Genomic DNA, 114,038 nt, shown 5'->3' on the forward strand with positions numbered 1-114,038 from the left:
CGTCTCCGACGGCAACGCCACCACATCGAACACCACCTGCGCGCGCTCGACCTCCGCCTCCGAGAACGCCAGTGTCTCCGCATCCGGCCCTTCCATGCCCAGCGGCGTGACATTGACCAGCAGGCCGGCCTCGATGCCGCGCATGTCCGGCGCCCAGGTGTACCCCGTGGTGTCTGCCAGACCGCGGCCCGTGGCTTCGTTGCGCGCCACGATGTGCCCGTGACGGAAGCCCGCATCGCGCAATGCGCACGCCACGGCTTTCGCCATGCCGCCGCTGCCGCGCAGCGCCAGTGGCGTCTGCGGGGGAACGCCATGCTGTTCGATCAGCTTCGCCACGGCGATGTAATCGGTGTTGTATGCGCGCAGACGGCCGTCGTCGTTGACGATGGTATTGATCGATGCGATCGCCTTCGCCGACGCATCGATCTCGTCGACCAGCGGAATGCATGCCTCCTTGAATGGCATCGAAATCGCGCAGCCGCGGATGCCCAGCGCGCGGATGCCGCCGATCGCCGCGGGCAGGTCCTGCGTGGTGAAGGCCTTGTACACGTAGTTCAGGCCGAGCGCCTCGTAGAGATAGTTCTGGAAGCGCGTGCCGAAATTGCCGGGCCGGCCCGACAGCGACATGCACAGCTTGGTGTCGCGATTGATGCGCAGGGTCATGAGGACTCGCTCGTTTTACGGATCGTGCCCGGACCTTAGTCAGCGGCGGCACTGCGGATCAACCCCGTCCGCCGCGCGGCGGCGTTCCATCCCATGCATCGAGCTGCGATGCCTGCCGGAGCCTTCCCATGAAAACCCTGCTTTTCGCGCTGGCCGTGGCCGCGGGCCTGGCGCACGCCGATGACGCGCACGCCGTGGGGCGCATGCTGGACCTCAGCGTCTACGACCGCACCAGCCAGCACCCCCTGCCCGTCTACGTTCACCAGGGCCGCTACTACGTCGCCGGCGAGCCCGGGCACCGCTATCGCGTGGCGCTGCGCAGCCAGAGCGGCGAGGACCTGCTGGCCGTGCTGTCGGTGGATGGCATCAACGCCATCTCCGGCCAGACGACAACGTGGTCGCAGGCCGGCTATGTGCTCGATCCGCTCGACGCCACCGACGTCCTCGGCTGGCGCAAGAGCCTCACTCACGTGGCGGACTTCGTGTTCGCCGACATTGGCCAGAGTTATGCCGCGCGCACCGGACGCCCGGGCAACGTCGGCGTGATCGGCGTTGCGCTGTTCCGCCGGCGCCCCGAACCGAGCTACGCGCCCAATGCCGCGATCGCGCAGGAAGCCGTGCCGGCCCCGGCGGCCCGGGCGGCGGACGCCCAGCGCCTGGTGGCCAAGGCCGGAGCTCCGCTCGGCACTGGCCACGGCGAGCGCGAGTATTCGGCGGTGAGCGAGGTGACCTTCGAGCGCGCCTCGGATACGCCGGACGAAGTGGTCACGCTCTACTACGACACGCGGGAGAACCTGGTGGCGCAGGGCATCCTGCCCGCCGAACGGCAGCGTCCGCGTCGTCCCGATCCGTTCCCGGGCGGCTTCGTGCCGGATCCCTGAGGGCTTGTCCAAGGGCCCGGGGCTTGACGCGGGCGCTACACTTGACCGCCTGCGACACGTAAGGAATGCCCATGAGCGACCAGCACCCGACCGACGTCACCCGCGAGCAAGCCGAGGAGGCGGTACGCGTGCTGCTGCGCTGGGCGGGCGAGGACCCCGCGCGCGAAGGCCTGCTCGACACGCCCAAACGCGTGGTGAAGGCCTACCGCGACTGGTTCGCCGGCTACCTCACCGACCCGGGCGAGTACCTGCGCCGCACCTTCGAGGAAGTGGCCGGCTACGACGAGATGGTCGTGTTGCGCGACATCGAGTTCGAGAGCCATTGCGAGCACCACATGGCGCCGATCATCGGCCGCGCCCACGTCGGCTATCTGCCGACCAACCGCGTGGTGGGCATCAGCAAGCTGGCGCGCGTGGTGGACGCCTACGCGCGCCGCTTCCAGGTGCAGGAGAAGCTCACCGCGCAGATCGCGCAGTGCATCCAGGAAAACCTGCACCCGGCTGGCGTGGCCGTGGTGATCGACGCCAGCCACGAGTGCATGACCACGCGTGGCGTGCATAAGCGCGGCGTGTCGATGGTCACCAGCCAGATGCTCGGCTCGTTCCGCGACGACGCGCGCACACGCGCGGAATTCCTGCAGTTCATCGGCATCCGCGGCGGCGTGCGCTGATGCACCGCGCGTTCGCGGCGGCGCTGGCCGCGCTGCCGCTGCTGGCTGGCGCACAGGGCTTTCCGCGCACGCCATCGGAGTATCTGAGGCTGATGGATGCCGATGGCGATGGCCGGGTCAGCGAACAGGAATACGTCGACTACCTGAGTGCGGGCTTCCGCCGCATGGACGCGAACGGCGACGGCGTCCTGGAGCCCGAGGAACTGCCCGGCGGGCGCGGCAAGGCGATCAGCCTGCACACGCACCAGGACAACCTGCGCCGGCAGTTCCACAAGCTGGACCGCAACCGCGATGGCTACCTCGACGCGAAGGAACTGGCGGCGCCGCCAGCCTGACGTCTTCTGCCCGCAGGAGATGCCGGCAGTCAGATGAAGGGGGCGCTGAAGCGGCGCGACGGCGCGCGGCGGGGTCTGAGGTTCCTTCTTCGCCGCTCCGTAGGTCCCCCTCACCCCAACCTCCTCCCCGCAGGGGAGAGGGAGTGCGTTCTGAGGTTTCTTCCGGGTCGAAGTCATGATGCGGCGCTACAACGCGCGTCATCTGCCTTGCGCTATCGTTCGCGCTTCCTTACCTCGCCGCCGGATCATGGACCAGCCCGTCACGCACGTCCCCGAACCGCGTCGCCGCGCGGCGGTCGCCTTCGTCTTCGTCACGGTGCTGCTGGACATGCTGGCCTTCGGCATCGTGATCCCCACGCTGCCGCACCTGATCGAAAAACTCGCCGGCGGCGGCATCGCCGAGGCGGCGTCGTGGGTGGGCATCTTCAGTACCGTGTTCGCGGTGGTGCAGTTCATCTTCTCGCCGGTGCAGGGCGCGCTGTCGGACCGCTTCGGCCGGCGGCCCGTCATCTTGATTTCGAACCTGGGCCTGGCCCTGGATTTCGTGGTGCTGGCTCTGGCGCCCACGCTGTGGCTGCTGTTCGCGGGACGCATCGTGCTCGGCATGACCGCCGCCAGCTTCACCACCGCCAACGCATATATCGCCGACATCACACCCAAAGAGAAGCGCGCCGCCGCATTCGGCATGCTCGGCGGCGCCTTCGGCCTGGGCTTCATCATGGGGCCGGGCCTGGGCGGCGTGCTGGGCGATATCTCGCTGCGCCTGCCGTTCTGGGTGGCCGCGGGGCTGGCCGCGTGCAACTTCCTCTACGGTTACTTCGTGCTGCCCGAATCGCTGCCCAAGGAACGCCGCACGCCACGCTTCGAGCTGCACAGCGCGCATCCGCTGGGCGCGCTCAAGCTGCTGCGCCGCGACCCGGTGCTGCTGGGGCTGGGCGTGGTGATGTTCCTGGTCTATCTCGCGCACTACGTATTGCAGACCACCTTCGTGCTGTATGCCGATTACCGCTACGGCTGGGGCACGCGCGCGGTCGGCCTGGTGCTGATGCTGGTGGGCGCCTGCGACGGCTCGGTACAGGCCTTCCTCACCGGCCGGCTCACGCCGCGCTTTGGCGAACGGCGCGTGCTGGTGGCCGGCATGCTGTGCGGCATCGGCGCCTTCCTGCTGATGGGCCTGGCCGACGTGGGCTGGGTGTTCCTGCTAGGCATTCCGCTCATGGCGCTGTGGGGCCTGTCCGGCCCGCCGATCCAGGCGATCATGACGCACCAGGTGGACCCCACCGAGCAAGGCCGCCTACAGGGCGCGATCACCAGCCTGGGAAGCTTCGCCGGCATCTTCGGGCCCACGCTGTTCGCGCAGATCTTTTCCTTTTCGATTTCGCCGTCGTCGCCGCTGCACCTGCCCGGCCTGGCCTTCGTGGTGGCGGCTGCCTTGCTGGTGATCGGCACGGTGATCGCCGCGCGCACCATGCGCCACGCCAGCGACCTGGCCACCCGGCGCGGCGAACCGCCCGCATGCGCGGCGCCGGTGCCGCACGATCTCTCGCCCGTCGCCGCCACCCATCCTGTCGATCCCGACGTCGATCCCGTCGACGCCGGGCGCGATCCCATCCGTCCTTCGGAGCCATCCCCATGACGCTTTCCATGTACCAGGCCTCGGTGCCCGTATTCCTGCGCGCACTCGGCAACCTCCACCACGTGCTGAAGAAAGGCGAGGCCCACGCGCACGCCAAGAACATCTCGCCCGACGTGCTGCTGCAGACGCGCCTGATCCCGGACATGCTGCCGCTGACGCGCCAGGTGCAGATCGCCACCGACATGGCCAAGAACGGCACCGCCCGCCTGGCCGGCGTGGAGCCGCTGAAGTTCGAGGACACCGAGACCAGCTTCGACCAGCTCTACGCGCGCATCGAGCGCGCAGTCGAATACATCAAGGGCTTCAAGCCCGAGCAGGTCGACGGCAGCGAAGCGCGGCAGGTCACCATCAAGACCCGCAACGGCGAACAGCATTTCGAGGGCCAGGCCTACCTGCTGCACTACCTGCTGCCCAACCTGTTCTTCCACTGCACCACGGCCTACGCGATCCTGCGCAGCTCCGGCGTGGAAATCGGCAAGTCGGATTACATGGGCAAGTTCTGATCCGCTTACCGGCGGGCGCCGCGGCGGCGGTGCCTGCCCATTCCCGGTTGCCTTTCGGCCTGGCGCCCCCATCTGCGTGGCATTCCCCTCCCGGAGCACGCCGATGGCCGCCAAACCCGTGAAGATCGATTTCGTCTCGGACGTCGTCTGCCCGTGGTGCGCGGTCGGCCTCAGTTCGCTCGAACAGGCGCTGCGCAACCTGGAGGGCGAAGTGGATGCTTCGATCGAGTTCCATCCCTTCGAGCTGAATCCCCAGATGGCGCCGGAAGGCGAAGACGTGGGCGAACACCTCGCGCGCAAGTACGGCAGCACGCCGGAGCAGATGGCACAGAACCGCGAGGCGATCCGCGAACGCGGCGCGTCGGTGGGCTTCACGTTCAACATGGACAAGCGCAGCCGCATCTACAACACCTTCGACGCGCACCGGCTGCTGCACTGGGCCGAAACGCAGGGCAAGCAGCGCGAACTCAAGCATGCGCTGCTGGGCGCCTACTTCACGGACGGCCGCGACGTCAGCGACCGCGACGTGCTCGTCGCCGCGGCCGGCCAAGTCGGCCTGGAGGCGGCCGAGGCGCGCAAGGTGCTCGACGAGAACCGCTACGCCGACGAAGTCCGCGAGCAGGAACGTTTCTACCAGTCGCAGGGCGTGCGCGCGGTGCCCTCGGTCATCGTCAACGGGCGCTACCTGATCCAGGGCGGCCAGCCGCCCGAAGTGTTCGAGCAGAGCCTGCGCCGCATCGCGGCGGAAGGCTGACCTCGCGGCTTCTGCCCCAGGGCTTCCGCCCCCCGGGCTTCTGACCCACGGCGTCCGGGCACGCGCCGGCCCGGACCCGTACAATGGCCGGACCGCGTCCGCCCCGACGGCCGGCGCCCTTCGTTCTTCTCTCCGCCGGCCGCATGCTCACCGACGACACCAAGGCATCCATCCGCGCCGCCTATGCGCGCCTGAAAGAGGGCTTGCCCGGTTTCCGTGCGCGCGCCTCGCAGGGAAAGATGATCGCGGAAGTCGCCAAGGCGCTCGCCGAGGAAGGCGGCGCCGCGGTGATCGAGGCGCCGACGGGCACCGGCAAGTCCATGGCCTATCTCATTGCCGGCGTCGAAGTGGCGCGTGCGCAGAAGAAGAAGCTGCTGATCGCCACCGCGACCGTCGCGCTGCAGGAACAGCTCGTGCAGCGCGACATCCCGCTCTATCTCAAGCTCAACGGCCGCGAGGCCAAGGTCGCGCTGGCCAAGGGCCGCGGCCGCTATCTGTGCCCGCGCAACCTCGCGATGGCACGCAACAGCGTGCAGGAGCCGGCACAGATGGGCCTGGGCCAGATGAGCGCGGGTTTCGACGCGGATCTGGCGCTGTGGTCCAAGCCCCCCGCCGAGCGCGACAAGCAAGTGCTGTCCAAGCTCGCCGGCGCCTTCGACCGCGGCGAGTGGGACGGCGACATGGACAATGCGCCGGATGCGCCCGGCGACCTGGTGCGCGGCATGATCACCACCAGCGCTGGCGGCTGCACCGGCCGCAAGTGCGGCCAGTTCATGGCCTGCCCGTTCTTCGCCGCGCGCCGCGCGGTGGGCGACGCGGAGATCATCGTCGCCAATCAGGACCTGGTCCTGGCCGACCTCACCATGCCGCGCGAGGAAGATGGCTTCGGTGGCGTCATCCTGCCCAAGCCGGACGAAGTGCTGTACATCTTCGACGAGGGCCATCACGTGCCTTCCAAGGCGATCGACCGCGGCGCCGCCGAGGTGCACATGAGCGCGGCCGTGCGCCAGCTCAGCCGCCTCGGCCGGCAGATCCACGCGGCGTATTCGCTCACCGACAAGGAAGTGATTGGCAAGCTCGCGCTCGATGCCGGCGACGAGAAGCTGCAGGAGCTCAGCGACGCGCTGGAGGAACTGGAGAAGGACATCCGCCTGAACTGGCTGCCCTCGCCTGACGACGACGAACCCATGTACCGCGGCTCGCTCGGCCAGCTGCCGGATTCGTGGGTGGAACACGCGCGCGTGCTGTACGTGTTCACCGGAGAGATCGAACGCTGGGTCGGCGCCGTGCGCCGCGCCGTGCTGGAGATGACCGAGAGCGGACCCACGCACGAGGCGCTGTCGCGCGAGCTGGGCATGGCGCTCGAACGCATCGACCGCCAGCTCCGCACCTGGCGCGCGTGGTCCAGCGAGGACCGCGAAGGCGGCCCGCCGCTGGCGCGCTGGGTCACGATGTCCGGCGACCAGCAGCTGGTCTGCCATGCCTCTTCCGTTTCCGCCGGCGGCCTGCTGCGCAGTGTGCTGTGGGAAAACGCCAGCGCGGTGGTGATGACGTCTGCCACGCTCAGCGCGGGCGGCAATTTCCGCACGTTCGCCGATGCCGTGGGGCTTCCCGACGGTGCCGTGACGCTCAGCCTGCCCTCGCCGTTCAACCTCGCCGAACAGGCGCGGCTGGAAGTGCCCGCGCTGCGCGCGCTGCCCGATGCGCGCGAGGAGCACGCGCAGGAAATCAGCGACTGGCTCGCGGCGAAGCTCGATTGGAGCGCGGGCAACCTGGTGTTGTTCACCTCGCGCGCCAAGCTCGACCGCGTGCTGCAGAAGCTGCCGATCGAATGTGTGCGCAAGGTGCGTGCGCAAGGCTCGCTCGGCAAGTCGCAGCTGGTCGCCGAGCACATCGCGGACGTGGAAGCGGGCAAGGGCAGCACGCTGTTCGGCCTGGCCTCGTTCGGCGAAGGCCTGGATCTTCCCGGCAAGCTCTGCGAAACGGTGGTCATCACCCAGCTGCCGTTCGCGGTGCCCACCGACCCGGTCGGCGCGACGTACGCCGAATGGCTGGAATCGCGCGGCCGCAATCCCTTCATCGAAGTCACCGTGCCGGAGGCGACGCGCCTGCTCACGCAGTACTGCGGCCGCCTGATCCGCACCGAGACCGACCGCGGCCGCATCGTGCTGCTGGATCGCCGCGTGGTGATCAAGCGCTACGGCGAACGCATGCTCAACGCATTGCCGCCGTTCGCGCGCGTGATCGAGCGCGCGGCGTGAGCATCCTTCGCGGCGAGGACGTACCGGCCACGCCGTGGAAGAACGGCATGGGCCGCACGCGCGAGCTGGCGATCCACCCGGCGGGCGCGGACCTGAGGAATTTCACGTGGCGGGTGAGCGTGGCGGAAGTCGACCGCGCCGCGCCGTTTTCCGCCTTTCCAGGCGTGGACCGCCAGATCGCCCTGCTCGACGGCGAGGGCTTCCTGATGCGCTTCGACGATGGCCGCGAGCATGCCTTGCTGGCTCCCTTCGTGCCGTTCGCCTTTCCCGGCGAAGCGGCGGTGGATGCCACGCTCGCCGGCGGACCGACGCGGGATTTCAACCTGATGCTCCGCCGCGGCAGCGCCACGGGAAGCATCGAAGCCTGGCGGGCCGGTGCGCATGCGTTGGAAGGCATCGTCCTGGTGCATGCCGCGCGCGGGGAAGCGATGACGCCGGAGGGGCTCTTGCGCCCGGGCGATACCTGGCAGGTACCCGCCGCCTTCGCCCGTGACCGACTGACGCTGCACGGCGACGCGATTTTGCTGGCCGTACACATCACGACGGACGTCTAGCCGGCCCTATACTCGCCCCATCCAACCGGAGGGGTCGCCGATGACGCTGCTGATCGTGGGTCTGGTGCTGTTCCTGGGCGTGCACTCCGTACGCATCTTTGCCGATGGCTGGCGCTCCCGAATGATGGCGCGCCTGGGCGAGAAAGGCTGGAAGGGCCTTTACTCGCTGGTCTCGATCGCCGGTTTCGTGCTGCTGATCTACGGCTTCGGGCTCGCGCGCCAGCAGGCGGTGCTGCTGTACGTGCCGCCGTTGTGGCTGCGTCACCTCAATGCGCTGTTCACTCTGATCGCGTTCGTGCTGGTCGCGGCGGCCTATGTTCCGCGCAACCATTTCAAGGCGAAGCTCGGGCATCCGATGCTGGCCGGCGTGAAGACGTGGTCCTTCGGTCATCTGCTGGCTACGGGCATGCTGCACGACGTGGTGTTGTTTGGGGCGTTCCTGCTGTGGGCGGTGGTGGATTTCGTGGTGTCGCGGCGGCGCGATCGCGTGAATGGCACGGTTTATCCGGCGGGGACGTTGCGGGGGGATGTGGTCGCGGTTGTGGTGGGTGTTGTTGGGTGGGCGGTGTTTGCGTTTGTGCTGCATGGGCGGTGGATTGGAGTGAGTCCGATGTCGTAGGTGGATGGTGGATTGGGGCTAGCCCCGGCGACGTGTGTTTCGCTGCTGGCGAGGTGTTGCGGGTCTGGCCTCGCGCTTCCACGCTCGTCATTCCGGCGCAGGCCGGAAGCCGGTGACGATGCGGCTCGGTTGTCGCCTCGTGGCCAGCCTTGTCTCGCCCCTGGCGGGGCGAGGGTTTCGCTCTCCTGCCGGAGAGCGAGTTACTTCTTCTTTGCTTGCCCAAAGAAGAAGTAACCAAGAAGAAAGGGCCCCCTGCGCGGCGCCCTCCGCAGCCTTCGCTGCTGCGGGTGCGTTGAGGGCTGGCCGGGCTTTTCGATCGGGCATCCCTGCCCGAATCGAAAAGGCGGGGACGTCCTGTCCCCGCCCCGCTTCGCGGGCCTGATCGTCCAGCCCTCACCGCCGCGAAGGGAACCCGGCAGATCAAGAGCGCTACGGAGCGTCGCTTCGCTCGCTCTTGTTTGGTCGTTGCTGTTTGCCTCGGTATTCACTTCTCCTTCTCCCCTCCGGGGAGAAGGCGGGATGAGGGGCGGGGCTCGCGGGAGCCTTTCCTATCCTGTTGAACAACCACCCGATCCAACACAGGTTCTTGCGACAAGCACACACCGGGGTGAAAGGAGTCATCTACACCCCCGCTGCCGCGCCGCGCTAGAGTGGCCTCCGTCGCTCCGTTCCATCGAGGAACCCGCCATGGCCGCTTTTCTGATCTGGCTGTTGCTGTTGGTGTTCTGCTGGCCCATCGCCCTGCTGGCGCTGGTGCTGTATCCCATCGTCTGGTTGCTGATGCTGCCGTTCCGGCTGGTGGGTATCACTGTGAATGCGGTGTTTGCCTTCCTGGGTGCGCTGCTGATGCTGCCGGCGCGCGTGCTGCGCGGCAGGCCCGCCTGAGCGGTTGGAAAAGCCGAACGCACCCTCCTGCGAACGCAACCGCGAGCCGATCCTCGCGGTTTTGCGCGAGCACTTCGCCGATCGCCGCAGCGTGCTGGAGATCGGCAGCGGCACGGGGCAGCATGCCGTGCATTTCGCCGCGGCGATGCCCTGGCTGAGCTGGCAATGCTCGGACCGCGCGGACAACCTTCCCGGCATCCGTCTCTGGCTCGACGACGCGGCGCTGCCCAACACGCCTGCGCCGCTGGAGCTGGATGTCGCCGGTGCCTGGCCGGTGCACCGCTACGACGCCGTCTTCAGCGCGAACACGCTGCACATCATGAGCTGGCCCGAAGTGGAAATGCTGTTCGCGCGGCTGCCCGATGTCACGACCGCGGATGCCGTGCTCGTCGTCTACGGCCCCTTCAACGACCAGGGCCGTTACACCAGCGACAGCAATGCCGCCTTTGACCAGTGGCTGAAGGCGCGCGGCCCACACATGGGCATCCGTGACGCCGGCGCGGTGAAAGCGCTGGCGGCGGGTGCGGGCTTCCGCTCCGTGGCCGACGTGGCGATGCCGTCGAACAATCGCTGCCTGGCCTGGCGTCGGGGCTGAGCAGCCTGCGGCCCTAGTGCTTTCGGCCGGCAGGCCGTGTAAAGCCTCATCCCGGGTGGCATGATGCCCCCTTGCCGTTCACCGCCGCGACGCATGCCCTCCGTGCAAGCCATCGATACGCTCGTACCATGCCCCTGCGGTAACCCCGCGGGCTACCGGCATTGCTGCGGACCCCTGCACGAAGGCGAGCCGGCGCCTACCGCCGAAGCCCTGATGCGCTCGCGCTACAGCGCCTACGTGCTCAAGCGCGAGGACTATCTGCTCGCCACCTGGCATCCGAGCACGCGCCCTACCACGCTGAAGCTCGGCGCGCAGCAGCCCGCACCCACCTGGCTCGGCCTGACGGTGAAGCGCCACGAGGCCGACGGCGACCGCGCCATCGTGGAATTCGTCGCCCGCCTGCGCTACGGCGGCGGCAAGGCGCAGCGGATGCATGAGATCAGCCGCTTCGTGCGCGAGGACGGCCGCTGGTATTACGTCGACGGTACGTTTCCGGAAGAAGCCTGAGCGACGCAGACGGCGGCGCGGGCGGCGTATCCCAACGTGGCAGCCCTCGACCTTTCATGAACAAGTTCGCCTGCGGCTTGCCGGAGCCGCGCTAGGCGCCGAAGCCCATCGCCGTCTCCCCTTCCTCGCGCCCGTTCGGCCCGAAGCGCCGCTCCACGATCACCCCGCGCCCGTCATGCCGCAGCGCGACGATCGTGCTCGCGCGCGTCCCGTAGAGCTCTCCGCGGATGAAAGCCGAGGAAAGCCAGCGCTCACGCTCCAGGCCCACGCCGGTATCGGGCAACAGCTCGTCCGGCGCGCGATGGTCGTCGGCGAGTGCGGCGAACAGCGGAGCGAAGTCGCCTTCGTCCGCGTCGGCCTCCAGCCATTCGCTCAAGCGGCGCATCAAGGCGCGCGTCTTCGGCCACGGCGTGTTGAAGTCGGCGTTCGACAAACCGTGCACGCCGGCGGTGACCGCCTGCGCCTTCGGCACCGGCCGGTTGCCGAGGTAGAACGCATCGCCGGCGTCGAAGGTGAGCAGGTTGAAAGGGCGGTAGCCGGCCGCGGCGGCCTGCAGGGCGCTGGCGTGCGCGGCGGCCGTGGCGTCGCCCTTCAGGTAATCGGTCGCCAGCAAGCCGCGCGAGACGCCGAGCTGCGGATCGCGCGGATCACGCACATTGGTCACCACGCAGCACCGGCCCGCATCGGTGACGCCGAGCCAGGTGCCGCCCGCCTCCAGATCGCGGCCGCCTATCGTCACGCCGTCGTCCCACCGCGCCAGCGGCGCGCTCGGCCGCGCGTGGAACTCGTCGCGGTTGCCGGCCAGCACCAGCCGCCAGCGCGGGTGCGCCTGCCAGGCGAAGGCGATCAGGCACATGGCGCCGCGCTCCTCAGCATGGCCGCAGCGCGGCGCGCCGGCGCACGGCCTCGGCCCAGCGCCGCGCCACCACGGGAGAGGTCATGCAGACCGCGTCATCGGTCACTGTGGTCACCGCACGCTCGAGCAGCTGGATGTCCGCCTCGTGTTGACGCGCTACGTGCGGGTCCTCGAAGAACAGCACGCGCTGGCAATGGCGTTCCAGCACCAGGTCCGCGATCTGTGCATCGCCGCCCATCGGACCGCTCTGGTAGCGCTGCACCCACGGTTCGCCCTGCGGCCAGCCGCGGCTCCAGGCCAGCTCGTTGAGGCGCTGGCCGGTGGTGCCGGTGGCCACGCGCCGGGCGAAGCGCGACAGCACATCGAAATGCTCGTCGGCATAGGCCAGCATCTGCGGCTTCATCGCGTCGTGGGCGATCAGCGCCATGGTCTGGCCTTCCAGGGCGTGGAAGCCGTCCGCGCCGGGATCGGGCGCCAGACCCGCGCCGATGCGCTCCAGCTCCACCCAGTCGCGCGCCGAGGCCACGGTGGAGATAAAGGGCTTCTGGTGGATCACGCACTGGCGCTTCAACGCGATCGCTTCGGGGAAGATGGACGATGGATCGACCGGATCGATGAGATAGACCGCGCCGTCCAGCATCCGTCCGGTGCCCGGCAAACCCACCACTTCCGCCACCAGTTTCATCAGTCCGCCTTCGCGGCCATTGGGATAGCGCACCAGCCCGCCGTAGCCGGCCAGCACGCCGTCGCGGTCGATCGCGTCATACGTACGGCCCACGGCATGCAAGCCGATGCCCAGTTCGCGAATGCCCTGCCCGCTCGCACGCAGCCAGCGGAACAGTGCCGCGTCCGCGCGACCGTGGTGGAGTTGGTTGGCGGCCAGGCCCATGCGCATGCGGTGTTTCCCCTCGCTGAGAACAGGGCAAGCCTACCGCAGGCACCGCGCCCGGCGGCGATGCGCGCGAACAAAAAAGCGGCGCACCACCAGGGTGCGCCGCCCGTGCAGTTATCGGGATCAGAGCTTGAGCTTCACGCCCAGGTTGTAGAAGCGGCCCACCAGGCCGGCCTGCGCATAGGTCGGGTTGTAGTTGGCGCCGCCGCCGGCGTAGTTCGCCGGATCGAACGGCGGTTTGCGATCGAACAGGTTCATCACCGAGCCGGTGATCGCGATGTGGTCGTTGATCTGGTAGCTGCCGGTCAGGTCCATGTAGGTGAACGAGCCGATATGGCAACTGACCGGGATCGCGGTCAGGCAGTTGCTCGGATCGGTACCGGCGTCCAGCGCGTAATTGTCCATGCCGCTGACGTGATACAGCGTGCCGGTGACGGTGGCCGGCCCCCAGATGAAGGTGTTGGACCAGGACATGCGCCGACGCGGTGTGCCTGCGCCGGAGGACAGCTGGTACGGGCCATGCGTGCCGACGAACTGCTGCTTGGTGCCGTCCGGCAGGGTCAGCGTCCAGTTGAAGATCTGCGTACCGCTGAACTGGCTGACGTAGTGCATGTCGTGGTTGAAATCGAAGCGGGCCTGCAGGTCCACGTCGATACCGGTGGTCTTCAGCGACGTGGCGTTGATGTACAGGCTGTCGATCTCGGCCGGGCGCGGCAACGCGGTCGGGTGCAACGGATCGGGCGTGTCCGGGATCACCACGACGCCCGGCGCCTGCGGCAGGCCGGCGTAGTAGTTGGCCAGCGCAGAAGAGGCATCGGCCGGCCCGATCACGTTCTCCTTCTTGATGTTGAAGTAGTCGACCGACACGTTCAGCCAGCTGAGCGGCTGCACCAGGACACCCAGGGTGTAGTTGCGCGCCTTCTCCGGCTTGATGTCCTTGTTGGCCAGCGTGGCGAGCGACAGCGCGTACTGGTTGACGTAGCCGTTGCCGCTGCCGCCGTGCGCGGCAATGAAGTCCGCCGGCGGCGTATGGTTGATGAAGCCCTGCGACGAACTGGAGCCGTTCTCGGCGAAGCTCGGGGCCCGGAAGCCCTTGGAGTAGGTACCGCGCAGCGCGACCCAGTCGAACGGCTTCCACTTGATGCCCACCTTGGGCGTGAAGTGCGTGCCCACGTCGGAGTAGTGGTCAAGACGTCCGGACACATCGACTTCGAGGGACTCGAGCAGCGGCGCATTGAACTCGACGTAGCCCGCGGACACGTTGCGGCTGCCCTTGGTCTGCGCATTGCCCAGGCCCTGGAACTCGAAGTTCGGGTTGAGCGTGGGATCGTCCTGCGACTCGTGGCGGAACTGCGCGCCGGCCGCGAAGCCGAGCGGGCCGCCGCTCATGTCCCATAGCGAGCGGTTGACCGCGATGTCCAGCGAATCCAGGTCGGTGGTGGAGGTCTTGTCGTAGCCCGGCGCCAGCGCCGCACGCACGCGGCTGCTGTTGGCCGCGGGGTTGGCGAAGTTGTAGCTGCCGCTGTTGATGGCGTCGAGCAGCGCGGCGTAGCTGATGAACCCATACTGCTTGGTGTCCAGCCAGTCGTGGTTGATTACGGCGGTGACGTCGTAGTTCCACTCGCCGAACGCGCCCGAGATGCCGCCGACCACCCGCGCGTTATGGTTGTTGTAGTTGAAGCCGTTGCCCATGTCGCCGAACGCGTAGTTGAGCAATGCGTAGTCGTTCGGAAACGGGTTGCTCGGGTTGCCCGGCGGCAACGCGATATTGTTGGTGTTGTGCGGCGTGCTGCTCTGGACCTGACGCGGCGGTCCCGGCGCCCAGGTCTTGGCCTCGAAGTAGCTTGCCGACAGGTAGGCCCGGGTGGTGTCGTTGAGCTTGATGGTGAAACGGCCATAGATGCCGCCCTGTTCCATTTCAGGCTGCACCTGGCCATAGAGCGACTGGAAGTTCTGCTCGCAATAGCTGCCGGTGTCGTCGGTCACACCCGTGGAGTTGGGGCCGCAGGGGCGCAGCGGCTGCGCCAGCGCGCCATCGTTGGGCACGCCGCTGGTGAGATCGCCGGGCCTGCTCAGCGAGCCCGGCGTCACCGAGCCGTACACCGAGCCGGTACGCTGCCCTGGCTGGCCGATGTTGAGGTTGGGACCGCCGATCGAGGTCAGGTTCTGTGTGTTGAACGGGAAACCGCGGTCGCGCAACCAGATCGCATTGTCTTTCTGGTACTGCACGGCGATATAGCCGTTGTGGCCATCCTTCTCCAGGTCGCCCCCGCCCGCCAGGAACGTGGCCTTGCGGCTGAAGCCGCCGCCGTGCTGCGAAGTGCCGACCTCCACCGTGCCTTCGACGCCTTTGTAGTTGGGCTTGAGGATGATGTTGACCACGCCGGCGATGGCGTCGGCGCCGTACAGCGACGACGCGCCGTCTTTCAGCACTTCGATGCGGTCCACCGCGGCCAGCGGAATGGTGTTGAGGTCCACGAAGGAGCGCTGGCCATCGTCCGCCACCGGATAGTTGGTGGCGCGGTGGCCGTCGATCAGGACCAGCGTGGAGTTCACGGTCAGGCCGCGCAGTGCGACGCCGGACGAACCGGCGGCAAAGCCGTTGGCGAAGGCGTTGGGGATCGAACCGCTGTTGTCCGCCGAGATCGAACGCACCACGTCGGAGACGGTAGTGAGTCCGCTGCGCTGGATCTGCTGCGCGGAAATGACCGTGACGGGGGACGGTGTTTCCACGTCGATACGCGGCACGGCCGAGCCGGTCACCGTGATCGTCTGCAGTTGCTTGGCCTGGTCCTGCGGAGGTGGGGACGCGGGGGTGGACGCATCTTGGGCAAAAGCAGCCCCGACCGGAGCAAACAATAAACCGGCCAGGGTCAGTGCAAGCTGGTTGCGCTTCATGGGGATGGCCTCTCTTTGTTTGTGATGGCATTGCGCCAAAAAGACCCGCCAGCTGGGGTGGGGGAATGCGCCAACTCCCGGCGCACGCTTAACGGGTCTGAAAGAGAGTCTTTCACTTTAAGGTTGGCTTCACAAGGTCCATGAAGCGCTACCTAAGTTATTGACCAAGCAATATTTTGCGCCCTTGGATTTCCTCCATATTATTTTGCATAAGACGTGCCGCCGTGAGCACGAGTAAATAGGCCGCATTAGGGCCATGAATTAGCCGTTATTTAGAACGTTCCAAAATACTGCCATTATTTTTTGCTTCGCGGGCCGAATACCCGAAAACGAAAGCGCCGCCTCATGGGCGGCGCTTTCGTCGATAGGGTTCTTACAAGAAGGATCAGGCCAGCACGACCTGCGCGATCGAACCGGCCGCTTCGCGGCCATCGTAGACCGCGCGCACCACCAGGTCCGCGCCGCGCACGTTGTCGCCGCCGGCGAAGATGCGCGCGTGGCTGGTCTGGTGCGGCAGCGCGCCGCCGGCACCGGTCACGATGCGGCCGGAGCGATCCAGGGCGACGCCGTGCGAGCGCAGCCAATCCGGCGGACTGGGCAGGAAGCCGAAGGACTGGATCACCACGTCGGCGGGAATCTCCGTCTCCGTACCCGGCACGTTCTGCGGGCGGGCGCGGCCGTGGCCGTCCTTCACCAGCGCGGTTTCGATCACGCGCACGCCGCGCACCTTGCCCTGCGCATCGCCGAGAATTTCCAGCGGCTGGCGCTGGAACAGGAACTCGACGCCTTCCTCGCGGCTGTACTTCACCTCGCGCGCGGAGCCCGGCATGTTCGCCTCGTCGCGGCGGTACACGCAGGTGACGGAGGCCGCGCCCAGGCGGATCGCCGTGCGGTTGCAGTCCATGCCGGTATCGCCGCCGCCCAGCACCACTACGTGCTTGCCGCGGAAGTCGAAGGCGTGCGGCACCGGCTCGTCGCGCAGCAGGCGTTCGGTGTTGGCGATCAGGAACGGCAGCGCATCGTGCACGCCATGCAGCTCGCGGCCGGTCAGTTCGGCATCGACGTAGGTGTAGGCACCGGTGCCGACGAAGACGGCATCGTAGTCGTCTACCAGTTGGCCGAACTCCACGTCGCGGCCCACTTCATGGCCGAGCAGGAAGCGCACGCCCATGCCTTCCAGCACGTCGCGCCGCGTGCGCACCACGCCCTTGTCCAGCTTGAACGGCGGGATGCCGAAAGTGAGCAGGCCGCCGATCTCTTCCTGCCGGTCGTACACGTCGGCGGCGATGCCGGCGCGGCGCAGGCGATCGGCGCAGGCCAGGCCGGCCGGGCCGGCACCGATGATGGCGACCCGCTTGCCGGTTTCGCGCACGCGCGAGAGGTCCGGCCGCCAGCCCTGGCGCAACGCTTCGTCGGTCACCCAGCGCTCGATGCTGCCGATGGTCACCGAGCCGAACTCGGTCTGTTCCAGCGTGCAGGAACCCTCGCAGAGCCGGTCCTGCGGGCAGACGCGGCCGCAGATCTCCGGCAGCGGGTTGGTCTCGTGCATCAGTGTGGCCGCTTCGAGAATGCGGCCGTCCTGCACCAGCTTCAGCCAGTTCGGAATGTAGTTGTGTACCGGGCACGCATGCTCGCAGTACGGATTGCCGCAATCGATGCAGCGCTCTGCCTGCGTCGCCGCCTGGGGCTGGGCGAAGTCGCCGGCGATCTCGCCGTAGCCGAGCACGCGGATGGCCACCGGAACGGTGCGCGGCGTCTGGCGTTCGACGTGGAGGAATTGAAAGGACTTGTCGGGCATACAGGACTCGGGGAAGCGTGGGAGGAGGTCAGGCAGAACGGGACGCGCGCACGGCGCGTTTTCGATCCCTTCCCGCGATGCGCTCCCGTGATCCGCTTCCAGGCGGCAGCGTCGTCTTGGTCATCACGCCGCGCTCCTCAGTTCATCGGCCAGCGCATCCAGGCTCGCCGCCTTCGGCTTCACCAGCCAGAACTTGTACTGCAGGCCGCGGAAGTCGCGCAGGATCTGCCGGCCCCAGTCGCTGCCGGTCAGTTCCACGTGCCTCGTGACCAGCCCGCGCAGGTGCTGCATGTAGTGCTCCATGCCTTCGGGCGAGATGCGCAGGATGTCCACCAATTCGTGGTTGTAGCAGTCCACGAAGTCGCGCTCGAGGTCGAGCACGTAGGCGAAGCCGCCGGTCATGCCCGCGCCGAAGTTCAGGCCGACCTTGCCCAGCACCGCCACCACGCCGCCGGTCATGTATTCGCAGCAGTGGTCGCCGGCGCCTTCCACCACCGCCAGTGCGCCGGAGTTGCGCACGGCGAAGCGCTCGCCCGCACGGCCGGCGGCGAACAGCTCGCCGTCGGTGGCGCCGTACAGGCAGGTGTTGCCGATGATCGCCGCGTCCTGCGTGGCGAAGGGCGAATCCGCGGGCGGACGCACTACGATGCGGCCGCCGGCCATACCCTTGCCTACGCCGTCGTTGGCTTCGCCGACGAGATCGATATGCACGCCGCCGGCATTCCAGGCGCCCAGGCTCTGGCCGGCCGCGCCTTCCAGGCGCAGCACGATCGGATGCGCGTCCATGCCGTGATCGCCCCAGCGGCGTGCCGCGTCGCCGGACAGGCGCGCGCCGATGGCGCGGTCCGTGTTGGCGATGGCGTAGCGGAACTCGCCGCCCGTGCGGTTGGCCACCGCCTCGCGCGTGTCGCTCGCGATGCGCGAAGCCAGCGCGGCTTCGTCGCGCATGGGGTTACGCGACAGGGTACAGGCGAAATCGACCTCGCTGCCAAGCGCATCACCGTGGATCAGCGGGCGCAGGTCCAGCTTGTGCTGCACCGGCGTGGCGCCTTCGAGCTGCTCCAGCAGATCGCTGCGGCCGATGATGTCCGCCAGGCTGCGCGCGCCCAGTCGCGCGAGATGCGTGCGCACGTCTTCCGCGACGAAGCGGAAATAGTTCATCACCATCTCGGGCAGGCCGATGAAGTGTTCCTTGCGCAATACCGCGTGCTGGGTGGCGACGCCGGTGGCGCAGTTGTTCAGATGGCAGATACGCAGGTACTTGCAGCCGAGCGCCACCATGGGACCGGTGCCGAAGCCGAAGCTCTCCGCGCCGAGCAGGGCGGCCTTGATCACGTCCAGGCCGGTCTTCAGGCCGCCGTCGGTCTGCAGGCGCACACGGCCGCGCAGGTCGTTGCGGCGCAGGGTCTGCTGCGTCTCGGCCAGGCCCAGTTCCCACGGCGTGCCGGCGTACTTGATCGAGGTGAGCGGGCTGGCGCCGGTGCCGCCGTCGTGGCCGCTGACCGTGATCAGGTCCGCACCGGCCTTCACCACGCCCGCCGCGACAGTGCCGACGCCCGCGTGGCTGACCAGCTTCACGGAGACCAACGCCTGCGGATTGACCTCCTTGAGGTCGTGGATCAGCTCGGCGAGGTCCTCGATCGAATAAATGTCGTGGTGCGGCGGCGGCGAGATCAGGCCGATGCCCGGCTTGGCGTAGCGCAGGCGCGCAATGGTGGCGTCGACCTTGTGGCCGGGCAGCTGGCCGCCCTCGCCAGGCTTGGCGCCCTGGGCGATCTTGATCTGCAGCACCTCGGCATTGACCAGGTAGGACGGCGTGACGCCAAAGCGCCCCGAAGCCACCTGCTTGATCTTGGACATCTTCTCCGTGCCATAACGGGCCGGATCTTCGCCGCCCTCGCCGGAGTTGCTGCGTGCACCGAGCCGGTTCATGCCGATCGCCAGCGCTTCGTGCGCCTCGGGCGACAGCGCGCCCAGCGACATGCCCGCCGAGTCGAAGCGCGACAGGATGCTCTGCACCGATTCCACTTCGTCCAGCGGCACCGGCTCGCTCAGCGCGCGCGGGTGCAGCAGGTCGCGCAGCGCCGATGGCGGCCGGAGGTCGACCACGTCGGCATACGCGCGGTAGTCCGCGGCATCGCCCGTACGCACCGCCTTCTGCAAGGTGGCGATCACGTCCGGGTTGTACATGTGGTACTCGCCGCCATGCACGTACTTGTAGAGGCCGCCGGCGCGCAGCGGCAAGGCCTCGTTCCAGGCTTCGGCGGCGAGCAGGCGCTGGTCGTGCTCCAGCTCCGCGAAGCCGGCGCCGCCGATGCGTGACGGCGTGCCCGGGAAGCACAGCTCCACCACTTCGGGGGCCAGGCCGACGATCTCGAACAATTGCGCACCGCGGTAGCCGGCCACGGTGGAGATGCCCATCTTGGAAAGGATCTTCAGCAGACCCTTGCGGATACCGCGGCGGTAGCTGCGGCCCACTTCCATGCGGTCGTTGGCGATATGCCCCTCGCGGCCCAGCTCGAACAGGCTCTGGTAGGCCAGCCACGGATAGATCGCGGTGGCGCCGTAGCCGATCAGGCAGGCGAACTGATGCGGATCGCGCGGCGTGGCGGTCTCCACCAGGATGTTGCACTGGCAGCGCAGGCCTTCGTCGATCAGGTAGGCATGCACCGCGCCGGTGGCCAACAGCGAATGGATCGGCAGCAGCCCGCGTTCCGGATAGCGGTCGCTGAGGAACACCAGCGCGCAGCCTTCGCGCACCGCCTGCGCGACGTCGCGGCAGAGCCGGCGCAGCGCGTTCTCCAGCCCTTCCTCCGGCGCGTACATCAGGTCGAAGCGCGGCGTGCCGGCGAATTGCGGCAGCGCCAGCAGCTGACGCAGCTTGCGCTGCGAGAGGATCGGCGAATTGATCAGGATCTGCTTCGCGTTGTCCGGGTGCAGCTCGAACGGATTGCCCTCCGGCCCGATCTGCGTCACCAGCGACATCACCAGCTTCTCGCGCAGCGGATCGATGGGCGGATTGGTGACCTGGGCGAAGGCCTGGCGAAAGCGATCGAACAGCGGGCGCACCTGGCGCGACATCGCCGCGATCGGCGTGTCGTCGCCCATCGAGCCGGTGGCTTCCATCTCCAGGTCCGCCAGTGCCTTGAGCACCGACTCGCGCTCCTCGCGCGAAAGACCGTAGAGCTTCTGGTAGCCGCGCAGCTGTTCGGCCGGGAGCGGCTCGGCGGCAAGTGAGGGGTCGATCAGGTCGGACTCGAGATAGCTCACGCCCGCGCGCAGCCAGTCGCGGTACGGCGCACGCTGGCGGTTGATGTCGTCGATGTCGGCATCGCGCAGCAGGCGCTTGTTGGCAAAATCGACCGCGATCATCTCGCCTGGGGCGAGACGTCCCTTGGCCACCACGCGCGCCGACGGCACGTCCCACAGGCCCGCCTCGGAGGCGACGATCAGGTGGTTATCTTCCGACAGTGCCCAGCGCGCGGGCCGCAGGCCATTGCGGTCCAGCGTGCAGGCGGCGTAATGGCCGTCACACATCACCAGGCCGGCGGGGCCGTCCCAGGGTTCGCTGTGCAGGGCGTAGTACTCGTAGAACGCCGCGAGGTCCTCGTCGATGCCTTCGCGCGCGGCGAACGCCGGCGGCACCAGCACGCGCATTGCGGCGATCAGCTCAAGGCCGCCGGTGGTGAGCACTTCCAGCGCGTTGTCCAGGCTTTCCGAATCGGAGCCGGTCTGGCGCACCAGCGGGCCCAGGTCCGACAGATCGACCAGGGGCGAGCGCAGGATCGACGCGCGCGCCTGCATCCAGCGCCGGTTGGCGCGGATGGTGTTGATCTCGCCGTTGTGTGCCAGCAGCCGGAAGGGCTGGGCCAACCTCCACTGCGGCGTGGTGTTGGTGGAGAAGCGCTGGTGAAACACCACCGCGTCCGAGACCAGGGCCGGATGGCCGAGGTCCGGGTAGACCTCGCGCAGGCGGCCTGGCGCGGCCATGGCCTTGTAGCCGATCACCTGGGCGGAAAGCGTGACCACATAGAAGTGAGGATCGTCCGCCAGCGCAGTCTCCGCGCGGCGGCGGGCGCGGAACAGCGCGCGTTCGAAGGCGCCGTCGTCCGGCGCATCCGTCTCCACGAAAATCTGCCGCACGCGCGGGCGTGCAGCCGCAGCCAGCGGACCGCAGGCCTCCGGATCCACCGCCACCTCGCGCCAGCCCGCCACGCGCAAGCCTTCCTCGCGCACGAACGCTTCCAGGGTGGCGCAGGCCGTCTCGTCGCCGGCGGGGTCGAGGAACACCAGGCCCGCCGCGAAACGCCCGCCCACCGACAAGCCCGCTTCCGCCGCCAGCGCCGACAACCAGATCTGCGGTTTGTGCACCAGCACGCCGCAACCGTCGCCACTGACCCCGTCGGCATTCACGCCGCCGCGGTGCGAGAGTTTCGCCAGTGCCGCGAAGGCGGTATCGACCACCCAGGCGCTGGCACGACCGTCGATCTGAGCCACCAGACCGAAGCCGCAGCTGTCGTGTTCAAACGCGGCGTCATACAGCGCCGGTGTACCTGCCTTCCCCATCTTCCCTCCCCGGGCCGAATTTGCGGGACGCGCATGCCGGCGGCGCCGGGAGCACCGCTGCACGCATTAAGGTGTCCTTCGACTAGACCATAGTTGATGCGCCGCGTCAAAGAGAAAAATTAGCCTTAAAAACAAGGACCAAGCAGGCCCACAGGCGGCCAGACCATACCAGTGTGAAACCGGCACACTGTGGATAGCCCAGCAAGCTCGAGCGAGCCGGCGCGGCAAGGCCCCGATCTTCGGGGAAAATCCGCACCTCTACGCCGCTGGCCGTGTTTGGCCGGATAGACGTCCATATGCGCTTTCGACGCGCATACCAGTGAGCTGGAGATACCTTTCCGGCGGACCAGCGGCGCCGACTTGGCTTAACGCTTCTCTTAAGTTGTGGCTTTTTCGTCAGCAGGGTGATGGTGATGCGTCGCCTGAGCCAGGCGCTAGGCGCACTGAATGAGCGCCCCGGCCAGCCCCGCCCCTCATCCCGCCTTCTCCCCGGAGGGGAGAAGGAGAAGTGAGGTACCGAGGCAAGCAAAAGCAAAAACAAGAGCGAGCGAAGCGACGCTCCGTAGCGCTCTTGATCTCCCGGGTTCCCTTCGCGGCGGTGAGGGCTGGACGATCAGGCCGCCGAAGGCGGGCGGGGACAGGACGTCCCCGCCTTTTCGATCAGGGCAGGGATGCCCTGTCGAAAAGCCCGGCCAGCCCTCAACGCACCCGCAGCAGCGAAGGCTGCGGAGGGCGCCGCGCAGGGGGCCCTTTCTTCTTGGTTACTTCTTCTTGGGCAAGCAAGAAGAAGTAACTCGCTCTCCGGCAGGAGAGCGAAACCCTCGCCCCGCGAGGGGCGAGGCCAGACTGGCGATGAGGCGACGACTGGGCCGCAACGCCACTGGATGACTCGCTACGCCCGCCCCTTCGGGACCGCCCTGCGGGCGCTCTCCGCGCGACGCGCTCCGTCCGGCCTGCGCCGGAATGGCGAGGATGAAAGGGCGAGGCGATTCTCAGCGCCTCGCGTAGGGCTTCGCGAGCGATCCCCAACCTACGACCCGGGGGCGCGCGCCAAACAGACGGAACCACACGGGGCTGCCAAGCCCCCACCCTCCCATTTGATAAGATCCCCACCCGCCTCCCGCGTGCCCGCTCCACATGCTCAACCCGCAACAACTAGCCGCAGTCGAGCACTGCGACACCCCCCTGCTCGTGCTCGCCGGCGCCGGCTCCGGCAAGACCAGCGTGATCACGCAGAAAATCGCGTACCTGATCCAGCGGCGCAAACTCGCCCCGTCCAAGATCGCCGCCATCACCTTCACCAACAAGGCGGCGAAGGAAATGCGCGAACGCGTGGCGAAGCTGATCAGCAGCGAGGACGCCAACGCGCTCACCGTCTGCACCTTCCATGCACTGGGCCTGAAGTTCCTGCAGATCGAGCATGCGCGCGCGGGACTGCGCAAGGGCTTCTCGGTGTTGGACGCCGACGACAGCGAAGTGATCATCAAGGAGCTGGCGCCCAAAGGTGCCAAGCCGGACGTGCTGTTCGGCATCCGCAACCTGGTCAGCCGCGCCAAGAACGCCGGCCTGTCGCCGGAAGAAGCGCTGGCTGCCGCACGCAGTCCGCGCGAGATGGACGCGGCGATGATCTATCAGCTCTATCAACAGCGTCTCACCGCTTTTAACGCAGTCGACTTCGACGACCTCATCCGCCTGCCGCTGCGCATCCTCGAAAGCGACGATGAGTGCCGCGCGGCTTGGCGCGAGCGCCTGCGCTACCTGCTGGTGGACGAGTACCAGGACACCAACGACGCGCAGTACCGCCTGCTCAAGGCGCTGGCGGGCGACCGCGGCGGTTTCACCTGCGTGGGCGACGACGACCAGTCCATCTATGCCTGGCGCGGCGCCAACCCGGAGAATATCGACCAGCTCAGCAAGGACTGGCCGAACCTGCGGGTGATCAAGCTGGAACAGAACTACCGCTGCGGCCGCCGCATCCTGCGCGCCGCGAACAAGCTGATCGCCAACAACCCGCATTTGCACGAAAAGAAACTGTGGAGCGAGCACCCCGAAGGCGCCCCGATCCGCGTGCTGGAGTGCAAGGACAACGAACACGAAGCCGAGCGCGTCGCCGCCATCGCCACCACGCTGGCCGAGAAACACAAGGCGCGCTGGAACGAGATGGCAATCCTCTACCGCGGCAACTTCCAGGCCCGGCCGCTGGAGAAGGCGCTGCGACTGGCGCGCATTCCTTACCACCTCACGGGCGCACTGAGCTTCCTCGACCGCGCCGAGGTGAAAGACCTGCTCTGCTACCTTCGCTTGCTCACCAACCCCAGCGACGACGCCGCCTTCCTGCGCGTGGTGAACGTGCCCAAGCGCGAGATCGGCGCGACCACGCTGGAGAAACTCGGCCAGATCGCGCAGACGCGCAACGCCTCGCTGCTGGACGCCGCGCGCAGCGACGCCGTGCTGCGCCAGCTCTCGCCGCGCCCGGCCGCGGCGCTGGCGGGCTTCACCACGCTGATGGACGAGCTGCGCAGCGCTTCGCTGCATGAGAGCGCCGCGGACCTGGTCGAGACCGTGCTCAAGCGCACCGGCTACGCCAGCGAGATCGTCGCCAACACCACCGACGTCGCGCTGCGCGAACGCCGCCTGGGCAACCTGCGCGAACTGGGCGACTGGTTCCGCGCGATGCAGCGCAACGACAACACCACCGGCGACCTCGCCGCGCAGCTGGCCCTGCTCAGCCACGCCGACCGCGACGAGCCGGGCAACGCACTGCGCATGATGACGCTGCACGCGGCCAAGGGCCTGGAGTTCCGCTTCGTCTTCATCGTCGGCTGCGAAGAAGGCACGCTGCCGCATGACGGCGCCATGGACGAAGGCCGCGTCGACGAAGAGCGCCGCCTGATGTACGTGGGCATCACCCGCGCCAAGGAGATGCTGACGCTGTCCTGGTCATCCAAGACCAAGCGCTACGGCGAGGTGCACAGCAACCAGCCCAGCCGCTTCCTGCACGAGCTGCCACAGGACGACCTGCACTGGCAGGGCAAGGATCCGGAAGCGGACAAGGAAGTGGTGCGCGAGACGGCCGAATCGCACATGGCGAAGATCGCGGCGATGCTGGCGGGCAACTGATCGCCGTTGAACCCGGCGCGGGCACGGCATGCCGGCCGTGGCAAGCTAGCCGCCGCCATGGCGAATAACTGATCGGCGCATACTTACGTTCTGCGAGACGCGTTAGTGACTGGCGTCGCGCTGCCCGGTTCGGGCACCACTCATCAGACAAGGACGTCCATCATGGCCAACCCCGCCCGCCCTTCGCCGCTTCCCTGGCTTGCCGCCGCGGTCGCCCTGTCGCTGGGGCTCGCGATTTTCCTTGCCACCGTTCTGCTGCGGCACGGACTCGCCGCGCTGGACGAGCGCGCCAGGGCGATGGCTTATGCGGCGGCCCTGGGCAGCCTGACCTTCCGCGCGGGCATGGCTTTCCTCGTCGCCCAATGGCACGGCGAGCGGCATGGCCGACTCGCTTTCCGCCGGCCGGCCCTGGTCCTGGCGCTGTTCGCCTTGTTCCTGCTCGGTTGGCAAGTGCTGCAGATCGAACTCATCGATGAGGTGCTGCGACTGGTGGCCGCCGCGTCGCTGACCCGCCTTGCGCTCGTTGCACTCCCATTCGCCTATCCGCTGTTGCATGCCGTCAGCACGTGGCTGGCCTGGGTCCTGGCTACGTGGATCATGCGCGGGGACGCACTGCCCCGTCCTCCGGCCAATGTCCGTTGGCGTGCTGCGGGCCTGATGACGTGGCTGCTGGCTAGCGCGCTCTTGATCTGCATGCCGATGGGCATGTCCATGGCGCAGGCGTATGCATCCATGGACGGCACCACCGCCGCGGCAGGTTACCTCGGCGCGATCGCCGTTCCGCTCGCCCTTGCTTTCGTCGGGGCATGGCTCGGCGCGCCGCGATTCCTCGCGCGCATCCACGGTTGGCGGTTGCTCGGCGCGGGCATCGCCGCGCCCGTCTCCTGTGCCGCGCTGCTTTTCTATGGCTTCGGCACCGCCGCCGATGCGGTGCCGTTGCTGCGCATGGAGCCATCGCTGGCCGCCACGCTCCTGGCCGCGGCCGGCGCGGCGTTGTGCCTGCTCGCCTACTGGCTGTGGACGCTCTTGTGCTACGCCGGCCTGCGTCGCACCGCGGACCGTTGACGGTCGCGCGAACGCCGCGCACTGGCATTGCTCGACCGCTGCCGCTAGCGTTGGCGCCTGATCTGGCGCGTTGCGATATCGTTCGGCGCCGCGCCGTACAAGGATGTCCCATGAACCTCCCCGCCGACCGTTCCAACCTTCCCTGGCTCGCCGCCGGAACCGCCATGCTGGTGGTGCTGCTTTGGCATTGCCTCACTTTCAGCGCCCTGGTGTTGCGCGCGCCCTCGGACAACGAGCAGATCCTCGGCGCGCTTTCCATGACGTTGCGGATGGTCGGCGAAGGCCTGTTGGTCCAGGGCGGACTGGCGTTCCTCGTCGCCCAGTGGCGTGGCGAGCGGCGGCAGGAATGGGCGTTCAGGCGCCCCATGCTGCTGATGGCGCTGTTCGCCCTCGGCCTGCTGGCGTGGAGCGTGCTGACGATGCTTCTGTATCAGGGACTGTTCCTGTGGCTGGGAACGGCGCTGACCGTACGCGGCCTGCAGGTCTGGTTGAGTGTTCTGGGCTGGGGGCTGGCCCCGCTCAGCGTCTGGGCATCATGGCGCGTGGCTCTGCTGGCCTGCCGCAAGGATCGCCTGGCGACACCTCCGCCATCGGGACTGCGCCCGCGCGCCGCCGGCCTCGCCGCATGGATGCAGGCGACGGCGACGATCGCCGGCGTGTCGCTGGCCATGCCGCTCGTCAACACATTCGACGCTTATTCCACGGCGGGCTGGCTCGGCACCTGGGCCGGTGCGCTGGCAGCCGCGGCGTTCGCCTTCGGCGGCGCCTGGCTCGCGCTTCCGCGCCACCTCTCGCAGGTGCGCGCCGGCCGCCTGCTCGGCGCCAGCCTGCTCGCGTTCGTATGCGCGTGGATCGTGCTGGCGGGCGCCTGCGTGGCAGGCCTGATCCTGCTGTTCGGCGGCAGCGCCAGGGACGACGCGCTGCTGGTGGCGCTCTTCGTCGTCATCGCGGTGCTACCGCCGCTGGGCATGCTCGGCTTCCAGTGGCTGTGGACGCGCCTGCTCTACGCGAGCCTTCGACGCGCGGCCACAGCGTAAGCCCGCGCCGTCACTTCAATGCCGGCGGCGTCGCCGGCGATGCTCCATCATCGTGCCGATGATGCTGCCGGGGTTGGCGGCATTGACGGTGATGGTCGGGTAGTCCGGATTGAGCGGCACCAGTTCGAAGACCTCGTGCCCTTCCGCATCGCGGCCGCGGCTACGGTACTTCTTGAACGTGGCGCTGCCATCGCTCTCGATGCGCGCCACCACATAGTCGCCCGGCAGCGGTTTCACCGCAGGGTCGATGATCACGATGTCGCCTGGGTGGAATTCCTCCAGCATCGATTCGCCGATGATCTCCAGCGCGAACGCCAGCCGTCCCAGATCCCGCGCCAGTTCCGCATCCACGCTCACGCTCTGCTCTGCGTAGCCGCGCGGATAAGGGTCGGCCGCCTCGCGGCCCAGGCCCGCTTGCACCATCGAGATCACGGGGAGCTGACGCACGTCCGGCTGCGCGGCACGCAGGCCGGCGGGCACCTCGCCGCGGCTGTCGTCTTCCTTGCCTGTGCGCAGGTAGCGCACTGAGACGCCCATGATGCCGGCGGCCATCTCAAGCGCCGCGACGCGAATGTTGTCTGCTTCGATCACGCCCGCTTCCCACTGGCTGATGGCCGACCCGGAATATCCGATGCGGCGACCCAGCGCCCGCTGGGAAATGCCCGCACGCTCGCGGGCGGCTTTGAAGCGTTCGGCGAAAGTTGTCATGTGAAAAGTCTACTTGGCGACACGCCAAGTGTAATTGACAAACAGTGATAACTCAACTTATCATTCTTCACCCGGGAAGTGTCCGAATAAGGCCTCTTCCCAGTGCTTCATCCATCGCAAAACAGGGAGGCATTTCGATGAACGTACGCAAGCTGCTGGCCCGCCTGAACCCCTCGATCGCGCGCTTCGAGGTCCACCACGGCGGCCAACCCGAACTGACTCCCCAGGACATCGCCGGCGCGCTGGGCATGATCGAGGATCGCCTCGCCCGCGAAGTACTCTGCACCGTGTGGTGGCCCGATGGCGCCCAGCTGCAGCGCGCGGAACTGGACCGCATCGTGCGCGAAGCCCAGCTGCGCGAATGGATGCGCCTGCGCCGCGAACTGGAAGCGGCGAGGCTGGCCGTGCACGTGGCCGAGGACGATATCGACGGCACCTACGGTACCCGCTCCGGCCAGCGCGCCGCCTTGCAACGGGCCACCGAAACACTGGACGAAGTGAAGGCGCGGCAGTGGCCGGCCGTGGGCCCCGTCTATCGGGCCGTGCGGCAGGCGGTGCTCGCCGAACTGGCCACGCCGAGCCTGTGCCCCCATTGCGAAGGCCGAGGCGAAGTGCGGGTGCACGACCGTCTGCTCGTCTGCCAGCACTGCGAGGGGCATGGCCGCACGCCGGTAAGTGACCGCAAGCGGGCCTCGATGATCGAGCGGGATGAGGCCGGCTATCGCCGCGTGTGGCGCCCGGTCTACGAATGGACGCTGGCACTGTGCGCCAATGCGGAAACGCGTGGCGCACGCGCGCTGGAAAGGGCGCTCGCGCCGGCATGAAGAAAGCGCGTCGCGTGCGGCAGTGACGCTTCCGCGATATCCAGGGAAAATGTGCAGCATGGACGAATGAGCGCACGAGCACTTTGGACGTCCAAATGCATTGCTCTAAAGGCCGCCACGTGCGGCCTTTCTTGTTTCCATCGTTCCGTGGCCTCAATGCGGTCCAAGCGATTGCAAAGGAAAACAAGCACGCGATGCGGCATCGACGCTTCCGCACTTTCCGACGAAAATACGCATCATGGGCTCATGAGCGAACGGCGCGAACGCCACGCTTACCTACGCGCAACGGCGCGACGCCCCTCTCTTCCAGGCCGCTCCGCGCGGCCTTTCGCTTTTCTGGAGACCACTATGACCGAACCCGCCATGGCGATGGCGGCGGCCGCCAGCCTGGGCGTCGCCGCATCGCTTCCCGGCGTGGACGGCAACGCGCTGATCGGCGCGTTCGCCGGCGCCACGCTGTTCGTCGTTTCGTCCAAGGAGTTGCCGCTGTGGCGGCGCGTCGCCTATCTCGGCGTTTCGATCGCGCTGGGCTACCTTGCCGCGCCCGAAGTCATGCGCTGGCTGCCCTTGCAGGCATCGGGACTGGCCGCGTTCCTCGGTTCGGCGCTGGGCGTCACGCTCACCCTGGGCCTGCTCGAACGCGGCCGCACGTTCGACCTCGAGGCCTGGCTGCGTAGCCGGGGAGGTCCGCATGCGTGACCCGATCGAGCTGCTGACCATGCTCGCCTGCGCGTCGATCTGCCTGCGCCTGATCACCTACCGGCGCTCGCCCGGCGCGCGCTATCGCCCATGGGTATCGGCCTGCGCCTGGCTGCTGATTGTGTGCAGCGGTGGTCAGGCCATCCACATCGCGCTGGGCCATGCCGCGCGCGGCGAGACCACGCTGTGGCAGCTGGGCATCTTCCTCGTCCTTGCCGCGCTGCTCCTGGCGGCGCGCGGCAACCTCGCCCGCGTGCTGAGGATCGACGCATGAATGCGCAGCTCAAGGATGGTCCACGCATGAAGACCAGCCCGCTGGGCGTCGCCCTGATCAAACAGTTCGAAGGCCTGCGCACGTGCGCCTATCTGGACGCGGCGGGTATCTGGACCATCGGCTACGGTCACACCGGAGAAGGCGTGCGCTCAGGGGTGCGCATCGATGCAGCGCAAGCCGAAGCGCTGCTGCACGAAGACCTGGCCGCGGCCGAAGAGGCCGTACGTGCCCTGGTGATGCAGCCGCTCGCGCAGCCATCCTTCGATGCACTAGCGAGCTTCGTCTTCAATCTCGGCGCAGCAGCGTTCGGCGGTTCGACATTGCTGCGCAAGCTCAACGCCGGTGACCTGGAAGGCGCGGCGGCCGAGTTCGAGCGCTGGCGCTACGCCGGCGGCCGTGTCCTGCCGGGCCTGCTGCGCCGGCGCATCGCCGAACGCACGCTGTTTCTATCGCCGTACCCGACGCAAGCCGCCATGCGGAAGTGACGCTTCCGCAGTTTCGCGGCTAATTTGGCTACAACGGCAGCACCGCAACGCATCCGACCCGCCCATCGAGGCGGGTTTTTCTTTTTCCGCCACGGGAACCCGCCATGAGTTTCACCAACATCAACGCCGCGCTCATCGCCGGCTACCAGGCCGCCGCGCTCGACCTGCCCACCGCTTACGAAGGCCGCGATTTCGCGCCGACCTCGGGGCAACCCTGGGCCGCGGTCTCGCTCGTCCCGCAGCCGGTGGTCGGAGGCAGCCTCGGTGCCTCCGGCAACGACCGACACAGCGGCGTCTTCCAGATCGACCTCAACGACACGCCCGGCGGCGGCATCGATCGCCTGCTTTCGCTGGCCGATGCGCTGCGCGCCTATTTCAAGTCCGGCCGCCAGCTCGATGGCAACGGTCTGCCGGTGCTAGTGAACGGTACCAGCCGCGCCGCAGTGATCAGCAAAGACGGCTGGCTGCGCATGACCGTCAGCGTCGCGTGGACCGCATGGACCGACCACGGTTGATCGGCACGGCCGCGTTCCCTCGTTCGACCGGTCCTTCGGACCACCTGCGCGGCCATCGGCCGCGTTTTCTTTCCATCAAGGAGCAAACCGCATGACCATCGCCACCGGCAGCCGCCACAGCCTCGCCTATATCGCGGAAGCCAACTACGGCGCGACGCCCGCCACGCCGGCCTTCCGCCAGCTGCGCCACAAGAGCACCACGCTCTCCCTCACCAAGAACACGCTGCAGTCGGAAGAACTGCGCAGCGACCGCCAGATCGCCGACCTGCGCCACGGCACCGTCCAGGTGGGCGGCGACATCCAGGGCGAGCTGAGCTATGGCGCCTACGACGACCTGTTCGCCGCCGCACTGGGCGGCAGCTGGAATGCCAACGTGCTGAACGCCGGCACCGCGCGCACCAGCTTCACCCTGGAGCGCAACTTCGCCGACATCGGCCAGTACCTGCGCTACACGGGCTGCGAGATCAACGGCCTGCACTTCGACGTACAGCCCGGCGCGATCGCCAACGTCACCTTCGACGTGGTCGGCCAGGCCGAGGCGATCGACGCCGCGCCCGTCACCGGTGCCACCTATGCCAACGCGCCCACCAACCGCCCGATGGATGCGCTGAGCGGTGCGATCAAGGAAGGCGGCCAGGTGATCGGCGTGGTGACCGAGCTGAAGCTGGACCTCGCCAACGGTATCGAACCCCGCTTCGTGATCGGCAGCGCCAAGACCCTGCAGCCGAGCATCGGCCGCAGCAACCTCACCGGCACGCTCACCGCTTACTTCCTCGATGGCTCGCTGCTGTCCAAGTTCATCGGCGAGGCCGAGAGTTCGCTCGAACTGACGCTGTCCGACGGCGCCAACAGCTACGTGCTGTTCCTGCCGCGCATCAAGTACACCGGCGGCCAGGCAGACGTGACCAATGACGGCCCGATCACGCTGTCGCTGCCGATCCAGGCGCTGTACGACAGCACCACCGGCACTCACCTGCGCATCACCCGGAGCGGCGCATGAGCACGATGGAAGCGTTCGCGATCCGGCAGCGCGCCAACGATGGCCGCCGGGTGGCGCTGACCCTGCCCGACGGCTCGCCCACCGACCACTGGCTGCAGATCCGCAGCCAGTGGTCGGACGCGTTCCGCCAGGCGCGCGAAGAAGCCATGCAGCAAGTCGCGCGTATGGCGCAGGCGGGCAAGGCGGAACTCGACGCCGCACTGGAGCAGAGCCTGCTCGCCGTGCGTGCGGCGCTGGTGTCGGACTGGAGCTTCGACGAGCCCTGCGTGCCGGACAACGTGTGCGCCTTTCTGCGCGAGGCGCCGCAGATCGCCGAGCTGGTCGACCGCGCCGGCGCCGACGACCAGGCTTTTTTCGGGAACGCCTTCGCCAGCTCGCCGACTGGCTGAAGGCCGAGCAGCAGCTGGCCCGCCCCGTCGGCGCGGGCGGCCAGCCGCTGCACCGGCACCTCGAAGCGGTGCAACGCCAGCTCGGCCGTGTGCCGTCCGAGCTGGACAGCCGCCCGGCGTGCCCGGCGGAACTGGCCTACCTGGCCGAGTGGCTGGCGCAACTGCCCATGCCGCTCACCCATACCGAACTCCATCATTGGACGCAGCTCACCGGCCGGCGGCTCGACCGCTGGGAGGTGGAGGCGCTGATGATGCTCGACAGGATACGCAACGATGGCTGATATCGACAGCAACAGCCTCAACAATTTCGTGACCGCCTTGAACAAGGCAAGCAAGTCGCTCGGCGATATGCAGAAAGCCGTGGATGCCGCGACGAAGTCGGCGAAGGATGCCGGCAAGGCGGCGGATGGGGCGGCGAAGACGACGCAGGATGCCGCAAAGAACACCGCCAAGGCGATGGCACCCACGGCCAAGGTCATCGAAGACGCTACCAAGAAGCTCAAGGATGATTTTTCCAAGGATGTAGTCGCCGCGTTCAACGCCGACGGCAAGGAAGCCACCAAGGCACGCGTGAAGGCGCGCGACGATCTTTACAACAACTTCAAACGCGGACTCGCCGATACCACTACCAATGAATTCGCCAAGGCAGCCGCGATGGCCGGCAAGGATCGCCTGTGGCCGAATCCTTACGTCGGCGACTTCATCCGCGGGTTCGCCAGGGATCCGAAAGGCGACGCCGCTAAGCCAGCAGCCAATGCAGGTGCAGCGACTGCCGCCCCAGGCACCGCGGCAGCCGGTGGCGCATCCACGGCGGCGACAGCCGCCAAGCAAGACGGCATCGCCAAGAGCACGGATTTCCTGGCCGACTTGGCTTCTCAGGCTGGCGAGAAGATCCGCGGTTCATTGGGTGACATGCTGTTCGACACCTTGGACGGTAATTTCAAGAAGGTCGGCAAGAGCTTCCGCGACATGCTGCGGCAGATGCTGGCCGACGCCGCGGCATCCCAGATCTCCAAACTGGCCGGAGCCGCGCTGAGCTGGATCGGAAGCGCCATCGGCGGCATGTTCGGCGGTGGTTCGGCCATGCCCCAGTACAGCACGCTGTCCGGAGGCAGCACGGGTGGTTATGCCGCATCGATCTTCAGCGACTTCCCCATGGCCGCCAAAGGCATGGCCCTCCAAAGCGGCACGCAACTGCGCGCCTTCGCCCGCGGCGGCATCGTCAACAGTCCCACGCTCTTCCCTATGGCCACCGGCACCGGCCTGATGGGCGAAGCGGGTCCCGAGGCCATCATGCCGCTCGCCCGCGGACCGGACGGACGCCTCGGCGTGCGCAGCAGCCGTGGTGACAGCAGCGGCGGCGTCAACAACCAGATCAGCATCACCGTCAACGTCGGCAGCAACGGCAACGCGCAGAGCGACACGCAGGCGCAGAGCGACGACGCCGGCCGCCAGCTCGCGGCGATGGTGGAGGGCAAGGTCAAAGAAGTCATGGCGCGCGAGCAGCGCCAGGGCGGCATTTTGTGGAGGATGCAGCATGCCTGAAGTCTTCGGGTGGATTCCCCAGGTGGAGCCGCAAGGCCAGACCACCTTCCGCGTGCGCAGCGCGCAGTTCGGCGACGGCTATACCCAGACCGTCACCGACGGCATCAACAACCGCGTCGATAGCTGGCCGTTGTCGTTCGACGGCGACGGCAGCTATGTGTCGCCGATCAAGGACTTCCTCGATCGGCATGCCGGCGCCGCGTCGTTCCAGTGGACGCCGCCGCTGGGTGCACCCGCACTGTTCCGCTGCGCCGGCTACACGCTGGTGCCGCGGGCGGCGGGCTACTACACGCTGTCGGCCACGTTCCAGCAGGTGTTCGCGCCATGACGATCTACGCCGACATCCAGAAGCTGGAGCCGGGCGCGGAGATCGAGCTGTTCGAACTGGACGCGCGCTCGATCACCGGCGGCGGCGCGGGCGACGTGCTGCGCTTCCACGGCTATACGCAGGTCGGTTCGATCTGGTGGCAAGGGTTGGAGTACTCGCCCTGGCCGATCCAGGCGGAGGGCTTCGAACTCAATCCCGACAAGCCGCCCATGCCCATGCTGAGCGTGGGCAACGTGGACGGCCGTATCACCGCGCTGTGCCTGGCCTTCCAGGACCTGGTCGGCGCGCTGCTGGTGCGCCACCGCACCTTCGGCCGCTACCTAGACGCGAACAACTTCGCCGACGGCAATCCCACTGCCGATCCGACGCAGGAATTTCCGCCGGACAAATGGTTCCTGGAACGCAAGGCCACGGAGACCAACCAGGTGGTGCAGTTCGAGCTGGCCAGCGCGCTGGACTTCGGCCAGCAGCAGCTGCCGGGCCGCACCATCATCGCCAACAGTTGCACATGGTTGCAGCGCGGCGGCTATCGCGGCCCATACTGCGGCTACAGCGGCGGGCCGGTGGCGAAGGCCGACGACTCGCCCACCAGCGATCCGGCACTGGACGTGTGCGGCGGGCGGTTGTCTTCCTGCAAGCTACGCTTCGGCGAGCACAACCCGTTGCCCTATGGCAGCTATCCCGCCGCGGGGTTGCTGCGCACATGAACCCGGCCACGCTCGACGCCTTCCGCGCCCACGCGGTGGCCGACTATCCGCGCGAAGCCTGCGGGCTGGTGGTGGTGGCCAAGGGCCGCGAGCGCTACCGGCCATGCCGCAATCTCGCCACTACGCCCAGCGAGCACTTCGTGCTGGCCGCGGAGGACTACGCGGACGCCGAGGAAGCGGGCGAAATCGTCGCCGTCATGCACTCGCATCCCGATGCGCCAGCGTGCGCATCGGAAGGCGATCGCGTGGCCTGCGAGGCCTCGGGCCTGCCATGGTGGATCGTGTCGGTGGCGCCCGATGCGGACGACACGCCCAGCGCGGGCGAGCTTTCGTGCATCGAGCCCAGCGGCTACGAAGCGCCGCTGGTCGGCCGGCCGTTCCACCACGGCGTGCTCGATTGCTGGACGTTGTGCCGCGATTGGTACGCCCGCGAATGGGGACTGGTGCTGCCCGATCCACAGCGGCATGACAACTGGTGGGATGACGGTCGATCCGACCTCTATACGGAGAACCTCGCCGCTGCGGGGTTCGTATCCGTCGATGCCAAGGACATCCAGCGCGGCGACCTGATCCTGATGCAGATCCGCAGCCGCAACCTGGTGCCGAATCATGCAGGTATCTATCTCGGCGATGGCTTGATGCTGCACCACATGTATGGGCGGTTATCGAGTCGGGATGTGTATGGGGGGTACTGGCTTGAATGCACGACATCAATCGCTCGTTACACTATGGCTTACCTAGGCCAAGGCAGGTAAGTGAAGATGAGAAGACTTCTGTATGCAGGCATGTTGCTTCTGACCGCATGCTCCAATGTCGCCGACCTTCGCACCCGAGCACCTATCGCTAACTGGGTCAGCACCAAGCCAGCTCAGATGGTGGCTGATTGCATTCGCGGTAGCTGGGAGGATCAGAGGATTGGCTTAGAAGCCAACGGTGCTGCGCTTCAATCGGCAGGTGCTCGTTTTACCGTAGTCTCTCCACCCAATGGTGTCCCTTCTGAAGTGGCCGATATCGAAGCCACCAGTACGGGCTCGAAGATCGCCGTCTATGCCCAGGCAGCCCTCGACCTTGGTGGCCGGAAGAGCAAGCGCATCGACGCGGCCCATAAATGCACCTGAGGTCCATTTCCTCCAGTCCAAAAAGCCCGCCTAGCGCGGGCTTTTTTTATGCCCGGAAAAACGCATGTCCAAACTCAAGAACGTACGACTTTATGGCCAGCTAGGCAGTAAGTTCGGTCGTGTATACAGGTTGGCTCTTGATAGCAATACACCGGCCGAAGCCATCGCAGCGCTGTGTTCGCAGATCAAGGGTTTCAGTTCGTATCTAGCTCAGGCGAAGGATAGAGGTATTGGCTTCGCGATCTTCGTGGGAAAGAAGAACCTTTCGCATGACGAGCTTCTTTCACCGTCAGGCGCAGATGACATCCGCATCGCCCCCATACTTCTCGGCAGCAAGAATGGTGGCGTCTTCAATATTGTCTTGGGCGCAGTTCTTATCGTAGTCGGTGGCTTCATTGCAGGTTGGAGTTTCGGCGCGGCTAGCCCTATTGGCTCATCGATCGCCGCGATGGGCGCTTCGATGATCGCCGGTGGTGTAGTGCAGCTGCTATCGCCACAACCAAGACAACTGAAGTCCGGCGACCGCCCCGACAACCAACCCAGCTACGTCTTCAACGGCGCCGTCAACACGCAGGCCCAAGGCAACCCCGTACCCGTGCTCTATGGCCGCATGATCGTCGGTTCCGCCGTGGTCTCTGCAGGCATCCATGCCGAGGACTACGCGCCGGCCACCTCGGGCGTGAGTGCAGGCATCAACCTGCTGGGCCGCCATCCCAAGAACTTCTACGAGAGGTAGACATGACTTCCACCCTTCAAGGCGCCAAGGGCGGCAGCAAGCAGCGCACGCCCGTCGAGTCGCCGGACAGCCTGCGCTCGATCGCCTACTTCCGCATCCTCGACCTGGTGAGCGAAGGCGAGATCGGCGGCCTGGTAAACGGGCTGCAATCGATCTATCTGGACGAGACGCCGCTGGCCAACCCGGACGGCTCGCTCAACTTCCAGAACGTGCATGTGGAGACGCGCACGGGCACGCAGGACCAGGAGGAGATTCCCGGCTATCCGGCCGTGGAGAACGAAATCAGCGTCGGCGTGGAGCTGAAGCAGAGCACGCCCTGGGTGCGCTCGCTCAGCAACACCTCGCTGTCGGCGGTGCGCGTGACCATCGGCGTGCCGGGCCTGTCCAAGGCCAATACGTCCAATGGCGACATCAACGGCTACTCGGTGCAGTACAAGATCGAGGTGCAGACCGACGATGGTGCGTACCAGCTCGCCTATACCGGCGCGATCACCGGCAAGACCACCAGCAAGTACCAGCGCAGCCACCGCATCGACCTGCCGGCGGCGCAGAGCGGCTGGAACGTCCGCGTCACGCGCATCACGCCGAACGCCAACAGCTCGGCGATCGCGGACATCACCACGATCGACAGCTATACCGAGGTGATCGACGCCAAGCTGCGCTATCCCAACAGCGCACTGCTGGGCATCTCCGGCGACGCGGCGCAGTTCAGCAACATCCCCAGTCGCGCGTACGATCTGTGGGGCCGCATCGTCCAGGTGCCGAGCAACTACGACCCGCTGGCGCGCACCTACAGCGGCGTCTGGGACGGCAACTTCAAGCCGGCGTGGACCGACAATCCGGCGTGGATCTACTACGACCTGTCCACGCATCCGCGCTACGGCCTGGGCCATTTGGTCACCGCCGCGCAGGTGAACAAGTGGGAGCTGTATCGCATCGCGCAGTACTGCGACCAGTCCGTGAGCGATGGCAAGGGCGGCACGGAACCGCGCTTTACCTGCAACGTGTTCCTGCAGACCGCCAGCGACGCGTACAAGCTGCTGAGCGACCTGGCCAGCGTGTTCCGCGGCATCTCCTACTGGACCGGCGGCGCGATCACGGCGTCGGCCGATATGCCGGCGGACCCGGTGTATGCCTATACCGCGGCGAACGTGATCGGCGGCCAGTTCACCTATGCGGCGAGCACGCGCAAGACGCGCTACACCACTGCGCTGGTCACCTGGAACGACCCCTCCGACTTCTACCGCGCCAAGGTCGAATACGTCGAAGACCGCGCCGGCCTCGCTCGATACGGCATCCAGCAGGCCACGCTCACCGCGTTCGGCTGCGCCTCGCAGGCGCAGGCGCAGCGTGCAGGCCAGTGGGTGCTGCTGACCTCACGACTCGAAACCGACACTGTCACTTTCAAGGTGGGCATGGACGGCACGATCGCCGCGCCGGGTCAGATCATCCGCGTCACCGATCCCGCCCGCGCCGGCAAGCGCCAAGGCGGCCGCATCCACGCCGCAACGAGCACCGTGGTGACGGTGGACAAGGCGCCGGAGCAAGTGGCGGTAGGCGATCGTCTCACCGTGATGCTGCCGACGGGCGTCTCGGAGACACGAGCCATCACAGCCATCGACGGCGCACAGCTATCGGTGGCCGGACCGGGTTTCTCGGCGCAGCCGGACGCGGAGTCCGTCTGGGTGGTGGAGAGCGATACCCTCGCCGCGCAGACCTATCGCGTGCTGTCGGTGACCGAGGACAAATCCTCCAGCGACATCAGCTTCACCATCACCGCCCTGCAGCACGTGCCCGCCAAGTTCGAGGCGATCGACAACGGCGCGATCATCCAGGTACCACCGATCAGCTCGCTGCCGGCATCGACGCAGGCAGCGCCGGCGAACGTGCGGTTGGATGGGCATGTGGTGATTACGCAGGGGATCGCCACGAATGTGCTCACCATCGCCTGGGACAGCGCCCCAGGCGCCATCAACTACCAGGTCGAATGGCGGCGCAATGACGGGGAGTGGGTGAGCGCCGGACAGACCGGTGGCCTTGCCTTGGATGTGCTGGGAATTTACACCGGCAGCTATGTCGCGCGAGTGCGCGCCATCAGCCCCGGCGGCATCGCCTCGCCACCAGCGCTATCCCCGCTCTCCGATGTCGTCGGCAAAACCGGCTCGCCGCCTGCCGTCACTGCCCTCACCGCCACTTCCAAAGTATTCGGCATCCACCTCGATTGGAGCATTCCTGCCGGCGCGGAGGATACGCTGCGTACGGAGATCTGGCGTTCGGCGTCGCCCGATCTGAGCACGGCGATCAAGTTCGCGGATCTTGCCTATCCGCAGGACGCACTGGAACTTGACGGCTTGGCGGCAGGCGTATCGTTCTACTTCTGGGCAAGATTGGTCGACAAGAGCGGGAACATCGGCGCGTTTTATCCGAGTGGTGCGGGCGTTAAGGGCCAGAGCAGCGTCAATCAGTCCGAGTACGACACCTATTTCGCCGGCAAGATTAACCAAAGCGCGCTGGGCCAGGATTTGCTCGGCCCCATCCGATCCATCACGCCTGACATGGCCGGAGACGCAAGTTTGTTTGCCGGGGATAACACGCGCTATGCCGGCGTGTGGTCACAGCTCAGTTCCGCGCAGGCTGGCAACATGGCGATGGCCTCGCGGGTCGATACGGTACAGGCGTCGGTAAACAGCACTACGGCCTCGGTTCAGCAGGCGAGCCAGTCGCTCGTGGATCTGAGGGGTAAGGTCGCGGCGGCCTATACGCTGCGCGCGCAGGTCGATGCTCAAGGCCGCATCTACGGCGCTGGCTTCGGCCTTGGCGTCGAACAACAGTCAGATGGAAGCTATCAGTCGCAGGTACTGTTCCAGGCGGATCGACTTGCGCTGGTCAACGTATCCAATGGCCAGACGTCCGCGCCGTTCGTCATTCAGAACGGACAGACGTTCATCAACCAGGCATTCATCGCCGATAGCACGATCACGACGGCCAAGATCGGCACGGCGCAGATCGATACGCTGAGGATTCAGAACAACGCCGTCACCGTCCCGGTCTACGTGAAGAACAATGCCGCGCAGGTTCCGGCTGGCAACGTTGCGGTGGCGACGTTCAATGTCGACGTGACGACATCATTCTCGATCATCGGCACCACGTTCTTCTTCGGCTCAGGGACATCCGGTTCGTGGTGCCAGGCCATTCTGTATGTGGATGGCCAGCAGGTGGATTCTTTCTACGCGTCGGGCTTGACGCCCCCGCAGATCCAGCTGTCCAAACAGCTCGATCTTGGCCCAGGCAGCCATACGGTGGTGCTCTCGGCCAACTCGAACCTCATCCAGGCCAACTTCACCGGCGCATCCATTCTCGCCCTGGGAGTCAAACGATGAATTATTCCGCTTACGACGAGCGCGGCATCTTCATTGCCGAGCTCGCCTTCCCTTCGCGCGACGACGCGGCGCTCACCGGCAAGCTCATGGGTGCGGCGGGCGTCCTGGAAGGAGACCACGACGCCGCCACCCAGTGGTATGACCAGCTAGGCGGCGAGGTGAAGCAACGCGCGCCCATGGATGTACACGTCGATGGCACACGTCTCTCGGGAGTGCCTGCGGGGGCGACGATCCGCGTGGAAGACAGCTCGCATGTGGCTGACGGCTCCGATGTCGAGCTGTCGTTCGAACATCCGGGGCGTTACCGGGTCACGGTGGCGCTGCCTCCCTTCCTTCCTTTCGAGGCCGACATCGACTATGAAAATTCACCACAAATCTGACTATCGCGCCCTTCGCCGCGCCCATTATCCCGACGCAGGCGACCAGCTGGACGCCGTTCTCGCCCTGGCCGAATCCTTGCAGCAAAGCGGATATGTGCTGCCTGAAAAAGTGCGGCAATGGATGGAATCCTGCCAGGACGTCAAGCGACGCTATCCGAAACGCTGACAACCATGGATGCCGCCGCTCGTCACCATGGGCGGCGTGGAACGTACCAACGGAAGCTTTTCTCATGCCACAGCAGACCATCAACCTCGGCACGCCACCCAGCGGCACGGACGGCGATACCGTCCGCACTGCCCTGTCGAAATGCCAATCGAACTTCAACGAACTCTATGCTTCGCCGGTGTTCACCGGGAATGCCAGTGTTTCCGGCACGCTGTACTGCAACGGCGGCACCGCGCAGATCGGCGCGTCCAGTGGCACTTATCGCTCGATCAACTACCAGGGCATCGTCACCACCAGTACGCCAACCATCCCGGGGCAGGCTGCCATGACGCTCGCGCTGACCACCTCGGGAAGCTATGGCGGCGGCTACGGCCTCGTCGATGGCAGCTACAACATCGGACTCTATTCAGTCTACGGCACCCTGAATATCGGCTTCGGTACTGGTAATGGCGGATTGGCGTCCAAGCTGACGCTCACTCCGTCGGGCAATCTCACGATCACCGGCACGCTCACGCAATCGGATTATCGATTGAAGACCGTGATGTCCACGGTCGACAGGATCGATGCCATGCGGGCCATCCTCGGCGTCAGGCCCGTCCTTTACACGATGAACGACGATCCCACCCGGCGCGCCGTGGCGGGGGTGCTCGCGCACGAACTGGCTGAAGCCATTCCCCACGCAGTCGTTGGGTCCAAAGACGAGACGCATCAAGTTCCTCGCATTGACGAGCAAGGGCGATTCCAATGCCATGCGACCGAGCCGAGGTATCAATCCGTCGATTACAACTCCGTCTTCGTGACACTGCTGGCAGCATTCCAGCAGCTCGTGGGCGACGTCGAAGCTCTCAAAGCCGAACTACGCGGCTTGATGCTGCCGCAAGACGCCTGATCGACCTGTCTCGCTGCCGGAAAGCTCTTCTGGACGCCTCGCTCGCGAACAGCCCCTGCCGGTCCTCGACCGGCGGGTTCGCTTACGGGCCTCACCCACCGTATCGATCTTTCAACCCATCATTGGACCGATCATGGCACAACAGCAAATCAACCTTGGCACTCCGCCAACGGGTGCGGACGGCGACACCGTACGCACAGCCCTATCGAAATGCGTGAACAACTTCAACGACCTGGATGCACGCGTCACTACTGCAGCCAGCACAGCCAACGCGGCGTTGCCCATGGCTGGCGGCAGCATGATGGGGTCGATCGTCAATCGCTTGAACACCTACACCAATGTAGGAATGCAAATCACCAATCCGTCCGGCGGAGGTATTGGCGGCTCCTGGTCGGACTGGGTCAATCGCGGTGCCGCGATCCAGCTCGATTGCCTGAATCCCCAGGCGGCTTACCAGATCGTCCGCGCTTCGCACTGGGGTTCCCGACACCTCGCCAGCATCGATGCATATGAAGGCGGATCGCTTACATCACAGCCACGCTTGCACATTCATGTCGGCGGAACCACCAACGCATTTCAGTTTGTAGAAGGCGGCAGCGCCATCTTCGCCGGAACGCTTACGCAGAACTCCGATCATCGAATCAAGGATGACGTCACCGACCTGGAACCCGCGTCAGTAGCCGAGCGACTGCGTTCAATACGAGCAATCGAATACACCGACAAGCGGGATACCTCGTCGCGTCGCGTAGGCGTGATCGCTCACGAACTGCAGGCACTTTTCCCTTTGCTGGTCGATGGCGTGAAAGATGCGGTCAATACCACCCAGGTATGGGAGGGCGACCTCACGCCTTACGAGCCAGGGACGGAGCCACACGATTACGTGCCCCCGATCAGAGTCAAACGCGACGAACCCGCGCTGCAGAACGTCAACTACATCGGGCTCATCCCGTATTTGATTGCGGCGTGGCAAGCCAGCGATGCGCGAGTTGCGGCCCTTGAGAAGCGCATTGAAGCAATCTCGTCGAAATAGATTTCCCGCAGCAATTTCTCTGCGATGCCACTACCTTCCCGAACCGGCTGGCATCAATCTATCGGATGACATTCATGGCACAGCAACTTATCAATCTCGGCACGGCACCCGCTGGTGCCGATGGCGACACAATTCGCACTGCCCTTACGAAGAGCAACAGCAATTTCTCGGACTTGTACGGGCAGATTGGCGGCAAGATGGGCGCTACGGTCTTTACTTCCAATGTAGATGCCAACGCGACGCTTCCGTGCGGCAGCTACGGCTCATATAGCAGTGGCGCCACTAATGCCCCTGAAAGCAGCGGTGTCCTGCTGCACTTCATCGGCGCTCCGGACGGCTGCCAGATCTGGCAGGGATACGGCAATGGACGCATGTACCACCGCCAGCGCTGGGGAGGCAATTGGTCGGCTTGGTATCAGATCTGGACCACGGCCAGTACCACGGTGGATGCCAACAACTTCATCAAGCGTGCCTGACATGTCTATCACAACCACCACCGCATTTAATTTGCTTCCCGATGGCTCGATCGTAATGCAAGGCGACCATGCGCCCGGCGTAAGTGGTGCCAAACCCTTTTCAGAGCTGGGCGTTCAGTCCCAGCGCAAGAACCTTGGAAGCTATGAGATTCGTGGCCCATCTATCTCGCTTCCCGATGGCTGGCGCGCCACGGTCTATAGGGATGAGAACGACGAGCCGACCCTGCGTATCCGGCTTCTACCCGACGCCGACGTCCTCACCGTACTGACATCCGACCCAGCAAGCGGCGAGCCCAAGGACATCGTGCACATGCTCACGCTGCGTGTATCCATAGCATCCGCGTAAATAAGATATAGAGGCTATTGTGGTCAGCGGTCCCGGCAGTGCGCCTAAATCAACCGCTCCGCCTCCAACTCCCCCTTCAAATACGCATAGTAGATCGGCGCAGCCACCAACCCCGGCAACCCGAACGCCGCCTCTACCAGTAACATTGCCACCAGCAATTCCCACGCGCGAGCACGGATCTGCGTGCCGACGATGCGGGCGTTGAGGAAGTACTCCAGCTTGTGGATGAGGATGAGGAAACCCAGGGCCGCCACGCCGACGCCGAGCGAGACCGAAAGGCCGGCGATGGTGATGGCGGTGTTGGAGATGAGGTTGCCGATCACCGGCAGCAGGCCGACGATGAAGGTGATCACCACCAAGGTCTTGGCCAGCGGGATGTGAATGCCCATCAGCGGCAGCACGCCGAGCAGGAAGATGGCGGTGGCGACGGTGTTGATGAGCGAGATCTTGATCTGCGCGAACACGATGTTGTGGAAGGCCTCGGCCAGGCGCTGGCACCGCAGGCCGAGGGCCGCCGCGAGCGGGCCCACCTGATGCGCGGGTCGCGTGCGGCTGAGCGCGACGATGGCGCCGAGCACCATGCCGATGATGATGTGCACCAGCACGCGCGCGGTTTCCTTGCCGATCGATTGCAGGCTCACCGAATGCTTGCGGGTCAGTTCCAGCGCCATCACGCGCAGTTCGTCCACGCTGTCGGGCAGCCAGCCCACCACGGAAGCCGGCAGTTGCTGGCGCGCCTTTTCCACCAGCGGCATCAGCTGGTCCTGCCACAGCAACTCGGGGTTGCCCAGTTCGTTGCGGAAGAAGCTCAGCGCACCGAGGATCAGCAAGGTGAGCAGGCCCACCACGATCGCCGCGAGCAGCGCGACCACCAGCACGCGCGCGCGATCGCCGGGCACACGTTTGCCGAGCAGCGGCGCGGAGGACTGGACGATCTCGTACACCAGCAGCCCGGCGAACAGCGCCGGCAACAGGTGCAGGCATAGCACCAGCAGCAGGGCGACGCCCGCCAGCACGTAGGTGGCGATGCGGATCGGCAGGCTGGGCTGGCGGGGTTGGGGCAGGCTCGTTTCCATGAAGAGGTGTGGCAGTCCGGGGAGTCCGCAGTCTGTCAGCAGCCCCTGACAGCCGCCACCCCGGAAAGGCAGGGTGTCGCCCTGCGCTTCAGGGAAGCAGAAGTCGCGCACGGTTGGCGCGCGTCCCTGGCGCACCGGGTGCCTGCCGGGGGTGGAGCGGAGATGCGGTCGCATCCCTGTCGTAAACTGCGACAGTTCTGTCCGACTGCTTCATCCACAGGGAATCCCATGCGCACACGCCTGACGGCGACTTTCGCCGCCCTCGTCCTGCTCGCCGGCTGCTCGGCCCACAATCCCGCCAAACCTGCAGCCGCCACGGCGGCCACGCCGGCGCCTGAAGCGGCGAAACCGGCCGCCGCGGACGACAACCTCAACGCAGTGGCCTGGACCCAGACGGCGATCGAGCACGACCTTATCTATGTGCAGACATACCGCGACGCGCAGGCCCGCCTGCTGGCCGCGCTGAAGGACAAGAGCTGGGACGCGCTCACCAAGGAAGACCGGGTAGCCCCCGCCAAGGGCCTGAAGCCGGCCATCGTGCTGGATATCGACGAGACCGTACTGGACAACTCGCCTTACCAGGCGCGCGTGATCCGCGGCGGCGGGGAGTTCAACGAGGCCGACTGGGCCGCCTGGTGTAAGGAAGCGAAGGCCCGGGCCCTGCCGGGTGTGGTCGAGTTCACCCAGTTCGCCGCCAAGCACGGCATCGCGGTCATCTATATCTCCAACCGCGCCAAGGACCTGGACCAGGCCACCCTGGCCAATCTGCGCAGCGCGGGACTGCCGGTCTCCGGCCCGGAAGCCTTCCTGGGGCTGGGCACCTTCGTCCAGGACTGCGAGCAGGTCGGCACCGAAAAGGGCTGCCGGCGCCAGCTGGTCAGTCGCAAATACCGTGTATTGATGCAGTTTGGCGACCAGATCGGCGATTTTGCGACCGTCCTGGCGAATAACGCCGAAGGGCGGGCTAAGGCCATCGCCCCCTACATGGCATGGATCGGCACGCGCTGGTTCGTCCTGCCCAACCCCACCTACGGCTCCTGGGAGCCGGCTTTGTTCAATAACGACTGGAGCGCGCCGCGCGACGAGCGTCATCGCTTGAAAGTCAATGCGTTACGCATCGACTAAGTCTGGCGATCGCGAAAAATCAATAGGTTAGCTAACGAAGCGCAGGTATTGCCTTAGCTTCGCGGCTGCGGGTAAGATCGCCGGGCCGACCCTGCTGACCTACAGATTCTGCGGGCAAGGCCATTTCCCTTCCGGCTCTGCCGGATTACCCCGCGAGGCCCAACGCCCGCGGGGTTTTCTTTTGGGCGCCCCGGAGCGTGAACAGGCTCCGAAACCGGACCACCGACCCTTGTCTCGCTCGTTCGGGCGCACTTACGCTCCAGCGTCCATGGCGGGCTCATCCGCCCGTGCGCCTTCCGCGAGACCCTCCCATGCGCTTCCGTCCGCTCCGCCATCTCCTGCCCGGGCTGGTCGCCCTGGTCCTGCTCGCCGCTTGCCATGACAAGGACAAGCCGCAGACGGAACTGCCTGGCGGCGCCACGCCGGAAGCGGCCGTGCAGATCCAGGTGAAGTACCTGAAGGCTGCGGACTTCGCCGGCTTCTGGAAGCACTCGCTGCCCCCGGCGGATTACGCCACCCTGCGTGCCGACTGGCCGCGCCAGCACGCCGGCGACCCGGCGCCCAGCGCCGAGGACAGCGCCGCGTTCGAGGCCAAGATGAAGGAGTTCACCGACCCCGGCGCCGAGGACAAGCTCTACGCACAGGCGAAGCCCCTGCTGGCCCAATGGCAGCGGCAGTACAGCGACCAGCTGCCCTTCATCATCGGCGTCATGCAGGGCATCGCGCGCACGGCCCTCGACCAGAACCGCACGATGACGCCCGCGCAGAAACAACAGACCAACGAGGTGCTCGATGCCTTCGTGCCCTGGGCCCAGCAACAGTCGTCCTGGTTCGATCAAGCCAAGGCCAAGCAGGCGATCGACGCCTTCGTGGCCACGGCGCGCCAGCTGGATCTGAAGCACGCGGACCAGCTTCGCGCCATGGATTTCGATACCGCCATGCAGAAGTACGGCATAGGTTTCACCGGCCTGAAGAACGTGCTGGCGGTCTATGGCCTATCCATCGACCAGACCTTCGACTCGGTGAAGCTGACGCCGCTGGAGAGCGCCAACGGGCATGCACGGGTAAAGATCGACTATACCCTGCTCGGCAAGCCGCTGAGCACCGAAGCCACCCTGGTACAGCAGGACGGCCGCTGGTACAGCGAAGACCTGCTGCAGAACGTGCGCGACGCGCACCTGCGCCTCGAAGCGCCCGTGATGGCCGCCAGCGCGCCCGCACCGGCGAGCAGCGCACGCGCGACCACCGCGCAGGCTCACGGCGCGACGCAGCCACCGGCCAAGCGTTAAGAGCCCGTTGTTCCCACGCCCGCCTTCCGGAACGGGCGGGTACACCCGGTACAATGCGCGGATGCTGAATATGTCGACCGCGGAACTTCCCGCCCGCAGCCGCGCGCCCTGGTGGTTCAACCTGGCTGGGCAACTGCTCGAATCCTGGGTGCGCCTGCGGCGCGACCCGGCCGAACCCGCGGCGCTGCTCAAGCCCGGCATCCCCGTGTGCTACGTGGTGGAGCGCGATGGTTTCTCCGACGCGCTGATCCTCGACCGCGCCTGCCGCGAGGCCGGCCTGCCCAGCCCCATGCAGCCGCTGCAGGGCACGCGCCGCAAGCGCTCGATGTTCGCGCTGGTGCGCCGTGACGGCTGGCTGTTCGGCCGCAACCGCCATCGCGCGCCGACAGATACGCTGAGCCAGTTGGTACGCACCCTGGAAGCCGATCCGCAGCACGACATCCAGATCGTGCCCGTGTCCATCTACGTCGGCCGCGCGCCGAACCGCGAGTCGGGCTGGTTCAGTGTGCTGTTCTCTGAGAATTGGGTGATGGTCGGCCGCTTCCGCCGCTTGCTCGCCTTGCTGCTCAACGGCCGCGACACGGTGGTGCATTTTTCCACGCCGGTCTCGCTGCGCTCGGTGATGACCGAGGCCGGCGAGATTGCGCAGCCGGAGCGCTTCGCGCGCAAGATCGCCCGCGTGCTGCGTACGCACTTCCGCCGCATCCGCGCGGCGGTGATCGGTCCGGATCTCTCCCATCGCCGCACCATGGTCGACGCCGTGCTCAATGCCGAGCCGGTGCGCGACGCCATCGAGGCTACCGCGGCGAAGGAGAACATCAGCCACGCCAAGGCCTGGCGCAAGGCGCAGGACATGGTGTTCGAGATCTCCGCCGACTACTCGCACCCGGTGGTGCGCTCGGTTTCGTTCCTGCTGTCCAACTTCTGGAACAAGCTGTACGACGGCATCGCCATGCATCACTTCGACAAGGTCCGCGCCGCCGCGCCGGGCCATGAAGTGGTGTACGTACCCTGCCACCGCAGCCACGCCGACTACCTGCTGCTGAGCTACCAGCTGCATCAGTCCGGCGTGGTCGTTCCGCACATCGCCGCGGGCGTGAACCTCAACCTGCCGGTGATCGGCCCGCTGCTGCGGCGCGGCGGCGCGTTCTTCCTGCGCCGCAGCTTCAAGGGCAACGCGCTGTATTCGGTGCTGTTCAACGAATACCTCGCCCAGCTGATCGATCGCGGCGTGCCGATCGAGTACTTCATCGAAGGCGGTCGCTCCCGCACCGGCCGCCTGCTGGCGCCGCGCGCCGGCATGCTGGTGATGACGGTGCGCGCCTTCCTGCGTGCGCCGCGCCGCCCGGTGCTGTTCCAGCCCGTGTACATCGGCTACGAAAAGCTGATGGAAGGCAAGAGCTACGTCGGCGAACTCTCCGGCAAGCCCAAGGAAAAAGAATCGCTGATCGGCCTGCTGCGCGGCCTGAAGGTGCTGCGCCAGCGCTACGGCCACGTCGCGCTCAACTTCGGCGAGCCGATCGAGCTGAACCCGCTGCTCGACGCCACCGGCGCCAACTGGCGTGCCGCCAGCGGCGATCCCGACGCCAAGCCCGAATGGCTCAACGGCGTGGTCGATCAGCTCGCGGAGAAGATCCAGATCAACATCAACCGCGCCGCGGACGTGAACCCCATCAACCTGCTCGCGCTGGCCCTGCTGGCCACGCCCAAGCACGCGATGGCGGAGAACGATCTGCTCGGCCAGCTGGAACTGATGAAGGCGCTGCTCGAAGAGCTGCCCTACTCCGACCGCATGACGCTCACCCCGATGGACCCGGCCGGCATCATCGCCTACGGCGAGCAGATGGGCTGGATCCGCCGCGTGCGCCACCCGCTGGGCGACGTGCTGGTGACCGAGGGCGAGCAGGCGGTGCTGCTCAGCTACTTCCGCAACAACGTGCTGCACCTGATGGCCACCGCCGCGTGGGTGGCCTGCTGCTTCCTCAACAACCGCCGCATGACGCGCGCCTCGGTGCTGCGCCTGGGCCGCATCATCTATCCGTTCATCCAGGGCGAGCTGTTCCTGCCGTGGGACGCCGAAGGCTTTGGCCAGCAGGTGCAGGCCACCATCGACTTCTTCGTGCGCCGCGGCCTGCTGGAAGCCACCGGCGAAGGCCGCGTGCTGGAGCGCGGCCCCGGCCAGGACGATGCCGCCTATCAGTTGCGCGTCATCGCGCGCAGCCTCATCCAGGCGTTCGAGCGCTACTACATCACCATCGCCGCACTGGTGAAGAACGGCCCGCACGTACTCACGCCGTCGGAGCTGGAGAACGCCTGCACGCTCACCGCGCAGCGCCTGGCGCTGCTCAACGAATTGTCTGCGCCGGAGTTCTTCGACAAGGCGCTGTTCCGCGGCTTCATCCAGAAGTTGCGCGAGAGCAAGATCATCTGGACCGATGCCGACGGCAAGCTTGATTACGACGCCGCACTGGAAGTGATGGTGCGCGATGCCCGCGTCATCCTCGCCCGCGAAGTACGCCACTCGATCCTCAAGATCACGCCCGGTGGCGACAACGACAAGAACCTGGACGAGAAGGAAGGCACTGCCCAGGCGCCTGCCGCCGCGTCGACTCCTATCGACGAGACGGCCACCATCGCGCCGCCCACGGCCGTGCCGCTGCCGGACGATGCTTCCGCCGAGGACCTGCACCGCCGGCACGTGGATGCCGAACACCACGCTCACGAACACGAGCCCGTGCGCCCGGTCGACGGCGACGCGGGCAACGATCCGGAGCCGCGCGCCTGAGCGCGGCTTCATGACCTCTTCCACGGCCCACCGCCGCACCGGTAACGAACAGCCATGAGCGACTCGCAGCAGACCACCCATTTCGGCTTCCGCGACGTACCCGTCGGCGAGAAGCAAAAGCTCGTCGGCCGCGTGTTCACCTCGGTGGCCAGCAGCTACGACCTGATGAACGACCTGATGTCGTTCGGCATCCACCGCCTGTGGAAGCGCCACTTCGTCGCCATCAGCGGCGTGCGCAAGGGCGATCGCGTGCTGGACCTGGCCGGCGGCACCGGCGACATCGCCGCGCTACTCAAGCCGGTGGTCGGCGCCGAGGGCGAAGTGGTGGTGGGCGACATCAACGCCGCCATGCTCAGTGTCGGCCGCGACCGCCTCACCGACCGCGGCCTGGTCGGCGGCCTGCGCTGGGCGCAGCTCAACGCCGAGTGCCTGCCCTTCCCCGACAACAGCTTCGACGCCGTGACCATGGCCTTCGGCCTGCGCAACGTCACCGACAAGGACAAAGCCCTGGCCGACATCTGCCGCGTGCTCAAGCCCGGCGGCCGCGCGCTGGTGCTGGAATTCTCGAAAGTGCAGAGCGAACTCTTCAGCAAGCTCTACGACTTCCACTCCTTCAAGGTGCTGCCGAAGCTCGGCCAGCTGTTCGCCGGCGACGCGGACAGCTACCAGTACCTGGCCGAGTCCATCCGCAAGCACCCGGACCAGCAAACGCTCAAGGGGATGATGAAGCGTGCCGGCTTCGGCAAGGTGGAGGTGCGCAATCTCACCAATGGGATCGTGGCGATCCACAAGGCTTACAAGCTGTAAGCCACCGATACGCCCGAGCCGCAGATTGCGGTGAGCGCAGCGAACCCCGACAGCCACGCCGTGTAGCCGGGCGCACGTTGGGGTTCGCTTACGCTCACCCCAACCTACGGTGGCTACACGGTTTCCCTGACCGCCTTGCGCAATCGCTTGTCCACACACATCGCCGCGTCCGCCTGTGCCAGCAGCGCTTCCGGGTCGCGCCCGTCCTGCGCGGCGACGACCATGCCGATGCTAGGGCCGGCATAGTCGATCGATGTCCCCGCGAGAGCGAAACGGCCTGTGGTCTCCGCTTGCAACCGGTCGCGCATGGCATGCGCAGCAGCTTCGACGTCCCCACCATGCGGCGCATGCGACAGCACCACGAACTCGTCCCCGCCTAGCCGCGCCACGAAATCACCCGCACGCGACGCGCTCTGCAACCGTCCGCCGATGGCCGCCAGGACCTGGTCGCCCACCTCGTGGCCGTAGCGACGAGTGAATGAATGCGTTTTGCGCAGCGAAACCCAATCCACCTGTTCGTGAAATTGACGGAAGGTCAGAACCCTGGAATCAGACCGGATAAAATGGTCGACACTTGATCTGGGCTGAGGCCAGCCTCTATTGCCCAGTAGATTAGAAACTCGCCGGCGTAACCAGAAAATTCCTCGCTCGTATTAAATGAAGACCATATCAAGCGATTAACGGCGACCTCCCGCGGATCGCGCCCCTCCGTCTGGTCCGAGCGGATAATTTCAGCAAACTTCGCCACACTAACGGAGCGTTTCTCCGCCACCCCTTCATACCAATATGCCTTCGCCGCCTTGAACGCCTCTCTTTGAGTCGCATTGAACCCCGCACTCAGCATTGCACAAAGTTCTAGAGCAAATATTGCGGTGGTCCGCACGTCGCCTTGGAAACTGCCGGCATTTAAAGCGCGGTCCAGCCGATCGCTAATCTGCCTGACTTGTAAAGCCTTATATGTATCTCTTGCCATGAAAACTTACTCGCTAAGGGACTGGAGGGAGAACCGGAGGCGGAGGCGGCGGGGGAGGCGGTGGTGGCGCCACAATCCGAACACCCAACCTTTGAGCGACGGCCTCACAAGTCGCGCAAGCTCTCATTAAACGACCCGCACCACTTCCTGCTGCGCGAACGGTGGCGACGACAGAATTCTGCAGTCGAGCGCCGGCATTCAAAGCGTTGCTCATGGCGTTAATTTCAGCGCAGCATCCGTGATATGGGGAAACCTCTCCCGTACTTGCCACGCTATCCAGCGCCTCTTGTACAGTTGCATTAGTTGCCATGCCGGGCCCGCCGGCGTTGGTGCTCGCACCAGCGAAAGCCTCTCCGGACTCTGTGACTAATCCAGCCGTCGCGCCACTCGTTGCGCCACCGGCTTGGGCTGTTTCTGCAGCCTCACTCGCCACAGAAATAGCTCTTGCCGCCATCAGGGCTGCACGAGCCTCCGAAGCGGCAGCGACCACCGAGGGTACCGCTGCAGCTAGCGGCGCAGCCACGATGGCAATCGTGCCTCCCGCGATAAACTTTTCAGCAGCCGTTTGTGCAGGGACGGCGGGATATCGAACTCCCTGGTTTAGGGCTCTAAACGCCGGCCCCGTCTCTCGACCATCAAGATCAACGTTCAAGATGGGATTGTTATTGGCGTAAGCCTGCCGATTGAAAAGAAAGACGCCACCAGCCTGGGGACCCACGGGATCCGAGCTAACAAATCTACCTATGGCTGGATCGTAGTACCGGGCTTGCATATAAATAAGCCCGGAATCCGGGTCATTTACATGGCCAACATAGCCGGGACCAGGAGCTTCCTGTCCGAGCGCAAGACTCCCATACGGGCGGTAATCGAAGGTCTTGAGGATACTCCCGTTGGCGTCAGCCTCTGCCAGCGGTGTGCCCTGGGGATCGGTGTATATATAAGTTGCAGTACCCGCATGAGCCGGTGCATATAAGGCCACAATATAGAGCGTGACAACGGCCAGTAATATGGCCGCTAATGTGGGCGACGACCGATTCTTCATGCGCTCCCCCGCGTGGCCACACTGGCCGTTCCGCTCCACGACTCACAGCTGCCCGATTTACAGGCGTGCACGATGTAGCCGCAGCTTGCATTGGTCTTTCTTGACGCGCTCCAGCTAGTGGCACTGTCCGATTGCAGGACACTTCGGGCCCCGCCATTGGCCTGTTTCTGAAGAACGTCCCTCGTGGTTTCGATGATATCCATTGGGCTCACCATGTTGATTCCGCCAATGCTGGCGCCAGGGCGCACTGATGTATAGAAGCGCCTGCCCCCTCCGATCTACAGTCCACTCCTCAATACGCCATGGACCACGACGAACACCCAACCGCGTTGCATGCGCGGACCTCATATGTATCCAGAGGTATCTGCCCCGTTGGACCGCTCTCGACGATGCTTGATGTGGTGGTTATTCCAGATTTGATGGCACCCGTACCAACGTTGTGAATGTCATACGACGTAGCCCCCGGAGAAGCTGTCCATTGAATGGTCAACGTCTCCGTCTTGGAGTTGGGAAAGCCGTCAATAGCTTGCACATTAGTTGGCGGCGGCGGAATGAGCGTCACTGAGACATTGACGGTTCCGCTCCACGGTCCGCAGCCGCCGGCGTTGCATGCCTGCACGTGATAGCCGTAGGTACCATTACCTTTGCCGCTCGTGCTCCAGCTGCCCGCACCATTGGATTGCACAGTCGACCATCCCCCACCGTTCACTTGCTCCTGCAGGTTGTAGTACGTAGCGCCGCCCACGCCAGTCCAGCTCACCGTGTAACTCCCATTCGTGCTGTTGCTTGGTGCACTGATATTGGGAGCGCTGTTTGGGGGGATGGTGACGGCCACGGTACCGCTTCCCGTAAAGCCGCTGCAGCCGCTTGCATTGCATGCCTGCACGTAGAACACCACGCTGCCTGTGGCGCCTTCGCTCGTGGAAACACTCGTTGCGTTGCCGCTGTACACACTGGTCCAGCCGCCACCATTGAAGCTCTGATCTAGGTTGTAGCTGGTGGCGGTGCTGGTAGCCGCCCAACTCACCGAAATCGGTCCACTGCTGGTGCCGGGTACGCTGATGCTTCCGGGCGCGGAAGGCGGCAGGAGAACCGTGGTCGTGCCCGTGCCGCTCCAACCTCCGCAGCCGCCAACATTGCATGCCTGAACGCGGTAGCTATAGCTGCCATTGCCACGACCGCTGGTCGCCCAACTGGTGCTGCCATTGGACTGCACCGTGCTCCACGTGCCACCACCATTAATGCTTTCCTGCAGCGTATAGCTGGTGGCAGTGCTCACGGCACTCCAGCTGATGGTGAAGCTCCCATTGGTGCTGTTGCCGGGTGCCGTAAGCGTCGGCGCACCGGCGGGTGGATGCGTCACAACCAGGGTTCCGCCGTTGGCCCATGCGCTGCAGTTGTAGGCATTGCAGGCTTCTACGCGATAAACGTAGCTGCCATTGGCCAGACCACTGATGGCGGTGCTGAGCGCGGCGCCGTTGTAGACCTGCGTCCAGTTGGTGCCGCCATCGCTGCTCTGCTGCGTAACGTAGTGCGTCACCTGCGCGACGGATGCCCAGCTGATCGTCGCGGTGCCATCCGCGCTGCTGGCCGGCACACTGACGCTGGCCGGTGCCGGCGGCACCACTCCATAGGTGGTGTCCACGGTGACTGCCGACGACACCACCCAGCCACGCGTGCCATACGCATTCTTGGCTTGTACCTGGTAGGTGTAGCTGCCGCTGGTAGTACCCGGAAGGCTGATCGAGGTCGCCGTGGTGTTGAAGGCTATGGTGGTCCAGGCGCCGTTGTTGACGGCCTCCTGCACGTCGTAACTGGTGGCGGATACCGGTGCGCTCCAGCTCACCGAGTAATTGCCGTTGGTGATGCCGGTAGGCACTGTGATGGTCGGCTGTACCGGTGTCACGCCAAGTACCGACGAAACGGTCCATCCCGTGCAGCCAGCCGAAGCGCAGGCTTGCACTTCATAGGTGTAGCTGCCGCCTCCCTTGTTGATCAGGGCCAGGCTATTGCTCGTGAGCGTGCCGCCGCCCACCTGCGCCCAGGTCACGCCACCATCCGTACTCTCGTTGAGGTTGTAGCCGGTGGCCCCCGGAACGGCGGTCCAGCTCACCGTGTAGTTGCCGTCGTTGGGGTTGGCGCTGAAGCTGATGCTCGCCGGGGCGGACAGCTGCAGCGACTCGTTGCGCGCGATCAGCTTCTTGCCCAGGTAGATGTAGTTGGTGGCCTTGGATGCGCTGGCATCGAACGCGTACACCAGCTGCCCGGCCTGGGTATAGAAGTAGTAACTGGCGCCCGCTCCGCTGGCCGGCGCCTTCATCACGCGGCGGCCGGCGGCGTCGTAGGCGTAGCTGTCGTAGCCCTGTGAGCTCGTGAGCTGGTTCTTCTGGTCGAAGTTCAGCGCGACGCCATTGCGGTTGTTGACGTTGCCCCGGTTGTCATAGCCCAGGGTGACGACGCTGCTGGCACCCTGCGTAATGCCCGTCAAGCGATTGGTGGCGTCGTAGTTGTAGGTGAAGGTCTGGCCGCCGCTGACCCGGCTGCGGATGTTGTTGAGCGGGTCGTAGGCGTAAGTCTCGGTGCCCCAAAGGTTGTTGGCCTGCGCCGAGGTCAGGCGGTTGAGCGTGTCGTAGCCGAACGTCTTGCTACGGGTGCCGTTCGCCAGGTCGTTGATGCTGGTGATGTTGCCGTTGGCGTCGTAGGCGTAGTCCTCGCTCAGCTTCAGCGTGCCGCCGTTGCCATAGGTGACGTTGCTGAGCAGTTGCCGAGCGTTCTTCTGCACTGCGTACGAATCGCCGTTGCCGAAGGTGAATGACGCGATGTCCCCGTCCGGGTAGTAGGTGATGGCGGTGGCATAGGTGCCCACCTGGGTCGCCCGGCCTAGCGCGTCCGGCGCGTAGCTCACCGCCTCGCCGTTCGGATATTGGATGGTGCTCACCGACCCGTAAGCATCATGGGCGTAGCCCATGCGCCACAGGCCCTGGCCGCTGACTTGCAATGACTCGCCCGTGAGCTGGCCCAACTTATTGCGATAGGCGGTCCAATAGGTCAGGCCGGAGTTGGCCGTGGCGACGTTGCCAAGCGGATCATAGGTATACCTGGTGCTCTGCGTACCCGCCGGCGGCACCAAGGTCAGCACCCGGTTCATGGGGTCGTAGGTACGTACGGTCTGGGCCGCGGAAGGCACTTGGTCCTGGCCGCAACCGCTGCCGGTGATCGAGAGCCCTGATGCTGTCCATGCGACGTTGTTCGCCGCGTCGTAGGCCGTCACTTCGCTGCCGCTTTCCGGCTCGACCGTGCGGCATAGCCGGTGGTAGCTGTCGTAGATCAGCCCCTTGCTGACGGTGTCGCTCTCGGTGCCGTACTGGCCCGACTGTGTAATAGATTGCGGATTGCCGTAGAGATCGCGAGCTATTGTCTGGGTAATGCCTTCGGGCGCCTGTACCTGGATCACCGCGTCGTAGCCTGGCTGGTCGAACACCTGATAGCTCGTGGTGGTCACGTAGCCCTTGGGATCGGTCACCCGCTTGCTTGCGCCGGAAAGGTACGTCGTGGTGGTGGTCAGCGTACCCAACTCGGAGGGTTGCGAGGTCTGGGTAAGGCGCCCGAGGGCGTCGTAGACGCTGGATACGCCATTCCCGATGGAACCCAGGTCCGGCGCGCCGCTGACTGGATACGACACGAAAGTCTTCTGCCCCTTCCAGTCGTAGTCGGTCCGGGTCGTGATGTCGGAGTTGGCGGTGCCACTGATGGCGGTATCGCTCAGTACCGGGCGAAGCAATGCATCGAAGTACGTCGTAGTGACGGCATTGCCCTTGGTGGTGGTGCGTTTCCAATGACCACCGCCGATGCCGCGCTCTGCACCGGTCACATAGGCGTAGGCGAAGCTCTTGGGATACCACGCAACTTCGTCACCGGACGGATAGGTGATGCCCGTGATGCGGCCGATATTGTCATGGCTGTAGCTGGTGGTGCTGCCGGTCTGATCGGTGATCGATGCAATCTGACCAAAGTCATCGATCACCAGGGACTGCGATTTATTGTCCGGGTAACCGATCGATTGCGGAATGCCGCGCTTGTAGTTGCCCAGCGTCGTCGTATGGCTATTACCGTCCGTAAAGCTGGCCAGCTGGCCCTGGGCGTTGAACGTATAGCTCATCACCGGCTGGCCGAAATGGTAGCGATTGGATAGCGTGACGTTACTCAGATCGTAGCCATACTTATCGATGGTTTCGCCTGTGGTGACGTTGTCGACCTGTTGTGGTAGACCCAGCAGCCAGTGAGGAAGGTCATTGAGGTAAGTCGTCTGCTCTTCAACGGCACTTTGACCCACTATGCTGCTATAGCGCTTGGCTTTGGCGACTTGCGCGTACTCATTGAATGCCGTTACTTCCCAGGCATAGGTATCCCCTTCCTGGGTCGTCACTCGTTTCTGCAGTGGGAATAGCGTCCCCTGCTGAGCCTCGTTCACATACGCCTGCTCAGTGAAACCCAATCGGACCGGCCAAGGCCAGCTTCCTTGCAAGGCGTAGCTGTCTTCCTCGCTGCGAAGTAGCGTCGTACCCACAGCCCCTGAGTAATAGTCCGTGCGCTTCAACAGGCTTTCGGACGCATCAAACCGATTGCTGAACGTATAGTGCGCTGCTGCACCATTCGGGAAGGTCACATCTGTCCACACCGTATCCGTGCAGCCCGAGCCACAATTTTCGATCGCACTGTTGTTAGGTGGCGAGTACTGATAGGACCAGGTTTGATCAATTGCGGCACCCGAGAAATGCTTTTGGACGAGAGCAGCCACGCCATAAACATCAGGATTCTGTGTCTCATACGTTCCGACAGGGCCCACGTCGACACAGGTATTAGGGGTATACGACCGTCCCCTGACGAGACTTTGGACAGTGAAGGTCCCCACCAATCCAGATGGATGAGTGATCGTGCCAGCGGACGTTGATCCAGTGGCGTTCCATATGGTCGTGCATGGCGACGAAGCCAGCAGCGAGTCCTCGCCGGGCGGATGGAAGGCACTGAGATTGAATTGCCATGCGCTGCTATCCGGCTGGATCACTTGCGAAAGCGCCGGAACATACGGATCGGTGCCGTAGATGTAGGTCCATACTCGGGGCTGTGCCAAGTCCGGCTGCACAGTTACGGACTTCAATCGATAGGCAGTCCCTACTACCGGGTGCTGCCAAGCCTCATAGGCAAGCGCTACTTTGCGTCCATCACTCGCAGCGATCTGCGCCAAGTTTCCGTTGCCATCGTACGAATAGACCAGATAGTTGCCAAAGCGGTCCTCAATGCGAGTGACCATCAGCATGGCCGTTCGGCGATGGAGAGCTCCTTGGCTGGGCCGAGCCATCGTCGGCGCATCTCGGTAGATCAGCCAGTCAAACCAATACTTAGTACCGTCTGGCGCGATACCGAAGAATCCCTGCCCTGATTGGCCATTCGAGGTCTGGTCGAGGCAGCCAATTGACCAACGATCTTTAGTGACAATGGGAAAGGCGCCCGATGACGGAGCCTGTCCATTCGACGTATCGCGGCCAAGCAGTGATTGCGTCTCGCCGCTAGCCTCTATTAGCTGGTAACCGTGCCACCATCGATAAGATGGCCAATCGGCCGGCTCGTAGCCTTGCTTGGTCGGCACGACAGCATCTTCGGCTGGCCCGAAGTTCGAGCACCTCTGCGGATCGCTCAGAAAAGACCATTGTCCGGTCGTTCCGTCCCAGAAGCTTTCCGCCGATAGCGTTTCGATATGCGGGACGTTGAGGGTCCAATCGACGAGTAGATTGTTGACCGCATCTTCGTAGTGCGTACTTAACGACAGATCGGGGATCTTGAAGCTCCGCGACAACGTCAACGCCGGCCCAGTACCCGCCAAGTTCACATCGATCTGCGTAAACGACAAGGCGCCGTTGTATAGGCTAACGTTCTCGCCGAAAGGCGTCTCGCCAAGCGGCGCTATATCTTCCGTAACCTTGATATTCTTCTTGTACTCATCCTCGGGCTTGATGGTCGCCGATTGGGACCACGCGGAGAACGAGCAGATACTCAATGCCAATGCCAGCACGGCATGACGCGTCCCGCGCCATCTGCAACACACCATTGCACACCCCTAGGTTGGCTTAGGTTTTCCAGCAATGGCCATGCCGATCGCATGGAAAAGCTCAACCCATCCGATCAGAACACGGTTCCGCCAGCTTGAGACCAAGAACGAATCACGTCGTGGTGACTTCTGGATGGAAAGCAGATTCGCTTGTGGTAGGACAAAACAGACTGCCGATTAGCGGCTATCGATGCCTGCCCGTCACGCATCTACGAACACACCCTGCCGACACGAGAGCAAGCAGAGCCAAATGTCCGGCTCTAGGCGGTACCGGGATAAAGGATTTCGTCAAAAGCGGCGGAAATAACTGCACGCGTGCCGGCCGCAATGGCTGGCCTTCCCCCCATGACGCTCCGTTTCGCAAGAGCGTGCTGGCAAGGCAAAGCGGCTTAACCATCCTTAGCCCCCCCCCAATCTGACCCACCCCATGCGCTGCGCATGCGTCGTAGGAAACTACCCGTCCATTTATGCAAAAAGCAACTAGTAATTTCTTGCGCATCTTTGGCGTAAATTCATGCCGCAAACGAGCCGGCGGCACCTTATCCAATCTAGACAAGCCCCCCGACCCGTGCCCACGATCACATAGATAACCCTGGGGGACACATGAGCAAGAACGCCTCGCAACTCGAACGCCTCACCTTCTTCTCCGATGCGGTGTTCGCCATCGCCATCACTTTGCTGATCATCGAGGTGCACGTGCCGCACGTGAGCGGTGGGGACGATGCGGCGTACTGGCAGGCGCTGGCGGAGCTGCGGCCCAGCCTGTTCGGGTTCATGCTGAGCTTTCTGGTGATCGGTGCCTTGTGGATGGCGCATCACCGGGTGTTCGGCATGCTGGCGGATTACAGCCAGAAGATCCTGTGGCCGAACATGTTCCTGCTGATGGTGGTGGCCTTCATGCCGTTCGTGACGGCGCTGATGAGCGCGCATCCGCTGGCGCGGGTGCCGGAGCTGTTCTATTCGGGCACCTTGCTGGCCGCGGGCCTATTGCAGAACCGGCTGTTCTCGCTGGCGCTGCGCGCGCCCTACGTGCGCGACGACGTGCCGGCGGAAGAAGTCGCGGCCGCGCGCTGGCGGTCGTGGGGCATGCCGACGTCCGCCGCGCTGTCGCTGATCGCAGCCTGGTTCGTGCCGGGGTGGAACAATTTCTTGCTGCTCAGCATTCCGCTGCTGGTGCGGTTGTATGCTGCCGCGGGCCGGCGCCGCACGCTTCGCCTGCAGGCGGCTGCCGGCGCCTGATTTCAGGAGCCCCCCCATGCCTGCCCGCTTCCGCCTGTTCGCCGCCACGGCCGCCGTGCTGGGATGGTTCGCGCTCGGCTTGCAGCTGCTGTTGTCGATCCAGCTGACCCGGGCGAACGGCCAGGGCGCGCTGGCCGGGGTGTGGAGCTACCTCGGTTTCTACACCGTGCTGACCAATATCCTGGTGGCGATGGTCCTGACGGCCGGCGCGCTTGGGCCGCGCGGGGCGGTGACGCGGTTTTTCGGGCGTCCGGACGTCGCCTCGATGGCGGCCATGAGCATCGTCGTGGTCGGCATCATCTACAACCTGCTGCTGCGGCAGTTGTGGCATCCCGAGGGTTGGCAACTGTTCGCGGACGTCACCTTGCATGACGTCATGCCGATCGCGTTCCTGCTGTACTGGTGGTTCGCCGTGCCGAAGACCGCGCTGCACTGGCGGCAGATTCCGGCCTGGCAGAGCTACCCCATCGCCTACTTCGCCTATGCCTTGGCGCGCGGTGCGGTGAATGGCTGGTATCCCTATCCTTTCCTGGACGTGGCGCACGAAGGCTACCTGCAGGTGGTGATCAACGCCGTGATGGTGTTGTTGTTCTTCATCACCGTGGCCCTGGTGCTGGTGGGGTTGGGCCGCTGGCAGGCCCGCCGCGCGGCGCAGCCGGCCACCCAGCCGATCTGAATTCGCGGCGACGCGTCCGTCACGCGCTTGCGGCAGAATGCGCGCACGCGCCCTACGACCGGACTCCCATGCGCCTCCTGTCTTTGCCGATCGGCCTCGCCCTGCTTTTCGCCGCCTCGCCTGGCTTCGCCCAGGATGATGCCGCTGCGGCCTTCTTCGTGAAGCTGTACACGGAGAAGTGCATGAAGCACTACGCCAAGCCCGAAGCGCTGAAGGCGGAGTTCGAAGCCGCAAACACGCCCGAGCTGCCTGCGGACACCGCCGGCGTTTTCCTTGGCGGCGCAGCGGGCAAGGCGTGGCCGCAGCGTGGACCGGGCGAAGGGCGTTTCGTGGTGTCGCTGCGCGACGACGGCGTATGTACGGTGTTCGCGCAGTATGCCGATGACGTGAGCGTGGAGCGGCGATTCAAGGAACTGGTCTCCACTAGCCCCGCGCCACTCACGGCCGCGCCGGAAAAGGACGAGCGCAAGATGGCGCCGACCGGGCCGATCCACACGCTCAGCTATACGTGGTCGCGCCCCGGGGACGAGAGCGAGTTGCTCTTTTCCCTGACCACCGCCGTCTCCCCGGACGCGCCGGTCCAGGCCATGGCTTCGCTGGCGCGCGTGAAGAAGTAACGGACGTCACGTCCGTACGCGCAGATCCTCCAGCCACTCGCCTGCCAGGTGGGTGTGATCTTCGTGGTCGCTGTCGCGCCAGGGTTCGCGTAGCGCTTCCTCGTACCAGCGGCGGCAGGAAGATAGCTCGCGCAGGCGGTGAGCATAGGCGGAGCTCACCGGCTGCACTGGCAAGTCATAGGTCTGGATGCGGTAGGCCACGGGCGCATAGAAGGCGTCGGCCGCGGTAAAGCGCGCGCCCGCGAGAAAGGGGCCGCCGAAACGCCGGATACCTTCGGCCCATAGCTCGTCGAGGCGCGCGAGATCGGTCTTCAGCGTGTCCGGCAGGTGATACAGCCGCACGCGGATGCCGCAGCTCATCGAGGCGTGCTCGCGCAGCGGGCCGAAGCCGGAATGCATTTCCGCCGTGGCGCAGCGCGCCCAGGCACGGGCGGCGGGGTCTTCCGGCCACACGCCGGGATGGCGTTCGGCGAGGTACTCGACAATGCCCAGCGAATCCCACACGACCGTGTTGCCATCATGCAGACAGGGCACCTTGCCGTTGGGCGCGAACGGGCGGAAGTTGGCCCAGTTGTGATTGCCCTCGAAGCGCACGAGCTTCTCCTCGAAGGGAATGCCCAGCTCGTGCAGCAGCACCCAAGGGCGCATGGACCAGGAGGAGTAGTTCTTGTTGGCGATGTAGAGCGTGTACATGCCGGCCTCCCCGCGGCGCGTCGGTGGAGGCCTAAGCGTAGCCGCGTTCGCCGGCGCAGGCAGCCTCGACCGCATGCGGATCGAACGCAGTACCTGTGACGGTGTCAGGTGTCGAGGATCACCAGCGTCCCGTGGCTTCCCGGCGCCACCGCGTGCGGCACGCCCGCCGGGACGACATACAGTTCACCGGGGCCCACTCGCACGACATCGCCACCGATCTGAAGCAGCATCTGGCCATCCAGTACCAGCAGGCCCTCCGGATAGTCGTGGCACTCGTCCGGGTAAGCCAATGCGTCCATGCGCGCCACCTTGAAGTTGGCGCCGCCGAAGCGCGCCAGCACTTTCGATGTCCAAGCCTGCGGCAAGCCATCGGCCACCTCGGCCAAGCTGATCAACGCCATGGCTGCTTCAGTGCTGCTTGGCCGGCGTCGCCGCGATGGTGGCCGTGGACGCGGCCGGCGAGCGCTTGCGCGCATTGGCCAGGATCACACCGCCAACGGTGACGGCGCCGCCGACCACGGTGAGCAGCGCCGGCCGCTCGCCCAGCCACACCCAGCCGATCAGCACCGCGATCGGTGGCGAAAAGTAGATGAAACTGCTGACTTGCGACGCCGACGCGCGCTGCAGCGCGGCGTTCCAGGCGATGTAGCCGATGAAGGTCGGCGCAATGCCCAGCCACAGCAGCGAGCCGATATGCGCAGCCGGCGCATGCAGCAGCGCGGACGGCAGCCCCAGACCGAACGGCAGCGCCGCCAGCGTGCCGGCGAAGAAGGTGAACGCGGTGACGCCCAACATGCTGTTGCGCGCAAACAAGGGCTTCTGGCCCACGAACAGAATGGACGAGCACAGCACGCTCACCAGCACCAGCGCCGCCATCGGCTCGAACTTCACGCCCTTGCCACTGGCCAGCACCACCATCACCACGCCGACCAGGGCGATGCCCAGGCCGGTGAGGGTGCGCACCGACAGCCGCTCGCGCAGCCACAGCGCCGACAGCGCGGCGGTGGCGGCGGGAATCAGCGAGATGATGATGGCCGCCGTGCCGCTGGCCACGCGGGTTTCCGCCGTGTTGAGGCAGAGGTGATACACGGTCAGGCCCAGCACGCCCAGCACCGCGAGCTGCAGCCAGTCCTTGCGGGCGGGCAGCGGCACGCGCTTGAACAGCAGCAGCACCGCGAAGCACAGCGAGCCGATGCCCAGCCGCGCGAAAGCCACTTCGCCAGGCGTGAACGAGCCCAGGGCGTGGGCGATCGCGGCGTAGGCCGAGGACCAGGTGAGCAGGGCGATGCCGATGTAGATCAGCGCGCGCCCGTCGAGGCGTTCCGGGGTGGACATGGGGGGATTCCTGGGCGGGAAGCAAGGAAAATCGTAGATCGGAAGGTTCTGCCCCGGAATGATGAATCAGAGTACGATGGCCATGTTTCGCCTTTGATCGAATCATTCCATGAACGCTCTTACCTTCGAATCGAAACCCTCATTCGACACCAAGGATTGGCAGATCCTCGAGGCCCTGCAACAGGACGCCCGGCAGGGCTACGCCGAGCTGGGCCGCAAGGTGCGCCTGTCCGCGCCGGCCGTGGCCGAGCGGGTCAAGCGCCTGGAAGAGGCCGGCGTGATCACCGCCTACCGCGCCCAAGTCAACCCGCGCCGCCTGGGCTACGAGATCGAGGCGATGATCCGCCTGCGCTGCGACGGCGGCACCTGCGCCCGCGTCGGCGCACTGGTGGCCGGTGTGCCGGAAGTGCTGGATTGCCGCCGCCTGGCAGGCGAGGACTCTGCGCTGCTGCGCGTGGTCGCCATGTCGGTGCCGCATCTGGAAAACGTGCTGGACCGGCTGCTGAAGATCCATCCGAGCATCAGCACCACCACCCTGGTGGTATTGCAGACCTCGCATGAGAACCGCCCGATCACGCTGGCGATGCGCAACACAGCCAACGCCGCGCTGAGCTGATGCCGCACGGCACGCGATCGCGCGGGTTATGCTCGCGCGATTGCCAAGGAGCGTGCCGCATGCGCCAGCTGTATCCCGAGATCGAACCGTACAAGACGCAACGCATCCAGGTGGATGCGCTCCACAACCTCTACGTGGAGGAGTGCGGCAATCCCGACGGCCTGCCGGTGATCTTCCTGCACGGCGGCCCGGGCGCGGGCGTGTCGCCTTATCACCGCCGCTTCTTCGATCCCTCGCGCTACCGCATCGTGCTGTTCGACCAGCGCGGCGCGGGTCGCTCCACGCCATTTGCCGAGCTGCGCGACAACACCACATGGCACCTGGTGCGTGACATCGAGACGATCCGCGAAGCGCTGGGCATCGAGCGCTGGGTGGTATTCGGCGGTTCGTGGGGTTCCACACTCGCGCTGGCGTACGCGCAGGCACATCCCGAGCGCGCGCTGGGCCTGGTGCTGCGCGGCATCTGGCTGGTGCGCGACGAAGAGCTCCACTGGTTCAACGAACTTGGCGCCGGCGCGGCCTATGTAAGGCCGGTCGAGTGGAACCGCTACCTCGCGCATATCCCCGAGGCCGAGCGCGGCGACATGGTCGAGGCCTACTGGCGCCGCCTGGACGATCCCGATCCGCAGGTGCGCCTGGCCGCCGCGCTGGCATGGGACGCGTGGGAAAGCAGCTGCATCGCGCTGGAGGACACGCCCTACGATCCCGCCGACGCGGGCACGCAGGAATCGGCCATCAGCAAGGCACGCGCCGAGGTGCACTACTTCCGCCATCGCGCCTTCCTGGAACCGGGCCAGCTGCTGCGCGACGTGGCGAAGATCCGCCGCATCCCCGCCACTATCGTGCACGGCCGCTACGACCTGATCTGTCCGGTGAAGAATGCGTACGACCTTGCCGAAGCGTGGCCGGAAGCCGATTTCCACGTGGTCACGGCCGGACACGCGGCGAACGAGCCGGCCATCGTGGATGTGCTGGTCACCGCGACGGACCGGCTGGCGGACCGGTACGGCTAGCTTCGCTCACGCGGTTACGGCAGGCCCACGTAACCGCGCCGGAAGCTCACCGGCTGCGCCATGCCCGGCGCGCGCCATTCGCCCAGCACGGTGAGTTGCTTGCCGTCCGGCGCCAGCATCCATCGCTGGTCGAGCTTCGAGCCGTCTGCATATTGGATCGAGACGTGCAGGCCGTCCGATTCACGGCGCGCGCTGACCATCGCGTTGCCGGCCAGGGTCTGGCGGCTCTGGCCATCGAGGCGCACGTCCATGGCCGAACCGTCGGCGAAGCGCACCTGGATCGACTGCGTGTCCTGCTGCACGAGCAGCACGTTGTCGTGTTCCAGAGTGGGCGGCAGCGGATAGTCGCCGCGGAAATCCTCGCCCTTCTCATCCTTGGCCGTCTCGCCGCCACGGCCGCCTTTGCCGCCGCGTCCACCATGGCCGCCCATGCCGCCGCCACCCATGCCGCCGCGGCCCATCCCCCCGCCGCGATGGCCGCCCTGGCCCGGACGTGCGGCTGGTGTGGAAGCGCCCGTGGACGAGGCTGCCGCAGGCGCCGCAGCACTCTGCCCGGCTTCGCGCAGCAGTCGCTTCACCGTATCGGCGCTGTCGCTGTTGCCATCGTCCAGACGCCAGGCACCGCCATAGCTCGCCGCGACCGAAGCCTGGGCGTGGAGCCCGCCGGCAAGCATGGCGATGGCACATAAAACAGCCAACTGGAGAAGCATGAACAGGAAGCCGTGGCGGCGGGAGCTAAGAGACATAAGCGCGACCGATCGTCACCCTATGGGCGGCATCCGCCCATGACGCGCGAACGAAGCTTTCGGTTGACATGCGCCCTTGCCGGACCTGGCTACCGCCGGATCAGCAGCACCCCCGCCACGAGCAATACGGCGCCCACGAGCCGCGCAGGGTTCGCAAGCTGCTGCGGCGAGCCGAGGAATCCGAAATGGTCGATGGCGATCCCCGCCGCCATCTGCCCGACGACGATAAGGGCGAGCACGGTGGCCGCGCCCAGCCGCGGAATCGTCAGGATCGCAGTACCGACGAAGATGGCCCCGAAAATACCGCCGGTCCAGGACACGGGAGCGGACCGGGCGGACACGACCTCCGCAAGCCGGGGACCCTTGGTGGCGAGCGCCAATGCCAGCATGGCCAGCATGCCGACGAAATAGCTGGCGAAGCCCGCCCACCATGGCGAGCCGATCTCGCTGCGCAGGTTGGCGTTGAGCACCTGCTGCACGGCCACGCTGATGCCCGCGGCGATGACGGCCAGATAGAGAAAAACAGTCGATGCGATGCCCATGGGCACTCCGGATCACGCGCGAGCCGCCACCGGCCGCTGCTTCCAGGAAGACTAGGCTGTGCGCGTGGCGCCCGTCTGGAACGGATGTGACCGGCTTCAGCCGGCGCGATAGCGGGCTGGCGTGACGCCGAAGATCCGCCGGAAGCAGCGTCCCAGGTGGCTCTGATCGGCGAATCCGGCCAGCGCGGCCGCGTCCGCCGGCGGCGTACCGGCACGCAGCAATCCTCGTGCGTGATTGAGCCTGCGGACGATATCGAACGCTTGCGGCGGCAGGCCGTACCGGCGCCGGAACGCGCGGGAGTAACCCTCCCGGCTCATCGCGAACTCGCTCGCGGCAGCCCGCACCGAAGTCGCCGAACGACTCATCAGCGGTCGGCCGGCGGCTAGTGGCGGGTAAGGGTCACGATGGCGCCGGCGCGCCTGTTCCACCAGCGCGTCCCATGCCGCGCCCTGGATGGGCCAGGCCTTTGCAAGGCGATCCAGCAAGCGATGCGTGTCGTATTCGCCGGCGCGCAGATAAAGGTTCATACACAACACCCCGCCGGATTCGGGTAACGAGCGATGCGCCATGCCTGCCGGAATGCAGAGGCCGCGGCCCGCGGCGATCGTGACCTGCGCGTCGCCCAATAGAAAACGGCGTTGCCCGGCGATCACGAAAGTGATCTGGTCCTCATCGTGGAAATGTCCGGGAAGCCCGACGTCCGTGCCCCGCACCGTCCCGAGCTCGACGATGCCTGCAACGGCCGGACGCCAGTACGCCCAGGTGTCATCCGCGGCGGTGCACGGCGCGAGACCTTCCAGGCCGAACGGTGGATGCACGAAGGACTCCTCCGGGAAACGCGTGATCACACGATGCCGAATAATGCCATCGCACCGCAGCGGAGATCTTTGGCTTCCGTCCGTGTTCCCCTCATTCGTCGGCGCGGCATAGCACCGCGGCGAAGCCATCGCGCGGGCCGCGAGCAAGATTCGGAGGGTGGCGCGAGGAGCTTCCCGCGATCCTGCAGGCAACTCTTTTTGGAACTCGTCTCGTGCTGACTTTCTACGATTACCTGCCCTCGCAGAACGGCTGGAAGATCCGCCAACTGCTGCGCCATCTGGACCTTCCTCATTGCACCGTGCCGGTGAGCATTTTCGAAGGCGAAGGCCAGCGTCCCGAGTACCTGCGCATCAACCCTACCGGTACCGTGCCCGCGATCGAGTTGGAAGACGGCCGCACGCTGGCCGAGTCCAACGCCATCCTCGCTTATCTCGCCGAGGGCACGCCGTACCTTCCGGGCGATGCGTTCGGCCGCGCCAAGGTGTGGCAGTGGCTGAGCTTCGAGCAGGAGCGCGTGGAGTCGGTCATCGGCTCGCTGCGCTATTGGACCTTGACCGGGCAGCTCGCGACACGCGGCGCGGCGATGGTGGAGCTGAAGCGGAACGCGGGCCTGCGCGCGCTATCCATCCTGGATGCGCAACTGGCCATGCGACCGTATATCGCCGGCGGGCACTACACCATCGCCGATATCTCGCTGTTCGCCTATACGCGGCTGGCTGAAGAGGCGGGCTTCGACTTGAAGCCTTATCCGCATCTTCGAGCGTGGTTCGATCGCGTCGAGGCGCAGCCTGGATATGTGGCGGAACGATATCCGTATTCGGTCGATCCGCATGCGCCGCGTTGAGCGCGGGGTTCGGTCGCGGTTGGGAGGGGATTCGCGAGCACCCGCCCCTCATCCCGCCTTCTCCCCGAAGGGGAGAAGGAGAAGTGCAGTACTGCGGCAAGCAACCACCGACCAAACAAGAGCGAGCGAAGCGACGCTCCGTGTCGCTCTTGATCTCCCGGGTTCCCTTCGCGGCGGTGAGGGCTGGACGATCAGGCCGCCGAAGGCGGGCGGGGACAGGACGTCCCCGCCTTTTCGATCAGGGCATGGATGCCCTGTCGAAAAGCCCGGCCAGCCCTCAACGCACCCGGAGCAGCGTAGGCTGCGAAGGGCGCCGCGCAGGGGGCCTTTTCTTCTTGGTTACTTCTTCTTGGGCAAGCAAGAAGAAGTAACTCGCTCTCCGGCAGGAGAGCGAAACCCCTCGCCCCGCACGGGGCGAGACAAGGCTGGCGACGAGGCGACAACCGAGCGATACCGCCACTGGGTGACTCGCTACGCTCGCCCCTTCGGGGCCACCCTACGGGCGTTCTCCGCGCTACGCGCTTCGTCCGGCCTGCGCCGGAATGACGAGTAGGTGAGTGCAAGGCGGCCCTTAGCACCCGTTGGGGCTCGCGGGCTCACGCCAGCCTCGACCGCCAGGCCTCCACCCAAACGGACGCCCCCAGGACCCAATGACCCCCGCCACAAGCCACCCCCACACCGCGATGGCATACTCGCCCCTCCCGTTCCACCGGAGCACCCCATGCGCCTCCTCTGCGCCTTCGCCATCGGCGCCCTCACCCTGCCGATGGCCGCCTACGCCGCCGATCCGCACTCCTACGCCCAGCCCGACCAGGTGCGCGTCACTCACCTGGACCTGGACCTGAAGATCGACTTCCCGCACAAGCAGCTCGACGGCCAGGCCACGCTGAAGCTGGACTGGAAGGACGCGAAGGCGAAGACGCTGGTGCTCGACACGCGCGACCTGAAGATCGCCAAGGTCGAAGCGCTCGACGCGGCCGGCAAGGCCACGGCGCTGACGTACGCGCTGGCGCCGGCCGACAAGCAGCTCGGCAGCAAGCTCACGATCCAGGCGCCGCAGCATCCGGCGCAGGTGCGCATTGCCTACACGACCGCGCCGACCGCTTCCGGCCTGCAATGGCTGACGCCGGAGCAGACCGCGGACAAGAAGCTGCCCTTCATGTTCTCGCAGTCGGAATCCATCCATGCGCGCTCGTGGGTGCCGCTGCAGGACTCGCCGGCGATCCGCTTCACCTACAGCGCCCACGTCACCGCGCCGAAGGAAGTGCGCGTGACCATGAGCGCGCTCAACGACGCCAAGCACGCGCTGGACGGCGATTTCCGCTTCGACCAGCCGCACCCGATTCCCTCCTACCTGCTGGCAATCGCCGCAGGCGACATCGCGGTGAAGGAGACCGGCCCCCGCTCGGCGGTGTACGCGGAGCCCAGCGTCGTCGACAAGGCGGCGAAGGAATTCGAGGACACCGAAAAGCTGATCCAGGCCACCGAGAAGCTCTATGGCCCCTATGCGTGGGGCCGCTACGACCTGCTGGTGCTGCCACCCTCGTTCCCGTTCGGCGGCATGGAAAACCCCAACATGACCTTCGCCACGCCGACCGTGCTGGTGGGCGACAAGAGCCTGGTCTCGCTGGTGTCGCACGAGCTGGCGCATTCGTGGTCGGGCAACCTGGTGACCAGCGCTGCGTGGCGCGATATCTGGCTCAACGAAGGCTTCACCACCTACGTGCAGGGCCGCATCACCGAGGCGGTCTACGGCAAGGCCCTGGCCGACGAGGAAGCCCTGCTTTCCGCGCGCGGCCTGCAGAAGCACATCGGCGAGATGCCCGCCAATGCGCAGAAGCTGGCGCCGGAACCGCGCGGCATCGATGCCGACGATGCGCTCTCCGACGTGGCCTACGACAAGGGCTCCTGGTTCCTGCGCACGCTGGAGCAGCGCTTCGGCCGCGAGACCTTCGACGCCTACCTGAAGGGCTATTTCGCGCACTTCGCCTTCCAGAGCATCACCACCGAGCAGATGCTGGATTACCTGAAGGCCAATCTGTTCGATAAGAACCCGGGCAAGATGGACTGGGCCGAAGTGAAGGCATGGGTCTACGAGCCGGGTGTGCCGAAGAACGCGCCGCTGCCGGCCTCGCCGCGCTTCGAGGCGATCGACAAGGAGCGCAGCGCGTTCCTCGGCGGCTCGCTGGCGGCGGACAAGCTCGATGCCAAGGGCTGGAACACGCAGGAATGGATGTACTTCCTCGATGGCATGCCCGACGTCGCGCCGCTGGACAAGCTCAAGCAGCTCGATGCCGCCTGGCACCTCACCGGCACGCCGAATGCCGAGATCGGCATGCGCTGGTACAGCCACGCCATCGCCGCCGGCGACAAGGACGTGTGGAGCGCCGCCGCCGAGCACATGACGCGCATCGGCCGTCTGTACCTCACCACGCCGCTGTACAAGGCGTTCGTGAAGACGCCGGAAGGTCTCGCCTACGCCGAGCAGGTGTACGCGAAAGCCAAGGCCGGCTACCACCCGATGACGCAGGACGCCGTCCAGCGGATCATCGACAAGGCCAAGAAGCCGGCGAAGTGATCGCCATCGCGCGCCGCGCCGCACTTGATCGGCGCGGCGCGCGACCCGACATGCCTGTGTTCCCCCAGCGCGGACCCTCTTCATGAGCAAGCCTTCCCTTCCCGCCGGCCCGGCGGCCAACCAGCGCCCCCTGTGGCAGCGCCTGCTGATCCGGCGCCTGAAGTTCCTCGTCATCGTGGCGGTGGTGCTGGGCGTCGGCCTGGGCGGCTGCTATCTGTTCGCGCCGCAGTGGCTGCTGCGCGCCGAGCTCGCGCGCAAGGCGATGGCCGCGCACGTGGAGACGCACTCGGTGCAGGTGGGCGATACCAAGTGGGTCTACTACGAAGGCGGCCAGGGCCCGACCCTGGTGCTGCTGCATGGCTTCGCCGCCGACAGGAACGTCTGGCTGGAGCAGTTGCGCCTGCTCACGCCGCATTTCCACGTGATCGCGCCGGACCTGCCGGGCTGGGGTGATTCCACGCGCGTGGACGGCGCCAGCTACAACATCGACGCGCAGGCCGCGCGCCTGCAGGGCTTCGTCGATACGCTGCGCCTGCAGCGCTTCATGCTGGTCGGGCATTCGATGGGCGGCGCCATCGCCAGCGTCTATGCGGCCGACCACCCGGAGAAGGTGGGTGGCCTCGCGCTGGTCGACGCCTTCGGCCTGAAAGCCAACGAGAACGACTTCGCGCGCGGCGCGCTGAGCGGCAAGAACCCCTTCGCCTATGACGACCGTGCCGGTTTCGAGCACGCGACGCTGCTGGCCTTCGAAAAGATGCCGAATATCCCGGGGCGCTTCCAGGACGTGCTGGTCGAGAAGAACCAGCGCGACCGCGCTTACCTCGACCGCACGTTCAACGAGCTGCGCGATCCCTCGCAGTATCTGTCCGTGCAGAACCGCCTGGACCGCCTCACCATGCCGGTGCTCGGCCTGTGGTGCCACGACGACAAGATCATCGATATCTCCGCGCTCGATAGCCTGCGTGGCGGCCTGAGCCGTGCCAGCTCGATCAGTTCCAGCATCCTCACCGGCTGCAATCACATGCCGGTGCTGGAAAAGCCGGACGAGACGGCACGCATCCTGGGCGCATTCGCGCTGCAGCACATGCCGCTGGGCTGACGGACGCGGTGATCGAAGCGGCAGGAAGGAGGCATACATGCTGATCGAAGGGCGCTGCCACTGCGGCAACATCGCCTTCACGCTGGACTGGCAGCCCGATCCCGCGTCGATTCCTGCGCGCGCCTGCACCTGCACGTTCTGCACGCGCCACGGCGGCGTGTGGACCTCCTATCCGGATGGACGGCTATCCGTACGTGTCGCCGATCCGGCGCGCGTTTCCCGCTATGCCTTCGGCACGGAAACCGCCGCGTTCCAGGTCTGCATGACCTGCGGCGTGCCGCCGCTGGTGACCAGCCGCATCGACGGACGGCTGTACGCGGTGGTCAACGTCAACACCTTCGAGAACGTCGATCCGGCACGACTGCAGCGTAGCTCCAGCTCGCTGGACGGCGAGAGCGTCGGCGACCGCCTGGCGCGCCGGCAGCGCAACTGGATCGGTCACGTCGACTTCCCTGCCGCGGACGGCTGAAGGCCCGGCGGGAGCCCCCGCGTAACGGTCTTTTCATTCGCCGCGGGCCATGTTGCTCTGCGACAATACACGGGCGCGCACGCTGTTCGCTCGCGCGCGGTTTCGCATCAAGGCCCCCATGAACACGGTTTCCCGCGACGAGCCCCAGGGCTTGCGGCTTACCTGGCGCATTGTCCAGGTGGTCTGCTTCACCTTTCTGGCCTATCTGGTGATCGGCCTGCAGCTGGCCGTGCTGCCGCCCTTCGTGCACGGCGAGCTGGGCTATGGCGCCGTGCTGGCTGGCCTGGTGATCAGTACGCAGTACATCGCCACGCTGCTCAGCCGCGGCTTCGCCGGCCGCACCTCGGACACCGCCGGCCCCAAGCGCGCGGCGCTGATCGGCATGGCGGCCTGCGGCGCGAGCGCGGTACTGATGATCCTGGCCGCGCTGCTGCGGCCCTGGCCGCTGGCATCGCTCGCGCTGCTGCTGCTGGGCCGCCTCGCGCTCGGCGTCGGCGAAAGCTGCGTCGGTACCGGCTGCATCATGTGGGGCATCGGCCGCGTCGGCGCGGCGCATACGGCGAAGGTGATCTCCTGGAACGGCGTGGCGACGTACGGTGCGCTGGCCGCGGGCGCACCGCTGGGCGTGCAGCTGGCGGGCGCGTTCGGCTTCGTCGCGATCGGCATCGCCGGCGCGCTGCTGATGGTGCTGGGCTTGCTGCTGGCGTGGCGCCGGCCTGCCGCGAAAGTGGCGTCCGGCGAGCGCCTGCCGATGCACCACGTGTTCGGGCGCGTGCTGCCGTACGGCATGGGCCTGGCGCTCGGCGCCGTGGGCTTCGGCGCACTCGCCACCTTCGTCACGCTGTACTACGCCGCGATGGGTTGGAGCGGCGCGGCGGCGACGCTGAGCGTGTTCGGTGCGTGCTTCGTGGGCGTACGCCTGGTGTTCGGCGGAGCGATCTCGCGCTTCGGCGGCTATCGCGTGGCGCTGGTGTCGTTCGTCGCCGAATTCGCGGGCTTGCTCGTGCTCGCCGCGGCAGGCAGCGCGAGCGTGGCGATGTTCGGCGGCGCGCTCACCGGCCTTGGCTTCTCGCTGATCTTCCCGGCGCTGGGCGTGGAAGCCGTGCAGCGCGTGACGCTCAGCAACCGCGGCTCGGCGCTGGGCGCATACTCGGTATTCACCGACCTGGCGCTGGGTGTGGCCGGCCCGCTCGGCGGCTGGCTGGTGTCGGGCGGGCGCTACGGGCCGTTGTTCGTGGTGGCGGCCTGTTTCACGGCGATGGCGTTCGCGCTGACCGGATGGCTGTACCTGCGCTACGGCAGGGAGACGTATTGACGCGGCGTTTCAGCCCGCGGCTGCGCGCGTGCAGAGGCGGCCGCGCTTCTTCCGCGTATCGATGGGACGTCATCGCTGCGATGTCGAGTGCATATACCCGGCGCTTTGAACGCAGGCGATCCGACGCTGCTCAGTCCGCCACGTCGGCGACGAGCCGATCCAGCTCGGCCTTGAGCATCGCCCCGTTCTGGCGCAGCCAGTCGCGCTGCTCGCGCCATTCGGGAAACAGGTTCTCCACCTGCGCCCAGAAGCGCGGCGCATGGCTACGCACTTTCAGGTGGCACAGCTCGTGCGCGAGCACGTAGCGCAGCGCCGCCGGCGGTGCGAGCGCCAACGCGAGATCGAGATTGATGCGGTCGCGGGTGTCGAGGCTGCCCCACAGGCTCTTCATCGGGCGGATACGCAAGGCGGTGGGCGCCAGCCCGAGCTGCGGCACGTAGCCGGCCATCCAGCGCGCGACGTCGCGGCGCATCAGCGTTTCGAAATAGGAAGCGAGCAGGCCGCGCGCCACAGGCAGTGCACGCGTATGCGGACGCGGGATCACCAGCGTGAGCCCGCCGTCGTACGGCTCCACTTTCGGATACGGCCCTTCGGCCCAGTCCAGTAGCGTGGTTTCGCCGCGCAGCGGGAATTCGGTGGCGTAGCCGAGGCGCAGCGGCGGCAGCGGCTTGGTGACGAGGTTCAATTCGTCCAGCTTCTTTTCCAGCCAGTCGACATGGCTGCGCAGGAACGCGCTGACCTGGGCCGGATGTGTGCCATGCGGATACGACACGCGCGCACCCTTCGGCGTGACGGTGAGGCGCAAGCGTCGTGCGCGCGGGTGCGCCGACTTGAGCACGCGGATCGTTCCGCCGCTCGTGGTCGCCAGTTCCAGCCAATCGCCTTCCAGATGCTGCGCCATCGGTACTACCCCGTCTTACCGCCTATTCTTCGCTCGCACGCCCTGTGCCGCCATTCTCCGCTCGCCAATGTGGGGAGAGCATGCAGGCTATGCAAGACGGCCGGGTGACGTCGGGACGGGGGGCGTTGCCCGCCGCGGAGCCGGGAGAAACCGGGTAAAACCCTGGCTGGGAGCCCGCTCATGAAACGGGCCGCGACATGGCGCGGCCCGCGGGGCAAAACCTCGAAACTGCCGAAGGTACGTTCAGCTGGCGTGCTCAGCCATCCGCCGGTCGAGGCAGGCCGAACCATTCTTCCAGCTTGTTCAGCAAACGCTCCAGCTCCAGGGTCAGCAGGGCGAACCGAGCGTCCATCTCGGCGGCGGAGTCCTGGTAGCTGTCGCCGAGCTCGTCCAGCACCACGTCCAGGAACTTCAGCTTGCGGACCACCAGGTCCTCGCCCAGCACGAAGCTCATGCGGTCGTCGAACACCAGGCCCAGCTGAAAGACCTGCTTGCCGTTGCGCAGGTGTTCCTTCACTTCCTCGCTGTCCAGCTCCTGGCGGCGGCAGCGCGCGATGGCGCCGGTGGCGGTGGCGGGGTCGCGCAGTTCGCATTCGTCGCCCAGGGCCAGGCCGCCCGGCAGGTTGCCGGTCGCCAGCCAGTCGGTCATCAGCACGCGCGGGCCCTCCTCGGGTGCCAGCGGCACGGCGGGGAAGCTGCCCAGCGCCTCGCGCATCTGGGTGAGGGCGTTCTCGGCGGATTTGCGGCTGGAGCTGTCCAGCACCAGCCAGCCGTGGCGCTTGTCCACGTAGGCGGACAGGCGCGAGCTGCGCACGAAGGCGCGCGGCAGCAGCTCGGTGAGCAGGTCTTCCTTGAGGCGCTTGCGCTCGCGGCCGCCGACCTTGCGGCCTTCCTCCTCGGCGATCTTCTGCACTTTGCGCTGCAGCTCGTCATTGACCACGGCGGCCGGCAGGAGCTTGTCCTCGCTGCCCACGGTGACCAGGGTGCAGGCGTTAACCGCGTGGGTGAGAGGCGCTTCCTCGCCCCGCCCCACGGGCGGCACGAAGCCCTTGGTGCCCATTTCCAGCGGACCGCACGGGCGCAGGCGGTGCTCGGCCAGGGCTTCGTCGAGTCGGTTGAGGTCTTCGGCAACGGCGGGAGAAAAGCGGAACAGCGTCAGATTGCGGAAAAACATAGAAGGGGATCGGATTCCAGGCGGTCTGGCGGCCCCGGATCGGGGCGCACGAAACGACCATCATACCGGATGGGGCCGCACCACCCCTCGCTCATGCCGCCCGGGTGATATCGACATGCCTGCCCGTCGCCGGTGTGCGGCGGCGCACATCCGGTGCCATACCGCATCGCGCCGTGCCGCCCCGTGGCGCAGCGGATTCGTTTTGGACATCTATACATCCAAAAAAATATTCGCTATAACGGGGTCGCATGTCGCATCGCAACATCCAGGGAGAGTGTTGCCTGGCCATGCTTCGGCGATGACCACCGGCCGCGTCAGCGGCTTCCGGTAGCCTCGCGACGACCATCCATCGGATTGCATACGCAACATCAGGCACATGCGGAAACGCAGGGTTTGCCGCGGCGCGTCATGCCCGCGCGAAGCCCGTGCGCCGCCCTCGAAGGGGAGAGCACGACGCAATGACGAACGGCAAACCGGCAATCAAACAGCTACTGGCGCTGGCTATCGGCCTGGGCCTCGCGGGCGGCGCGCTGGCGCAGGCGACCACCGGCAGCATCTTCGGCCAGGTCGACGCCACGCAGGGCGACAGCGTGCAGATCAAGAGCAGTACGGGACTCACGCGCGAAGTCCCGGTGGACGAGAAAGGGCGCTACAGCGCCGGGCAACTGCCGCTGGGCACCTATACCGTGACGCTGCAGCGGCAGGGCCAGGCCGTAGAGACGCGCGACGGCATCGCCATCAAGGTGGGCGCGGGAACCGAAGTGTCCTTCGCCGGCGCGGTCGCGGCGAAGAACCTGAGCGGCGTGAGCGTCACTGCCAATGCCCTGCCGGCGATCGACGTGTCCAGCGTGGACTCGCGCACCGTCGTCACCGCGGACCAGCTCGCCAAGGTGCCGCTCGGCCGCAGCTCCGAAGCCATCGCCCTGCTCGCGCCCGGCGTGGTGAACAACGGCGGCAGCTTCAAGGGCCCCACCGGGCAATCGCTGGTCAGCTTCGGCGGTTCGTCGGCGAGCGAGAACGCGTACTACATCAACGGCTTTGCCACCACCGATCCGCTGCGCGGCTTCGGCGGCCTCAGCCTCCCCTACGGCGCGATCGACCAGCAGGAGGTCTACACCGGCGGCTACAGCGCGATGTACGGCCGCTCCGACGGCGGCGTGATCAACGTGGTGGGCAAGCGCGGCACCAACCAGTGGCACTTCGGCGCGCAGGTGCTGTGGGAACCGGCCTTCGCCCGCGCCGGCCAGCGCGACCGAAGCTACGCCAACGGCCTGCCCGCCACGCCGGTGGCCGGCAACCTCTACGCGCCGGACAGCAAGGATCGCGAGTGGACCACCACGGTCAGCGCCTACGCCGGCGGCCCGCTGGTGAAGGACAAGCTGTTCCTGTTCGTCGCCGGGGAATACGAACGGCAGGAAGGCAACACGGTGAACCCCGTCAGCGGCTTCCTCTCGGGCAAGCCCTACGTGGCCTATCGCCAGAATGACCCGCGCTGGTACGCGAAGGTCGACTGGAACATCACGGACAACCACATCCTCGAAGTCACCGGCGCGTCCGACAAGTACAACTCCTCCGGCACGGTCTACCGCTATGACTACGTCAACCGCGCGCAAGGCACGCGCATTGGCGCGGACGACAACATCAAGGCCGGCGGCGACGTGTACACCGCCAAGTACACTGGCTACCTCACCGACGCGCTCACGCTCACCGCGCAGTACGGCCGCATGAAGACGTCCGACTACGATGCGCCGGGCGGCTACGACCCGAGCCTCACCTACGTCGACGGCGTCACCAACCAGAACCCTGCGCTCAACGGCGGCGTCGGTCGCGGCAACAGCCAGACCATCGTCTCGCTGTTCGATCCCGGCCGCGGCAACCGCACCACCAATACGCGCATCGATCTGACCTACAAGCTCGGCGATCACACCATCAGCGCCGGTATCGACAACCAGACCTCCAAGGCGATCAACCAGGGATCGGCCAGCTCGGGCCCCGGCTATTACTGGAGCTACGGCCAGGGCGATCCGAACACGCCGATCTCCACCGGCCTGGGCGTGCCGGCCACCGGCGGCTTCCCCAACGGTGCCGAGGGCTACTACGTGGTGAAGAACGTCGCCTCCAGCCTGGCCACCGTGCGTTCCAGCCAGCGTGCGCAGTACATCGAAGACAAGTGGCAGCTCACCGAGCGCTGGCTGCTGTCGATCGGCCTGCGCAACGACCAGTTCCGCAACTACAACAGCGACGGCCAGCCGTACATCACCCAGCACAAGCCGCAGTGGGCGCCACGCCTGGGCTTCTCGTGGGACGTGAACGGCGACTCCAGCTTCAAGGTCTACGGCAATGCAGGGCGCTACTACCTGGGCCTGCCACTGAATCCGTCGCTCAACGCCGCGGGCGCGTACGTCAGCACCTCGCAGTACTTCACCTACAGCGGCATCGCAGCGGACGGCACACCCACCGGGCTCACGCAGATGTCTGTGCCGGTGTCGGCGAACAACGCCTTCGGCGTGCTGCCCGATCCGCGGACGGTGAGCGCACAGGGGCTGAAGTCCGAATACCAGGACGAATTCATCCTGGGCTTCACCAAGACCCTGGGCAGCGACTGGGTCTACGGCGCCAAGCTGACGCAGCGCGTTCTGCGCAACGCGATCGACGATTACTGCGATATCGACTTGGTGCTGGCCAAGGCCAAGTCGCTGGGCCACGACGTCACCACCGACAGCAATCCGGTGAGCTGCTGGCTGTTCAATCCCGGCAAGGCCAACACCTTTACCTTGGTGGATACCTCCGGCAACTACGTGAGCGTGCCGCTCAGCAACGCCGAGTTCGGCTTCCCGCGCCTGAAGCGCCGCTACTACGGCCTGGAAAGCTTCCTGGAGCATCCCTTCGACGGCCGCTGGTACGGCAAGCTGACCTACGTGTTCTCGCGCAGCTACGGCAACACCGAGGGCCAGTTGCGTTCGGACCTGTACCGCGAGTCGCGCGGCACCGGCCAGACCGCCGTGTCGACCACGCAGGACTGGGACAACTCCTGGATCATGGCGTACACCAACGGCGCGCAGAACAACGACCACAAGCACCAGATCAAGCTCTTCGGCTACTACCAGATCACGCCCGAGTGGCTGGCCTCCGCCAATCTCAGCCTGATCTCGGGCGCGCCCAAGCCCTGCCTGGGCTACTACGGCACGGACCGCACCGATCCGGCCGGCTACGGCAACAGCTACCACTTCTGCCTGGGCGAGCCTTCGCCGCCCGGCAGCCAGGGCCGCCTGCCGTGGATCCGGCAGATCGACCTGGGCGTGAGCTATCGCCCGGCCTTCGCGGCGAGCCGGCTGGCCTTCAGCGCGAACGTGTTCAACGTGCTCAACGAACAGCGGGTGCTGGCGATCTTCCCGAACGCGGAATCCTCGCCGAACAAGGCCAACCCGCTGTACGGGACGCCGACGTCGCGCCAGTTGCCGCGCTATGTGCGGTTGAGCGTGAGCTACGACTACTGAGTCATGCAGCAAGAGGGCGGCGACGTTGCCGCCCTCTTCCGTCCGCCCGGCGATGGCGCCTCAGTACAGCGGCGTCCCCGCGCCGTAGGCGCCGACGAAGGATTGCCAGTCGAGCTCCACCTGATCGGCGTAGCCGAAGGCGAACGCCGAGATCTCCGAGGCCAGCCCGCTCGTGCTGGTCACCGCATTGCTGACCTGCTTGTCGATGCTGTAGCCGACGATGGCGCTGTCGTAATCCTGGTCGGCAAGCGCGTGGGCCGAAGCCAGGGCCTGGCCGAGATATGTGGCGGCCGTGCTCAGCTTCCCGGCGCTGGTCAGCTGGGTGGCATCGAAGTCTTCCGCGTAAGGAGACTTCTCATGGACGTAGTACGCCAGGCCGCCGATCGTGGCGTAGCCGATCAACATATCGGCGTTCAAGGTCTGCGCCTTCGCCGTCATCGCCACGCGCTGGCCTTCGTGATAGCCGTAGTCGGCTGCCGGGAGCTGTCCGGCAGCTGCGCCCGCCACGGCGCTGGCGACTTCCTGCTTGGCTTCCAGGATCACGTCGTCCGACGCAGACGTGGAAGGCCCTTCGACCAGAATGTAGTAGCGCAGCTTGCCCAGGCTGCCGATGCCCGAACCCAGCTTCTGGCGGATGTCTTTCACCTGGTAGTAGCTCGCGGCGTAGCGCTTGGACGTGGCGATGCTCGCCACGTAGCCGCTCATCGCGGCGACGATGTTGCCGTAGGTGGTGCTGTCGACCGCGGCCAGCTTGCCGGCGATGGTCTGGAAGCTGCGCGTGCTGCCATTGAGTTGCGTGTATTTGGCCAGCAGGTCGGCGCGAGTGTCGGTCTTCGACGCGTCGATCGTGTCCTGCACCACGCCGGAGGTATTGCCGCTCTTGAGCTGGAAGCTGGACTCGGCGCTGCTGCCGGCGAAGTCGTTCATCTTGTCGACGTAGGCGCCGACCATGCCCTTGATCGCGCTGCCGATGTCGCTGTCGGCCAGGCCATTCTCCCGGCCGGCCAGCACCATGCCGGTGGCGAGGCGGCGCAGGTCCCATACGTACTGGCCCAGATAGCCTTCGTCGAAGTCGTCCGCGGTGAACACCGTATTGCCGCCACTGTCCTTCCACGCACCGAAGTTGCCGACGTGCGCGTCGCCGCCGATCCAGGTATAGCCGGTCTGCGCGGTGGCGTAGCTGGAAGCGGGTAGCGTGCGCATGTCCTGGTAGAAGAGCTGCGCGGTGCCGCGGTAGAAGTTGGAAGCGCTGGCCGCCATCGTCGACATCTTGGTGGCGAGCTCCGCATGGTCCGTGACGGCGAGCGGATGATTGCTGGCGTAAACCTGCGCCACGACCCAGCTGGTCCGCGAGGTGGCGGCGTGCGCGACGGACGCGCACAGCAGGCTGGCGGCGGACAGGACGACCCACGCTTTCTTCATGGCTGCTTTCCCCGGGCAAGAAAAAGGCGCGGCGGATGCCGCGCCTTGCTGGCGGATCGGGATTCAAGCAACCGGGGATGACGGTGGCGTGACGCCCGGGCTCAGCCCTTGCTGACGGCCGCCACGGCCGCCGCCACGGTTTCCAGGTTGGAACGATTGAGCGCCGCCACGCAAATGCGGCCGGTGCCGATCGCATAGATGGCGTACTCCTCGCGCAGGCGATCCACCTGGGCCTTGCTCAGGCCGGAGTAGGAGAACATGCCCGCCTGCTGCTGGATGAAGCCGAACTGCGGCGCGCCATGCGCGGCGAGCTTCTCCACCATGCCGGCGCGCATCGCGTGGATGCGTTCGCGCATCTCGCCCAGTTCCTGTTCCCACATCGCGCGCAGCTCGGGGCTGTTGAGCACGCCGGCCACCAGGGCGCCGCCGTGAGTGGCGGGGCTGGAGTAGATCGAGCGGATCACACGCTTGACCAGCGACTGCACGCGCAGCGCCTCGTCGCGATCGGCGGCAACGAAGGACAGCGCGCCGGCGCGCTCGCCGTACAGCGAGAACGACTTGGCGTACGAGCTGGTCACCACGAAGGATTCGATGCCCGAAGCGGCGAACAGGCGCACCGCGGTGGCGTCCGCGTCGATGCCCTGGTCGAAGCCCTGGTAGGCCATGTCGATGAAGGGCAGCAGGTTGCGCTCCTTCACCAGCTCGGCCACCTGCTGCCATTGCTCGGCGTTGAGATCCACGCCGGTGGGGTTGTGGCAGCAGGCGTGCAGCAGCACGACGGTGCCCGGTTCCAGCTTGCCGAGGTCCGCCAGCATGCCGGCGAAATCCAGGCCGTGCGTCTGCGGGTCGTAGTAGGTGTACTCCACCACCTCGAAGCCGGCGGCGAGGAACACCACGCGATGGTTTTCCCAGCTCGGGCTGCTGATGGCGATCTTCGCCTTGGGCAGCGCCTTCTTCAGCGTGTCCGCGCCCACGCGCAGCGCGCCGCTGCCGCCGATAGTCTGCGAAGTGGCGACGCGACCCGCCGCCAGCAGCGGCGACTCGGGGCCGAACACCAGCTTCTGCGTGGCCTGGGTGTAGGCGGGCAGGCCGTCGATCGGCAGGTAGCCGCGCGGTTTCGCTTCCTGCGCCAGGCGCTGCTCCACTTCGCGCACGGCGCGCAACAGCGGGATCCGTCCCTGTTCGTCGTAGTAGATGCCTACGCCAAGATTGACCTTGCCCGGGCGCGTATCGGCGACATAGGCCTCGGTGAGCCCCAGGATCGGATCGCCCGGGGTCATTTCAACGGATGCAAAGTGCGACACAGCAGGAACTCGCGATTGGCTGGGGAGAAGAGTGGGGCTGGCGGGATGTTCGGCCGGCCGAGCCGATCCACTATAGCAGCGGGCGCCCGCAGCAGCAGCGTTTGGCCATCCACCCGGCGAAAGCCGCGAGCCGCCAGGACGCGCCGAAGCCTCCCCTTTGGACGCTCACGAATTCTCTGCGCGGACGCCGCTAAGGTCGCGCCGATCGAAGGATGGGTTCGATGGGGAGAAGGCGATGGACGGCGTTTTCATTTCCCTGCATACATGCCTGGACCGGCAGGCGGCCATAGCACCGGACCGAGAGCTGTTCAGCTTCATCCACGGCTCGGGGGAGAAGGCAGACCGACTGACCTGTGCGCAACTGACCGCGCGCGCAAAAGCGCTTGCGCAGGCGCTGCTCGATGCCGGCGGCAAAGGCCAGCGCATCCTGCTGCTGTTCACTCCCGGCCTGGATTTCGTCGTCGCCTTCTACGCCTGCCTGTACGCGGGCGCGGTCGCCGTCCCGGCCTATCCGCCCGACCCTTCGAACCTGCAGCGGACCTTGCCGCGCCTCAAAGCGGTGGTCACGGATTCGACCGCCAGCCTGATCGTCACGAGCCGGCAGATCCTGGCGTTCAAGGACTATCTCTCCCGCCTGGTGCCGGAGCTGGCCGTGCCGGCATGGCTGGATGCGGAAGCGGAAGTGGGCGATACGTCCGCTGACCTGGCTCCGTCATTCCCTTCGCCGGACGATCTGGCGCTGATCCAGTACACCTCCGGCTCCACGGCGGCGCCCAAAGGCGTGATGGTCAGCCATGGCAACCTGATGGCGAACATGCGCATGTTCCAGCGCGCCGGCCGGCTGACGCCGGATTCGAGAATCTTTTCCTGGCTGCCGACCTATCACGACCTGGGCCTGATGTGCGGCGTCATGTTGCCGGTCGGCGCTGGCTGCACGGCGCAGCTCGCCTCGCCCTTGGACTTCCTGAAACGGCCGGCGCTCTGGCTCGATGCCATCCACCGCGAACGCATCACGCATACCTGCGCGCCCAACTTCGCGCTCGACCTGGCCTCGCGCAAGGCTGCGGACGCGGGCGCCGGCTGGCAGCTCGACTGCCTGCAACTGTGTCTGGTCGGCGCCGAACCGGTCCGCCTCGCTTCGCTTGAACGGTTCGCCACCACCTTCGCGCCGCAGGGACTGCGTCGCGAAGTGCTGCTGCCCGGCTATGGCCTCGCGGAAGCGGTCGTGGGCGTTTGCTCGACCCCGTTTGCCGAGGGCTGGCACGTCGTTTCCGCCGACACCGAAGCGCTTGCGCGCAACCGCTTCGAGCCCGTGGCGCAGCAAGCATCGCGGTCCATCCCCATCGTCTCCAGCGGCGTGCCTTGCGAAGGCGTGCGCGTCGCCATCGTCGACCCGGCGACGCGCCGCGAATGCGCTGCCGGGGACATTGGCGAAATCTGGATCGAGGGGCCGCATGTCGCGCAAGGCTATTGGGGCATGGAGCAGGCGGACGAAAGCCCGTTCCGGGGCACCATGGAGGGTAGCGAAAGCGACACCTGGCTGCGCAGCGGCGACCTCGGTTTCATCGAGCGCGGGCACATCTACGTGACGGGGCGCATCAAGGACCTGATCGTCGCACGCGGCGCCAACCACTATCCGCAGGACATCGAACACACCGTCGAACAGGCCCACCCATCGGTACGGCCGGGCGCGGTGATCGCGTTCGCTATCGAGCAAACCGGCGAAGAAGCGCTGGCGGTCGTTGCGGAGATCGCGCCTCCTGCCGAGGAGACCGTGGTCGTGGATATCGTCCGCGCCATCCAGGCCCAGGTGCTGCAGGTGCATGGACTGGCCGTCGCTTCCGTCGCCCTGATCAAACCCCGCAGCATCGACAAGACATCGAGCGGCAAGCTTGCCCGGCGGGCCTGCAAGGCGCGCTTCCTCGGCGGCCACCTCGATGCTTATTTCCAGGGAAGCCTTCCGCGCGCACCGGCCCGCGCGGAGGACACCCCGACCGCATCGGCGCCAACACCCGCTCCTACGGCGATGGCAGCGGCAAGAGCGGCGACGGTGGATGAAGCGCTGCGCCACCTGGTCAGTGAACTGACCTCCGTACCGATTGGCGATCTCGCCCCGCATACCCGGCTGGCCGAGATCGGGATGGACTCCTTGCTGGCGGCCGAACTGGCCAGCGTTCTGGAACGTCGCCTGGATCGGGAACTGAGCGTGGTGGATGTGATGCGCTCGACCACGCTGGCCGCGCTGCAGGACGCCATCGACGCCGCGCCGCGCCGGTCGTCGGAAGACGGGCCGCCACAGGCGGCGCGACTGCGCCATGCCAGGCCGCTGGAGCCGCTGACGCTGTCAGCGCCGCTTTTCGTGGTCGGCGGGCTCTTCGGCAGCGTCGCCTATCTGCTCTCGCTGGCCCGCGCCCTCGGCACGGATCGGCCTTGCATCGCGTTCCAGGCTGCCGGGATAGACGCTACCGAGCCGCCCCTGGGTTCGGTCGAGGAAATGGCGCGGCGCTATATCGGCGAGTTGAAGGCGATCCAGCCGACCGGCCCCTACCATCTCGCCGGCCACTCGTTCGGCGGGCTGGTAGCCTTCGACATGGCCAGGCAGCTCACCGAGCAGGGCGACGAGGTCGCCGACTTGCTGCTGCTCGACACCACGACCGTCGGCGGCCCGGGGCCGTCCGATATGCCCGCCGATGTCATGGCGCTGTACGAGCTGGCCTATGTCGCGCACCGCTTCACCGGGCGCGCCATGCCAGGCGGATCGGTGGACGCGCTGGCCGGGCTGGATGCACAAACGCAGCGCACCCTGCTCGCGGACGAGCTGCGCGGAAACGCGGGGAATGCGCTCGCCGGCGATTCGCTCGACGCCCTGGTCCGCGTGCATATGGCGAGCTTCGACGCGATGGTGGCTTACGAGCCCCGGTATTACACGGGACCGGTCGTGCTGTTCCGCGCACTTGGCGGTTTTCCCAGGCACGCCGTCCATCCTGCGCGTCGCCTGGAGCATCGCTTCGACGAGCGAACCATGGGCTGGGACCGGCATTGTCCGCGTTTGTCGATCGTGGAGGTTCCCGGCGATCACTACGCCATGGTGCTTGCGCCCCACGCGCAGACCCTCGCCGAGGCGATGAACGCCCGCCTGCGTCCGACGCGCTATGAACTGACGCTCACCCGGCTGGCTGGCCGGCCCCTGGCGAAGGGCGAGGGACGTGCGTTCGCCGCCACGCACGACAGCATCGTGTTCCATCCCGAACACGACGATTTCATCGAAGACCCTTATCCCATCCTCCGGCAGCTGCGGGCTCGCGAGCCGGTCTACCGCATGACGGACGCATCCACCGGCGCGTCCGTGTGGTGGCTGACGCGCCATGCCGACGTCTCGGCCGCGCTGCGCGACAAGCGGCTTCTGCTGGATGGCCGCCATCTCCTGGGCGAAAGCACGCCTTCCGAGAAGAGCGGGGTGGTGACGATCATTTTCCAGCTCATCCGGCAGCGCTCCGGTCCTGCCGCGGACTTCATCAACCAGGCCATGCTTTTCATCGACGGCGAGGCGCACCGACGCCTGCGCCATCTGATGAATCCCTTGTTCGACGCGGCGTCGGTGCGGCGCTGGCAAGCTTCCATCGATGAGCGGACGAACTATCTCGCCCGGCGTCTGCGCGATGCCGACCAGCCGGACATCATGCGGGATTTCGCCCTGGGCCTGCCCAGGCACGTGATGTTCGGCATGCTGGGTATTTCCGTTCGCGACGCGGAAGCGCTGGACGCGCTGGCGGGCGATGCCTTCCGCATCATCGAGGCGACCGCATTCGCCGGCGACCCCACCCGGGCCGAAAAAGCCATCGCCACGGTCATGGACTACCTGCGCGCCCACGTCGCCGAACGCCGCCGCACGCCGGCACGCGACGATCTGCTGGGGCATCTGCTGGACGTGCGTGCGAATGGCGACCGCCTGTCGGACGAAGATCTCGCGGCGAACTGCTCGCTACTGCTGCTTGCGGGCACCGAAGTGCTGTCCTATGCGATCGGCAACGGCGTGCTCGCGCTGCTCAGGCATCCGGACCAGCACGAACGCTTGCGTCGCCAGCCCGAGCTGGTGGATTCGGCCATCGAGGAGCTGCTGCGGTACGACGGCCCCATGCGCACGAACATCCGCGTCGCGGCCGAAGATCTAACGATTGGCGACCGGCTCGTGCGCCGCGGCGAACCGGTCGTGCTCGACCTGGGTGCGGCCAATCGCGATCCGGCCATGTTTCCGCATCCCGACCGGCTCGATCTCGCGCGGCCGATCCGGCAGCTCACCGCATTCGGCCAGGGCGTGCATTACTGCCTGGGCGCGCCGCTGGCCAGGCTGCAGATGCGCAGCGCGCTACTGGCGCTGTGCCAGCTTCGCTTCGAACGAGTTCCCGGCCAGCTGGTCTGGGAAAAGAGCAGCGTCGTGCGCCGCCTGCAACGGTTCGGCGTCCGTTTCAGCTGAGCGCGGCTTCGTCATCGGCGGGCGCACCGGCTAGCCATTGGTGCGCGTCCGCGCGGGCCGCGCCTTCGCGCGAGCCGAGCGAGGCGAAATCGAACAGGTGGCGGTCGGCCAGCTGGGAAGGCGCCACCGAACCGAGCGCGCGGAACATAGTTTCGCTGCGGCCCGGATACTGCTTTTCCCAATCCTCCAGCATGCGCTTGACCACCTTGCGCTGCAGGTTCTCCTGCGAGCCGCACAGGTTGCACGGGATGATCGGGAACTGCCGCTGCCCGGCGTATTCGGCGATGTCGCTTTCCTTGCAGTACGCCAGCGGGCGAATCACCACGTGGCGTCCATCGTCCGAGCGCAGCTTCGGCGGCATCGCCTTCAGGCTGGCCTGATAGAACAGGTTGAGGAAGAACGTGCCGAGGATGTCGTCGCGATGGTGGCCTAGCGCGATCTTGGTGATGCCGTTGGCCGCCGCCCAGGTGTACAGCGCGCCGCGCCGCAGGCGCGAGCACAGGCTGCACATGGTCTTCCCTTCCGGAATCACGCGCGTGACGGTGCTGTAGGTGTCCTGCTCGATGATGTGGAACGGCACGCCGCGCGCGGTGAGGTAGTCCGGCAGCACGTGTTCCGGGAAGCCAGGCTGCTTCTGGTCCAGGTTCACCGCGATCAGCTCGAAATGCACCGGCGCCTTGGCCTGCAGGGACAGCAGGACGTCCAGCAACGTGTACGAATCCTTGCCGCCGGAGAGGCAGACCATCACCTTGTCGCCCTCTTCGATCATGTTGAAGTCGGCGATGGCCTGGCCGACCTGGTGACGCAGGCGCTTGGCCAGCTTGGCGGCCTCGTACTGCTGCTTGCGATGGGCGTCGGGCTGGACGGACATAGGCATGGATCGTGCGTAACGCGGGAAGGCCGGCCATTGTAGCGGCCCGCGCCGCCCGGGGTCCGGCGGGGTTACACTCGGCTACCGTCCTTCTTCCGTCGCCGCCGCCCATGCAGGTCCAGGATCCCGCCGAGATTGCCCACTTGCTGGCCGAACTGCGCGTGGAGCACCGCGACCTGGACGTGGCCATCGAGGCTCTTTCCAGCGCCATCGGCCGCGACGAGCTGCAGCTGACCCGCATGAAGAAGCGCAAATTGTTGCTGAAAGACGCCATCGCCCGCCTGGAAAGCAAGCTGATCCCCGATCTCGACGCCTGACGCGTCCCCGCCGGAATGCCCATGCCCACGCTGGAACCGACCCGCCTGGAGGACAGTCACGTCCTCCTCGAACCCTTGTGCCCCGAACACGCCCCCGACCTGGAGGCCGCTGCGGCCGACGGCGAGCTGTGGAAGCTCTGGTTTACCAGCGCGCCCGCGCCCGGCCAGGCCGCCGCCTATATCGAGGCGGCGCTGGCCGGCCAGGCCAAGGGTGCGATGCTGCCGTTCGCCGTCCGCGAGAAAACCAGCGGCGAGATCGTGGGCACCACCCGCTATTACGACTTCGCGCCCGAACTGCCGCGCATCGCCATCGGCTACACCTGGTACGCCAAGCGCTGGCAGAAAAGCCACCTCAACACCGCCTGTAAGCGCCTGCTGCTGGGGCATGCCTTCGACGCGCTCGGCTGCGTCGCGGTGGAGTTCCACACCGACGGCCGCAACCAGGATTCGCAGCGCGCGATCGAGCGGCTCGGCGCGCACCGCGACGGCGTGCTGCGCGCCCACAAGCGGCGCCCGGATGGCAGTCTTCGCGACACGGTGTGCTACAGCATCCTCGCCTCGGAGTGGCCCGACGTCTCGCGATGGCTGGCGATGCGGCAGGAGCGGCTCGCCTCCTGACCGGCGGCGCCCGCGGGCGGCCTCGGGCTCGCCCGCATGCCGCCACGCGGCCCGCGCATGCTCGCGGCTTTCCGCCACGGCATGCCGTTTCGCATGGACATGCGCACCCGCCTCTCCCTCTCCCGTCGTCGCCGCCGCCTGCGCTTCATGCTGCGCCTTGGCGGCTTCGGCTTGCTGCTGTGGATGATCTGCGCGCTTGCCATCGCCGTTGCCGGCCTGAACACCCGGCCGGCGCGCACGGCTGACCTGGCGCTGGTCCTCGGCAACACGGTCGGCCCTGGCAATCGCCCCCTGCCCCGCCTGCGCGTCCGGCTTGAAGCGGCGCTGGCGCTATACCGGCAAGGCGGTTGCCGCACGATCATGGTCAGCGGCGGAGTAGAAGCGGATGGCCGCGACGAGGCGGCTGGCATGGAGCGGTGGCTGGTCGAGCATGGCGTGCCCGCCGGCGCCATCGTCGAAGATCCGCATGGCGACAACACCCGCGCCTCGGCGCGCCACGCGCGGGACTGGCTGGCCGCGCACGGGCAGCGCAGCGTGGTGGTGGTGTCGCAGTACTTCCATTTGCCGCGGGCGCGGCTGGCGGTGCGGCAGGAGGGATTGGTGGATGCCGGCGGGATCTATGCGCGGCAGCTGTTCCTGCGCGATGCGTATTCGAGCCTGCGGGAAGTGCTGGGGTATGTCGCGTATGGGATGAGGCTTGCGTGATGCACGGCCGTCTTCGGGTGAGGAGGAGCGCCTTCGACAGAAGCGGTGGTGAAAGGCAGCGCACGGGTGTTGGTTTCCCGCTTCTCCGCTCCGTAGGTCCCCTCACCCCAACCCTCTCCCCGGAGGGGAGAGGGAGTCGGAGTGCGGTTACTTGGTAGGCTGCGGCAGGCCCAGCACGTCCAGGCCCTGCTCGAACACGACGTCGACCGGGATCTTCGCGCCTTCCAGCTTCTTCAGGTCGCCGGCCAATTCGGCGTCGACGTTGCCCATCCCATCCGTGAGCTGTTTGGCCGCGTCGTAGTCGCCATCGCCCTGGATGGTCAGCAGCTTGGCGGACAGCGCATTCATCGCCGCAGTCATCTTGTCGAAGTCCACGCGATAGCGGCCGGTGGTGGCGTCGCGGCTGAAAGCACCCTGCTGCTTGAAGAAATTGAAGCGCACCATGTTCGCCTTCGCATGCGCGTCGCTCGCGCCGAAGCGCACCGAGCGCAGGATGCCGGCCAGGAAGGTGACGTAGTTGTCCATCAGCTTGGCTTTGTCCAGCTCGCCCTTCTCGGCCAGCTTGGTAACCATGTACAGGCCGAGGATGTCGGCCTTGCCTTCCTCGAAGCTCGACGCCTGGTCCTTCAGCGCACCGCGCACCAGGCCCTTGCCGGTGAGCGTGTTCTTGATGCCGAGACCATGCGCCACTTCGTGGAACATGGTGTTCTCGAAGAACGCATCGAAGGTGAGGTGCGACTGCTGGTCGGCGGCGATCAACTCCTTCGCGATCGGCAGCATGATCTTGTCGAACTTCGCCTGCATCACGTTCTCCAGCTGCAGGCGGCGCGTACCCTTCTTGAGCTGGACTTCTTCGTCGTTGGGCAGGTTGATGGCGATGGTCTTGGCGCCGACGTTGGCATCGCCCGCGTAGTACACAGCAAAGTAGGCATTGAGATCGGCGTCGGAGCCGGGCTTCTCGGCCTTGTACTTCGCATCCACCGGCAGCTCGCGCTGCAGTTCCGGCAGGTATTTCACGAAGCGTGCGAGCTTCTCGCTCCAGGCCTGGTCCTTCACCAGCACATAGCTTTCGTAGCTGGCCTTGTAGCCGAACAGCTGGTCTTCGTAGGTTTCGATCGGGCCGATCACGATGTCGACCGGGTTCTTCTTCATCGCCATCCAGGCGAAGTCGCTCTTGCGGTATTCGTCGCTGAGCAGCGCGTCGGCGCGCAGCTTCAGGTAGTCGGCGAAATCCTTGTCGGCGGAAAGCCCGGCCGCCTCGCGCAGCAGGCCGGCGGCCTTCTCGAGATCCGCCTTGTAGGCCTCATGGAACGGCAAGGTCGCCAGCTTGCCCTGCGCATCGCGGCGCAACAGGGTGTAGAGCGATGCCTTGTCCTTCAGGTCGGCCTGCTCGAACTCGTCCTTGCTCATGTCCGCCGGATAGAACTGCACGCCCGGCGGGCGCGGACCGACGCCGGCGACGAAGGGCTGATCCTCGTGCAGGCGGTCCCAGGGGCCGTAGTTGATCTCGGCGTAGCGGTGCGTTTCCTCGTCGGGGATGCGCTTCATCAGCGCGTCCTTGTCGCCCCAGGATTGCTGCCAGTACAGGCTGTTGGTGACGTCCGCGGCCTGCACCAGCAGGGCGATCATGCGCTTGTGCTTGTCGTCGAAGCCCGACAGGTCGGCGCTTAGCTTCACCGTCGCGTAGTCGCCCATGCGCTGCTTCGCCAGATCCGCATCGGTGGACGGCGGCGCCGGTTGCGTGGGCGCGGCGGAAGCGGACGCCGCCGGCTTCGGTTCCGCTGGCGCGGCGGCTTCCTGATGGGAGGAACCGCAGCCGGCGAGGGCGGCGGCGAGGCTCAGGGCGAGCAGGCGATGGCGCATGGGGTCTTCCTCGTTTACGGAAGGCGCCATGTTATATGCCCCGGGGGTATATGGCCTGGGGCTATATGGCCCCGGGGCCGCCACGTCCCCGGAGCCACGCCACCGGTGCGTCAGCCGGAAATCGCCAGTCGCTCCGAGCGGTACAAGTGCGCCGTGATCAGCGTGGCGGCCAGCGCCGCGGCCAGCGTTCCGCCCAGACAGAACAACACCTGCTGCGGTGCCACGCCATCGCCGCGCAGTGCGCCCATCACACCCAGGTGCTGGCCCAGCAGGGGCACGGCGTACATCCAGGCCTTGGCTTTGATCGGGAACACCGACATCAGCAGGCTCGGCACGATCGGCACGAACATCAGCAGCGACACGTACATCTGCGCCTCGCGGTAGCTCTTGGCGAAGGCCGCCACCAGCGTCTGCAAGGCGGCGGTGAGCATCACCAGCGGCAGCATCAGCAAAAACACGGTGCCGGCGAACCGCAAGCCGAGGTTCAACTCCATGCCGAGCTTGTCCACCGGCACGAACGGCCCCAGCACCGCGAAGGCGGCCAACGTAATCACCAGGCTGGCGCAGGAGAAGGTGCAGATCGCTGCCAGCTTCCCCGCCAGGATCTTCCAGCGCGGCACCGGGTTGGCGAACAGCGGCTCCAGCGATTGCCGTTCGCGCTCGCCGGCGGTCAGGTCGATCGCCAAGTACATGCCACCCAGGAAGATGGTGACCACGAAGAAGTACGGCAGCATGTTGAACATCAGTACGCCGCGCGCCTGTGCCGTGGCCTGGTCGCGCCGCGCCACGCTGATCGGCCACGCCGTGCCGGGCGAGAGTCCGCGCGCCACCAGGCGCATCGCGCCCTGCTGCCGGGCATAGCCTTCCACGATCTTGCTCACGCGCTCCACCGCGGTGTTGGCATCGCGCTGCGAGGAATCGAAGATCACCTCCACCTGTACCACTTCGCCCTTGCGCCAGGCCTGGGCGTAGTCGTCGCCGATGCGTACCACTACGTCGGTGTCCTGCCGCCGCACGGCCTGTTCGGGGTTGGCAATGGCCGGTTGCGGCACGATGCCGCCGGCCTTCAGCGCATCGACCAGGTTGGGCGCGCGCTCTGCGCCGATCACCGGCACTTTCAGCGGTTGCTCGGCCTTGTCCAGTTCGCGGTTGAGGATGGAACCGAGCAGCAGCGAGAAGATCAGCGGCCCCACCAGGGGCCCGGTGAGCAGGGCGGTGACGATGGTGCGGCGGTCGCGCAGGTTTTCGCGCACCTCCTTCAGGAACACGGTGAGAAACGCGCTGGCGCGCTTGGCCTTGACGGTCGTGGCGTTCATGCGGCGAGGCCCTCCTCGCTGCCGATGATCTTCACGAAGGCATCCTCCAGGTTCGCCGCACCGGTCTGCTCGCGCAGCGCCTGCGGGGATTCGTCGGCCACCACGCGGCCGTGCGCGATCACCACGATGCGATCGCACAGCGCCGCGACCTCCTGCATGATGTGGCTGGAAAACAGCACGCAGCGCCCCTCCGCCTTGAGCTTCAGCATGAACTGGCGCAACGCGCGCGTGGCCATCACGTCCAGACCGTTGGTGGGTTCGTCCAGGATCACATTGCGCGGATCGTGGATCAGCGCGCGGGCGATCGCGGTCTTGACGCGCTGGCCCTGCGAGAAACCTTCGGTGCGGCGATCGGCGAATTCCTCCATCTCCAGTGCCTGGACCAGCGCTTCGCGGCGCGGCGCCAGTTCGTTCTCCGGCAGGCCGTGCAGGCGCGCGAAGTAGTCGATGTTCTCGCGCGCCGTAAGCCGCTTGTACAGGCCGCGCGCATCGGGCAGCACGCCGAGTTGGCGGCGCACGGCGAGCGGATCGGCGGCGGCGTCGATGCCGTCGACCAGGATCTGGCCGCGGTCCGGTTTCATCAGCGTGTACAGCATGCGCAGCGTGGTGGTCTTGCCGGCGCCGTTGGGGCCGAGCAGGCCGGTGATCTGGCCGTCGCGGGCGGAGAAGCCCACGCCGTCGACAGCCTTCACCTCGCCGAATGCCTTGTGCAGGTCCTTGACTTCGATCATGGCGAAGCTCCGTTGAAATCGATGAACATGGGCGTGGCGCGCAGGCGGTCCAGGCACTTGGCGTCGAGCTTCGCCGGTGCCAGGTCTTCCACGAAATGCTTGACCAGCTCCGGCGCGCAGCCGGCCGCGATGACGTTGTGGCCCTGCCCCTTGAGCACGAAATGGCGCGCGTTGGAGAGCCCCTTGAGTACTTCGTCGCCGTAGGCAGGCGGCGTGACCGGGTCGTATTCGCCGGAGAACAGCAGGGTGGGCTTGTCGCTCTTGATGGGCTGATGGAAATCGGCCGGCCGCGTGCCCTTCGGCCACACCGAACAGACGGCCTGCAAGGTGTCGACCATGCGCGTGCCGAGCATGGAATGCGCATCCTGCGGACGCGGCGTGAACAGGTCGGCGTCCTCGCTGCAGATGACCGAGGACTGCATGCCGCCGTTCATCGTGTCGGAGAGATCGCCCGAGAGCAGCTTGGCCTGCCCCAGCAGCGGGCCGACGTCCCCATGCGCGGCCGCGTCGATCGACACCGGCAGCAGCGCGGCCGTCACCGGCGAATAGGCGAACATGCGCACCACGCTGGCCAGCGAGTACTCGCTGAGCACGCGCTGCACCGACTGGTAGTTCTGCGGATCACGGAAGCTGACCTTGTGCGGGTTGGCGCGCAGCGCGTCGCGCAGCTGGTAAAGCGTCTGGTATGGATCGCCGAAGCGCTCGTGGCAGGCCTTGTCCGCCACGCAGCGCGCGAACTGCGCCTTGAGCGCGTGCTCCAGGTTCTGCGCGAAGTCTTCGCCCAGCACCAGGGCGTTGGGCACCACGCCATCGAGCACCACGCTGCGCACCGCGTCAGGATGACGCATCAGGTATTGCTGCGCCATGCGCGTGCCGTAGGAGACGCCGACCAGGTCGAAGGTCGGCGCGCCGAGTGCCTGGCGCACGTCTTCCAGGTCTTGCACCGCCACGGTGGTGGTGTAGAAGCGCGGGTCGGCCTTGCCCTCCAGTTCCTTGACGCAATGCGCGGCTTCATCGCGCAGCCTGGCCGCGTCGAAACCGCCTTCGTCGTCGCCGGCCTTGGCTTCTTCCGGCTTGCAGGTGAGCGGATTGGAGCCGCCCGTGCCGCGCTGGTCGAGCAGCAGTACGTGGCGATGCGCCAGCAACGGCTGCAGCGCGGACGCGACGCCGGGCCAGCTTTCCGTCGCGGCTTGGCCGGGCCCGCCGGCGAGCAGCACCAGCATGTCCTTGCTCGCCACCTGCGCGCCGCTGCGGATGATGCCGAGCTTGAGCTTGATCTTGCGGCTGTGCGGATCGTCGCGGTTTTCCGGTACCTCGAACGGCGCGCACCACGCCGCGGTCGAAAGCCCGCTGTTCGGCTGCCCCAGCTCGCAGGGCGTCAGCGTGAGCGAGCCCAGTGTCCAGGTTTCCGGCTTGGCCGGTGCGCTCGGCGCGGCGGCCGTGGCGGATGCGTCGGCGGCGGCGTTGTCCTCGCTGCGATCGCCGCGCGCGTGGAACTGGTTCCACGCCAGCGCCCCCAGCCCCAGTGCGACGGCGGCGATGCGCACTACGGTGCGTCCCTTGATAGCCATGTGCTTGCGTACCCCTCGATCGTGAGCCTCGCGGCCCGTCTTTCCCCGTGATGCTTTCAGGTCCCCGCCTCGCCGTCCGGCCGGAAGATCGCCTCGATCGGCTGCTCGAACAACCGCGCGATCTTGAAGGCCAGCGGCAGGCTGGGGTCGTATTTGCCGGTCTCGATGGCGTTGACCGTCTGGCGCGAGACGTCCAGCCGTGCGGCCAGATCGGCCTGCGACCAGGCGCGCTCCGCGCGCAGTTCGCGTACCCGGTTCTCCATCAGTCGCGATAGCGCCGCTTGGCCCACGCAAGGGTCGGGCCGTAGACGCACATCAGTGCGGGAAACACCAGCAGCAGCGCCGTGCCGTCCAGCGCGATCACCTTGGCGGCGGCGAGGAAACCCGTGGCCACGCTAACCACGGCCACCACACCGGCGGCGAACGCCAGCGCCTGCAAGTGCAGGCGCTGCATGAACTCGTCGCTGGCCATGACGTAGCGAAACAGCGAGAACGCCATCGCGGCGACCGGCAGCGCGGGCAGCAAGGCGATCAGTCCCTTGAGCCAGAGCGCACCGACGGTCCTGTGCAAGGGCCAGGCGAACAACATGATGGCGAAGTACACCGCCATCGCCGGCACGAACTCGGCGAGGTAGCGGCGATCCTCCCGCCGCATCTCGCCCTCCGCCTCGACGCAGGCGGCCGCGCGCGACACGTACGCCAGTACCCAGGTCAGCCCGATCAGCAGGACTAGGCCCAGGAGCCGTAGGCCGAGGCCCGGCGCCTGCAGCGTCGCCGCCAGGGTGACGAAGTAGCCGCCCATGACCAGCGCCAGCGCCGCGCGCCGTCCCCAGGCCGGCCAGGCGGCCATGCGCTTGGTCAGACGCTCCATGCTCCCCTCCATGCTTAGCCCCCCTTTAGGCGCCCGCCGTGTCAAGCGAGCTTGACATGATGCTAGGCGCGCCCCTGCCCCGTGTCAAGCATGCTTGACAAGCCCCCATGGAAACCGTGGCCATCGGGTCAGATTTGTTAAGCACGGCAGCCACTTGGACGCCCTTGGTCACTTTTTGACGCTATGGGACCTCGACATCTTTTTGACGCGGCTTAACGAGAGAGACGTAAATTCCGTGAGACACTTCTCAAAACTAAGTGAGAACTAGGTCACGTTTTTTGGCATGGCTTCTGCATGAGGCCGCTCGCCATCGAGGAAGGGCTCCGGCAGCGCCCGTCTCCTCGACGACAAGACGCAGGGGGACGAGACACCAAGCCCGCGTCCGGAACGCAACGAATCTGCCGTACCCACCCAAAACCGTTTAAGGACTAAGGCCCGATGAGCAAGAACGTCATTGCCACCGCCCTGATCGCCGCCCTGGGCTTCGCCGCCCTGGCCCCGAATCAGGCTTCCGCCGCCGACGGCACCATCAACATCACCGGCTCGGTCAACGCCTCCACCTGCAAGATCAATGGCGGCAACAGCCCGGCCACCGTCAACGTGGCCCTCCCGACCGTGTCCACCACGTCGCTGAGCGCCTCCGGCCAGACCGCCGGCCGCACCGCCTTCGCGCTGAACCTGACTAACTGCGGTTCCCTGACCAAGGCCCAGACCTTCTTCGAGCCGGGCCCGACCATCATGGCCGACGGCAACCTGAAGAACGCCTCGGGCACCGCCACCGGCGTGGAAGTGCAGCTGCTCAACAGCGACTTCACCACGATCAACCTGGCCGGCACGGCCTCCACGCAGTCCTCGCAGCAGGCCACGCTGACCAGCGGCGCCGGTTCCCTGAACTACTACGCGCAGTACTTCGCGACCGCCGCCGCCGGCGCCGGTACCGTGAGCACCAGCGTGCAGTTCACGATGCTGTACCAGTAAGACCCGCGGCAACGCGGTGTTGTAAGAGGCAAGTCCGCGCCGGAACCCCGAGCGGTTCCGGCGCTCTCCGCCGCCAGGCGGCGGATTCTGATTTCGCAGCGAGGGAAACCCATGAGGAAGTTCGTCTGCGCCCTGGGCGCGGGCCTGCTGGCCCTGTGCCTCGGCGCCCCGGCCGCGCACGCTAATGTGCTGATCGGCGGCACCCGTGTCGTGTTCCCCGCGAAGGACGGCGAGGTCACCGTGCGCCTGACCAACGACAACGACCACCCCGTGCTGGTCGAGTCGTGGATCGACCGCGGCGACGTGCATTCCACCCCCGAATCCGTCGATGTGCCGTTCCTGATCACGCCGCCGCTGTTCCGCATGGAGGCGAAGAAGGAACAGAGCCTGCGCATCGTCTATACGCACGAGCAACTGCCCGCGGACCGCGAGTCCCTGTTCTGGCTCAACGTGCTCGAAGTGCCGCCCAAGCCCGCCGGCCCGCAGGCGGAAGGACAGAACCTGCTGCAGCTGGCGCTGCGTTCGCGGCTGAAGCTGTTCTACCGCCCGGCCGGCCTGCAAGGCGATCCGCTGAAGGCGCCCTCCCAGCTCACCTGGAAGGTCGATGCCGACGGCAAGGCCCTGGTCGCGCACAACCCCACGCCGTTCCACATCACGATTTCCGAGATCTCGGTGAACGTCGGCGGCAAGAATGTGAGCGCGGAGCTGGGCATGGCCGCGCCGCTCTCCGACCTGCGCCTGCCGCTGGCCGCCGGCGCGCCGCGTCCGACCGCCGGCAGCGCGGTGAAGTACACGGCCATCAACGACTACGGCGCCGCCGACAGCTACACGGGTACGGTCGCGCCGTGAGCTTCCTGCGCGCCAGGGACGGCCACGCCCGCGCCCTCGGCCATCCGGCCCGGCGCGCGCTGCTGTGCCTGGCGATCGCCGGCGCGCTCGGCCTGTCCCACGCGGCGACGGCGACGGACGCTTCGCCCAACGGTGCGTCCGCCTCCGCGGCGGTCGACGCCAGCTTCGACCGCAACCTGCTGTCGGGCGCCGGCCGCAACACCGGCGACATCAGCCGTTTCGAGCGCGGCCCAGTGATCATGCCGGGCACGTACCGCACCGATCTTTTCCTCAACGGCGCCTGGGTCGGCCGCGCCGACGTGCGCTTCGCTGCGCCGAAGCCGGACGCGGGCGCGATTCCCTGCCTCACCCGCGCGCTGTACGACCAGCTCGGACTGCCGCTGCAGAAGCTTTCCGCCGAACAGCAGGCCAGTCTCGCCGCCACGGGTTGCATCGACATCGGCGAACTCATTCCCAGTGCAGCGATGAATTTCGACCAGCCGAACCTGCGGCTGGACGTGAGCATTCCGCAAGCCTGGCTGGGCACGCGCGCGCGCGGCTACGTCAGCCCGGAAAACTGGGACCGCGGCGTGAACGCGGCGCTGCTCAACTACAACTTCAACAGCTACCGCAGCACCAGCCGCGGCGTGAGCCAGACCTCGTCCTTTCTCGGCCTCAACGCGGGCCTGAACCTGGGCGGCTGGCAGCTGCGCCACGATTCGACGCTGCTGATGCAATCCGGTGCGGCTGGCACGCCTTCGCGCCGGCGCTGGCAGAACCTCGACACTTACCTGCGCCGCGACCTGCCCTCGTGGCGAGCACAGATGGTGATCGGCGATTCGTATACCGGCGGCGAACTGTTCGACAGCGTCAGCCTGCGCGGCGTGCGCATCGCCACCGACGACCGCATGCTGCCGGACTCGATGCGCGGCTACGCGCCGACCGTGCGCGGCGTGGCGGAGACCAACGCGAAGGTCACCGTGCGCCAGAACGGCGTGGTGCTGTACGAAACCACGGTCGCGCCGGGCCCGTTCACCATTGCCGACCTCTATGCCACCGGCTATGGCGGCGATCTCAACGTGACCGTGACGGAAGCGGACGGCCGTGTGCGCACCTTCGCCGTGCCCTACGCCTCGGTGCCGCAGCTGATGCGCCCTGGCGTCACGCGTTTTTCGGTGGCGGCGGGCGAGCTGCACGATGCCTCGATCCACGCGCGTCCGGCGCTGGCGCAGGCGACGATCCAGCACGGTTTCACCAATCTGCTCACCGGCTATGCCGGCATCGTGGCCTCGTCCGGCTACGGCGCGGCGCTGCTGGGCGGCGCGCTCAATACCCGCTACGGCGCGCTGGCGCTGGACGTGACCGCGGCGCGCGCGGAGATCCCCAACCAGGCCACCCAGAACGGCCAGAGCGTGCGCCTGAGCTACAGCAAGATCCTGCCCGACAGCGATACCTCGTTCTCGCTGGCCACCTATCGCTATTCGACCAGCGGCTACCTCGGCCTGCGCGACGCCATGCTGGCGCGCGACCTGGCGCGCGGCTATCGCTACGTCGATCCGACCACGGTCAGCACGATCGACGGCGTCATCGTGAACAACGTGCTCACGCCCGAGCAGCGCAGAGCGCTGTCCGGCGACACGACCAACGACTTCACCGCCTACAGCAGCCAGCTCGACCGCCAGCGCAGCCGCTTCGACATCAACGTCAGCCAGCGGCTTGGCCAGCACGGCGGCTCGCTGTACGTGACCGGCTCGGCCGCCGATTACTGGAACCGTCCCGGCACCGACGTGCAGTTCCAGCTCGGCTACAACAACACCTTCCGCCGCCTCAGCTACAACCTGTCGGCCACGCGCCTGCGCGATGCCTACGGCCGCTACAGCAACCAGTTCTTCGCCAGCTTCACCTTGCCGCTGGGCGACAGCCTGCACGCGCCGATGTTCGGCGCCAGCCTCAACCGCGACAGCAGCGGCCGCACGATGGAACAGGCCACGCTGAGCGGCACCGCCGGCGTGGACAACCAGTTCAGCTACGGCGCCACCGCTTCGCACGACCACGGCGGCGGCAGCACGGATACGGGCAGCTCGGGCACGGTCTACGGCGGATACCGCGGGCCGTACGCGCAGGTCAACGCCAGCTACGGCAGCGGCAAGGGCTACTCGCAAGGCTCGGTGAACCTGTCCGGTTCGATCGTGGCGCATGCCGGCGGCGTGGTGTTCGGCCAGCCGATGGGCGACACGGTGGCCATCATCGCTGCGCCGGATGCCGCGGGCGCGCGCGTGGTCAATGCCTCCGGCGTGCGGATCGGCCACGGCGGCTACGCGCTGGTGCCGTACCTGACGCCCTACAACCTCAACACCGTGCAGGTCGATCCGCGCGGCCTGCCGCTGTCGGTACAGCTGGACAGCACCAGCAGCCAGGTGGCGCCGCATGCGGGCGCGGTGGTGCTGGTGCGCTTCAAGACGTCGAGCGGCCGCTCGATGATCGTCCGCGTGCACCAGAGCGACGGCAAGCCGGTGCCGTTCGGCGCCGACGTGCTGGACGAGCAGGCGCGCAGCGTGGGCGTGGTCGGCCAGGCCGGACGCATCCTGGTCCGCGGCGCCAACGAAAGCGGCCGCCTGACCGTGCAGTGGACGGTCGGCGACGACCAGCCGGTGCGCTGCAGCTTCCCCTATCAGTTGCCGGCGGCCGCCAAGGGCCGCGGCGATGTCTACGAACAGATCGAGGCGACGTGCGCGCCGGGAGACAAGTCGTGATGCGCCGGGTTCTGCTCTTGCTGCTGACGATCGTGCTCGGGCTGCCGCTCGCGGCGCAGGCCCGCTGCAGCTTCACCAGCGGCGGTACGGCGAACGTCAATATCTCGTTCCCCAACTCCACCATCACGATCGATCCCAATCTGCCGGTGGGCGCCGTGCTGGCGACCTCCGCGCAGTTCTCGCCCTCGCCCGTCTCGCAGATCTCGTGCACCGGCACCACCGCGATCGGCGTGCAGAACGTCGCCGGCAGCCAGCCGAGTTCAGGGTCGATCATCTTCCCGACCGGCGTGGCCGGCATCGGCTACCGGGTGACCCACCCGGATACCTCCAACTACCTCGCGGCCTATCCGGGGGATTCGATCGCCTCGGGCAGCTACCAGATGTCGGTGACGTCGGGACTGGAGTTCGTCAAGACCGGCCCCATCGCCAACGGGGCGACGGTGAGCAGCGGCACCATGGGCTACTGGCGGTACGACAGCAACAGCAATTCGCGGATCGAGAACTTCAACCTCGGCACCACGCTGACCTTCATGTTTCCCTCGTGCTCGGTCAACACGAGCACGATCAACGTCACCTTGCCCACCGTTTCGAATACCGCATTCAACGGCGTGGGTACCGTCGCCGGCGCGACGGTGGTGCCGATCTCGCTGCAATGCGCCTCGGGCAGTCAGCTGTACATCCAGTTCGATACGGCCAATCCGGTCGGCGGCGCCACCGGTGTGATCGCGCCGGCGACGGGCACTGGCCGCGCCAAGAACATCGGCGTGCAGTTGATCAATCAGAGTTTCACGCCGGTGACGTTCGGTACGCCGGCTTTGGTCGGCGCCACGCCGGACGGTCCGTTGAACCTCACCTACTACGCGCGCTATTACCAGACGGCCACGCCGGTAGCGGCGGGTACGGTCAGTGCGACGGCGACGTTCACCCTGACGTACCAGTGACGCTTCAGTCGTAGGTCTGGGTGACCAGCGTCGGCTGCGCGCTCAAGTATTGGGCGAAGTAGACGATTAAGGGGTCTGAGGCGAGCGGCGTGCCGACGGTGTTGTTCACCGACAGCGCATACGACTGCGCGAGCTGCCCGGGGGTGGCGTTGGCGCGCTCCGAGCAATGGAAGCGCACGGGCGCCACCGCGCCCTGCGCGCTGCCGATGCGCTCGGCGCCTACCGAGCACGTGGGTTCGACGACCGCGCCGGAAAAGACGATCGTCCCGCCGTCGGCCATCGCCGCGGCCGGAGCCAGGGCCATCGCGACCAGGCCCACCACCAGCGTCTTGCGTATCCAGATCCGCATACCGCCCTCCCGCGCCCCCTGAAACGGATGAGCGCTTTTCCGGTCTGTCGGCTGCCGGCGACCGGGCTTTAATGGCAAACCCGATGGCCGTCTGGATTTGTGATGAACATCACAATGCGCGAGCGTATGTCGTCAGGCCTATGCCGAAAGGTTTCAGGCCTGTCAGTGACTTACATCAATGTCATGCTGCCGGATCGTGGTAGCGCACCTAGGTGCCCGCCGGCACGTGGCTTTACCGCCGAAGCGACCGGGAGAGGAACGCGGGCACGCCGCGGCGAAAAGACGCCGCGATGCAGTAGGGCCCGGCTCAGCGGGAGGAGATGTACTTCTCGCGACGGATCTGCGGCACCGGCAGGCCGTATTCCTTCAGCGCATTGAAAGCGCCGTCGACCATGTTGGGATTGCCGCAGAGATAGGCGATGTCGCGGTCCGCGCTGGGCGAAAGCTCGGCCAGCACGCCCTGCACATGGCCGCTGCGGTCGTGCGGACGCGGCTCGGCGCGCGCCTGACGGCTGAGGCAGGGGTGGAAGGAGAAACCCGGGTTCTCGCGGGCGAAGGCTTCGAATTCGTCGCCGTACAAGAGCTCGGTTTCATTGCGGGCGCCGTACAACAGGGCCACCTCGCGCCCGCCCTTGGCGAGCAACTCGCGCAGCAACGGCAGCATGGCGCGGTACGGCGTGACGCCCGTGCCGGTGGCCAGCAACAAATAGCGCGGGTGCGCGTCGCCCGGCTGCAGGCAGAAGCGGCCGTAGGGGCCGCTGGCCTCGATGGTCTGGCCCTGCTCCAGGCTGCCCAGCAACTTGGTGGCTGCGCCGCCTTCGACGTAGCTCACGGCGATCTCGATGCGCTGCACCGGCGAATGGCCATCGCCCACGGTGGCGATGGAATAGCTGCGCTTGGTCGGCGCGCCGTCGTCGTAGTGGAAGTGCACCTGCAGGAACTGCCCGGGCACAAAGGCGAGCGCCTGCCCGTCCTCGCGCTCGAACACGAGATGGCGCACGGTGGGCGCCAGCATGTAGCTGTCGACGAGGCGGAGCGTGAAATGGTCGGCCATGGGAATCCGGGAAACAGTGAGTGCGCCCCGCGGAACCGGCCGGCGGGAACCAGCCCGCTATAATAAGAGGCTGGCCCCTTCGGTGCAGCCCATGCCCACCCAGCCATCCTCATCCGCACCCGCACTCGTCGTCGACAACTTGCGCAAGACCTACGGCAATGGCGTCGAAGCCCTCAAGGGCGTCAGCCTGACCGTGGAACCGGGCGACTTCTTCGCCCTGCTCGGCCCCAATGGCGCGGGCAAGTCCACCCTGATCGGCATCCTTTCCTCGCTCGTCAACGCCAGCAGCGGCGACGCGCGCATCTTCGGCGTCTCGGTCAACCAGCAGCGCGGCAAGGCCATGCAGCTGATCGGCCTGGTGCCGCAGGAAATCAACTTCAACGTGTTCGAGAAGCCGTTCGACATCTGCGTGAACGAAGCCGGTTTCTACGGCATCCCGCGCCGCGTCGCGACGGAACGCGCGGAGAAGTACCTGCGCGAGCTGCGCCTGTGGGACAAGGCCCAGGAACAGGCCCGCACGCTCTCCGGCGGCATGAAGCGCCGCCTGATGATCGCCCGCGCGATGATGAACGAGCCGAAGCTGCTGATCCTCGACGAGCCCACCGCGGGCGTGGACATCGAGATCCGCCGCTCCATGTGGCAGTTCGTCAGCGGCATCAACGCCGCCGGCACCACGGTGATCCTCACCACGCACTACCTGGAGGAAGCCGAGCAGCTGTGCCGCAACATAGCGATCATCGACCGCGGCACCATCGTGGAAAACACCACGATGAAGCGCCTGCTCGCCACGCTCGACTCCGAGACCTTCGTGCTCGACGTCGCCGACGTGCCCGGCGAACTGCCGGCGCTGGCCGGCGTGAACCTGCGCCGCGTGGACGACCACACGCTGGAAGCGGAAATGTCGCGCGCGCACGACCTCAACTCGATGTTCACCGCACTGTCCTCGCACGGCGTCACCGTCACCTCGATGCGCAACAAGACCAACCGATTGGAAGAACTGTTCGTCCGCCTGGTGGAACAGGGCCGCAGCGCCAAGGCCGCACAGGAGCAGGTCGCATGAACGCCTCCGGCAACCTCGTCGCCCTGGGCACCATCGTCCGCCGCGAAATCGTGCGCATCATGCGCATCTGGACGCAGACGCTGATCCCACCGGCGATCACGATGACGCTGTACTTCGTGATCTTCGGCAAGCTGATCGGCAGCCGCATCGGCACCATCGAAGGCGGCTTCACCTACATGCAGTACATCGTGCCGGGCCTGGTGATGATGAGCATCATCACCAACAGCTACGGCAACATCTCCAGCTCGTTCTTCGGCGCCAAGTTCAGCCGCGCGGTGGAGGAGATGCTGGTGTCGCCGATGCCCAACTGGGTGATCCTGCTGGGCTATGTCACCGGCGCCGTCACGCGCGGCATGATCGTGGGCGCGCTGGTGCTGGTGATCGCGCTGTTCTTCACCCATCTGCAGGTCGTGCATCCGCTGATCACCTTCGCCTCGGTGCTGCTGGGCGCGACGATCTTCTCGCTGGCGGGCTTCGTGAATGCGGTGTACGCCAAGAAGTTCGACGACATCGCCCTGGTGCCGACCTTCGTGCTCACCCCGCTGACCTACCTGGGCGGCGTGTTCTATTCGGTGAACATGCTGGCCGAGCCGTGGCAAAGCATCTCGCGCGTCAACCCGATCCTGTACATGGTCAACGCCTTCCGCTTCGGCGTGCTGGGCGTGAGTGACGTGAGCATCGGCGTCGCCTTCGCGGTGATGCTGGTCTTCGTGGCCGGCCTGGCGGCGATCGCGCTGTACCTGCTCAAGCGGGGCGTGGGCCTGCGTTCGTAAGGCTGTCCATGCGCGTCAACAAATACATCAGCGAGGCCGGGATCTGCTCGCGCCGCGAGGCGGACGAGCTGCTGCTGGCCGGGCGCGTCACCATCAATGGCGAGGTGGTGACCACCGGCGCCAAGGCGCTGGAAGGCGACGAGGTGCGCGTGGATGGCGAGATCGTCAAGCCGCGCATCCTGGCGGCGACACCGGCGGCCAAGCGTGCCGTCTACATCGCGCTGAACAAGCCGGTGGGCATCACCTGCACCACCGACCAGAGCGTATCCGGCAACATCGTCGACTTCGTCGACCACCCGCAGCGCATCTTCCCGATCGGCCGCCTGGACAAGGATTCCGAAGGCCTCATCCTGCTCACCAGCAACGGCGACATCGTCAACGAGATCCTGCGCGCGGAGAACAACCACGAGAAGGAATACCTGGTGGCGGTGAACAAGCCGGTCACTGAGGAATTCCTCGCCGGCATGGCCAAGGGTGTGCGCATTCACGGCCAGATGACCAAGCCCTGCCGCACTCGCAAGATCGCCAAGTTCGGCTTCGGCATCGTGCTGACGCAGGGGCTGAACCGGCAGATCCGCCTGATGGCTGCCGCGTTCGGCTACCGGGTCACGCAGCTGCGCCGCGTGCGCATCGTCAACGTCAAGCTCGGGCACCTGAAACCGGGACAGTGGCGCAATCTCACCGACGCGGAGTTGAAGGGGCTGCTGCCGCATCGCACGCAGTGGTGATTCCATTTTCGAGCGACGCCTCATCCGGCGCTTGACCCGGCGGGGCGCCGGGGCTATACATTTAGCAACTTCGTTAATTGCTTAAGAGCTGATGGCCGTCGATCTCGTCTTCGAAGCCCTGGCATCCCGCCCTCGCCGTGAAATCCTGGCCTATCTTTCGGCCCAGGAATTGACGGCCGGCGAGATCGCCAGCCGTTTCGCGATGAGCGCGCCGGCGATCTCGCGGCACCTGTCCGTGCTGGAAGGCGCCGGCCTGGTGAGCAGCGAGCGGCGCGGCCAGTACGTGGTGTACCGGCTCAACAAGGACAACCTGGTGAATACGCTCACCGGTTTCGCCTTCGAGGTCTGCCCCAAGGCCGGCCCGCTGAAGCGCGAGTCCCGCCGGCTCGCTGCGCGCAAGGCGACCTGACGGGCGCCGGACGGAAGTCAGGGGAACGCAAGAAGGATGTTCATCCGGTGGCGCCGCGCGCCGCCCAGGAGGAGTGCGTCATGGCGATACAGGCACGGAGCGTCGGCACATTTCCAGGCACGTCGATTCCCTCGCCCACCGGCGGCCTGCCGGTGGAAGTCACGCTGATCGCGCAGCTCGGTCACGGTGTCGGCGACCAGCTGCACGCCGGTGCCTCGGCGCGCCAGCGTGCCCACCCTGCCTTCGTCGACGCGCTGGACGAACCCTCCACCCGGCTGGGCGGCAGCGATTTCGCCCGCGGCGATGCCACCGCGCTCTACACCTTCGCGGTAGGCGCCAAAGGCCACCCGTTTCACCGGCACGCCGGGCATCGCGTCTTTACCGCCATTTCCGGCAGCGGCGGCGCGCAGCTCCGCTTCGCCGCGGCGACGCCGGGCGAGCTGGCCGAGGATCCCGGATGCTTCGGGCGCCGCTTGCACCATGTGAATATCCCGCCGGATTGTCTGTTCACCGTGCGCTTCGACGGGGAAACCTGGCACCAGTTCGCCCCATTGAATGCCAAGAGCGGACACCCGGCACTGTTCGCCATCTCCTGCCACACCAATGAACTCGGCGGGGAGCTCAGCGACACGCTGCGGCGACAGGTGCTCGCGGGGGAGGCTTCGATCCCCTCGCTCACCGAAACGCTGCCCGATGCCGTCGTCGCATGGCTGGCGGCCAATCCTCCTTCGCCCGAAGACGTTCCCACCATAGCGCTTGCGCTGGATGCCGCCCCGGGCTCGCTGCAAAGCCGGCTGTGCCGATGGGCACGGAGCACGCTGGGCCGGCTGCGGGGCATGCTTGCGGCCTGTCGCCGCGCGAGCGGCTTTCTCCGGGAAACGCATGGGCGGATGCCGGTCCAGGCCATCGAGACGCCCGCTGACTCGCTGCTGCGCGGACAGCTGGAAACCACCTATCAGCACGAGGACATGGTGCGCATCCGGCTGCATGCCCCAGCGCTGGCAAAGATGGGCGCACCACGCTTGCTCGCCGCACTGCTCGACGGCTTCCTGCACAATCCGCCGGCCAGCGTGTCGCGCATGATGGCCTTGCGCAACGCACTGGTGCGTCCACTGGGGCTGCGTACGTCACCGCTAGGCTGCCCGGTGTCGTCGCTGTTGTCGCGCCATGCGACCGACACCTTCGACGGGCGTTTTCCGGTGCTCGCGCAATCGGTGCAGGAGCGACACGCCCAGGTCATTCTCGGCGCCGACGACAAGCATCTGCGCTTCCGCTCCTGCGTGGCGGTACGCGTGGTGGACGTGGCGCATATCGAGCTGAGCCTAGGCACGCGCGTGCATTGCAGGAACCTGTTCGGCCACGTCTACATCGCGCTGATCGAACGGGTGCACCGGCACCATGTCAGCCCGGCGATGCTGCGCATGGCGGCTGGGCACGCGTTCGCCGAAACCGGAATGAAACGCACCGCCCTGCAGATCGCAACCTCGCCATAACGATGCCCTACCGGGCGCCATTGGGCGGGATCGCCTCCGGCCGGCGGTTGGCAAACCATTACCGCCGCTGCGAAAATCGGCGCTCCATCGCGCCAGAGGGACGCGGTGGCTACGCGCGCGACCCGCTCGCGCGTGCTCATCAACGGACGATACCCAGGGACCCGCACATGAAAACCAGACTCCTGCCGGCGCTCGGCTTGCTGGCCGCCTTCGCATGGACCTCGCCGCTCCTCGCCGCGCCCGCCGACGAACCGGCGAGCGAAGAAGCCGCGTCCACCGAGACCGAGGCTTTCCTCCAGTCGCTGCATCCGGCCACCGGCAACGTCGCCATTCCCGGCGCGCAGGCCACGCTGAAGCTGGAGAGGGGTTATAGCTTCCTTCCGGCCAAGGAAGCGCAGGATGTGCTGACCCGCCTGTGGAACAACCCGCCGGACAACGAAGTGCTGGGCATGATCCTGCCCAGCGAGGACACCAAGGTCCTGCTCGACGACAAGGCCTGGGCGGTGGTGGTGACCTTCGTCGACGAAGGCTACGTGTCGGACGAAGACGCCGCCAAGATCGACTACAACGAGATGCTCAAGGAGATGCAGGCCTCCGCCAAGGACGACAACGAGGAACGCCTGAAGCAGGGCTACCCCGCCGTCGAACTGGTCGGCTGGGCCGAGGCGCCGCACTACGATGCGTCCACGCACAAGCTGTACTGGGCGCGCAACCTGCGCTTCAAGAAGGCCGACGGCGCCGACGAAGGCGCTTCGCTCAACTACGACATTCGTGTGCTCGGCCGCCGGGGTTATCTCTCGCTCAATGCACTGGCGCCGATGGACCAGCTCGCCCAGGTGCGCGCCGATATGCCGAAAGTGCTCGAGATGACCGAGTTCAACGACGGCGAGCGCTACACCGACTACAACGCCAAGACCGACAAGGCGGCCGCCTACGGCATCGGCGCGCTGGTGGCGGGCGGCATCGCGGCCAAGGCCGGCCTGTTCGCCAAGCTCGGCGCGATACTGCTGGCCTTCAAGAAAGTGCTGGTAGCCGGTGTGATCGCGCTCGGCGCCGCCCTGGCCAAGCTGTTCGGCCGCAAGAAGGCGGAGTAAGCCGCGGCATGCGGGGGCGCAGGTTGGGGCTTGTCCCGGCCTACGCCTCCTCCTCCAGCCGCACGCCGAGCGTCGACAGTCGCCGCAGGCCGTCCGCACTGGGTACCAGCGCACGGCCCTGCGATGCGCGGCGCAACCAGCCGGCATCGAGCATCGACGCCGTCATCGCTACGCCGAGCGGGCCACCGACGTGGAGGCGCCGCTCGGTCCAATCCAGACATCCGCGGCCGTGCAGGCGCAGCAGTCCATCGGTGGACCCGGCTTCCAGGCCGGCAGCGATCAGCGCCGCCGCGCCGACCGGCAGCAGGCGCAGGCCTTCGCTCGCCGTTTCCAGGTAACCACGCGCGAGCATCGACTCGCATAGCGCGACGCCAAGCTGCCCGGCCAGATGGCGGTAGCAGGTGCGCGCGCGGCGCACCGCGGCGTCGGCTGCGGGCTTGAGCGCGGCCGCGCTGGAGGCACGGGGCATGGCCAACGCTTCGAGCATCGCTGCCACCTCTTCGTTGGCGAGGCGGTAATAGCGATGCCGGCCCTGCGCATGCAAGGCCAGCAGGCCGCCATCGAGCAGACGCTTCAGATGCGCGCTGGCGGTCGCCGCGCCGACGCCAGCGACGCGCGCGAGCTCGCCCGCCGGACGCGCGGTGCCATCGGACAACGCCAACAGCATGGCCGCCCGCGCCGGCTCGGCAAGCAACGCGCCGACTTCGGCCAACTGGTAGCGGGTCATGGCGGTGCCGTCGTTCATGCGTGGAGTCTAGTGGCAGGGAGCGCGCCCATGATTCGCTCGCGGGCAAAACGTGAAGGCGCCATTGGGAAGCTCCGGCAACGGTCCGGTGGCGGTCGGCTCAGGCCACCGCTCCGCTGACGCGCTCCAACAGCCAGCGCAAGCCCGGGTCGGCATGATTGCGCGGATGCCACGCCGCCGAGAGCGTGAAGCCGTGCGCTTTGAACGGCAGCCTGAAGCTGTCGAGCCGATCCGCATGGCGCATGGCCAGGCGGGCCGGCAGCGTGGCGACACAGTCCGTCGCGCACAGCAGCTCCACCGCCATCGCGAAGCTCTGCACGGACGCCACCACGTCGCGCTTGCGACCCAGCGCCTCCAGATGTTCGTCCATGAATCCGTGGAAGCTGCCGCCGCTAGTGGACACGAGCACATGGCGCAAGGCGCAATAGCCAGGGAGAGTCGGCGGCCGCGCGCCGCGCGGGTGGCCCTTGCGCTGGGCGAGGACGAAGCGTTCGTCGTAGAGCTTCCGCGCCTTCATCGCCGAGGGGACCATACGCTCCGAACCCAGCAACAGATCCACCTCGCCGCTTTCGAGCTGCGCGGCGATGCGTTGCAGCTCGGGCACCACGAACGCCACGGCCACGCCGGGGCCCGCCTCACGGCTGAGCGCTTCCATCAGGCGGATGCCGAGCACCGAGGTGGCGTTATCGCTGGCCGCGATCACGAAACGACGCTTCGCTTCGCGCGGGTCGAAGCCAGCGCGATAGCGCAGCACCGATTCCAGGTCTTTCAGCGCGGCGCGCAGGGGCTCGGCCATGGCCAGCGCATAGGCGCTCGGCACCATGCCGCGCCCGCTTTCGGCGGGTATCAGCAGCGGATCGCCGAAGACGCGGCGCAGGCGCGCCAGCTGGGTGGAGACCGCCGGCTGGGTCAGATGCAGCCGCGTCGCCGCGCGGGTGACGTTGCGCTCGGCCAGCAGCATGTCGAGGGTCACCAGCAGGTTCAGGTCGATACCGCGAAGATCAACCATGTTGATAGGTCCTATCTTCGATATTCATTTCAAAGATAGGTCGGCGCTCCCTAAGGTGGCAACCAGACCTCACCAAGGAGATTCGCCATGCAAGCCTGGTTCCTCGAACATCCCGGCCAGCCGCTCGCCTTGCGCGACGTGGAGCCGCCGCAGGTGCGTCCCGGCGCCGTACTCGTGAAGATGGAAGCGGTGCCCCTGCTCAGCTATACGCGCGCCTATCTGCAGGGCAAGTTGCCCTACGCCTATCCGCCGTTGCCGTTCACGCCGGGCACCAATGGCATCGGCACGGTCGTCGCCATGGGAGCAGGCGTGCATCACTTCCGCCCGGGCCAGCGCGTGGCGCTCAACCCCTATTGGGTGGCCGACGAAGCCGCCGCGGAGCCGGCGCAGGCCTTGCTGGGCCTGACCGGCATCAGCGCCGACAGCGCCGGCATGCTGGCCGCCTTCCCGCACGGCACGCTGCGCGAGTTGAGCGAGATGCCGGCCGCCGTCCTGGTGCCGCTCGATGGGCTGGATCATCTGGCTGCGGAACGGCTGGCCGTCCTATCGAAATTCGCGATCCCCTTCGGCGGCTTGCGCCGTGGCCGGCTCGCCGCGGGCGAAACCGTCGCGGTGAATGGCGCGGGCGGCAATTTCGGCGCCGGCGCCGTGCTGTCTGCGCTGGCGATGGGCGCGGGCAAGGTGATCGCGATCGGTCGGCGCCCCGCGCCGCTGCAACGGCTGGTGGAACTCGGCCAGGGGCGCGTGGTGCCTGTGGTGCTTGGCGGAGACGTAGAACAGGACACGGCGGCGATCCGCTCGGCCGCGATTGGCGGTGTCGACCTGGCCTTCGACATGGTCGGCCAGGCTGGCGATCCGCATAGCACGCTCGCCGCGCTCCATGCCCTGCGCCGCGGGGGCCGCCTGGTGCTGATGGGCAGCATGCAGACCGAGCTGCCGGTGCCTTACGGGCAGATGCTGCTCAACAACTGGGAGCTGATCGGACACTTCATGTACACGCGCGCCGACTACCTGGCGCTGGTATCCCTGGTGCGCGCGGGACTGCTATCGCTGGATGCGGTGGAGATTCATCGGTTTGCGTTCGATGCGCTGGAGCAGGCGATCGACGATGCGGAGAAGCTGCAAGGCTTGCAGTCCACGGTGGTGTCGTTCGCTGTGTAGCACTGGTCGGGCGTCATGGAAGATCGCCCGCAGGAGACCGCCGGTTTACCGGCACCTTTCCGGAAAAAGAACGGGCGCCCAAAGGCGCCCATTCTTTCACCGCCTGGATACCGCTTACTTCGCCAACGCGTCCACCACCGCATTGAACGTCGCGCTCGGACGCATGGCCTTGCTCAGCAAGCCCATGTCCGGATGGTAGTAACCGTGAACGTCCACCGCCTTGCCCTGCGCGCCGTTGAGTTCGCCGATGATCTTGTCCTCGTTCTCGGTCAGCGCCTTGGCCACCGGCGTGAACGTCGCCTTCAGTTCGGCGTCGTCGTTCTGCTCGGCCAGCGCCTGCGCCCAGTACATGGCCAGGTAGAAATGGCTGCCGCGGTTGTCGAGCTCACCGACCTTGCGGGCGGGAGACTTGTTGTTGTCGAGGATCTTGCCGTTGGCCTGGTCCAGCGCCTTGGCCAGCACGCCCGCCTTCGCGTTGCCATAGCGGTTGCTCAGGTGCTCGAACGAGGCAGCCAAGGCGAGGAACTCGCCCAGCGAATCCCAGCGCAGGTAGTCCTCTTCCAGGAACTGCTGCACGTGCTTGGGCGCCGAACCGCCCGCGCCGGTCTCGAACAGGCCACCGCCGGCCATCAGCGGCACGATCGACAGCATCTTGGCGCTGGTGCCCAGCTCCATGATCGGGAACAGGTCGGTGAGGTAGTCGCGCAGCACGTTGCCGGTCACCGAGATGGTGTCCTGGCCCTTGCGGATGCGTTCCAGCGAAAAGCGGGTGGCGTCGACCGGCGACATCACGCGGATGTCCAAGCCGCTGGTGTCGTGGTCCTTGAGGTAGCGCTCCACCTTCTTGATCAGCTGCGTGTCGTGCGCGCGGGCCGGGTCCAGCCAGAACACGGCCGGCGTGCCGCTCAGGCGCGCGCGGGTGACGGCGAGCTTCACCCAGTCCTGGATCGGCGCGTCCTTGGTCTGGCACATGCGCCAGATGTCGCCGGCTTCGACATTCTGCTCGAGCAGTACGTTGCCTGCCTCGTCGATGACGCGTACGACGCCGTCGCCGGCGATCTGGAAGGTCTTGTTGTGCGAGCCGTATTCCTCGGCCGCCTGGGCCATCAGGCCCACGTTCGGCACGCTGCCCATGGTGGCCGGATCGAAGGCGCCGTGCGCCTTGCAGTCCTCGATTACCGCCTGGTACACGCCGGCATAGCTGCGATCCGGGATCACCGCCTTGACGTCCTGCAGCTTGCCCTCGGCGTTCCACATCTTGCCGGAGTCGCGGATCATCGCGGGCATGGACGCGTCGACGATCACGTCGCTCGGCACGTGCAGGTTGGTGATGCCCTTGTCGGAGTTGACCATCGCCAGCGCGGGGCGACGGGTGTACTCGGCGCGGATGTCGGCGGTGATTTCCGCCTGCTTGTCGGTCGGCAGCGCGTTGAGGCGGGCGTACAGGTCGCCGATGCCGTTGTTCGGATCGAAGCCGATCTGCTTGAGCGTGTCGGCGTGCTTGGCCAGTACGTCCTTGTAGAACTCGCTCACCACGATGCCGAACATGATCGGATCGGAGACCTTCATCATGGTGGCCTTCAAGTGCAGCGAGAACAGCACGCCCTGGGCCTTCGCGTCCGCAACCTGCGCGTCGATGAAGGCGGCCAGCGCCTTGCGGCTCATCACGGCGGCGTCGATGATTTCGCCGGCGCTGATCGCGGTCTTGTCCTTGAGCACGACGCTCTTGCCGTCCTTGCCGGTCCACTCGATCTTGACCGAGGTGGCCTGCGCAACGGTCACGGACTTCTCGCTACCGTAGAAATCGCCGCCGTCCATGTGCGCCACGTGCGACTTCGAATCCTTGCTCCACGCGCCCATCTTGTGTGGGTGCTTGCGCGCGTAGTTCTTCACCGAAAGCGGTGCGCGGCGGTCGGAGTTGCCTTCGCGCAGCACCGGGTTCACCGCGCTGCCCTTGACGCGGTCGTAGCGCGCCTTGGCGTCCTTCTCCTGGTCGTTCTTCGGCTCGTCCGGGTAATCCGGCAAGGCGTAGCCCTGCTGCTGCAGTTCCTTGATCGCGCCCTTGAGCTGCGGCACCGAGGCGCTGATGTTGGGCAGCTTGATGATGTTGGCGTCCGGCGTGGTGGCCAGCTGGCCCAGTTCGGCCAGATCGTCGGCGATCTTCTGCTCGGGCTTCAGCAAGTCCGGAAATTGCGCCAGGATGCGGCCGGCCAGCGAGATGTCGCGCGTTTCCACGGCGATGCCCGCCGTGTCGGCGAACGCTTTGACGATGGGCAGCAGCGATTGCGTTGCAAGGAACGGCGCCTCGTCCGTGAGGGTGTAGATGATCTTGGGGGTGTTGGACATATCTGCGATGGCCTCTTGCAACGACGTTTACAGGGAGGAAGTCGCCGACCGGCGGCGGGCGGAACCGACCACATGGCGGCGGGCTCCGCGAAAGCCAAGCATTGTCGCGGTTTCGTCCAGGCAGCGAAACCGGCGGGCAGTTCTTGCACGATGCTCCGGAGGAAGCAGGCGTACGGCGCGGTATGGAGCGATGCGCCGATGCGCCGCCCCCCGGCGCACAGCGCGCGGATGGATCCTTCACGCGCGGTGCCGGAGGATGGCGAACGTCTCGCCGCCGGGACCGTCCTTGCCCGATACCAGGAGAGGCCATGCCCCGCCGATCGATCATCCTCCCCCTGCTGACCGCCACGCTGCTGGTGGCCGGCGCACCGCCCGGCCATGCCGCCACGGCCGACACCCAGGTCCTGCTCAAGACCACGCGCTCCTGGGACGGCAAGCCGTATCCGGCCTACGGCCGCGGGCAGCCGCAGGTCACCGTGCTGCGCATCCGCATCCCCGCCCATAGCGCGCTGGGCTGGCACCACCATCCGGTGATCAATGCCGCCTACGTGCAGGAAGGCTCGATCACGGTCGAGAAGCGCGGCGAGGGCGACGAACCCGGCGCCTCGTGCTCGATCGGCGCGGGCGAGGTGCTGCCCGAGCTGGTGGACCAGGTGCACCGCGGCCGAACCGATGCCGAGCCCGTCACGCTGATCGTCTTCTATGCCGGCACGGAGGGCGGGGAGATCACCGTGCCGGACGTGCTGCCTGCCGCCGGGCCACCTTCGGGACCCGCGCCGCCTTGCCGCGACCTGCCGAAGCGGCCCTGAACGAGCTGGGGCGCGGCCATGCCGCGCCCCAGCCGCGTACACGCCCTCCGGCAGCGCTCACTTCACCGAGAACTCCTTCGTCCCCGCCGGCTGCCCGTTGAGGGTGATCTCCACCTTGTAGTTGCCTGTCGGCCAGCCGTCCGGCTTGCTGATCTCGGACGTACCGTACGTCAAGCTATGGAACCGCATGCCTTAGATGCCAGTCCCAGCGGCGAGAAGGAGCATGCAAAACGTTTTGCGATAACGTGGGCAACACAACCGCTCGACCGAGCACCATTCAACCCAATGCCATGCCGGCTCGCCAGGGATAACGCGCCTCAACCTGCCCTTCCATTACTGATACTGGCGGCCGGCGCGATGCCAAACCGCCAGAGGCGAGATATGCCGGCGACGCGAAGCCCTTCCGATGCCACCGATCACGCCGAGGTCATATCCCCGCGAATAACGCCATCCTCAAGTCAAGGCACGACGATGTTTCCAGAATTACCTACGGCATTGTTATTGCCGTTATAGGTCGCTATGCCGTATACGTAAATTTTCTTACCGAAGTACTGAGTTCTGATCTGCGTGGTTAACGGAATAGCGAATCGGTAATTCCCACCGGAAACAGCACAACTGCTAGCCACTGCCGGTTCGCTGGCTGCATTGGCCAGATAACGACCGACATAGATGCCGCCGGCTCCATAAGGAGCGCCGACATAGACGTCGACATAGATCGACTGCGGGACACCCTTTGTGCACGACCAGCCACTCAGGATCGGGTCTCCACCTGAATAGGCGATGCCATCCAAGTTACCTATGACCGGATTTGACCATTGTTTGAAAGTTTGACCTATTTGATTGTAAGGCGTAGTAAGCGAGGGAATATCCCGTACGCCGGGACAGTTGACGTCAGGGCTAAACCAGCGGAACGGTGACAGCCAGATCGCCGTCGGGTCGTCCAGCATCAGGTCATAGAACTTGAACGGATTGGGGTA

General features: G+C 66.4%; 102 protein-coding genes (2 of these 102 running past the window's edge). 67 read left to right on the forward strand and 35 right to left on the reverse strand.

The features are described 5' to 3' along the window. Positions 1-663, reverse strand: the 5' portion of a protein-coding gene (locus tag RKE25_RS21395; protein ID WP_311840100.1) for a shikimate 5-dehydrogenase. It extends 153 nt beyond the left edge of the window; only the first 663 of its 816 coding nucleotides appear in the window; it begins with the start codon at positions 661-663; the stop codon falls past the left edge of the window. Positions 664-791: 128 nt separating this feature from the next. Here RKE25_RS21395 and RKE25_RS21400 point away from each other — a divergent pair, with 128 nt between their 5' ends. From RKE25_RS21400 to RKE25_RS21455, 12 genes are all read left to right on the forward strand, one after another. Beyond that, positions 792-1,544, forward strand: coding sequence for a hypothetical protein (locus RKE25_RS21400; RefSeq protein ID WP_311840101.1), 753 nt, complete (start codon positions 792-794; stop codon positions 1,542-1,544). A gap of 71 nt (positions 1,545-1,615) precedes the next feature. Beyond that, the gene (gene folE / locus RKE25_RS21405) at positions 1,616-2,215 is read left to right on the forward strand and encodes a GTP cyclohydrolase I FolE (RefSeq protein WP_311840102.1); all 600 of its coding nucleotides are present in this window, start codon (positions 1,616-1,618) and stop codon (positions 2,213-2,215) included. Then, the gene (locus tag RKE25_RS21410; RefSeq protein ID WP_311840103.1) at positions 2,215-2,550 is read left to right on the forward strand and encodes a hypothetical protein; all 336 of its coding nucleotides are present in this window, start codon (positions 2,215-2,217) and stop codon (positions 2,548-2,550) included. Before folE ends, RKE25_RS21410 begins: the two co-directional genes overlap by 1 nt. 247 nt (positions 2,551-2,797) lie before the next feature. Continuing rightward, positions 2,798-4,186, forward strand: a complete 1,389-nt coding sequence (locus RKE25_RS21415) for a TCR/Tet family MFS transporter (protein WP_311840104.1) — start codon at positions 2,798-2,800, stop codon at positions 4,184-4,186. Continuing rightward, positions 4,183-4,689, forward strand: coding sequence for a DUF1993 domain-containing protein (locus tag RKE25_RS21420; protein WP_311840105.1), 507 nt, complete (start codon positions 4,183-4,185; stop codon positions 4,687-4,689). Before RKE25_RS21415 ends, RKE25_RS21420 begins: the two co-directional genes overlap by 4 nt. Positions 4,690-4,792: 103 nt before the next feature. Next, entirely contained in the window at positions 4,793-5,443 is a 651-nt protein-coding gene (locus tag RKE25_RS21425; RefSeq protein ID WP_311840106.1) for a DsbA family oxidoreductase, read from the forward strand. A 143-nt stretch (positions 5,444-5,586) separates the two neighbouring features. Then, positions 5,587-7,704, forward strand: coding sequence for an ATP-dependent DNA helicase DinG (gene dinG / locus RKE25_RS21430; RefSeq protein WP_311840107.1), 2,118 nt, complete (start codon positions 5,587-5,589; stop codon positions 7,702-7,704). Continuing rightward, positions 7,701-8,258 carry a HutD family protein gene (locus RKE25_RS21435; RefSeq protein WP_311840108.1) on the forward strand — a complete coding sequence of 186 codons (558 nt, stop codon included), beginning with the start codon at positions 7,701-7,703 and terminating at the stop codon, positions 8,256-8,258. Before dinG ends, RKE25_RS21435 begins: the two co-directional genes overlap by 4 nt. Before the next feature lie 40 nt (positions 8,259-8,298). Further along, positions 8,299-8,877 carry an NnrU family protein gene (locus RKE25_RS21440; RefSeq protein ID WP_311840109.1) on the forward strand — a complete coding sequence of 193 codons (579 nt, stop codon included), beginning with the start codon at positions 8,299-8,301 and terminating at the stop codon, positions 8,875-8,877. A 687-nt stretch (positions 8,878-9,564) separates the two neighbouring features. Continuing rightward, positions 9,565-9,762: a hypothetical protein gene (locus RKE25_RS21445; RefSeq protein WP_311840110.1), complete on the forward strand. Its 198-nt coding sequence runs from the start codon at positions 9,565-9,567 to the stop codon at positions 9,760-9,762. 4 nt (positions 9,763-9,766) lie between these two features. After that, positions 9,767-10,357 (forward strand): DUF938 domain-containing protein, encoded by a 591-nt coding sequence (locus RKE25_RS21450; RefSeq protein WP_311840111.1) that lies wholly within the window; start codon positions 9,767-9,769, stop codon positions 10,355-10,357. A 102-nt stretch (positions 10,358-10,459) separates the two neighbouring features. Beyond that, complete coding sequence (locus tag RKE25_RS21455) at positions 10,460-10,864, forward strand: YchJ family protein (protein ID WP_311840112.1); 405 nt, start codon at positions 10,460-10,462, stop codon at positions 10,862-10,864. A 91-nt stretch (positions 10,865-10,955) separates the two neighbouring features. On the opposite strand, the gene RKE25_RS21460 is transcribed toward RKE25_RS21455, so the two are convergent. The 5 genes from RKE25_RS21460 to gltB form a co-directional block, all read right to left on the reverse strand. Further along, positions 10,956-11,720, reverse strand: a complete 765-nt coding sequence (locus RKE25_RS21460) for an NRDE family protein (RefSeq protein ID WP_311840113.1) — start codon at positions 11,718-11,720, stop codon at positions 10,956-10,958. A 13-nt stretch (positions 11,721-11,733) separates the two neighbouring features. Then, entirely contained in the window at positions 11,734-12,615 is an 882-nt protein-coding gene (locus RKE25_RS21465) for a methylglyoxal synthase (RefSeq protein WP_311840114.1), read from the reverse strand. A gap of 120 nt (positions 12,616-12,735) precedes the next feature. Further along, complete coding sequence (locus tag RKE25_RS21470; protein WP_311840115.1) at positions 12,736-15,510, reverse strand: TonB-dependent receptor; 2,775 nt, start codon at positions 15,508-15,510, stop codon at positions 12,736-12,738. A gap of 385 nt (positions 15,511-15,895) precedes the next feature. Further along, the gene (locus RKE25_RS21475; RefSeq protein ID WP_311840116.1) at positions 15,896-17,308 is read right to left on the reverse strand and encodes an FAD-dependent oxidoreductase; all 1,413 of its coding nucleotides are present in this window, start codon (positions 17,306-17,308) and stop codon (positions 15,896-15,898) included. Between the two features lie 123 nt (positions 17,309-17,431). Next, entirely contained in the window at positions 17,432-21,874 is a 4,443-nt protein-coding gene (gltB, locus tag RKE25_RS21480; protein ID WP_311840117.1) for a glutamate synthase large subunit, read from the reverse strand. A gap of 1,137 nt (positions 21,875-23,011) precedes the next feature. On the opposite strand from gltB, the gene RKE25_RS21485 reads away from it, so the two are divergent. The 3 genes from RKE25_RS21485 to RKE25_RS21495 all read left to right on the forward strand — a co-directional run bounded on the left by RKE25_RS21485 (position 23,012) and on the right by RKE25_RS21495 (position 27,096). Then, entirely contained in the window at positions 23,012-24,994 is a 1,983-nt protein-coding gene (locus RKE25_RS21485) for a UvrD-helicase domain-containing protein (protein ID WP_311840118.1), read from the forward strand. A gap of 162 nt (positions 24,995-25,156) precedes the next feature. After that, positions 25,157-26,059 (forward strand): hypothetical protein, encoded by a 903-nt coding sequence (locus RKE25_RS21490; RefSeq protein ID WP_311840119.1) that lies wholly within the window; start codon positions 25,157-25,159, stop codon positions 26,057-26,059. 110 nt (positions 26,060-26,169) lie between these two features. Continuing rightward, positions 26,170-27,096: a hypothetical protein gene (locus tag RKE25_RS21495; protein ID WP_311840120.1), complete on the forward strand. Its 927-nt coding sequence runs from the start codon at positions 26,170-26,172 to the stop codon at positions 27,094-27,096. A 15-nt stretch (positions 27,097-27,111) separates the two neighbouring features. On the opposite strand, the gene RKE25_RS21500 is transcribed toward RKE25_RS21495, so the two are convergent. Then, a complete protein-coding gene (locus tag RKE25_RS21500; protein ID WP_311840121.1) occupies positions 27,112-27,804 on the reverse strand; it encodes an XRE family transcriptional regulator in 693 nt (230 codons plus the stop codon). A gap of 137 nt (positions 27,805-27,941) precedes the next feature. Here RKE25_RS21500 and RKE25_RS21505 point away from each other — a divergent pair, with 137 nt between their 5' ends. The 21 genes from RKE25_RS21505 (at position 27,942) to RKE25_RS21605 (ending at position 43,091) form a co-directional block, all read left to right on the forward strand. Then, positions 27,942-28,628, forward strand: a complete 687-nt coding sequence (locus tag RKE25_RS21505) for a hypothetical protein (RefSeq protein ID WP_311840122.1) — start codon at positions 27,942-27,944, stop codon at positions 28,626-28,628. A gap of 348 nt (positions 28,629-28,976) precedes the next feature. Beyond that, positions 28,977-29,327, forward strand: a complete 351-nt coding sequence (locus tag RKE25_RS21510; RefSeq protein WP_311840123.1) for a putative holin — start codon at positions 28,977-28,979, stop codon at positions 29,325-29,327. Further along, on the forward strand, positions 29,320-29,601 hold the full coding sequence (locus RKE25_RS21515) for a phage holin family protein (protein WP_311840124.1): 282 nt from the start codon (positions 29,320-29,322) through the stop codon (positions 29,599-29,601). Before RKE25_RS21510 ends, RKE25_RS21515 begins: the two co-directional genes overlap by 8 nt. Then, on the forward strand, positions 29,598-30,086 hold the full coding sequence (locus tag RKE25_RS21520; RefSeq protein ID WP_311840125.1) for a lysozyme: 489 nt from the start codon (positions 29,598-29,600) through the stop codon (positions 30,084-30,086). The genes RKE25_RS21515 and RKE25_RS21520 overlap by 4 nt, the downstream gene beginning before the upstream one ends. Positions 30,087-30,190: 104 nt before the next feature. Further along, positions 30,191-30,601 (forward strand): phage tail terminator-like protein, encoded by a 411-nt coding sequence (locus RKE25_RS21525; RefSeq protein ID WP_311840126.1) that lies wholly within the window; start codon positions 30,191-30,193, stop codon positions 30,599-30,601. A 91-nt stretch (positions 30,602-30,692) separates the two neighbouring features. After that, complete coding sequence (locus tag RKE25_RS21530) at positions 30,693-31,601, forward strand: phage tail tube protein (protein ID WP_311840127.1); 909 nt, start codon at positions 30,693-30,695, stop codon at positions 31,599-31,601. Then, complete coding sequence (locus tag RKE25_RS21535) at positions 31,598-31,990, forward strand: hypothetical protein (RefSeq protein WP_311840128.1); 393 nt, start codon at positions 31,598-31,600, stop codon at positions 31,988-31,990. The genes RKE25_RS21530 and RKE25_RS21535 overlap by 4 nt, the downstream gene beginning before the upstream one ends. 68 nt (positions 31,991-32,058) lie before the next feature. Beyond that, positions 32,059-32,271: a hypothetical protein gene (locus tag RKE25_RS21540; RefSeq protein WP_311840129.1), complete on the forward strand. Its 213-nt coding sequence runs from the start codon at positions 32,059-32,061 to the stop codon at positions 32,269-32,271. After that, positions 32,264-33,535 (forward strand): hypothetical protein, encoded by a 1,272-nt coding sequence (locus tag RKE25_RS21545; RefSeq protein ID WP_311840130.1) that lies wholly within the window; start codon positions 32,264-32,266, stop codon positions 33,533-33,535. Before RKE25_RS21540 ends, RKE25_RS21545 begins: the two co-directional genes overlap by 8 nt. Next, entirely contained in the window at positions 33,528-33,863 is a 336-nt protein-coding gene (locus RKE25_RS21550) for a phage tail protein (RefSeq protein WP_311840131.1), read from the forward strand. Before RKE25_RS21545 ends, RKE25_RS21550 begins: the two co-directional genes overlap by 8 nt. Continuing rightward, positions 33,860-34,570 carry a phage minor tail protein L gene (locus RKE25_RS21555; protein ID WP_311840132.1) on the forward strand — a complete coding sequence of 237 codons (711 nt, stop codon included), beginning with the start codon at positions 33,860-33,862 and terminating at the stop codon, positions 34,568-34,570. The genes RKE25_RS21550 and RKE25_RS21555 overlap by 4 nt, the downstream gene beginning before the upstream one ends. Continuing rightward, entirely contained in the window at positions 34,567-35,325 is a 759-nt protein-coding gene (locus RKE25_RS21560; protein ID WP_311840133.1) for a C40 family peptidase, read from the forward strand. The genes RKE25_RS21555 and RKE25_RS21560 overlap by 4 nt, the downstream gene beginning before the upstream one ends. Positions 35,326-35,331: 6 nt before the next feature. Continuing rightward, complete coding sequence (locus tag RKE25_RS21565; protein ID WP_311840134.1) at positions 35,332-35,688, forward strand: hypothetical protein; 357 nt, start codon at positions 35,332-35,334, stop codon at positions 35,686-35,688. A gap of 64 nt (positions 35,689-35,752) precedes the next feature. Further along, positions 35,753-36,424, forward strand: a complete 672-nt coding sequence (locus RKE25_RS21570) for a tail assembly protein (RefSeq protein ID WP_311840135.1) — start codon at positions 35,753-35,755, stop codon at positions 36,422-36,424. A 2-nt stretch (positions 36,425-36,426) separates the two neighbouring features. After that, positions 36,427-39,804, forward strand: coding sequence for a host specificity protein J (locus RKE25_RS21575; protein WP_311840136.1), 3,378 nt, complete (start codon positions 36,427-36,429; stop codon positions 39,802-39,804). Next, a complete protein-coding gene (locus tag RKE25_RS21580; RefSeq protein ID WP_311840137.1) occupies positions 39,801-40,184 on the forward strand; it encodes a hypothetical protein in 384 nt (127 codons plus the stop codon). The genes RKE25_RS21575 and RKE25_RS21580 overlap by 4 nt, the downstream gene beginning before the upstream one ends. Further along, entirely contained in the window at positions 40,162-40,350 is a 189-nt protein-coding gene (locus RKE25_RS21585; RefSeq protein WP_311840138.1) for a hypothetical protein, read from the forward strand. The genes RKE25_RS21580 and RKE25_RS21585 overlap by 23 nt, the downstream gene beginning before the upstream one ends. A gap of 64 nt (positions 40,351-40,414) precedes the next feature. Continuing rightward, entirely contained in the window at positions 40,415-41,239 is an 825-nt protein-coding gene (locus tag RKE25_RS21590) for a tail fiber domain-containing protein (protein WP_311840139.1), read from the forward strand. Positions 41,240-41,372: 133 nt separating this feature from the next. Next, the gene (locus RKE25_RS21595) at positions 41,373-42,269 is read left to right on the forward strand and encodes a tail fiber domain-containing protein (RefSeq protein ID WP_311840140.1); all 897 of its coding nucleotides are present in this window, start codon (positions 41,373-41,375) and stop codon (positions 42,267-42,269) included. A gap of 74 nt (positions 42,270-42,343) precedes the next feature. Beyond that, positions 42,344-42,745, forward strand: coding sequence for a pyocin knob domain-containing protein (locus RKE25_RS21600; RefSeq protein ID WP_311840141.1), 402 nt, complete (start codon positions 42,344-42,346; stop codon positions 42,743-42,745). A gap of 1 nt (position 42,746) precedes the next feature. Further along, complete coding sequence (locus RKE25_RS21605; RefSeq protein WP_311840142.1) at positions 42,747-43,091, forward strand: hypothetical protein; 345 nt, start codon at positions 42,747-42,749, stop codon at positions 43,089-43,091. Positions 43,092-43,135: 44 nt separating this feature from the next. Here RKE25_RS21605 and RKE25_RS21610 read toward each other — a convergent pair whose 3' ends face one another. Next, positions 43,136-44,167 (reverse strand): hypothetical protein, encoded by a 1,032-nt coding sequence (locus tag RKE25_RS21610; RefSeq protein WP_311840143.1) that lies wholly within the window; start codon positions 44,165-44,167, stop codon positions 43,136-43,138. 228 nt (positions 44,168-44,395) lie between these two features. Here RKE25_RS21610 and RKE25_RS21615 point away from each other — a divergent pair, with 228 nt between their 5' ends. The 4 genes from RKE25_RS21615 to ubiE all read left to right on the forward strand — a co-directional run bounded on the left by RKE25_RS21615 (position 44,396) and on the right by ubiE (position 50,173). Next, positions 44,396-45,292 (forward strand): HAD family acid phosphatase, encoded by an 897-nt coding sequence (locus RKE25_RS21615; protein ID WP_311840144.1) that lies wholly within the window; start codon positions 44,396-44,398, stop codon positions 45,290-45,292. A gap of 311 nt (positions 45,293-45,603) precedes the next feature. Then, entirely contained in the window at positions 45,604-46,581 is a 978-nt protein-coding gene (locus RKE25_RS21620) for a hypothetical protein (protein ID WP_311840145.1), read from the forward strand. Between the two features lie 61 nt (positions 46,582-46,642). Next, on the forward strand, positions 46,643-49,366 hold the full coding sequence (gene plsB, locus RKE25_RS21625; RefSeq protein ID WP_311840146.1) for a glycerol-3-phosphate 1-O-acyltransferase PlsB: 2,724 nt from the start codon (positions 46,643-46,645) through the stop codon (positions 49,364-49,366). A 54-nt stretch (positions 49,367-49,420) separates the two neighbouring features. Continuing rightward, complete coding sequence (ubiE, locus tag RKE25_RS21630) at positions 49,421-50,173, forward strand: bifunctional demethylmenaquinone methyltransferase/2-methoxy-6-polyprenyl-1,4-benzoquinol methylase UbiE (protein ID WP_311840147.1); 753 nt, start codon at positions 49,421-49,423, stop codon at positions 50,171-50,173. 113 nt (positions 50,174-50,286) lie between these two features. Here ubiE and RKE25_RS21635 read toward each other — a convergent pair whose 3' ends face one another. The 3 genes from RKE25_RS21635 to RKE25_RS21645 all read right to left on the reverse strand — a co-directional run bounded on the left by RKE25_RS21635 (position 50,287) and on the right by RKE25_RS21645 (position 56,785). Further along, on the reverse strand, positions 50,287-50,685 hold the full coding sequence (locus tag RKE25_RS21635) for a GGDEF domain-containing protein (RefSeq protein WP_311840148.1): 399 nt from the start codon (positions 50,683-50,685) through the stop codon (positions 50,287-50,289). 23 nt (positions 50,686-50,708) lie between these two features. Then, on the reverse strand, positions 50,709-51,146 hold the full coding sequence (locus RKE25_RS21640; RefSeq protein ID WP_311840149.1) for a hypothetical protein: 438 nt from the start codon (positions 51,144-51,146) through the stop codon (positions 50,709-50,711). 1,334 nt (positions 51,147-52,480) lie between these two features. Beyond that, positions 52,481-56,785 (reverse strand): hypothetical protein, encoded by a 4,305-nt coding sequence (locus RKE25_RS21645; RefSeq protein ID WP_311840150.1) that lies wholly within the window; start codon positions 56,783-56,785, stop codon positions 52,481-52,483. A 2,112-nt stretch (positions 56,786-58,897) separates the two neighbouring features. Between RKE25_RS21645 and RKE25_RS21650 the strand changes: the two genes are divergently transcribed. The 3 genes from RKE25_RS21650 to RKE25_RS21660 all read left to right on the forward strand — a co-directional run bounded on the left by RKE25_RS21650 (position 58,898) and on the right by RKE25_RS21660 (position 60,826). Next, complete coding sequence (locus RKE25_RS21650) at positions 58,898-59,533, forward strand: TMEM175 family protein (protein ID WP_311840151.1); 636 nt, start codon at positions 58,898-58,900, stop codon at positions 59,531-59,533. Positions 59,534-59,549: 16 nt separating this feature from the next. Continuing rightward, positions 59,550-60,209: a Pr6Pr family membrane protein gene (locus RKE25_RS21655; RefSeq protein WP_311840152.1), complete on the forward strand. Its 660-nt coding sequence runs from the start codon at positions 59,550-59,552 to the stop codon at positions 60,207-60,209. Between the two features lie 68 nt (positions 60,210-60,277). Next, positions 60,278-60,826, forward strand: a complete 549-nt coding sequence (locus RKE25_RS21660; protein WP_311840153.1) for a hypothetical protein — start codon at positions 60,278-60,280, stop codon at positions 60,824-60,826. Positions 60,827-60,832: 6 nt separating this feature from the next. Here RKE25_RS21660 and RKE25_RS21665 read toward each other — a convergent pair whose 3' ends face one another. The 3 genes from RKE25_RS21665 to RKE25_RS21675 all read right to left on the reverse strand — a co-directional run bounded on the left by RKE25_RS21665 (position 60,833) and on the right by RKE25_RS21675 (position 62,854). Continuing rightward, complete coding sequence (locus tag RKE25_RS21665) at positions 60,833-61,519, reverse strand: glutathione S-transferase family protein (RefSeq protein WP_311840154.1); 687 nt, start codon at positions 61,517-61,519, stop codon at positions 60,833-60,835. A gap of 104 nt (positions 61,520-61,623) precedes the next feature. Beyond that, complete coding sequence (locus tag RKE25_RS21670; RefSeq protein ID WP_311840155.1) at positions 61,624-61,920, reverse strand: cupin domain-containing protein; 297 nt, start codon at positions 61,918-61,920, stop codon at positions 61,624-61,626. Between the two features lie 7 nt (positions 61,921-61,927). Further along, a complete protein-coding gene (locus RKE25_RS21675) occupies positions 61,928-62,854 on the reverse strand; it encodes a DMT family transporter (RefSeq protein WP_311840156.1) in 927 nt (308 codons plus the stop codon). A gap of 109 nt (positions 62,855-62,963) precedes the next feature. On the opposite strand from RKE25_RS21675, the gene RKE25_RS21680 reads away from it, so the two are divergent. Together RKE25_RS21680 and pip are read left to right on the forward strand one after the other, a co-directional pair. Beyond that, positions 62,964-63,470 (forward strand): Lrp/AsnC family transcriptional regulator, encoded by a 507-nt coding sequence (locus RKE25_RS21680; RefSeq protein ID WP_311840157.1) that lies wholly within the window; start codon positions 62,964-62,966, stop codon positions 63,468-63,470. A gap of 59 nt (positions 63,471-63,529) precedes the next feature. After that, a complete protein-coding gene (gene pip / locus RKE25_RS21685) occupies positions 63,530-64,483 on the forward strand; it encodes a prolyl aminopeptidase (protein WP_311840158.1) in 954 nt (317 codons plus the stop codon). Between the two features lie 14 nt (positions 64,484-64,497). Here pip and RKE25_RS21690 read toward each other — a convergent pair whose 3' ends face one another. The 3 genes from RKE25_RS21690 to RKE25_RS21700 form a co-directional block, all read right to left on the reverse strand. Then, positions 64,498-65,193 carry a hypothetical protein gene (locus RKE25_RS21690; RefSeq protein ID WP_311840159.1) on the reverse strand — a complete coding sequence of 232 codons (696 nt, stop codon included), beginning with the start codon at positions 65,191-65,193 and terminating at the stop codon, positions 64,498-64,500. A 125-nt stretch (positions 65,194-65,318) separates the two neighbouring features. Then, positions 65,319-65,771, reverse strand: coding sequence for a DMT family transporter (locus RKE25_RS21695; RefSeq protein ID WP_311840160.1), 453 nt, complete (start codon positions 65,769-65,771; stop codon positions 65,319-65,321). A 96-nt stretch (positions 65,772-65,867) separates the two neighbouring features. Then, positions 65,868-66,620, reverse strand: a complete 753-nt coding sequence (locus tag RKE25_RS21700; protein ID WP_311840161.1) for a helix-turn-helix transcriptional regulator — start codon at positions 66,618-66,620, stop codon at positions 65,868-65,870. 182 nt (positions 66,621-66,802) lie between these two features. On the opposite strand from RKE25_RS21700, the gene RKE25_RS21705 reads away from it, so the two are divergent. The 5 genes from RKE25_RS21705 (at position 66,803) to RKE25_RS21725 (ending at position 72,896) form a co-directional block, all read left to right on the forward strand. After that, a complete protein-coding gene (locus tag RKE25_RS21705) occupies positions 66,803-67,435 on the forward strand; it encodes a glutathione S-transferase family protein (RefSeq protein ID WP_311840162.1) in 633 nt (210 codons plus the stop codon). A 721-nt stretch (positions 67,436-68,156) separates the two neighbouring features. After that, positions 68,157-70,013 carry a M1 family metallopeptidase gene (locus RKE25_RS21710; RefSeq protein ID WP_311840163.1) on the forward strand — a complete coding sequence of 619 codons (1,857 nt, stop codon included), beginning with the start codon at positions 68,157-68,159 and terminating at the stop codon, positions 70,011-70,013. 82 nt (positions 70,014-70,095) lie between these two features. Beyond that, complete coding sequence (locus RKE25_RS21715; RefSeq protein ID WP_311840164.1) at positions 70,096-71,112, forward strand: alpha/beta fold hydrolase; 1,017 nt, start codon at positions 70,096-70,098, stop codon at positions 71,110-71,112. Between the two features lie 37 nt (positions 71,113-71,149). Then, positions 71,150-71,581, forward strand: a complete 432-nt coding sequence (locus tag RKE25_RS21720) for a hypothetical protein (protein WP_311840165.1) — start codon at positions 71,150-71,152, stop codon at positions 71,579-71,581. Positions 71,582-71,699: 118 nt separating this feature from the next. Beyond that, positions 71,700-72,896 (forward strand): MFS transporter, encoded by a 1,197-nt coding sequence (locus RKE25_RS21725; protein ID WP_311840166.1) that lies wholly within the window; start codon positions 71,700-71,702, stop codon positions 72,894-72,896. Between the two features lie 130 nt (positions 72,897-73,026). On the opposite strand, the gene RKE25_RS21730 is transcribed toward RKE25_RS21725, so the two are convergent. Together RKE25_RS21730 and RKE25_RS21735 are read right to left on the reverse strand one after the other, a co-directional pair. Further along, complete coding sequence (locus tag RKE25_RS21730) at positions 73,027-73,797, reverse strand: YgjP-like metallopeptidase domain-containing protein (RefSeq protein WP_311840167.1); 771 nt, start codon at positions 73,795-73,797, stop codon at positions 73,027-73,029. A gap of 256 nt (positions 73,798-74,053) precedes the next feature. After that, complete coding sequence (locus tag RKE25_RS21735; protein WP_311840168.1) at positions 74,054-74,971, reverse strand: recombination-associated protein RdgC; 918 nt, start codon at positions 74,969-74,971, stop codon at positions 74,054-74,056. A 458-nt stretch (positions 74,972-75,429) separates the two neighbouring features. Between RKE25_RS21735 and RKE25_RS21740 the strand changes: the two genes are divergently transcribed. Further along, positions 75,430-78,468: a TonB-dependent receptor plug domain-containing protein gene (locus RKE25_RS21740; protein WP_311840169.1), complete on the forward strand. Its 3,039-nt coding sequence runs from the start codon at positions 75,430-75,432 to the stop codon at positions 78,466-78,468. A 60-nt stretch (positions 78,469-78,528) separates the two neighbouring features. Here the strand turns inward: RKE25_RS21740 and RKE25_RS21745 are convergent, their stop codons facing one another. Both RKE25_RS21745 and RKE25_RS21750 read right to left on the reverse strand, forming a co-directional pair. Continuing rightward, the gene (locus tag RKE25_RS21745; RefSeq protein ID WP_311840170.1) at positions 78,529-79,890 is read right to left on the reverse strand and encodes a DUF2252 family protein; all 1,362 of its coding nucleotides are present in this window, start codon (positions 79,888-79,890) and stop codon (positions 78,529-78,531) included. Between the two features lie 101 nt (positions 79,891-79,991). Beyond that, a complete protein-coding gene (locus RKE25_RS21750) occupies positions 79,992-81,194 on the reverse strand; it encodes an amino acid aminotransferase (RefSeq protein ID WP_311840171.1) in 1,203 nt (400 codons plus the stop codon). Positions 81,195-81,429: 235 nt separating this feature from the next. Here RKE25_RS21750 and RKE25_RS21755 point away from each other — a divergent pair, with 235 nt between their 5' ends. Beyond that, on the forward strand, positions 81,430-85,668 hold the full coding sequence (locus tag RKE25_RS21755; RefSeq protein WP_311840172.1) for a cytochrome P450: 4,239 nt from the start codon (positions 81,430-81,432) through the stop codon (positions 85,666-85,668). Here the strand turns inward: RKE25_RS21755 and ttcA are convergent. Beyond that, the gene (ttcA, locus tag RKE25_RS21760) at positions 85,661-86,539 is read right to left on the reverse strand and encodes a tRNA 2-thiocytidine(32) synthetase TtcA (RefSeq protein ID WP_311840173.1); all 879 of its coding nucleotides are present in this window, start codon (positions 86,537-86,539) and stop codon (positions 85,661-85,663) included. The two genes, RKE25_RS21755 and ttcA, sit on opposite strands and share 8 nt — an antisense overlap. Positions 86,540-86,649: 110 nt before the next feature. Here ttcA and RKE25_RS21765 point away from each other — a divergent pair, with 110 nt between their 5' ends. The 3 genes from RKE25_RS21765 to RKE25_RS21775 all read left to right on the forward strand — a co-directional run bounded on the left by RKE25_RS21765 (position 86,650) and on the right by RKE25_RS21775 (position 88,179). After that, positions 86,650-86,856 (forward strand): DUF465 domain-containing protein, encoded by a 207-nt coding sequence (locus RKE25_RS21765; RefSeq protein WP_311840174.1) that lies wholly within the window; start codon positions 86,650-86,652, stop codon positions 86,854-86,856. A gap of 21 nt (positions 86,857-86,877) precedes the next feature. Next, positions 86,878-87,474, forward strand: a complete 597-nt coding sequence (locus RKE25_RS21770) for a GNAT family protein (protein WP_311840175.1) — start codon at positions 86,878-86,880, stop codon at positions 87,472-87,474. A 99-nt stretch (positions 87,475-87,573) separates the two neighbouring features. After that, positions 87,574-88,179 carry a YdcF family protein gene (locus RKE25_RS21775; protein ID WP_311840176.1) on the forward strand — a complete coding sequence of 202 codons (606 nt, stop codon included), beginning with the start codon at positions 87,574-87,576 and terminating at the stop codon, positions 88,177-88,179. A 147-nt stretch (positions 88,180-88,326) separates the two neighbouring features. Here RKE25_RS21775 and RKE25_RS21780 read toward each other — a convergent pair whose 3' ends face one another. The 6 genes from RKE25_RS21780 to RKE25_RS21805 all read right to left on the reverse strand — a co-directional run bounded on the left by RKE25_RS21780 (position 88,327) and on the right by RKE25_RS21805 (position 94,531). Then, positions 88,327-90,072: a Zn-dependent hydrolase gene (locus tag RKE25_RS21780; RefSeq protein ID WP_311840177.1), complete on the reverse strand. Its 1,746-nt coding sequence runs from the start codon at positions 90,070-90,072 to the stop codon at positions 88,327-88,329. Between the two features lie 80 nt (positions 90,073-90,152). Beyond that, positions 90,153-91,358 (reverse strand): ABC transporter permease, encoded by a 1,206-nt coding sequence (locus RKE25_RS21785; protein WP_311840178.1) that lies wholly within the window; start codon positions 91,356-91,358, stop codon positions 90,153-90,155. Continuing rightward, positions 91,355-92,089 carry an ATP-binding cassette domain-containing protein gene (locus RKE25_RS21790; protein ID WP_311840179.1) on the reverse strand — a complete coding sequence of 245 codons (735 nt, stop codon included), beginning with the start codon at positions 92,087-92,089 and terminating at the stop codon, positions 91,355-91,357. The genes RKE25_RS21785 and RKE25_RS21790 overlap by 4 nt, the downstream gene beginning before the upstream one ends. Continuing rightward, on the reverse strand, positions 92,086-93,660 hold the full coding sequence (locus RKE25_RS21795; RefSeq protein ID WP_311840180.1) for an alpha/beta hydrolase: 1,575 nt from the start codon (positions 93,658-93,660) through the stop codon (positions 92,086-92,088). The genes RKE25_RS21790 and RKE25_RS21795 overlap by 4 nt, the downstream gene beginning before the upstream one ends. A 56-nt stretch (positions 93,661-93,716) precedes the next feature. Beyond that, positions 93,717-93,923, reverse strand: coding sequence for a helix-turn-helix transcriptional regulator (locus RKE25_RS21800; protein ID WP_311840181.1), 207 nt, complete (start codon positions 93,921-93,923; stop codon positions 93,717-93,719). Beyond that, on the reverse strand, positions 93,923-94,531 hold the full coding sequence (locus tag RKE25_RS21805; protein ID WP_311840182.1) for a hypothetical protein: 609 nt from the start codon (positions 94,529-94,531) through the stop codon (positions 93,923-93,925). Before RKE25_RS21805 ends, RKE25_RS21800 begins: the two co-directional genes overlap by 1 nt. A 438-nt stretch (positions 94,532-94,969) precedes the next feature. Here RKE25_RS21805 and RKE25_RS21810 point away from each other — a divergent pair, with 438 nt between their 5' ends. The 4 genes from RKE25_RS21810 (at position 94,970) to RKE25_RS21825 (ending at position 100,031) form a co-directional block, all read left to right on the forward strand. Then, on the forward strand, positions 94,970-95,509 hold the full coding sequence (locus RKE25_RS21810) for a fimbrial protein (protein ID WP_311840183.1): 540 nt from the start codon (positions 94,970-94,972) through the stop codon (positions 95,507-95,509). Between the two features lie 111 nt (positions 95,510-95,620). Then, complete coding sequence (locus tag RKE25_RS21815) at positions 95,621-96,358, forward strand: molecular chaperone (RefSeq protein WP_311840184.1); 738 nt, start codon at positions 95,621-95,623, stop codon at positions 96,356-96,358. Further along, positions 96,355-99,090, forward strand: a complete 2,736-nt coding sequence (locus RKE25_RS21820) for a fimbria/pilus outer membrane usher protein (RefSeq protein WP_311840185.1) — start codon at positions 96,355-96,357, stop codon at positions 99,088-99,090. The genes RKE25_RS21815 and RKE25_RS21820 overlap by 4 nt, the downstream gene beginning before the upstream one ends. Further along, positions 99,090-100,031, forward strand: a complete 942-nt coding sequence (locus RKE25_RS21825) for a fimbrial protein (RefSeq protein WP_311842456.1) — start codon at positions 99,090-99,092, stop codon at positions 100,029-100,031. The genes RKE25_RS21820 and RKE25_RS21825 overlap by 1 nt, the downstream gene beginning before the upstream one ends. A 4-nt stretch (positions 100,032-100,035) precedes the next feature. Here RKE25_RS21825 and RKE25_RS21830 read toward each other — a convergent pair whose 3' ends face one another. Together RKE25_RS21830 and RKE25_RS21835 are read right to left on the reverse strand one after the other, a co-directional pair. Continuing rightward, entirely contained in the window at positions 100,036-100,380 is a 345-nt protein-coding gene (locus RKE25_RS21830) for a hypothetical protein (protein ID WP_311840186.1), read from the reverse strand. 307 nt (positions 100,381-100,687) lie between these two features. Beyond that, positions 100,688-101,434: an FAD-binding oxidoreductase gene (locus tag RKE25_RS21835; RefSeq protein WP_311840187.1), complete on the reverse strand. Its 747-nt coding sequence runs from the start codon at positions 101,432-101,434 to the stop codon at positions 100,688-100,690. A 91-nt stretch (positions 101,435-101,525) separates the two neighbouring features. On the opposite strand from RKE25_RS21835, the gene RKE25_RS21840 reads away from it, so the two are divergent. The 6 genes from RKE25_RS21840 to RKE25_RS21865 all read left to right on the forward strand — a co-directional run bounded on the left by RKE25_RS21840 (position 101,526) and on the right by RKE25_RS21865 (position 106,991). Beyond that, the gene (locus RKE25_RS21840; RefSeq protein ID WP_311840188.1) at positions 101,526-102,494 is read left to right on the forward strand and encodes an ABC transporter ATP-binding protein; all 969 of its coding nucleotides are present in this window, start codon (positions 101,526-101,528) and stop codon (positions 102,492-102,494) included. Further along, on the forward strand, positions 102,491-103,267 hold the full coding sequence (locus RKE25_RS21845; protein WP_311840189.1) for an ABC transporter permease: 777 nt from the start codon (positions 102,491-102,493) through the stop codon (positions 103,265-103,267). The genes RKE25_RS21840 and RKE25_RS21845 overlap by 4 nt, the downstream gene beginning before the upstream one ends. An 8-nt stretch (positions 103,268-103,275) precedes the next feature. Next, positions 103,276-103,995, forward strand: a complete 720-nt coding sequence (locus tag RKE25_RS21850) for a pseudouridine synthase (RefSeq protein ID WP_311840190.1) — start codon at positions 103,276-103,278, stop codon at positions 103,993-103,995. Positions 103,996-104,086: 91 nt separating this feature from the next. Then, the gene (locus RKE25_RS21855; protein ID WP_311840191.1) at positions 104,087-104,404 is read left to right on the forward strand and encodes a metalloregulator ArsR/SmtB family transcription factor; all 318 of its coding nucleotides are present in this window, start codon (positions 104,087-104,089) and stop codon (positions 104,402-104,404) included. A gap of 80 nt (positions 104,405-104,484) precedes the next feature. Further along, on the forward strand, positions 104,485-105,897 hold the full coding sequence (locus RKE25_RS21860) for a DUF2867 domain-containing protein (RefSeq protein ID WP_311840192.1): 1,413 nt from the start codon (positions 104,485-104,487) through the stop codon (positions 105,895-105,897). 167 nt (positions 105,898-106,064) lie between these two features. Next, positions 106,065-106,991 carry a DUF2167 domain-containing protein gene (locus RKE25_RS21865; RefSeq protein WP_311840193.1) on the forward strand — a complete coding sequence of 309 codons (927 nt, stop codon included), beginning with the start codon at positions 106,065-106,067 and terminating at the stop codon, positions 106,989-106,991. Between the two features lie 40 nt (positions 106,992-107,031). Here the strand turns inward: RKE25_RS21865 and RKE25_RS21870 are convergent, their stop codons facing one another. Beyond that, positions 107,032-107,736 carry a metalloregulator ArsR/SmtB family transcription factor gene (locus RKE25_RS21870; protein ID WP_311840194.1) on the reverse strand — a complete coding sequence of 235 codons (705 nt, stop codon included), beginning with the start codon at positions 107,734-107,736 and terminating at the stop codon, positions 107,032-107,034. Positions 107,737-107,836: 100 nt separating this feature from the next. After that, positions 107,837-108,745, reverse strand: a complete 909-nt coding sequence (locus tag RKE25_RS21875) for a LysR family transcriptional regulator (protein ID WP_311840195.1) — start codon at positions 108,743-108,745, stop codon at positions 107,837-107,839. Between the two features lie 87 nt (positions 108,746-108,832). Between RKE25_RS21875 and RKE25_RS21880 the strand changes: the two genes are divergently transcribed. Then, positions 108,833-109,906 carry a zinc-binding dehydrogenase gene (locus RKE25_RS21880; protein WP_311840196.1) on the forward strand — a complete coding sequence of 358 codons (1,074 nt, stop codon included), beginning with the start codon at positions 108,833-108,835 and terminating at the stop codon, positions 109,904-109,906. Between the two features lie 114 nt (positions 109,907-110,020). Here the strand turns inward: RKE25_RS21880 and RKE25_RS21885 are convergent, their stop codons facing one another. Then, on the reverse strand, positions 110,021-112,252 hold the full coding sequence (locus tag RKE25_RS21885) for an NADP-dependent isocitrate dehydrogenase (RefSeq protein WP_311840197.1): 2,232 nt from the start codon (positions 112,250-112,252) through the stop codon (positions 110,021-110,023). A 308-nt stretch (positions 112,253-112,560) separates the two neighbouring features. On the opposite strand from RKE25_RS21885, the gene RKE25_RS21890 reads away from it, so the two are divergent. Further along, positions 112,561-113,061, forward strand: coding sequence for a cupin domain-containing protein (locus RKE25_RS21890; protein WP_311840198.1), 501 nt, complete (start codon positions 112,561-112,563; stop codon positions 113,059-113,061). 57 nt (positions 113,062-113,118) lie between these two features. Here RKE25_RS21890 and RKE25_RS21895 read toward each other — a convergent pair whose 3' ends face one another. Next, entirely contained in the window at positions 113,119-113,250 is a 132-nt protein-coding gene (locus RKE25_RS21895; protein WP_311840199.1) for a hypothetical protein, read from the reverse strand. Positions 113,251-113,519: 269 nt separating this feature from the next. Then, positions 113,520-114,038, reverse strand: the 3' portion of a protein-coding gene (locus RKE25_RS21900) for a hypothetical protein (RefSeq protein ID WP_311840200.1). It continues 750 nt past the right edge of the window; 519 of the gene's 1,269 nt are visible here — the last part of the coding sequence; its start codon lies beyond the right edge, outside the window; it ends in the stop codon at positions 113,520-113,522.

The organism is Dyella sp. BiH032, assembly GCF_031954525.1.
GTDB lineage: Bacteria > Pseudomonadota > Gammaproteobacteria > Xanthomonadales > Rhodanobacteraceae > Dyella_D.

What these genes read in the sequence shown, in the direction of transcription:
- RKE25_RS21400 (WP_311840101.1), top strand. Translation starts at nt 792, where the DNA reads ATGAAAACCCTGCTTTTCGCGCTGGCCGTGGCCGCGGGCCTGGCGCAC.
- folE (WP_311840102.1), top strand. Translation starts at nt 1,616, where the DNA reads ATGAGCGACCAGCACCCGACCGACGTCACCCGCGAGCAAGCCGAGGAG.
- RKE25_RS21410 (WP_311840103.1), top strand. Translation starts at nt 2,215, where the DNA reads ATGCACCGCGCGTTCGCGGCGGCGCTGGCCGCGCTGCCGCTGCTGGCT.
- RKE25_RS21415 (WP_311840104.1), top strand. Translation starts at nt 2,798, where the DNA reads ATGGACCAGCCCGTCACGCACGTCCCCGAACCGCGTCGCCGCGCGGCG.
- RKE25_RS21420 (WP_311840105.1), top strand. Translation starts at nt 4,183, where the DNA reads ATGACGCTTTCCATGTACCAGGCCTCGGTGCCCGTATTCCTGCGCGCA.
- RKE25_RS21425 (WP_311840106.1), top strand. Translation starts at nt 4,793, where the DNA reads ATGGCCGCCAAACCCGTGAAGATCGATTTCGTCTCGGACGTCGTCTGC.
- dinG (WP_311840107.1), top strand. Translation starts at nt 5,587, where the DNA reads ATGCTCACCGACGACACCAAGGCATCCATCCGCGCCGCCTATGCGCGC.
- RKE25_RS21440 (WP_311840109.1), top strand. Translation starts at nt 8,299, where the DNA reads ATGACGCTGCTGATCGTGGGTCTGGTGCTGTTCCTGGGCGTGCACTCC.
- RKE25_RS21445 (WP_311840110.1), top strand. Translation starts at nt 9,565, where the DNA reads ATGGCCGCTTTTCTGATCTGGCTGTTGCTGTTGGTGTTCTGCTGGCCC.
- RKE25_RS21460 (WP_311840113.1), bottom strand. Translation starts at nt 11,720, where the DNA reads ATGTGCCTGATCGCCTTCGCCTGGCAGGCGCACCCGCGCTGGCGGCTG.
- RKE25_RS21465 (WP_311840114.1), bottom strand. Translation starts at nt 12,615, where the DNA reads ATGCGCATGGGCCTGGCCGCCAACCAACTCCACCACGGTCGCGCGGAC.
- RKE25_RS21470 (WP_311840115.1), bottom strand. Translation starts at nt 15,510, where the DNA reads ATGAAGCGCAACCAGCTTGCACTGACCCTGGCCGGTTTATTGTTTGCT.
- RKE25_RS21475 (WP_311840116.1), bottom strand. Translation starts at nt 17,308, where the DNA reads ATGCCCGACAAGTCCTTTCAATTCCTCCACGTCGAACGCCAGACGCCG.
- gltB (WP_311840117.1), bottom strand. Translation starts at nt 21,874, where the DNA reads ATGGGGAAGGCAGGTACACCGGCGCTGTATGACGCCGCGTTTGAACAC.
- RKE25_RS21485 (WP_311840118.1), top strand. Translation starts at nt 23,012, where the DNA reads ATGCTCAACCCGCAACAACTAGCCGCAGTCGAGCACTGCGACACCCCC.
- RKE25_RS21490 (WP_311840119.1), top strand. Translation starts at nt 25,157, where the DNA reads ATGGCCAACCCCGCCCGCCCTTCGCCGCTTCCCTGGCTTGCCGCCGCG.
- RKE25_RS21495 (WP_311840120.1), top strand. Translation starts at nt 26,170, where the DNA reads ATGAACCTCCCCGCCGACCGTTCCAACCTTCCCTGGCTCGCCGCCGGA.
- RKE25_RS21500 (WP_311840121.1), bottom strand. Translation starts at nt 27,804, where the DNA reads ATGACAACTTTCGCCGAACGCTTCAAAGCCGCCCGCGAGCGTGCGGGC.
- RKE25_RS21505 (WP_311840122.1), top strand. Translation starts at nt 27,942, where the DNA reads ATGAACGTACGCAAGCTGCTGGCCCGCCTGAACCCCTCGATCGCGCGC.
- RKE25_RS21510 (WP_311840123.1), top strand. Translation starts at nt 28,977, where the DNA reads ATGACCGAACCCGCCATGGCGATGGCGGCGGCCGCCAGCCTGGGCGTC.
- RKE25_RS21515 (WP_311840124.1), top strand. Translation starts at nt 29,320, where the DNA reads ATGCGTGACCCGATCGAGCTGCTGACCATGCTCGCCTGCGCGTCGATC.
- RKE25_RS21520 (WP_311840125.1), top strand. Translation starts at nt 29,598, where the DNA reads ATGAATGCGCAGCTCAAGGATGGTCCACGCATGAAGACCAGCCCGCTG.
- RKE25_RS21525 (WP_311840126.1), top strand. Translation starts at nt 30,191, where the DNA reads ATGAGTTTCACCAACATCAACGCCGCGCTCATCGCCGGCTACCAGGCC.
- RKE25_RS21530 (WP_311840127.1), top strand. Translation starts at nt 30,693, where the DNA reads ATGACCATCGCCACCGGCAGCCGCCACAGCCTCGCCTATATCGCGGAA.
- RKE25_RS21535 (WP_311840128.1), top strand. Translation starts at nt 31,598, where the DNA reads ATGAGCACGATGGAAGCGTTCGCGATCCGGCAGCGCGCCAACGATGGC.
- RKE25_RS21545 (WP_311840130.1), top strand. Translation starts at nt 32,264, where the DNA reads ATGGCTGATATCGACAGCAACAGCCTCAACAATTTCGTGACCGCCTTG.
- RKE25_RS21550 (WP_311840131.1), top strand. Translation starts at nt 33,528, where the DNA reads ATGCCTGAAGTCTTCGGGTGGATTCCCCAGGTGGAGCCGCAAGGCCAG.
- RKE25_RS21555 (WP_311840132.1), top strand. Translation starts at nt 33,860, where the DNA reads ATGACGATCTACGCCGACATCCAGAAGCTGGAGCCGGGCGCGGAGATC.
- RKE25_RS21560 (WP_311840133.1), top strand. Translation starts at nt 34,567, where the DNA reads ATGAACCCGGCCACGCTCGACGCCTTCCGCGCCCACGCGGTGGCCGAC.
- RKE25_RS21565 (WP_311840134.1), top strand. Translation starts at nt 35,332, where the DNA reads ATGAGAAGACTTCTGTATGCAGGCATGTTGCTTCTGACCGCATGCTCC.
- RKE25_RS21570 (WP_311840135.1), top strand. Translation starts at nt 35,753, where the DNA reads ATGTCCAAACTCAAGAACGTACGACTTTATGGCCAGCTAGGCAGTAAG.
- RKE25_RS21575 (WP_311840136.1), top strand. Translation starts at nt 36,427, where the DNA reads ATGACTTCCACCCTTCAAGGCGCCAAGGGCGGCAGCAAGCAGCGCACG.
- RKE25_RS21580 (WP_311840137.1), top strand. Translation starts at nt 39,801, where the DNA reads ATGAATTATTCCGCTTACGACGAGCGCGGCATCTTCATTGCCGAGCTC.
- RKE25_RS21585 (WP_311840138.1), top strand. Translation starts at nt 40,162, where the DNA reads ATGAAAATTCACCACAAATCTGACTATCGCGCCCTTCGCCGCGCCCAT.
- RKE25_RS21590 (WP_311840139.1), top strand. Translation starts at nt 40,415, where the DNA reads ATGCCACAGCAGACCATCAACCTCGGCACGCCACCCAGCGGCACGGAC.
- RKE25_RS21595 (WP_311840140.1), top strand. Translation starts at nt 41,373, where the DNA reads ATGGCACAACAGCAAATCAACCTTGGCACTCCGCCAACGGGTGCGGAC.
- RKE25_RS21600 (WP_311840141.1), top strand. Translation starts at nt 42,344, where the DNA reads ATGGCACAGCAACTTATCAATCTCGGCACGGCACCCGCTGGTGCCGAT.
- RKE25_RS21605 (WP_311840142.1), top strand. Translation starts at nt 42,747, where the DNA reads ATGTCTATCACAACCACCACCGCATTTAATTTGCTTCCCGATGGCTCG.
- RKE25_RS21610 (WP_311840143.1), bottom strand. Translation starts at nt 44,167, where the DNA reads ATGGAAACGAGCCTGCCCCAACCCCGCCAGCCCAGCCTGCCGATCCGC.
- RKE25_RS21615 (WP_311840144.1), top strand. Translation starts at nt 44,396, where the DNA reads ATGCGCACACGCCTGACGGCGACTTTCGCCGCCCTCGTCCTGCTCGCC.
- RKE25_RS21620 (WP_311840145.1), top strand. Translation starts at nt 45,604, where the DNA reads ATGCGCTTCCGTCCGCTCCGCCATCTCCTGCCCGGGCTGGTCGCCCTG.
- plsB (WP_311840146.1), top strand. Translation starts at nt 46,643, where the DNA reads ATGCTGAATATGTCGACCGCGGAACTTCCCGCCCGCAGCCGCGCGCCC.
- ubiE (WP_311840147.1), top strand. Translation starts at nt 49,421, where the DNA reads ATGAGCGACTCGCAGCAGACCACCCATTTCGGCTTCCGCGACGTACCC.
- RKE25_RS21640 (WP_311840149.1), bottom strand. Translation starts at nt 51,146, where the DNA reads ATGGCAAGAGATACATATAAGGCTTTACAAGTCAGGCAGATTAGCGAT.
- RKE25_RS21650 (WP_311840151.1), top strand. Translation starts at nt 58,898, where the DNA reads ATGAGCAAGAACGCCTCGCAACTCGAACGCCTCACCTTCTTCTCCGAT.
- RKE25_RS21655 (WP_311840152.1), top strand. Translation starts at nt 59,550, where the DNA reads ATGCCTGCCCGCTTCCGCCTGTTCGCCGCCACGGCCGCCGTGCTGGGA.
- RKE25_RS21660 (WP_311840153.1), top strand. Translation starts at nt 60,278, where the DNA reads ATGCGCCTCCTGTCTTTGCCGATCGGCCTCGCCCTGCTTTTCGCCGCC.
- RKE25_RS21665 (WP_311840154.1), bottom strand. Translation starts at nt 61,519, where the DNA reads ATGTACACGCTCTACATCGCCAACAAGAACTACTCCTCCTGGTCCATG.
- RKE25_RS21670 (WP_311840155.1), bottom strand. Translation starts at nt 61,920, where the DNA reads ATGGCGTTGATCAGCTTGGCCGAGGTGGCCGATGGCTTGCCGCAGGCT.
- RKE25_RS21675 (WP_311840156.1), bottom strand. Translation starts at nt 62,854, where the DNA reads ATGTCCACCCCGGAACGCCTCGACGGGCGCGCGCTGATCTACATCGGC.
- RKE25_RS21680 (WP_311840157.1), top strand. Translation starts at nt 62,964, where the DNA reads ATGAACGCTCTTACCTTCGAATCGAAACCCTCATTCGACACCAAGGAT.
- pip (WP_311840158.1), top strand. Translation starts at nt 63,530, where the DNA reads ATGCGCCAGCTGTATCCCGAGATCGAACCGTACAAGACGCAACGCATC.
- RKE25_RS21690 (WP_311840159.1), bottom strand. Translation starts at nt 65,193, where the DNA reads ATGCTTCTCCAGTTGGCTGTTTTATGTGCCATCGCCATGCTTGCCGGC.
- RKE25_RS21695 (WP_311840160.1), bottom strand. Translation starts at nt 65,771, where the DNA reads ATGGGCATCGCATCGACTGTTTTTCTCTATCTGGCCGTCATCGCCGCG.
- RKE25_RS21710 (WP_311840163.1), top strand. Translation starts at nt 68,157, where the DNA reads ATGCGCCTCCTCTGCGCCTTCGCCATCGGCGCCCTCACCCTGCCGATG.
- RKE25_RS21715 (WP_311840164.1), top strand. Translation starts at nt 70,096, where the DNA reads ATGAGCAAGCCTTCCCTTCCCGCCGGCCCGGCGGCCAACCAGCGCCCC.
- RKE25_RS21720 (WP_311840165.1), top strand. Translation starts at nt 71,150, where the DNA reads ATGCTGATCGAAGGGCGCTGCCACTGCGGCAACATCGCCTTCACGCTG.
- RKE25_RS21725 (WP_311840166.1), top strand. Translation starts at nt 71,700, where the DNA reads ATGAACACGGTTTCCCGCGACGAGCCCCAGGGCTTGCGGCTTACCTGG.
- RKE25_RS21730 (WP_311840167.1), bottom strand. Translation starts at nt 73,797, where the DNA reads ATGGCGCAGCATCTGGAAGGCGATTGGCTGGAACTGGCGACCACGAGC.
- RKE25_RS21735 (WP_311840168.1), bottom strand. Translation starts at nt 74,971, where the DNA reads ATGTTTTTCCGCAATCTGACGCTGTTCCGCTTTTCTCCCGCCGTTGCC.
- RKE25_RS21740 (WP_311840169.1), top strand. Translation starts at nt 75,430, where the DNA reads ATGACGAACGGCAAACCGGCAATCAAACAGCTACTGGCGCTGGCTATC.
- RKE25_RS21745 (WP_311840170.1), bottom strand. Translation starts at nt 79,890, where the DNA reads ATGAAGAAAGCGTGGGTCGTCCTGTCCGCCGCCAGCCTGCTGTGCGCG.
- RKE25_RS21755 (WP_311840172.1), top strand. Translation starts at nt 81,430, where the DNA reads ATGGACGGCGTTTTCATTTCCCTGCATACATGCCTGGACCGGCAGGCG.
- ttcA (WP_311840173.1), bottom strand. Translation starts at nt 86,539, where the DNA reads ATGTCCGTCCAGCCCGACGCCCATCGCAAGCAGCAGTACGAGGCCGCC.
- RKE25_RS21765 (WP_311840174.1), top strand. Translation starts at nt 86,650, where the DNA reads ATGCAGGTCCAGGATCCCGCCGAGATTGCCCACTTGCTGGCCGAACTG.
- RKE25_RS21770 (WP_311840175.1), top strand. Translation starts at nt 86,878, where the DNA reads ATGCCCACGCTGGAACCGACCCGCCTGGAGGACAGTCACGTCCTCCTC.
- RKE25_RS21775 (WP_311840176.1), top strand. Translation starts at nt 87,574, where the DNA reads ATGCGCACCCGCCTCTCCCTCTCCCGTCGTCGCCGCCGCCTGCGCTTC.
- RKE25_RS21780 (WP_311840177.1), bottom strand. Translation starts at nt 90,072, where the DNA reads ATGGCGCCTTCCGTAAACGAGGAAGACCCCATGCGCCATCGCCTGCTC.
- RKE25_RS21785 (WP_311840178.1), bottom strand. Translation starts at nt 91,358, where the DNA reads ATGAACGCCACGACCGTCAAGGCCAAGCGCGCCAGCGCGTTTCTCACC.
- RKE25_RS21790 (WP_311840179.1), bottom strand. Translation starts at nt 92,089, where the DNA reads ATGATCGAAGTCAAGGACCTGCACAAGGCATTCGGCGAGGTGAAGGCT.
- RKE25_RS21795 (WP_311840180.1), bottom strand. Translation starts at nt 93,660, where the DNA reads ATGGCTATCAAGGGACGCACCGTAGTGCGCATCGCCGCCGTCGCACTG.
- RKE25_RS21800 (WP_311840181.1), bottom strand. Translation starts at nt 93,923, where the DNA reads ATGGAGAACCGGGTACGCGAACTGCGCGCGGAGCGCGCCTGGTCGCAG.
- RKE25_RS21805 (WP_311840182.1), bottom strand. Translation starts at nt 94,531, where the DNA reads ATGGAGCGTCTGACCAAGCGCATGGCCGCCTGGCCGGCCTGGGGACGG.
- RKE25_RS21810 (WP_311840183.1), top strand. Translation starts at nt 94,970, where the DNA reads ATGAGCAAGAACGTCATTGCCACCGCCCTGATCGCCGCCCTGGGCTTC.
- RKE25_RS21815 (WP_311840184.1), top strand. Translation starts at nt 95,621, where the DNA reads ATGAGGAAGTTCGTCTGCGCCCTGGGCGCGGGCCTGCTGGCCCTGTGC.
- RKE25_RS21825 (WP_311842456.1), top strand. Translation starts at nt 99,090, where the DNA reads ATGCGCCGGGTTCTGCTCTTGCTGCTGACGATCGTGCTCGGGCTGCCG.
- RKE25_RS21830 (WP_311840186.1), bottom strand. Translation starts at nt 100,380, where the DNA reads ATGCGGATCTGGATACGCAAGACGCTGGTGGTGGGCCTGGTCGCGATG.
- RKE25_RS21835 (WP_311840187.1), bottom strand. Translation starts at nt 101,434, where the DNA reads ATGGCCGACCATTTCACGCTCCGCCTCGTCGACAGCTACATGCTGGCG.
- RKE25_RS21840 (WP_311840188.1), top strand. Translation starts at nt 101,526, where the DNA reads ATGCCCACCCAGCCATCCTCATCCGCACCCGCACTCGTCGTCGACAAC.
- RKE25_RS21845 (WP_311840189.1), top strand. Translation starts at nt 102,491, where the DNA reads ATGAACGCCTCCGGCAACCTCGTCGCCCTGGGCACCATCGTCCGCCGC.
- RKE25_RS21850 (WP_311840190.1), top strand. Translation starts at nt 103,276, where the DNA reads ATGCGCGTCAACAAATACATCAGCGAGGCCGGGATCTGCTCGCGCCGC.
- RKE25_RS21855 (WP_311840191.1), top strand. Translation starts at nt 104,087, where the DNA reads ATGGCCGTCGATCTCGTCTTCGAAGCCCTGGCATCCCGCCCTCGCCGT.
- RKE25_RS21860 (WP_311840192.1), top strand. Translation starts at nt 104,485, where the DNA reads ATGGCGATACAGGCACGGAGCGTCGGCACATTTCCAGGCACGTCGATT.
- RKE25_RS21865 (WP_311840193.1), top strand. Translation starts at nt 106,065, where the DNA reads ATGAAAACCAGACTCCTGCCGGCGCTCGGCTTGCTGGCCGCCTTCGCA.
- RKE25_RS21870 (WP_311840194.1), bottom strand. Translation starts at nt 107,736, where the DNA reads ATGAACGACGGCACCGCCATGACCCGCTACCAGTTGGCCGAAGTCGGC.
- RKE25_RS21875 (WP_311840195.1), bottom strand. Translation starts at nt 108,745, where the DNA reads ATGGTTGATCTTCGCGGTATCGACCTGAACCTGCTGGTGACCCTCGAC.
- RKE25_RS21880 (WP_311840196.1), top strand. Translation starts at nt 108,833, where the DNA reads ATGCAAGCCTGGTTCCTCGAACATCCCGGCCAGCCGCTCGCCTTGCGC.
- RKE25_RS21885 (WP_311840197.1), bottom strand. Translation starts at nt 112,252, where the DNA reads ATGTCCAACACCCCCAAGATCATCTACACCCTCACGGACGAGGCGCCG.
- RKE25_RS21890 (WP_311840198.1), top strand. Translation starts at nt 112,561, where the DNA reads ATGCCCCGCCGATCGATCATCCTCCCCCTGCTGACCGCCACGCTGCTG.
- RKE25_RS21895 (WP_311840199.1), bottom strand. Translation starts at nt 113,250, where the DNA reads ATGCGGTTCCATAGCTTGACGTACGGTACGTCCGAGATCAGCAAGCCG.